This window comes from Streptomyces sp. NPDC087859 (assembly GCF_044742595.1).
Taxonomy (GTDB): domain Bacteria; phylum Actinomycetota; class Actinomycetes; order Streptomycetales; family Streptomycetaceae; genus Streptomyces; species Streptomyces canus_F.
This window is the reverse complement of sequence record NZ_JBIUUU010000032.1, coordinates 1-97832: the sequence shown is the minus strand read 5'-3', so window position 1 is coordinate 97832 and position 97832 is coordinate 1. Positions and strand designations below refer to the sequence as shown.

Below are 97832 nucleotides of genomic sequence, written 5' to 3'. Positions count from 1 at the left end.
TTGATGCGCATGCCCTCCAGCATGCCGACCGCCTCACCACCGGACCATAGGGGGAGCCCTACGCTTTGTGTATCACTCACGCAAAGAGAACCCCGCCTGTAGGGGAACCCACACACCCACTCGACGAGAAACATGGGGTTCGCTCCATCGAAGGACGCGGTGGAGCCGAGAAACATATGAGATGGCCTCCCCCGGATACGCCGCGGTCCGTCGGGGACACATGGGGCCGCGGCAGGTGTCACCGGGCGCCTCTGTGAGGGCTGGCGCCCGGTGACACCGCTTCTCCACGCCCGCGCGGGGCCGGGACCTCTGGGAGCTGTGACATGCCGCGTGTGCCGAGAATTCCCTGGACCTGGACGGTGCTCGGCTGCGTCTGCGTATGGCTGGCCGTGGTCTGCGGCTGTCTGCTGACCCAGCACCGCCTCGCCGCCCCCGGGGCACCCGACGCCGACGCGTTGCGTGCCGACGCGGCGAGGGCCGTCCGCGTGCAGGACCCCGCCTCTTTCCAGCGGCTGTTCACGCCCGGCACGGTCGGCTCCGACTATGCGCGCCGTTACTTCACCGACCTTTTCGCCGTCCCGGCCACCGGTCTCGGTCTGGATTTGGAGCGGCAGGCCGACCAACGGTTCCTTGTGCTGCGTGGCCACGAGGCAGGCGGTGGGGCGCTCTGCGACGCCTGGCCGGTCCAGAACTCCGCCGGACGCAGCGTCCTCAGCGCCGTACCGCTGACCTCCGACCCGTGCGACCGCGGCTCCGCGACCACGGGATGAGGAGCGCCGTACCTCCGTATCGCCGTACCGCGGAACACGTGATGTCCGAGGTACGGCGATCCCGCGTCCGGGGTCAGGAACCGGGTGTGCGGGGTGTGCCGGTGCCTTCGGCGGGGGCGGTTGGCTGTGCGGAGGTGCGGGCGGCCGCCGCCTGGACCAGGCCGCTCGAGGCGCGCAGCGGGACTTCCTTGATGAAGAGGGTGACCAGGAACGCGATCAGGGCGACCGGGGCGACGTACATGAAGATGTCGCCGATGGCATGCCCGTAGGCGCTCTCCAGCCAGGTGCGGACCGGGGTGGGGAGCAGGGCCAGGTCGGGCAGTTGGCCGCTGCCGGAGGTCTTCGCCGCGGTCGCCTGATCCTGCGGTGCGAGCCGGGTGATGGTCTCGCGCGCGTAGTGGCCGATCCGGGTGGTGAGGACCGAGCCGAGCACCGAGACGCCGACCGCGCCACCGAGGGACCGGAAGAAGGTCACCGTGGAGGAGGCGGCGCCCAGGTCGCTCGGGGACACCTGGTTCTGCGTGCACAGCACCAGGTTCTGGAGGGTCATCCCGACGCCGAGGCCCATCAGCGCCATGCACAGCGCGATGAACAGGTACGGGGTGTCATGGCGGAGCATGCCCAGCAGCGCCAGGCCGGCCGTCAGCAGCACACCGCCCGTCAGCAGCCAGCCCTTCCACTTCCCGGTGCGGGTGATGACCCGGCCGGAGACGGTGGAGGCGATGAACAGGCCCGTGATGAACGGGATCGTCATGAGGCCGGACCTGGTCGGGGATTCGCCGCGGGCCAGCTGGAAGTACTGGCTGAAGAAGACGGTGCCCGCGAACAGGGCGACGCCGGTGAACATCGAGGCGATGGAGGCAAGGGTGATGGTGCGGTTGCGGAACAGCCGCAGCGGGATGATCGGTTCACTGGCCCGCGTCTCGACAAACAGGAAGACCAGCGCCAGCACGAGCGAGCCACCGACCAGCGTGTACGTCTGCCACGACAGCCAGGCGTACTTGTCGTCGGCGAAGGTGACCCAGATCAGCAGGGTGCAGACGGCCGCGGTGACGAAGAACGCGCCGGTCCAGTCGACCTTCACCTGGCGCTTGGTCACCGGGAGGTTGAGCGTCCGTTGCAGCACGACCAGGGCGACGAGCGCGAAGGGGATGCCGACGAACAGGCACCACCGCCAGCCGAGCCAGCTGGTGTCGGTGATGACACCGCCGAGGAGTGGGCCGCCGACGGTGGCGACGGCGAAGGTCGCACCGAGGTAGCCGGAATAGCGGCCCCGCTGTCGTGGGGCGATCATCGCCGCCAGGACGACCTGGGACAGCGCGGACAGACCGCCGCCGCCCAGACCTTGGATGACCCGTGCGGCGATCAGCGTGGCCGCGTTCGGCGCGAGACCGGCGACGAGCGACCCGACGCCGTACACGATCAGCGCCGACTGGACCAGGATCTTCTTGCTGAACTGGTCCGCGAGCTTGCCCCACAGGGGCGTGGAGGCGGTGACCGCCAGCAGAGAGGAGGTGACGACCCAGGTGTAGGCGCTCTGGCCGCCACCGAGGTCGCCGATGATTCTGGGCAGCGCGTTGGTGACGACGGTCGAGGACAGGATGGCGGCGAACAGGCCGAGCAGCAGCCCCGACAGCGCCCGCATGATCTGCGGGTGGGTCATCGGTACGGCGTCGTCCGCCACCTGTGCCGGGTCGGCGGGGGCGCCGGTCCTGGGGGTGGTTGTCATGGGGTATCTCGTCCTTATGAAGTGACTGCGGGGGCAGGGGCGGGGGCGTCGTCGAAGCTCGCCCGGAGCCGGGACAGCAGCGACGTCAGCCGGTTGATGTCCTCCTCGCTCCAGTCGCTCAGCCGCAGGGCGAGCAACTCGGCGGTGCGGTCGGAGAGTTCGGTGAGACGGCTACGGCCCTCGGGGGTCAGGCGCAGGATGCGTGAGCGCCGTTCGGCGGGGTCGGGGCTGCGGTCGATCCAGCCCCGTTCGGCCAGGTGTGTCACCTGGCGGCTGGTGACCGACATGTCGACGGCGAGCAGTTCCGCGAGTGTGCCGATGCGCAGGTCGCCGTGGCGGTCCAGCAGCGCCAGCACCATGGCGGTCACGCTGGAGCAGCCGCCCGGCAGGCTCCGGTCCAGTTGTCGTCGTACGGCACCGACGGCGCTCAGCCGGCGCGTCAGCTCCTCGTACTGGGCTCTGTCGGCCACATGTCTCTCCTATTTCATTGCTTGAGGCAACCATGACCTGATGGGTTCGCCTCGGCAGATCTCTCAGGCGGGTGGGCTCAGCGCAGGATGCGGCGGGCGACGTTCGTGTTCACCAGGTCGAGCAGTTCCTCGCCGCGGCCGGAGAGGACGGTGCGGATCGCGTAGAGGGTGAAGCCCTTGGCCTGCTCCACCGAGACCGCGGGCGGCACGGACAGCTCCTGTCGCGCTGTCATCACCTCGACCAGCGCCGGGCCCTCGTGGGCGAAGGCACTCTTCAGCGCGTCCTCCAGGTCGCCGGGCCGCTCGACCCTGCGGGCCCACAGCCCGATCGCGGCGGCGACCTCGGCGAGCTGAGGATTGTCCAGCTCGGTCGCGTAGTTGACGATGCCGGCGGCCTTCATCTCCAACTCGACGAAATTGAGCGAGCCGTTGTTGAAGACGACGATCTTGGCGGGCAGCCGGTTCTGCCTCAGGGTGAACAGCTCGCCGAGGAGCATGGTGAGTCCGCCGTCGCCGGACAGCGAGACCACCTGGCGGCCCGGGTACGCCGCCTGTGCGCCGACGGCGTGGGGCAGGGCGCAGGCCATCGTGCCGTGGTTGAACGAACCCAGCAGCCGCCGACGCCCGTTGAAGGTCAGATAGCGGGCCGCCCACACCACCGGGGAGCCGACGTCGACGGTGAAGACGGCGTCCTCGGCGGCGAGCCGGTCCAGGGTGCGGGCCACGAACTGCGGATGGATGGGGGTGCGTTCGCGGTCGTTGACGGCGAGCGCGTCGAGTGACTCGCGGGTGCGGGCGTAGTGGGCGCGGGCGTGGTCGAGATGGTCGACGGCGCGCTTGTCCGTCTTGGCGGACAGCAGCGGCAGCAGCGCGGGCAGGGTGTCGCGGACGCTGCCGACCAGGGGCAGGTCGACATGGGTGCGGCGGCCGATCTGCTCGCCGCGCAGGTCGAGCTGGATCACCTTCGCGCCCTGCGGATAGAACTGCCGGTAGGGGAAGTCGGTGCCCAGCATCAGCAGGGTGTCGGCCTCCTCGATCGCCTTGTAGCCGGAGGCGAAGCCGAGCAGTCCGGTCATGCCGACGTCGTACGGGTTGTCGTACTCCACGAACTCCTTGCCGCGCAGCGCGTGCACGACGGGGGCCTTGAGGGTCTCGGCGAGCCGGACCAGGTCGTCGTGGGCACCGGCCGCGCCCGCGCCCGCGAGGATCGTGACCCGCTGGGCGGCGTTCAGCAGGCGGGCGGCCTGGGCGAGTGCCTCGTCGTCCGGGCGCACGACGGTCCGGGCCGGGCGTACGACGGTGGGGGCGAGGGTCCGGCCGGTCTTGGCAAGGAAGATCTCGCCGGGGACGACCACGACCGCCACTCCCCTGCGTTCCACGGCCGCCCGCATCGCCGTCTCCAGGATGCGCGGGCCGTGTTCCGCGCTGGTGACGACCTCGGCGTAGACGCTGCACTCGGCGAACAGCTCCTGCGGGCGGGTCTCCTGGAAGTAGCCGGAGCCGATCTCGCTGCCGGGGATCTGGGCCGCGATGGCCAGGACCGGGACGCGGCTGCGCTGGGCGTCGTAGAGGCCGTTGATCAGGTGCAGGTTGCCCGGGCCGCAGCTGCCGACGCACACGTTGAGCTCGCCGGTCAGCCCGGACTCGGCCGCCGCCGCGAGGGCCGCGCTCTCCTCGTGCCGCACATGCACCCAGTCGACGGCGTCGTCCCGGCGTATCGCGTCCGTCAGCCCGTTGAGGGAGTCACCGGGCAGACCGTAGAGACGGTGGACCCCGGAGGCCTTGAGCGAGGCGATGACGTGGTCGGCGAAGGTGACCATGCGGGTTGCCTTTCGTCAGGTGTGAGCGCGTACCTGATCAGTGTTCGGGAACATGCATTGCACACACATCCGTCGAATGACTGCGTGGGTGGTGGGGGGACGGCGGGGCCGCTGGGTCGGACGACTGCCGGATATGCCGGGTTCATGAGCGGGAGTGAGTCGCGCGCTCCGCCCGGACGCGGGGAAGCCCGCACCCCCTTCTTTCCGGACAGGGCCGGGGGTGCGGGCTTTTTGAGGCTTCCGACTTGGCTACGAGCCTGGCTACAGCCCGAGGTCGAGGGCCAGACACGAGAAGGTGCGATACGCGGCCGTCTCGCCGGGCGAGGTGTTCGCCCCGCCGTTCGGCTGGGGCTGCACCGCTTCCGTCATGTTCTCGTACCGGATGCGCTCGGGCAGCTTGCCGAAGCGAGCGCGCCGGGCCGCCGCGGCGGTGTCCATCGTGGCTTCCTGGCTCATGGGAGCCTCCACTTCGTCGTTCGTGAAAGGACCCCGTCAGCCGGGGCCACTACCAGCTTGCGCCTTCGATTCGTCACCTGTCAAGGTGGTGACGCGATGCCGGATGGGCGCGCTATCGCAGTTCCGGGCGCGGAACACGGGTGAGCAGGGGCGTGCGGGGCGACGCGGGCCTTGCCGCGGGCCGGCGGGGCGGGTGACGCCGAGGCTGTCCGGGTCGCCGCCGGGCGGGGGCGCGGCACGTCCGGTATCGCGGTGAGAGGGCGGCCGCGAATCCGACGCGGGGAACCGACGTGCCCGGCCGGTCAGTTGCCGTGCGTCGGCCGGTCGAGCCACTCCCCGAGCAGGGCTCGCTCGCCGGGGGTGAGGGCTGCGGTGGCGTCCCCCCTCCAGAGCCCGATCACGGAGATCGGCGAATGTGCCGTACACCTGCGGATGCGGCGTCTCGGCGCCACCTCCGCCTCCGCGGGCCACCGGGTGTGCTCGGCGGACGGAAAGCCGGCCTCTGCGCACGACAGCCGTACGGGTGGCGCGCCTCGCCGGGCGGCGTCGCCGGGCCGACTGACCGCGACACGGTTCCTTCAGCCTCTCCATGGTCACCATATATGGGTCTTTTCGTCTTGTATGGGTCATGCCGACCGGCAGTCAAACGACTGATCCACGGCAGGACAGCGGCTTCGACAATGGGGACGCTGGCGACAATCCGGAAAGGAACCGCACACCCATGACAGTCATCAACAGCCCACTGCCGGACAAGGAACGAGAGATCGTGGGCACCGCCCTCCAGGCGACCCTGGTGGACCTGCTCGACCTCTCCCTGGTGGCCAAGCAGGCGCACTGGAACCTGTACGGTCCGCGTTTCCGCTCCATCCATTTGCAGCTCGACGAGGTGGTCACCACCGCCCGCGAGTACGCCGACACGGTGGCCGAACGCGCCGCCGCGCTCGGGATCAGCCCGGACGGACGGGCCGGCACCATCGCCGCCACCAGCGGGCTGCCCGAGTACGCGCCGGGCTGGACCAAGGACGTCGACGCGGTGGAGGCGCTGGTCAAGGCGTTCTCCGCGGTGATCGGCCGGGTGCGGGAGCGCATCGAGACGACCGGTCCGGCCGACGCGGTGACCGAGGATCTACTGATCGGCCTGACCGCGGACCTGGAGAAGCAGAGCTGGATGTTCCAGGCCGAGAACCGCAGCTGATGACGTCGGGGGCGTGAAACCGGCGGGGACGGTTCCGTACGACGGGCCCATCCCCGCCACATGTGTGTCACGCCCGTCGACGTGCCCGCAGCGCAGCCGCCTTGACGCGGTTGCCGCAGGTCCGCATCGCACACCACTCGCGTCGGCGCCCCCGGGAGCGGTCGAGGTAGACATGGGTGCAGTCGGGGCGCCCGCACTCGCGCAGCAGCGCCGCGTCGCCCCCGGCGAGGATCTCGACGGCCTGGCGGGCGAGGTCGGTGAGGGCCTGGGCGGCTCCCCCGGAACGACTGGCGCCCGCGACGCCCAGACGCGTCACCACCGGCACCCCGGCTGCCTGCCGGTTCACCGTGATCACCGCCGTGACGGGCAGGGCGCGGCCGGTGAGTCCGGCCCTGACCAGGGCGTAGATCGCCTCCCGCAGTTCCAGCGCCGCGCGCAGGTCGGCCCGGTCGGAGCCGGGGTGGCGGTCGAGCAGCCCGGCTTGGACGAACCAGGAGTCGAGCAGCGCGGGGGAGCCGAGCCGCTCGACGGGAACCGGCGTCCGCCGCTCATGGAGGGTACCCACGAAGTCGAGTGCGGGTACTCCGCACGGAAACACATGTCTCACGTGACCTCCTGGGGCAGGGCCTGACCACCTTTCAAGAGTAACCACCTTGACAGGTGACGGCAGCCCTTGGGAAGCTCTCGTCACCAGCCAGAACGGTTACTTCTCGGTGAGGACACTTCCCATGACAGTCGTACGCTTCCACCTCGTCTCCCGGCTCGGCCCGAAGGACGTGCTCCAGGTGCTCACCGACTTCAGCCCCGCACGGGCCGAGGCCTGGCCCACGATCGACGCCGCACACTTCGAGGTCCACGACCTCGGCGACACCTGGGCCGAGGTCACCGAGGGAACCTCCGCGGCCTGGGAGCGGGCCCGCTACGAGTGGGAGCCGGCCGGTGACACGGTCACCATCACCACGCTCGACTCCAAGCTCTTCGGCCCGGGCGGGGGTTGGGTCTTCCGGATGACCCCGGAGGGCGAAGGCACCCGGGTCGACGTCGAACTGACCCGGCAGCCCGCGACGTTGAAGGGCAAGATGCTCGCCGCCCTGCTCCCCCTCGCCGCCCCCGGGTCGCTGCGCAAGTCCTTCGCCGGCCCTCTGCAGGCCACGTGACGACAGCCGTCGCTCACTTGTCCAGGTTGCTGGTGAAGAAGTCGGCGAGCTTGTCGACGGCCGGGTCGATGTACTCGCGCTTGTCGTAGAGGTCGACGTGACTGGCGCCGGGGATGCGGTGGAGCTCCTTGGGGCCGGTGGCGGCCTGGTGGGCCTCGATCGCCATCCAGGCGGTCACCGCGCGCTCGCCGATGATCTGAAGGATCGGCCGGGGACCGATGAGGGGAACCGAGCGGAAGACGTCGCTGGAGGCCATCTTGTCGACGCTGTCCCAGGTGAGGAACTTCGCGGAGCGCTCGTGGTAGCCGCGGGCGCCGCAGTAGTACTCCCAGCCCTCGATGCCGTGCTCGCCCCCCAAGGCGCCTGCCTCCTCGGCCGTGTCGGGGAACATCGTCAGCACGCCGGCGTCCTCGCCGCGGGCGGCGCGGGTGCGGGCCTGGGCGGCAGCGTCCAGGAGGGCCTGGAAGACGGCCGGGTCCTGGGAGCCGTCGGCACCGAAGCGGAACTGGCGGGCCGGTTCGGCGGTGCTCACCGTCGCCACGGCCTTGACGCGGTGGTCGCCGCCCGTGGCGGCCAGCGAGTAGCCGCCGGAGGCACAGATGCCGAGCAGGCCCACGCGGTCGGCGTCGACCTCCTCGCGGGTGGTCAGATAGGACACGGCGGCCTTGAAGTCCTCGATGCGCTGGGCGGGGTCCTCCAGCCCGCGCGGCAGCCCGCCGGACTCGCCCTGGTAGGCGGCGTCGAAGGCGAGGGTGACGAATCCGCGCTCGGCCATCAGCTGTGCGTAGGTGCCGGACGTCTGCTCCTTCACGCCGGTGCCGGGGTGGCCGACGACCAGCGCCGGACGGGGACCGACGGCCGGAACGTCGGGGGTGTAGAGGTGTGCGGCGATCTCGATGCCGGCGCTGTCGAAGCTGACGCGGGTCCTGGCCATGGCGAACACTCCTGGATTTCGTGACGGACTAGGTCGGAAGCGCCCGGTCTCCGCCGGGCACACATCCACCATCCGTCGTCCGTCCCGTTCGCGGGAGAGGCAGGTTTCTGCCTGGGAAGGAACCTGCCCCCTCACACCTATGCCGCGCCTGCGGTGGCCGCAGCACACTGGAGAACATGAAACCGACACCCGACTCCCACCTCGGTGCCTTCCTGCGGGCCCGCCGGGCGCAGCTCGACCCGCGGGAGTGCGGTCTGCCCCCGACGGACTCCGCCCGCAGGGTCACGGGGCTGCGGCGCGAGGAGGTCGCCGCCCTCGCCGCGATCAGCGTGGACTACTACACCCGCCTCGAACAGGGCCGCGTCCGCGCTTCCGCCTCCGTGCTCAGCACCCTGGCCCGCGCCCTGCGCCTCGACGAGGACCAGCAGCGCTACCTCTACGAACTCGCCGGACGCGCCGACAAGCGGCCACGCCGCCGCCGGGCACCCCAGCGTCTGCGCCCCGCCATGCGGCGCCTGCTGGACCAGCTCACCCACACTCCCGCCCTCGTCCTCGGTAAACGCCTCGACATCCTGGCCTGGAACCAGGCCGCCGCGGCCCTCTACACCGACTTCGCCGCCCTCCCGGCCGACCAGCGCAACTATCTGCGGCTGCTCTTCACCGACCCGGCGATACGGGAGCTGCACCCGGACTGGGAGCACGACGCCCGCGACGCGGTGGCCGCCCTGCGTCTGGAGGCCGCGGCCGACACGGGCGACCCGGAACTGGCCCGCCTGGTCGGCGAACTGTCCGTCCGGGACGCCGACTTCCGCACCTGGTGGGCCGAACACCAGGTGAGCAGCGCCGCCTACGGCACCAAGCGGTACCGCCACCCTCTGGTGGGCGACCTCACGCTGGACTGCGACACCTGGGCCAGCCCCGACGGCTCCGGACAGCGCCTGATGGTCCTGACCGCCGAGACCGGCAGCCGATCCCACGACGCGCTGCGCATCCTCGCCTCCTGGACCGCGGAGGCCACCGACACCGAGGCGGTGAACCGATGACCGCCTGGACACCCGAGGACCGATCCCTGTTCTCCGAGACCTACTCCCTAGTGCTGACCGCGGGCGACTCCGAGCGCACCGGCGTGGAGGTCGGCATGGTCGTCGTCGACGGCGAACTGTATGTCCGCGCCTACCGCGGCGTCCGCTCCCGTTGGTACCGGGCCGCGCGCGAACACGGCCGCGGAACAGTCAGGGTGGGCGCCGTGAGCCGCGAGGTCCTGCTCACGGCCGGAGACGTCGAACCACCCGCCGGACTCGACGCCGCCTTCCGCACCAAGTACGGCGCGGTCGCCGACGCCCTCGTCGCGAACCCGCAGGCCCGGGCTGCGACCGTCCGCATCGACCCGGCACGCCCCGGCCTCCGGGACGGCCGCTGAGCTCCGGCCCGCCGACCGCACGAGACCGCCCGATTTCCGATGTCGGCTACGACTGTGCCGGCGCCGGTCTCGTCCGACCGGCGCCCACCGTCCCGCCCCCGCTCAGAGGACGCGGCCGAACAGGGCCAGCAGCTCCGTCCAGTGCCGTTCGGCCGCCGCCGGGTCGTAGGCGGCCGTGTCGGACTGGGTGTAGCCGTGATGCGCGCCCGCGTAGACCTCGCAGCGGTGCCGGACACCCGCGTCGGCGAAGGCCTTCTCCAGTCGGCGCACCTGTTCCTCGGGCATCGAGGGGTCCTCGTCGGCGTGCGCGAAGTACAGCTCGGCGGTGATGCGGTCGGCGAGCAGGTGAGGGCTGTCCGGCGCCTCACTGGCCAGGTCGCCGCCGTGGAATCCGGCCGCCACGGCGACCCGGTCCGGGTGAGTGCCGGCCGTGTACAGCGCGAGCCTGGCTCCCATGCAGTATCCGGTGATGCCCACGGGCCCGTCCGTGACCAGCGGCGAGTTCGCGCACCACGCCAGATAAGCCCCGGCGTCACGCTCCGTCAGCTCGGGGGTGAGCGCCTGCATCAGCGGCACGACCTTCCCCACGATGTCCGGCCGGGCCTCCATGTCGATGAACTCGGGGAGCTCGACGACCGGGGTACGTCCGTGCCGGTAGAAGACGTTCGGAACGACAACCGTGTAGCCGGCGGCCGCCAGCCGGTCGGCCATGCCCTTCAGATGCGGACGCACCCCGAAGGCGTCCTGGTACATGAGCACGCCCGGGTGGGCCTGCCCGTCGTCCGGGTGCGCCACATAGGCGTCGGCGATGCCGTCAGCGGTGACGATGTCCACGAGGGTGCCGGTCACGGAGTCCATAGGGGTGAGCCTCTCTGAGCGGGGAGCGGAAGACGAAGTGTGCAAACATGCGGGGCCGCCGCACGGCCCGTCACTCACACGTCGCTAACACCTCGCCGCAGTACCCGATTCCCGATAGCGGAGACAATTTGGACACGTGTGCATTCCGCGTAGACTCTTGCGCGTCATCACACATGTGCATGCTGCGGCCTGGATCCGGTCCATCACATGTGACCGTCGTCCCAGTGGGAGCAATACGGTGACCGAACACGACCCCGACACCGCGTCGTCCCCGACGGTCTCGCGGGCCGGCGACCGAGTCCACCTCGTCCACACCGGCGACCAGCCACCGCGGTGGCTCACCGAGCTGGCCGGGCGGCTCTCCCCCGCCCGCCCGGGCGAGGCCGTCGTGGTGGTCGGGGCGCCCTTGCACGAGGACGACGCCGAGGCGTTGAGCGCGTGGTTGACGCCGAGCCTGGACTCGATCCGGGACGCGCAGGTGCGGCTGCTGACGCTGGTGATGTCCGCGGGCGCCCACGGAGCGGGCGGGCGGCCGTCGGCGGCCAGGACGATCTGCGAACGCTGGGGGCTGGACGTCCTGGCGACGGCCGGAACCGCACTGGTCACAGCGGACGGGGCGCTGTTCTCCCCCGACCTTCCGGGCGCCTCCGGTGGCTGGTGGCACTTCTCCCCCGGCACGGACGCCCGGCGGGTGAGCAGTCATCTGCCGGTCCCGGAGTGGGAGACGGCCGTGCGGCGGGTGGGCCGGCAGACGATCGCCGGTCATGTGGTCGAGCCCGTCCCGGCCGGGCTCGCCGTCCGGCCCGCGGGCCCGGCGCCTGTCACGGCCCACACCCGGCCGCACGCCATCCCCCCGGAGCGCGACCGGCCGCAGCTGATTCTGGCCTCCCCCCAGGTCCCCGCCGCAGCCCTCGCCGTGGTGATGGCCGCCCTGCCCGAACCGGTGTGCGCGGACCTGCGGCTGCTGTCGCTCGACGGACAGCCGCTGACCCGGCTCGGGGAGGAGCTGGCGGACCTGTTGGACCGTGACGTCCAGGTGGCCGTGGGCGCCCCGGTCGGCACCGACGGGGACGCGCCGACGGGGGCCTCGGCGGGTGACGCCACGGTGGAGCTGAGCATGGTCGACGCCGGCGGCCGGCCGGTGTGGCGTCCCTTCGCCCGCACCATGGTCTGCTCACCCGCGACCGCCGGGAGGGTACGGTCCCCGCGCGTGACGGAGTCGCGGCTGCCGGCTGCCCTCTCGGGTGAGGACTGCGAGGTGGTGGTGACCCCGGCCGGCCTGTGGCTCGGCCCGCGCGGCGCCGAGCCGCCCCTTCTCGCCATGGTCCGTCTCCCCGCCCCGGAGTCCGTCGCGGTCGACCTCGGACTGCCGCACCGTCCGCTCGCCGACTGCCTGTGGGACGGTCTGGAGACCCTGCTGGGACAGCTGGAGACGGACGTGCTGGAACGTGTCGTGGTCCACGCCTACGGCGACCTCGATGCGCGGGAACGGGAGCGGTTGGCCGAGTTCTCCGCCCGGCACCGGTTCTCCATGGCGTCCTAGGCCGTCACGGACTCCGCCCGCCGAAGCGGGTGTTCATGCTTCGGCGGGCGGAGCGGGTCCAGGTGTCAGGCCGTGCGCCACTTCTGGTTCGCGGTGCCGGCGCAGGTCCACAGTTGCAGGGCCGTTCCGGCCGCGGTGCCCTTGTCCTTGGCGTCCACGCACAGATCCGGATTGACGTTGAGGACCAGGTCGTAGGAGCCCTTGAGCAGGAGCCTCTGGTTCGCGGCGCGTGCGGAGGAGCAGTTCGCCAGCCGCACCAGGGTGCCGTTGCCCGGGTTGGAGACGTCCAGGCACATCGTGCCGGCGAAGTCGCGGACGGTGCCGTCGGAGGGGAACGTCCAGCCCTGCGACGGGTCCTTGCTGTTGCAGTCGGCGAGCACCGTCTGAGTACCGGCCGCCCGTGCACCGCCCTGGGTGGCCAGGCAGCGGCTGGCGGCGAAGTTGAACAGGAACTTGCCGGTGAACCCGCTGGACGTGGAGGTGGCCTTCGGCGGCTTCGGCGTCGACTGGGTACCCGAACCCGTCGTACCGCTGCCGGTGCCGCCGCCATGAGCCGCGCCGCCGCCACCGCCGCTCCCGCTGACGGTGCCCGGTACGACGGGCGCCGCGGGCAGGACCGAACCGGCCTCCTGAGCCGACGAGCCGTCCCCCTTGGCAGCGGAGTGGTGGCCCTTGGGTTTGCCGGACGGCCGCTGGGAGGGGTGTGCGGAGCTCGCGGCGGAGGGGTGCGTCGCCACACCGGACGCCTCGTCGGTGGCCTTGACCGTGGCCGCGGCCTGCCTGGTGTCGTCGCCACCGAGCCGGGCGATCCCGGCGGCCACGCCGGTGCCCAGGACCGCCAGGCCGGTCACCCCGGCCAGTGCGATCGCCACCCGGCGGCCGGGCTTGAGGAGCCGGGCGCCGGAGAAGTAGTGGCGGCGGGCGAAGTCGGCCGCGAAGGACCGGCCGCCGGACGCCGCTCCGGCGGAGAGGCGGACCAGTGGTATCTCTTCCGCGGACCGGGTCTCGGCGGCGGGCGGTGTCGGTGCCGTACCGCTGCCACCGGCCGGTGGCAGCGGCTCCTCGGACGGGGAGGGTGTCGTCATGGGGCTCTCTCCGAATACAGCGGTCGTGGGGCGGACAGGGTCAGGGCCACTCGGGCAGGTCCTGCGGTCGCAGGGTGATCAGGTCGGTCTCGTCGGGAGCCGCCATCTCCGCCACCCGGTACGCCTGGCGCTCGGTCATGGCCTGGAAGGTCTGCCGGGCGGTACGGCCGTTGCCGAACCGCTCGCCACGGGGTGTCGCCTCGAAGTACGCGCCGAGCGCCTCGTGGGCGGGCTCCGTCAGCCGGTATTGGTGCCGCTCGGCATGGTGTTCGACGATGCTCACCAGCTCAGGGGTGTCGTAGTCCTCAAAGAGCAGGGTGCGGCTGAAGCGGGAGGCCAGGCCGGGGTTGGAGTCGATGAAGTGCTCCATCTCGTCGGGGTAGCCGGCGACGATGACCACCACCGAGTCGCGATGGTCCTCCATCAGCTTCACCAGCGTGGCGATGGCCTCGTGGCCGAAGTCGTTGGAGCCGGCGGCCGGGGTCAGCGAGTACGCCTCGTCGATGAACAGCACACCGCCCATCGCCTCCTCGAACACCCGCTGGGTCTTCGGGCCGGTGTGGCCGACGTACTCGCCGACCAGCGCGGACCGGTCGGCCTCGACGAGGTGCCCGCGGTCCAGCAGGCCGACCGCGGCGAGGATGCGGCCGTAGAGCCGGGCGACGGTCGTCTTGCCGGTGCCGGGGTTGCCGGCGAAGACCAGGTGCCGGCTGAGCGGGGGTGCCGCGAGTCCCGCCTCCTCGCGGCGCCTGACCATCCGCATGAGTTTCACCAGCGACGACACGTCGTTCTTGACTCGCTCCAGGCCGACGAGCACGTCCAGTTCGGCGAGCAGGTCCTCAAGGCTCTCCTCGGGGACCGTCTCCTCGCCGTCGGCAGACGCGGCGGCACCGTCGGCGGAGCCGCCCGCCGTGCTCCGCGTTCCCGCCGCCGAGGTGGCCGGGACGCCCGCGGGGAGTCCCGCGGCGGTGCCGGGGGCGGGCCACACCGCGTTCTTGACGTCCCGTGAGACACAGCCGTCCACGTCGGGGCGGGCGCCCTCGTCGACGCTGAGGTCCTCCTCGCAGTCCGTCACCAGCAGGTGGCGCAGCACGGGGTGCGCGTCGCCGCCGACGTGGACGGCCGGGTAGGCGGTGGCCGACAGCACGCAGTCCTCGTAGCGGCCCTTTCCGCCCTCGTCGACGAACAGGCCGTTCTTGCCGGTGTCCTTCACGGTCGTGCGCAGCACCGTCGGATCGCCGTCGCGGGCCACTACGAGCCCGGAGCCCGCGGTGCCGGAGACCGCGCAGTCGCGCAGCACCGGCGACGCCTTCTCGGCGACGACGATCCCGGCGGTGCCCGCGCCGCTGACCCGGCAGTCGGTGAACTCCGGGGCGCCGTCGGGGCCGCAGGTGAGTCCGGCGCGTTCGACGTCGACGATCCGGGCGTCCTTGATCCGGACCTCGCCCTGGGACTGGGCGGTGACGCCGTTGCGGCTGCGGCGTACCGTCACGCCGTCGACGGTGGCCGCCGCGTACCCGTCCAGGTGCAGGCCGGACAGGCCGCAGCCGGTGAGCCGGCAGTCCTCCGCCGTCAGCCGGCCGCGCTCGGTGACGCCTATGCCGTGCTCCGGGGTGTCCTCCACCCGCAGCGCGGCGAGTTCGGCGGTGGCCTCGCCCGCGACGTGGACGGCGCTGTAGGAGGTGTCGCGCACGGCGCCGCCGGTGACCCGCACTTCGGCCCGCTCGCCAACGAGGATGCCGTTGCCCTCCGCGCCCCGCACGGTGGTGTCGGCGACGAGCGCCCGGGCCGAGCCGCGCACCACTACCGCGGAGGCGCCGGAGTCGTTGATCCGGCAGTCGACCAGCTCCAGGCGGGCGTTGCCGTCGGCGGAGACACCGGCCGCCGCGCTGTCGCGGACGGAGCACGTCGACACCAGGACGTCCCCGGAGCCGGCGGCGAGGATTCCGGCGGCACCGGCACCGGTCACCTCACCTCCGGTGATGCGCACCCCGCCGCTCTCGTCGTCCTCGGTACGGGGTGCGGAGCCCAGCACGCGGACGGCCTCGGCCGCGGCGTCCTTGAGCCGGCACTCGTCCAGCACGACAGCCGCCCGCTCCTCGACGAGCAGGCCGTTGCGGCCCGGCTTGTCGACGGCGCAGCGCCGCAGCACGGCCGTGGCCTCGCCGCGGACCCGGACTCCGGAGCCGCCGACCGCGCGCACCGTCGAGTCCGTCAGGTGCGCGGTGGCGGCACCGGAGACGACGACACCGGTGCCCTCGATGCCGGTGACGAGGGTGTCGGTCAGCCACAGCGCGCCGGTGGTGTCGGCGTGGACACCGGCCAGGGCGGCTTCCCGGATCACGCTGCGGGTGATCCGCAGGGAGGCCGCGCGCACGGCCTCGACCCGGCCGCCGGCTATGTCGCAGTCCCGCAGTTCGGCGGTGCCCGCCGTCACCAGCACCAGCGGCCGGGACGGGTCCGCGCCCAGCACGGTGAGGCCGTGCAGCGTCGCGGAGGCGGACAGTTCCAGCGCCGGCAGTCCCGGCTCGACCGGCGTCAGCCGTACCGTGCCGGGGCCCTCCTCGGCGACCAGCGTCACCGCCCGGTCGACCAGCAGGCGTTCGGCGTACTCGCCCGGGGCGATCCGGATCTCGTCCTCGCTGTCCGCCGCCCGCACCGCGTCGGCGAGGGTGCGGAACGCGCCCCGGCGCGCGTTCGGCCGTACGTGATGGATGGCGGGGCTCACCGTCCGGTTCCCTCCGTGGGTGCGGGGTGGCCGGGCTCGACGAACCCGGGGTTGGTCACGTAGGGGCCGACCGCGCGGCCCGCGTCCAGCCGCTGAGCGCCGCGGATGTGGCGGCCGTCCACCCCGCCCGGGTAGAGCACCTCGGCGCGCTCGGGGTGCGCAGCGGCCAGGTCGAGCGTCGCGTCGACGTCGACTCCGCCGGGCGCGGCGATGTCGTACCGCCAGCCGTAGCGGCCCAGCAGTTCGGCCGCGTCCCCGGCGGCGGTGGCCTGCTCCCGCAGCCAGCCGATCTTCCGGGTGGCGGTGAGCCAGGCGCTGTCCGGGGCCCCGCCGTCGCCGACGTGGGCCGCGACGTGGACCAGGTGGCCGCCCGGCGGGCGCAGTCCGTCGGCGAAGACGGCGGCCGGGTGCTCCGCCCCCGCGCCCGCGAACACGTACAGCTCCTCGTCGTCCGCGCGCCAGTGCAGGCCGGCGCTCCAGGGCGCGGCCGCGAGCGCCGGTACGAGGGGTCCGGGCGCCTGGGTTGCGAAGCGCGCGGGTGTCGTGGCGGCGCCGGGTGCCGCCGACGTCGGCAGCCTCAGGGGCGTGACGGCCACCGGCCCGCTCTGTCCGGGCAGCTGCCAGTGCCAGGCGCCGACACCTCCGTCAGCGGCCGGCGGCACGAAGACACCGCGCAGTCCGAGCGCGGCGTTCTCGATCGCGTACGCGGACGTGTGCGGTGTGTCGCCGTTGTGGCCCCACATCGTCCAGCGTCCGGTGTGCACCAGGGCGTCCGGGTACCGCTGCCGGACGGCCTCGAACGCCTCGGTCAGGTCCGTGTGTGCCGTTCCGGCCGTCTCAGGTGCCCTGACCGGCACGGACTCCTCCTCGACAGTGACATGTGTTCCGGTGGCGACCTTACCTCGGGCAGGTGTCGGTGTCCCGACCAAGGTGTGCGCTGTGAACACGTAGTCCGGCGCGATGGCACCGGTGTGTGCTGACACAAGTGTGCCATCCCGGGTGGGTTTCTCCGGCGTGAGGACGGTCGGCCGGGCCGCGCCGGGTTCGATTGTCTCGACGCTGAAGCCGTGCCCCGCCTCCTGCGCCTCGGCGAAATCGTGCTGCATGGCGGACTGTGGGCGGACGTCGCCCTCGGCCACGGCCACTCGTACGGTGGGGCCGTCCGGGAACGGTGGCAGGAGAGCGCGGCCGCCTTCCTCGGTCAGGAGCAGCCCTCCGTTCACTCTCCGGACGAGGCCCTTGCCCTCCAGGTCCTTGGAGACCTTGTCGTAGGCGCGCTTGCTGAGGCCGAAGGTCCTGCCCGCCTCGGTCGGTGTGTTGAGATCGCCGTGCTCGACGAGGCCCCGGGCCACCGACACCAGATCGGGGGTGGTCCTGTCCGCGAAGAGCGGGGACAGGACCGTGTGCAGACGAGTGCCCTCGGCGTCGGGGAGCGGGGCCCCAGTGCTCTGTACGGCGGGGGCCTTGGATTTGGATGCCTTGGGTCCGGCGGTCTTGGGACCGGCCCCTCCCTTGGCACTCGCCCCCTTCGCCCCGGAGGACTTCGCGGCGGATGCGTGGTCCGTGCCCTGCCAGTTCGTGAGTTGCGCCTCGATGTGCCGGACGAGCGCCGTCCGCTCTTTCAGCAACTTCGTCGCCAGGTCCCGCCGTTCGCCTGTCGAGCCTTCCTGGAACGCCTTCGTCAGGTCGACCGACTGCTGGGCGTGCGCCTTCGCCTCCTTGAGGTGGTCCTTGGCCTTGCCGTCATGGCCGGTCGCCTTGCTGTTGTCGGCCTGGCGCAACGCGTCGGACGCCATGTCGTGCTGCTTGCCCGCGGCGCGGGCGACGGGGTCGATCGTGCCGTCGGGGAGATAGCGCCCGTCACCGTGCTCGTTGACGACGCGCAGGGGCTGCGGCATCCCGTGGGCGGCCATGGCGTTCATCGGCGTGATGGGCAGACCCGAGCCGAACTTGGCCTCGGGCCGGAACAGCTGGGAGACGACCTTGCCCAGCCCGTCCGTGTCGAATCCGAGGACATGGGCGGGGAAGGCGCCCCCAATACTGTCCACTTCTCTGATGACCGACAGCGCGAGCGCCTCGACCACGTGCTGCCCGTGGAAGACCTCCTGCTCGAAGGTGACGGTCCGGGACGCGCCGCCGTTCTGCGGATAGGTGTGGGTCCACTGGGCCCGCTTGCCGATGCCGGTGAAGCCCTCGTCGTACTGGCCGGTCCTGAACACCTTCGCACCGGGTGCCTGGGTCGGCGCCATCTTCTCGTTCAGGGACAGTTCCCGCATCGTCTGCCGGTCCAGCGGGTGCAGCTGGTCGTGGAGCGACACCCAGCCGCCGTGCTCTTCGAGCACCTTCGCGTCGAAGACCAGAGTGGTCGGTCCGTAGCGGCTGGCCATGGCCCCGTCCCCTACCTCCATGCGGAAGAAGACGAAGTCGTCGTTGCCGAGATTGGTGGTGTTGTTCGCCGAGCTCTTGCCGGAGGCGAGGTGTTGGACGTTCCGGCGGGCCAGGTCGCCTTGTGACGACATCACACCGCTGTTGGCGATGGCGTGGTAGGCCGGGGTGGCGTGCTTGATCCGGTACGGCAGATCCAGCAGACGCTGCTTCAGGGCGCGGAAGGCCTCCTGCCGCTCGGGCGGCATCCTCTCGACGAGGGTGTCGAACTCCTGGCGAAGGTTCTCGATGTTCTTCTGCGACAGCTTCCGGACGAACGCCTCCTGCTGTGCGATCCCCTCGCGCAGGCTCTTCAGCTCGGGCCGGGAGAGCTCGTGGGTGGGCGGCGTCTGCCGGGACGTCAGCTTGTCGATGTCCCCGAAGACGGCCTCCCACCGGCCTTCGCTGCCGGGCAGCACCGCCTGCCACTGCGTCCCGGTCGGGACGTCGGCGTACGCCTTGCCGGCGCGGAAGTCCCGGAGCCAGCGCGTGGCCCCGTTGCGCAGACCCTCGGCCGCCTTGTGGGTGTCGAAGGGTTCCATGAGCCGTACAGCCGTGTCGGGACCGGCCTTGCCGAGGGCGTCGTCCGCGAGGTCGACGAGGTGACCGGCCGCGAGGGCCAGGGGCCCGTGCGTGTTGCGCAGGGCGTAGACGCCCCCGTGCGGAGCGGCGTCCGTGATGAAGCCGTCGAGCATGGCGTGGAGTCGGCCGACGGACGCACGCAACTGGTTCGCATGGGCCTGGACGTCGGCCGGCGTCGCCTTGCTGCCGCCCGCCAGTTCCCCTTCCAGCTTCGCGGCCTGCACACGTATGTGCTTCGCCTGGTCCTCGACGTCCTTGCCGGTCCACAGGACCTGATCCGGGCGGGCGTCGGGACCGTCGAGTGCGTGCCGCGCGCTGATGTCGAGTGCGCGGGCGTGTTGCTGCAAACGCGCGGCGTGCTCGACGTCGGCGACACCGGCGAACGTGTCGACGAGACGGCTCAGTTCCTGCTGGGAGTGTGCGCCCGCGCGGACGACGTCGTCCACCGCGCCGTCCAGGGCGCGCCAGGCCTGCGCCACTTTCGCGTCGGCCGCGTCGAGCTCGGCCTTCTTCGCGTCGAACTTGGCCTGCTGCGTCTGGTAGTTCTTCTCCTCCGACTCGGCTTCCTTCTGTGCCTTCTGGTACTGCCTGGTCTGCTGTTTGGTCGGCTCGGAGAGCTGGTCGTACTCGGACTTAAGGGCCTCGAACTTCTCCCTGGCGGCCTGCGATTTGGCCAGTGCGCCGTCCCGGGCGACGGTGGCGTCCTCCAGCCGCACCTTCGCCGACGGCACCTGGCCGGTCACCTTGATGTGCTCGGCCAGCAGGTTGTCCAGGGCGTGCGGCTCGCCCGCGCGGTGCGGGGCCGGCTGATGTCCACCGGCGACCGCGCGCGGACGCTCCTTGACACTCCGGGTGTACAGGGCGGACAGGTCCCGGTCGATACGGCCGGGATCGAGACCCAGTCGCGCCAGGTCCTGCTTCGCCGAGTCGAGATGGGCGTTCGCAGCGACCTTGTCCTGCTGGATCTTCACCTCGTGCGCGCTCGGCCCGCTCGACCCGCCGGCATGGGGCTGATCGCTTCGCGCCTGCCCTGCGAGCCGGCTCACCTCGTAACGAGCCTGTGTGAGCTTCCCCCAGGCCGCCACCCGCTCGTCGTACAGCGGATGCCGAGGCCCACCGAACAACGCGTCGACGCGTTGGGCGTCCGCGTTCCACAGGCGGGCGACATCACCTGCCGTCAGCCGTTCGACCGACGACAACCCGACACCGCGAACGGCATGCGCCAAGGCGTCCAGCTCGAAGCCGACCTGGATCTTCAGCAGTTCCACCCCGGGTATCCGCTGTGGATCGGGCTCACCGGCGAGGTACCGCTGGGCCTTCGCGTCGAGTTCCCGCAGCACGTTCACGCGCCCCGCGACGTCCGGCTCCGGCACCGCCTGGTACTCGTGCAACAGCTCGTCCAGGACTCGGATCTCCGACCAGGACCGGACGCCGGTCAGCGTGGACGTCTGCTGCTTGAAGACGGCGGGGTCCAGCATGTCGGGCTGCCGTCCACCCATCCCCACGGCCGGTCGCTCGACCCGCCCGGGCCCGGCGTCCGGCCCGGCGGTCTCGGTCCCGCTCCGGGACCCATCTGACGCGGCGTGACCGCCGGGCGTGGCCTGCACGTCGGGCTGGGTGGGGCCGCCAGGCGCGGCCCGTACGTCGGGCGCGGCCTGGGTGTCAGGCAAAGTGCGGGCGGGGGGCACCTCGTGGGCCTCGGCCGCCACAGCCCGCTCCGGCACCTGCCCTTCGGAGACGTCGGCCTTCGCCACGACGGACTCGGAGCCCTTGACGCCAGGCGTCTGGGACGGCGTGGCCTCGGCTGCCGCCGCCTTCGGCTCCGCGCCCGCCGTCCCGGTGGCCTTCGGCTCCGCGCCCGCCGTCCCAGCAGCCTTCGGCTCCGCCACCACCGTCCCGGTGGTCTTCGGCTCGGGCAGTTGGACGTCGGCGATCGGGCGGCTCTCGCCCGTCCCCGGCGCCGCCTTCACCCGCACGTCAGGCGCCGGCACCCGCGCGTCACCGGGCACCGCCGCCCCGGCCTTCGCGGCGGGTGCCTTGGGTTTGCCGGAGGTCTTCGGGACCGAGACCTTCGCGTCGGAGACCTGGGACGGCCTGGGAGCCTTCGCGGCACCGTCCTTCGGGGCCTTCGGCGCGCCCTCCTTGGGGCCCGCGCCCTTCGGCTTGGGCGCGTCCCCCGTGCCGGACCTGTCACCGTGGAGTCTCTTGACCTCCGCCTTCCAGTCGCTCTGGAGGTGCTCGATCTTCCCGAGGAGCGATTCCCGCTTCTCGAGGAGGCGTTCGATCAGTTCCTGGCGTTCCGGGTTCTCGAGCTTCCACCCCTGGGTCAGCTCGATGGACTTCTCGATGGAAGCCTTCGCTTCCTTCAAATGGGCGTCGATCTTCACGGTGTTGTTCTCCTGCACACCGTGCTCGGCCGACCGGAACGCGTCCTCCGCGGTGTCGGCGTGCTTTCCGGACCACCGCCCGATCGGATCCATCGTGCCGTCGGAGAAGTACCGGCCGTCGCCGTCCGGATCGTGCACATGCAGGGGTTCCGGGCCGACACCCAGAAGGCTCCGCTCACCCTGCGCGAGCCCGTCCACGGCTTTCGGCGTGATCGGAAGACCCGATCCGAACTTCGCCTCCGGACGGAACAGCTTCGACACCAGACGCCCGAGATCGTCCGCCGACATCTTCAGCGCGAGTTCCGTGTAGTCGGTACCCATGAGAATGACCTCGCGCACCACCGACAGCGCGAGCGCGTCGGTCACGTGCTCGCCGTGGAACACCTCTTCCTCAAAGGTGACCGTCCGCGTCAGATCGCCGTTCTGCGGATACTTGTACGTCCATTGCGCGTGCTCGCCGATCTTCTCGAAACCCGAGTCGTACTGCGCGCTGCGGAACACCTTGGACGTCGAGGCGTCCCCCGGCGCCGCGCCCTTCTGCTTCACTTCCAGCTTCTGCATCGCCGGACGGTCCAACGGGTGCAACTGGTCGTGCAGGGAGACCCAACCCCTGTGCTCCTTCAAGACCTTCGCGTCGAAGACCAGAGTGGTCGGGCCGTAGCGGGTCGCCATCGGCGCATCGCCGACGTCCATCCGGAAGAACACGAAGTCGTCGTTGCCGAGACTCGACGTGTTCTTCACCGAACTCTTCCCGGACGCCAGGAATTTGACGTCCCGGCGGGCCAGGTCACCTTGGGAGGACATCAGACCGCTGTTCGCGATCGCGTGATACGCGGGCGTCGCGTGCTTGATCCGGTAGTCCAGGCCCTTCAGATTCGCCAGCAGCCCGCGCAGGTCCTGTTCCCGGCCGGGGTGCTGCTTCATCAGCCCCTCGACCTCGGACTCCAGTTTCGTCAGGTTCCTCTCCGAGAGATCCCGGACGAACTTCTGCTGCTGTTCGGGGGTCAGCTTGTCCAGGCTGCCGTACAGCTTCCGCCAGTCCTCGTCCCGCCCCGGCAGCACGGTCTTCCACTGCGTCCCCGTGGGGACGTCCCCGTAGGCCTTGTCCGAGCGGAACTTCCGCACCGCCTGCCCCAGTTCGTGGAAGCCGGCCAGGGCCTTCTCCGTACTGAAGACACCGTCGACTCGCACCATGTCGCCCGGTACGGCGTTCTCGAGCGCGTCTTCCACACGTTGCGCGAGCTTGCCCGCCGTGAACGACAGCGGTCCGTGCTCCGCGCGCAGTCCGTAGACACCGCCCACCGAAGCGGCGTCCTTGATGAACGCCTTCTCCAGCATCGCCCCGAGGCTGTCCGCGGACTGCCGCAGGCCCAGCGCGGCGTCCTTGAGCTCCGCCGACACCTTCACCTCGACGAAGTCCATGGGGCTGGACTTCGGTACCGGCCCGAGCAGCTTCTCCAGGTCCTTGGCCTGCGCCAGCACCTGCCCGGCGTGCTGCTTCACCTGCTGGCCCGTCACCGCGATCTGGTCCCAGCGGACCGGGCCGCCCGTGCCCGAGTCGGCCCGCGTCAGACGGGTGAGCTCCTCCGCGTGCGTCCGCAACACACCGGCCAGGCCCAGATGTCCCTCAGCGGCGAACTTCTCGACATACCGCTGCACATCCCGCTGGGTGAGGTCACGGGCTGCCACATGGAGATCCGCGCCGGCGGCCAGATCGTCCTCGGCCTTCTTCAACGCGTCCTGGGCCTTCTTCAGCTCGGTCAGGGCGGTGTCGAGACCCGGCTTGACCTTGTCCACGTCGGCCTGGGCCTTGTCGAGGTCCTTCTTCGCCTTCTGGAGCGCACGCTCGTTGGTGCCCGGAGGCAGTTGGTCGAACTTCTCCTGCTGCTGCTTGAGCTTGACGGTCTTCGCGTCGTAGGAGCTCTGTGCCTGGGCCGCCGCCGACTCGGCTTTCGGCATGCCCTTCACGGCCGCCTGATGTTCCGTCATCAGGTCTTCCAACTTGGGCGACTTGCCCGCCGCGTGCGACGCCGCCGTTCCCTGCACACCGGCGCCGTCCAGCCGCGGACGGTCCTTCAGGCTCTGGCTGTGCAGGTCCCACAGCCGCCGGTCCATGTGTGCACTGTCGACGCCCAGTTCGTCCAGCTGGCGGCCCAGGTCGTCGAGGTTCGCCTGCGCCGCGGACAGCTCCTGCCGGAGCTTCAGCTCGTGCGCGCTCGGCCCGCTCGATCCCCCGGCGTGCGGCTGGTCCCCCCGCACCTGCCTCTGGAGCCGACCGACGTCGTAGCGCGCTTGGGTGAACTCCCGCCACAGCTGCCGGCGATCGCCGCTCAGCGGATCGTGCGGGCCGCCGAACAACGCGTCGACGCGCTCCCCGTCCAGCCCCCAGAACCGTTCGATCTCACGGGGCGAGAACGGCAGGGACGTGCCGAGCGGGGCGGGAGCGGCGCCATTCTTCGTGCCGAATCCCGTACCGTCCTCGGCGGCCTTGCCGGCCGCCCCGGCCCCGTCGCCGGACGGCGCGCCGGCCATCCGGCTCGGGCGCGGCCCGGGGATGCCCAGCGCGTCGAGGTGGCCCTCGATCGTCTCGACGTCCATGCCGAGCCGGACCATCGTGCCCTCGGCGATGTCGACGGCGCCTTCGGCGTGCTGGAGGTCGAGTTTGGCGGCGGCCTGGTCGATGGTCTCGGAGGGCTGCCCGATCCTGCCGCCCGTCTCGTCGAGCCGGCGCTTGGCGTCGGCGACGGCGGCGCTCGCCACCTCGTACTCGTTCCAGGCGATCAGCCGCTCCTGGCCGGTCTTGCCCATGGCGCCGCCGGTCACCGCCTCGAACTTGCTCAGCGGCGCGGGCCTGCCACCGCCCGTGTGCGGGCCCGGCTTCGGCACGGGGCTGGGGGTCGGGCGCAGCGCGATGTGCTCGCCGACCACGACCGCGCCCGAACCGTCGTCCAGCGCGCGCCCGGCACCGGTCAGGTCTGCGCCGGGTCCGGTCTTGGGGTGGCTCGCGGCGGCCGCGCCCGCGGTGTCGCCGGTGCCCTCCCGCTGACCGAGGAGGTCCAGGTCCGCACGGGCCGACACCCCGAGCTGGTCGCCCTGCGCGGTGACCGAGAGGGACACGGGTTCCTCGGCAGGCTTCTCCGCGGCGCCCGCGCCCTTGCCGCCGGACAGACCGTCGAGGTCCCGTACGCCCGTCGTGACGTCCCCGGCGGACCTCCCGGCCGTACCACCGCCCTTGACGGCCCCCGTCGACGGGCCGCCCACCGAACCGGCCCTGACGTCGACGCCGACGCCGACCGGGGACGCTCCGACGGAACCCGCCTTGCCCTCGGCACCGGACGACGTGACAGCCCCGCCCGCCTTGACCTCCACGCCGTGCGACGACAGGGCGGCACCCGCCTGGACATCGACCGCCGGCGCCTTGACGTCCGTCGACAGTGGTGTGCTCCCGAGCGCGCCCGCCTTCGGATCCACCGTCGCCGCCGACGTGTTCAGCGACCCCGCCTTCACATCGGACGTGACCGCGGCCGTCGGCGCCGCGCCCGCCTTGGCGTCCGTCGTCACATGGCCGGTCGTCACGTCCGTCACGTGGCCGGTCGTCACGGTGGGAGGCGCGGTCTGGAAACCGGGGGCGGCTCCGTGGGCCGCCATGATGTCGGCGGTGCCGATCGCCTGGTGGACCTCGGGGGCGACGACGACCTGCTTGCCCTCGCCGTTGGTGACGGCCGTGCCGCGGTAGTCGACGTGCAGTGTGGTCGGCGTACCGCTCTGGGCGCCGACCTGCATGCTGATGCCGTCGTGCGTCATCCGGATGCCGGAGATGTCGCCGTCCACGATGCTGCGCAGCTCCGGCATGCCGAGCGCGTGGAAGTCCTCGACGTGTCCGGTGGCGACGCGGACCGAGGACATGGCGTCGCCGAACGACGCGTGCAGACCGGTGCCGGAGGGCGTCAGGTCGCCCCGGAGGGCGTGCAGGCCGGTGGAACCGAGGTCGGAGAGCTGGTGTGCGCCGGCGAGGCCGGTGCCGCCCAGGTTCGTGGGCAGTGGTTCCAGCAGTCCGGCGGTGGTGCGCTGGAAGCCGGTGGCGTGGTCGAAGGCGGTCAGATGGTCGGTGGAGTGCAGGCCGCCGGTGTTCGCCATGAGGTTGCCGACGGAGTTGGAGTGGCCCGCCCCGTCGAGGGAGTGCAGGGAGGTGAGGCCGGAGTTGATCCCGCCGATGTCGGTGCCGAGGCTGATGCCGTGCAGACCGCCGAACTGCGCGTCGATGCCGGTGTTGAGGCCGTGCAGTCCGCCGGGGGTGAAGCCCGACGGGGTGCCGTGGCCGAAGCCGTCGAAGGAGACTCCGGTCGGCAGTCCGGTGAGTCCGCCGTGTCCGCCGGTGAGGGCGCCGATGTGCAGGCCGCCGCCGAGGGCCGTCTGCGGCAGGTGTGCGGTGGGGGTCAGCAGCCGGGTACCGAAGCCCATCTTGAAGGCGCCCTTGAAGCCGACGGCGAGTTCGAAGAAGTCCACCGGCAGCACGGCGCCGAGCACGAGACGTCCGCCGAAGCTGATGGGGTAGACGGCCACCTTCCCGAGCGTGGTGTTGATACCGGCGGTGGCGACATGGAAGTCGGTGCGGAAGGTGTTGGCGAGCAGCTTCAGACCGGAGACGGTGACCTTGGCGCCCTTCACCGCCAGGTCGGCCAGTCCGTTCAGGCCGCGCAGGACGAGCCCCGGCAGTGCCGTCACCCCGCTGTAGATGCCCTTGAAGGTGATGCCGGCGGTGAAGAGGTGGGTCAGGCCGCCACCGATGTCGGTCAGGCCCGCGGAGAGCGACTTGGGCAGGTTCTTCAGCGCGTTGAACAGCCCCTTGGCCAGCGCGCCGACGTTGAGGCCCTTGGTGGAGGGGAAGAGGATGCCGACGAAGGCGAGCACGACGTCCAGGGCGCTCGCCTTGCCCTGGGCGAAGTCGACGAGCGAACTGATGAACATGACCATGCCGAGGCCGAAGGCGAGCAGCCCGATCCAGCCGCCGAAGATGGCACCCACGATGGCCAGGATGATCTCCAGGATGCCCAGGCTCTTCAGGAACAGGTGCCAGGCGTCGATCGGCTGCCGGATCTCGTGCTCGGCGTCCCGCATCCGCTGCTCGAACGCCTTGACCGCGCTGCGGTACTCGTCCTGCGCGGTGTGCGCCTGGGCCTTGTGGGCGGTCAGCTGAGGGTCGTCCTTGGACAGCCCCTGCGCCCCCGACAGGGCCTGGTCGGCCTTGAACTGGGCGTCCACGAGCGCGTTCCGATAGGCCATGGCAGCGTCGGCCGCGAGGGAGAAGGACTTGCCGATGGCGTCGATGAACTGCTTGAGGTGTCCGTCGATCTTCTCGCGCACCGCCCCGGCGGTCTTGCCGATGAAACCGTCGCCCGACTGGTCGAGTATGCGGTTCAGGCCGCTGGTGATCTCCTCACCCAGGTGCTCGGTGTCCCGCAGACCTTGGTACAGGGACGACAGGGTGTCCGGATCTCCAGGTGTGGGGTCGCCGTGCATACCCAGCGCACTCCAGTCCTGCGGCCGACCCATGTGTACCCTCCGTACCGTCGAACACCCCCTTGGCGCATTGTGCGTCGGGGTGGTTGGTTCACATGTATCTCTTCATCGTAGTGTGAGTGGTATCGCGTCCACGCCAGGGCCCGACACATGCGGGCAACACACGTATCGCCCGTCGGTGGTGCGTGGGTCAGGTGAGCGGAGGGAGAGAACATGCCGAATTTCGACGTGGTGTTCGACTACGAGTTGCTGAACACACTGGCCAAGGACACCGACCGGCTTCACGACCAGCTCGAAGACCCCCGGCTGCTGGGCAGCGGCTTCTACGACGGCGCCGGCCTCGGTGGTGGGTTCAAGGCCGTCAACCATTTCTTCTTCCAATGGGCCGGTCCTTTCGAGAACGCCAAGGACCTCCTGAAATCCCTCGGCGAGACCTACCGGTTCGTGGCCCAGCGCATGTTCGAGCAGGACGCGGGATTCGCCGCCAGTGCCAACACCCAGGCCCAGAACTGGATGCACAGCGCATGGAAGATGAAGAAGGACTCCTACGACGCCTGGAAGTGGCTGACCGAGAACTCCATCACCGTCCACGCCTGGGACGACAAGGGGCACGAGTACCTCAAGGAACAGAAGCTCGCCGACCCCAACGCCCCGGACGCGCCCCCGCCGCCGGGCTATGAGCCGACCCTCTACGACTACACACATGACGACGGCGACGGCACCAACAACGTGCACAACTCGTCGCAGGTGACCTACGACTCCGAAGGCAAGGTGACGTCGACCGACAGCACGATCGACGACGGCGACGGCGGTCTGAAGTACCACGAGCACACCGACTACGGGGACAACCACAGCTACACGACGACGATCACCCACACCGACGGCTCGAAGACGGTCATCGAGGTGCACGGCAACTCCGACGGCACCGGCACCAGGGACGTCACCAACACCGACAAGGACGGCAAGACCACCGACACGTCGAGCTGGAACGGCTCCGGCCTCGGCTCCGACGACCCGAAGTGGACCAACAACGACCCGGACGCCACCGACACCGACGGTGACGGCAAGGACGACAAGAGCGACGGCGGCACGAAGAACTCGAACACCGGCGTCGGCAGCACCTACTGACCCACCCGCGGACACCCTCGAAGGAATCCCCATGCCCAGCAACAACGTGCAGTTGCAGTACGGCCAGATCGACACCGTCGCCACGCAGTTGCAGAACGCCGTGACGAACATCAACCCGCAGCTGCTGAGCCTGAAGAGCGCGGTGGACAACCTGCTCAACGACGGTCTGTTCCTTCAGCAGACCAGCCCGGCGATGCAGCACGCCTACGCGCAGTTCACCGACCAGCTGACCCAGATCGTCACCAAGATCGAGGACTTCGCCAAGCAGTTCACGTCGATCAAGACGCAGATCGACGACATGGACCGCACGATGGCCGCCCAGATCAGGGGCAACAGCTGACCGTCCGGACACGAGGAGGGGCGCCGCACACCGCGGCGCCCCTCTTTCCGTGCACGTGTCCTCAACGGGCGTCGGCGGCCTCGGTCTCCGGCACCAGGACGGTCACCAGGTACCCCGCCTCGTCGACGGTGAAGGCCCGCCCGGGGACCCGGTTGACGCGGATCACGTTGTGCGGCAGCCGCAGGCCCAGGACGTCGCCCTCGCCGATGGTCTGCGGGGACAGCAGCAGGCCCTTGCGGGAGCGCCGTACCTGGCCGAGCCAGCTGCTGAGCGGCGACACCAGCGCCTCGGCGGGACCGGCGACGGCCAGGCCGACGGACCGGTCGCGGCCGGAGGAGGCGATGTCCCGCAGCATGGCGTCCAGCGGTGACATGCCTAGCAGGTCGGCGTCGTCGACCATGACGACGGCTGTGTTGCCGACCGTCTCCAGCGCCGCCCGGAGTTCCTCCTCGGCCGGGGCGGGCGAGGACAGCACGACCGCCTTCGGATGGCCCTCGAGCCCACGCAGCGGCGACTCCCGGGGGGTGAGGGCCACCACGCCGGTCCCGGCGCGCAGCAGGGACGCGGCCAGCGACAGGAGTGCGGTGCTGCGCCCTGATCCGGGCGGCCCGACGATCGTGTACGTCGACGCGACACCGGCGAAGTCGACCCACACGGGGGCCACGTCGTCGCCGCCGAGTCCGAGCATCGCGGTCAGCGGGCCGCGCGGGGCCGTGCCGATCCGCTCGTAGGCCTCCTTGAAGCCGATCGTCATGGGCAGGGTCTCCACCCGGAAGGGCCGCGCCGTCGCCGGGACGCCCAGGTCCCGGGCGGCGGCCTCGGTGCCGATCTTCTGGAGCGCCTCGGCCTGTTCCTGGCCGCTGGGACCGCCCGGCAGCACGGCGACCTGGAGTTCGCCGCCGGTGTCGGTGCGGAAGCCGCGTCCGGCCGGGATCACGGAGGGGATCTGGTCGCGTGGGATGCCGCACAGGGTGTAGTCGCCGATGTCGTTCATCCGCAGCAGCAGCTTGTTGTCGTTGAGCGCCGCGATCCGCCCGGCCATCAAGGCGCGTTCGGAGGTGGCGACGACGTGCACGCCGGCCGCCGCGCCCTCGCGCAGCAGCATGCCGACCTGGCTGACCATGCGGCCTTCCTCGATCTCGCCGATCAGCGCGCTCAGGGTGTCCCAGCCGTCGATGAACAGCATCAGGTGCGCCGGGCGCCGGTTCGGGGGCAGCGCCGCGCGCAGCTCGCTGATGTGACCGGCCGAGTGGGCGGTCATCAGCTCCTGGCGGCGCACCAGTTCGGCGGTGAGCCGGTTCAGCAGCCGCCCCAGGCGCTCCAGGTCGGCCCGCGGCACCACGGCCCCGGTGTGCGGCAGCGCGGACAGCGCCGACAGTGCGCCGCCGGCCGCGTCGATCGCGTAGAGGTGCAGATCGGCGCAGGAGTTGGCGCGGGCCAGCGCGCTGGCCATGGTGCGCAGCGTCTGGGAGCGGCCGGAGCGCGGCATGCCCAGGACGAACAGATGGGAGAAGGTGTTCAGGTCGAGGAACACCGGTGGCTGCGCCTGGAGTTGCGGCAGGTCCTCGCGGGCCCAGGCGACCGGGACCAGTCGTCCGTCGCCGGTGAGGGCGGCCGGTTCCGGCAGGTCGGACAGGGTCAGGGTGTCGGCCAGCGGGGGCAGCCAGGGGCTGGGCTGCGGCTCGTGGCCGGACCGTTCGGCCGCCTCCACGAGGGCGTCGACCAGCGCCATCAGGTCGGTGGGCCCTTCCTCGTCGTCGAGGAGGGCGAACTCGTCCTCGATCTCCTGCGGTGCCTCCACCGGGCGGCCGAGGCCCTGCCAGGACAGCGGGGTCATCCACACCCCGGTGTCGTCGTCGGGGAGTTGGTCCTGCTGCTCGACAGGCTCGCCGATCTCCTCGCCGCCGCTGTGCGGGCGCGCGGAGCCCACGTAGGCCGTCTGGAAGCTCATCGCCGAGCGGTGCCCGGTGCGTACCAGGGCGCGGCCTGGGGTGGCCGGGGAGATGCTCGCCGCGTCCGGCACGTCCAGTACGTCGCTGCTCTCGGTGGCGTCGGTGACGCGCAGCGAGATCCGCAGGTTGGTGTTGGCGCGGATGTCGCTGGTGACGACGCCGGCGGGCCGCTGGGTGGCCAGCACCATGTGCAGGCCGAGCGAACGGCCGCGCTGGGCGATGCCGACGAGCCCGGGGATGAAGTCGGGGATTTCTCGGGCGAGGGTGGCGAACTCGTCGATGACCAGCAGCAGGCGCGGCATCGGCGGCAGGTTCGGGTCACGGCGGCGCAGGACCCGGTACTCGGGGTGGTCCTTCGCGCCGGCCGCGGCGAGCATGTGTTCGCGCCGGACCAGCTCGGCCGTCAGCGAAGCGAGCGCGCGCTGCACGAGGTGGCTGTCGAGGTCGGTGACCATGCCCAGGGTGTGCGGCAGTCGTACACAGTCCTTGAAGGCGCTGCCGCCCTTGTAGTCGACCAGCACGAAGGTCAGTTCGTCGGGTCGGTTGACCGCGGCCAGTGAAGCGACCAGGGTCTGCAGCAGCTCGGACTTCCCGGAGCCGGTGGTGCCCGCGATGAGCGCGTGGGGGCCGTCCTTGACCAGGTCGAAGGCGACCGGCCGGTCGAAGCCCTGCCCGACGAGCGCGGACGTGGAGGCCGGGCGGCGCTCCCAGCGCTGAAGCACCTCCTCAGGCGTGGGCGGTTCCAGGTCCAGCAGGTCGAGCAGCGCGACACTGTCGGGCAGCCCGCCACCCGCGTCCGGGGTGACGTCGTGCACCGGGGCGATACCGCGGGCCAGGCGTTCGGCCCACTCGGCGGTGACGTAGTCCGGGCGAATGCCGGTGACGTCGGGAAGCCCGGTGCGGCGCAGTGTGAGGGTGTCCCTGGCGATGGACACCACCGCGCTGGCCTCCTCGGGCAGCATCCGTTCCTCGCGGTCCAGGCACAGCAGGTGGATGCCGCGCAGTGGGCCCTCCTTGAGGACCTGGACCATGCCGGGGACGTCACGCAATTCACGTGCCCCGTCGAGGACGACCAGGACGTCGGGTTCGCTGAGCAGGGCGCCGCGCAGGGTGGCCTGCTGCGCCTGGTTGCGGTTGCGGATGACGTTGATCAGCTCGGTGACGCGGTTGGCGACGGTCTCGGGATCGTTGCCGAGGAGGATGACGGGGGCGTTGTCCTGCGTGGCGGACAGTCCGGAGCGGGCGTGTGGCAGCCAGCGGGCCCACTGCCATGCGTCGGCGGCCTTGCTGTCGGTGAGCACGCAGATCTTCAGATCGCGCGGGCTGTGCAGGACGGCCGCCTGCGCCACCGCCCAGCGGGCCAGCGCCTGGGCGGGCTGCTCGGGCCCGGCGACACCGACGACCTGGCTGCCCGCGAGGTCCACCCCGATCGGCATGTCGGGGATCTGCCAGTGGGCGGTGCGGTGGTTGTCCTCGCGGGAGCCGTCGTCGATCTGCAGCAGCGACTGTTGCTGGGTGGTGCCGATCCGCAGCACGAGGTTGTCGGGGTCGGAGGGCCGCCGCTCCCACAGCCGGGCACCGGGTCCTACGGCCATCAGCCCGACGACCGCCGGATCCGGGGCGGAGGCGACGCGTACCCGCCGCTCGTGCTCCACCTTGGCCCGTACGTCCGCCTCCAGCGAGGCGCGGCGCAGCCGGTAGTTGGCGACGCCTTCCAGGTATTCCTTGCGTCCGCCGCGTCGGCCGCTGATCCAGTTGCCGACGGCCAGGACCGGGCTGAGCACCATGAACATCAGGTAGAGGAAGGAGTGGAAGAAGTAGACCATGGCGACGCCCATGAACATCGGGGCGATGATCAGCAGGAAGGACAGGGGGCGGCGCTTGGGAGGCTCGGGCGGGCCGGGCAGCCGGAAGGTCTCCGGCTGCAACGGGGGCAGCAGGCGCGGCGGCCGGTTGAAGTCGAGGCTGGCCTTCGGGGAGGCCACCACGGCCGCGTCGGCCAGGGTGGGCCGGACCGCGCGCAACAGGTGCTCGCCGATGACGAGTTCGCCGTCCAGTTCCCAGGGCGTCCAGCCGCGGGGCAGCTCGTCGGGTTCCTGTTCCTCGGGTCCGGGGTCGGGTGGCAGTGCCACTACGTCCGCGCGCGGGCGCGGCGGCGGTGCCTCGGGCAGCGACAGCCGGACCTGCGCGTCGTCCTCGGGCAGCACGGCGAGGACCGTGCCGTCCGGACGTACCGTCAGCCGCAGCCCCTGGTCGGGCACTCCCCTGCCGGTCAGCGGCACGGAGCTGCCAGCCCGGGGTCCGATCAGGTGGGTGCCGATGGCGAGTTGGTGCACCTGCCCGGCCTCGGGGCCGCCGATCACCTGGATCTCGACCACCGGGCCGGAACCGGGCGCCTTGGGCGTGGGCATCTCCTCGCGGGCGGGGCCGTAGCCCGAGGGGGCGTCGGTGATCGGCCGGCCCAGGCCGAGGGTGCTGCCGTCTCGGATGCCGGAGGAGGCCAGGGCGAGGTCGGGGTCGAGCAACCGGTCGCCGAGGTAGAGCGGGATGTCCTGCTCGGCGGCGGAAGCGTCCGGCTCCTCCCCGGGGGCGGTGCCCCGGTGCGCGGCCACCAGCTGGGTGGCGAGCCTGCGGACGGGGGTGGCGGCGGCCGCGTTGACGAGTACGTCGCGTCGCTCCCGCCGCTGGCCGTCCACGGTGGTGACGAGGAACTTCACGACTCGTTCCGCCTTTCGGCTCGGGGGTTCTCGAAGAGGTCGGGGTCACCGGTTGCGGCCGCCGAGACCCCGTTGATGTCCGGCTCGGCGAACAGGTCCCGGATGGCGGGAGCCAGGGGTTCCGCGGCGACGGGGGCGGTGCGGGCGACGGAGGGGGTGGGAGGGGTCCCGACGGCCGGTGCCCGACCTGGCCGGGCACCGGATCCGACGGGATGCGGCACCGGAGGGTGTGGCTCCGTACCCACGGTCGGGAGCCGTGTACCGGCGGGGGGCCGGGGACCGTTCGGCCGCGGGGCTCCGCCCGTCGACGAGGCCGCACCGCGCGCCGGCCTCTCGGGGCGCGGTCGGCGCGTCCCGTTCCGGCGAGCGGCGCGGGCCACGGCCGGACCCAGCGGTGCGGCGTCGGTCGTGATGCCCAGGCCGGGTGTCTCGGTGTGTCCGCGGGAGTTGACCCGGATCTCCCAGCGATGGACGGGGGCCGGTCCGAGGATCACGGCACACAGTGATCCGGTAGCGACCAGCTCGGCCAGCTGTGCCGCCTGTTCGTCGTCCGGCGCCGCGCACACCACGACCACCGGCCGGGTGCGGTCGGCCGTCAGGTACACGAGGGAACGCAGCACCTCGTCCAGATGGGGGCCGTCGAAGCGGGGGTGCACTCCGCGCGCCACGATCACGTCGGCCGGGCCGCCCGGCAGGTCGAGGTAGGCCGCCACGGCCTGGACGAAGTCACGGACGGCCCGGCGGTCGCCGTAGGCATTCAGGATGCGGGGGCCGCGCAGGAGGTCGAGGAAGACCGCGCCGTCGTCGTCGCTCAGCCCGAGTGGCACGAGCACCCGGACGGTGCCGGACGCCGGCCCGTCGCCTCCGGTCTCCTCGCTCTCCTGCGCGCCCGGCAGTGGCAGGTTCTCGGTGTCGATCGCGGAGGCGTACCAGCGCAGGGGATCGTCGTCGGTCTCCCACGGGTGCTGGGGCGGCGGCACGTCTCGGCCTGCCACGGACACGGCGACCTCGCCGTCGCCGCGCCGGGTGGCGGGGCGGACCGCGGCGGCGAAGCCGAAGGCCTGCGGGGCGGTGGGGAGGACGGCGGCGTCGACCCCGTCGAGTGCGTGCCGGGCGACGCTCACGGGTCCGTCGGACGACAGCAGCCGGGTGAGCCGTCTGACGGCGGCGCGGAAGCGCAGGAACTCGCGTACCGGCTCGGAGAACGCCTGGCGGGTCAGCCGGACCTGACGGGACAACCGGCGCCAGGCCCGTCGCCGGCCGCCCTGTCTGCGCACCAGCCGGCGGACCAGCAGCCACACCAACAACAGGAGTTCGGCGAGCGCGAGGATCAGGGCGCTGGCGCCCGAGTCCCAGGAAAGGGCGAGTGTCTTGTCGGCTTGCGCCACCGTTGTCCAGGCTTCCATCGGACCCGCCTGATGGATGTGCACGAGAACCCCTAGATATGTCGCCGACCAGAGAACGACCGGATGTCCCAAGGGCTGTGACACATACACCAGGTGTGTGTTCTCATCCCGGCCGTATGGCCGGCCCGGCCGCACAGGTGTGACCGCGGCCGTATCCCGCCGCTGTCACTGCCGAGTCTAAGCGGAAACATGTCCCCTGCACGCGCGGACCCGTCCGGGCAGCTCACGTGTGACACCGGCACACCTTTGTGCCCTTGCCGACACGCGCCCGGACGGGTCACGGCGCAGTCCGGCGGGCCGCTGTGGCGGCCCGCCGGTGCGACGGCTCAGCCGTCGATGTGTACGAGCGTTCCCGTACCGTCGGGGTACTCCACGTAAGCGGTGGCAGGCACCCCGGTGTCCACGCCGGACCAGGTGGCGGTCACGTCGAAGGGCACGCCCGGCTTCGTCACCGGACGGGTGGGCGACACGCTGAACGTGCCGTTGCCCGGTGTGTTCGCGCCCACCACGTTCGCCTGAAAGTCGAACTTGATGTCGGGCGAGAACGCTGCGCCCAGGGACCAGCCCGAGATGACGGTGGTCAGGTACTTGCCGGGTTTCAGGTCGCTCATCGCGACGCGTGCCTGATGGGTGGGATCGCTGAGCACGCCGCCCGGTCCCGCGGTGCCGTCGGGCAGCATGGGAGCGATCCAGAGGTACACCTGGGCCGCGGGGTCCTCGGTCGTCGCGTAGAACGCGCCGGCCTTGCTTCCCTCGGGCACGGTGAAGGCGAACTCCTGGTAGCCGCCGGTCTCCTGGTGCAGTTCACCGCTCACCGGGGCGCCGGTGACCGGGCCGTAGGCGGTGAGGGTGAGCTTCTCGGTGCCCGGGGTCACGGAGTAGGAGACACTTCCCGCGCTGCCGCTGCCCGAGACCTGCTCGGGTGCCAGCAGCCCTTGCGGTGTCACCACGATGGGGCTGCGCACGACCACGCGACCGCTGCCGGTCCAGGTGAGGGAGCCCGTGACGGCCACGCCCGACGGCGCGGTGCTCCGCGTCAGTTTGATGCTCACCTTCGTGCTCTGCCCGGCGCGGGTGAAGTGCAGGGTGGAGGGCTGCACCTTGGCCTCGAAGCCGGGCAGCTTCACCGACGCCCGGTACGTGCCGGGCGCGGCCGCGGTCAGCGTGCGGGTGAGGGTGCGCGAACCGAGCAGCTGGTCCACGGAGAGGGACGGGTAGTTCAGATCACTCGGCGCCACCGGCGCGACGCCGGTCCCGGTGTCGATGCCCAGGCCCTCCTCGTAGGCGAGCCAGTCGCGGTTCGAGGAGTCGTACACCAGTCCGGGGTTGAACATCGCGGCCGGATCGACCTCACCGGAGCCCTGCGCGTACACGTCGGTGTTGGTGCCGCCCGAGGCGAGCTTGGTGTCCACGGCCGTCGTCATCAGGGCGGACTTGACCGCCATCGGCGACCACTTGGGGTGCACGCCGAAGTAGAGGGCCGCCAGGCCTGCGACCTGCGGTGCGGCCATCGACGTACCCGACATGAAGTCGAAGTCGTGGCCCTGGTTGCCGGGCGGGGCGACGGCGGCGAGGACGGCTACGCCCGGTGCGGCCAGGTCCGGCTTGATCAGGGCGCCCTTGTTCTCGTCCGAGGGTCCCCGGGAGGAGAAGGGGGCGATCTGCGGGTACGGCGTCCCGGTGGAGCCGCCCGGCTTCAGTGAGACGGTGGCGCCGGCGGTCGCCGCGTAGGCGCGGACCGTCGCGGCGGCGGGCGTGTTCAGATGCACGGTGGGGACGACGTGGATGTCTCCGTCGGTGTCCAGGTCGCTGGTGTTGACCAGGACCATGCCGACGCCGCCGGCGCGTGCCACCTCGGCGGACTTGCTCACCCGGGTATTGACCCCCCGGTCGCACACCACGACCGTCCCGGCCGTCTTGTCCGGATCGAGGGTGTCCTGCTGGCACAGTGCCGCCGCGCTCTGCGCCGCCGAGGCCAGTCGCACGTCGGTGGACAACACCAGGGGCTTCGGGCCGAGTTCGGCGTCCACGGTGACGCTGGCCCCGACGAAGGTCCGGCCGTCGCCGAGCTGAACGGTTGCCTCGGGGGTCGCCATGGTGCTGGCCGCGACGGTCGTGACCCAGGGGGCCGTGTTGTCGATCCACGCCGGGGAGGGACCGTTGTTGCCCGCGGACGCGGACACGAACACCCCGGCCTGCGCCGCCGCCCGGAACGCCTGCTGGATGGGTGAGTCCAGCGTGCTCTCCACGACCTGTCCCGCGGAGTAGTTGATGACGTCGACGCCGTCCGCCACCGCTTGGTCGATCGCTGCGACGATGTCGGAGTCGGCTCCGCCCCGGTCCTTCCAGAGGGCCTTGTACACGGCGACCGCGGCACCCGGCGCCACTCCGGAGATCTTGCCGAAGTCCTTGCCCGCGACGGTGACCTGCACGTCCGCGTCGCCCGCCGCGGTGGAGGCGGTGTGGGTGCCGTGCCCCTCGCGGTCGCGCGGCGATATGTAGTCGTCCCGCTGGTCCGGCGGGACCGCTGCGAGATAGGCGTCGCCGAAGTACCGCGCGCTGATGAGTTTGGAGTTGCAGGCCGCGGCGGTGAACTCCTCGCCGCTCTGGCAGGTGCCCGTGAAGGTGCCGCCGTCGGCCTTCTTCATCTTGATGGTGTCGCCCGACCGGTAGGGCCGGTAGGGGTCCTTGGGGGTGGGCCGCGTGCTGCTGAGGGCGGGCGCGGCGAACGACTTGCTCTCCGGCCAGACGCCGGTGTCGATGACGCCGACCACCACGCCCTTGCCGGACTTCGCGGTGCCGCCGAGGGCCGACCACACTCCGTCCGGACCGGACAGCCCCATGAGGTCCGTGGACCGCGCGTCGTCGGTGGGCTTGTTCCAGGCGTCCGCCCGCACCTGGAGAACGCCCGGCTGCCCGCTGAGCCGCGCCGCCTGCACGGCCGTCAGATTCGCGGTGAACCCGTTGGTCACCACTGAGTAGTGCCGGCGGATCTTGGCGCCGACAGAGGCAGCGACCTTGTTCTGCCGCCCCTGGAGGTAGTCCCGGTAGCGGTGTGCCTCGACGCTGGACGTGTCGAGCCTGCCCCCCGAGGCCGGCGCGGTGGCGGTCAGACCGTCCACGCCGCCCTTGTAGAGAGCGACGGGCGCGTCGGCGAGAGTGACGATGTAGCGCCCGGACTTGAGATCCCCGGTCATGGGGACGGGGACGGGGGTCCGTCCCTCTCCGGCGGCCTGGGCCAAAGAGGCGGGACAGAGCGCGGTCAGGGAGACGGCGAGTACCGCCGCGCTCCACGGCAGAGTCTTTCTTCGGAGCGTTGAAGTCACACGGTTCTCCAGGGAGAGGGTCCGAGCCGGAGGACACCTCCGGCACGTTCGGGGGCGCAGCGCATGCGGAGCGAGGGGAACGCAGTGGCCGGATGACCAACACGGCGGACACATGTCCGGCGGGGAAAGTGAACGTTGTACCGCTGATAGGTGTCCAGATACTCTGTTGGCGAGTTTGGACGGATGGCCAACCGCGCCAAGGTTGGGACCTACCTATCCGACGGAGGTACACATACGTGCTTGCCGCTCTGGGCATAGCGGAGTCCGACGAACGGGTGTACCGCTGCTTCCTGGACCGCGGCCAGGCGGCCCCCTCGGATGTCGCGAACTGCCTCGGGTTGTCGGAGGCCGACGTCCTGCGATCGGCCTTCCGGCTGCGCGAACTCGGGCTCCTGCACGGCGCGGCCGGTGCCTCCTTCCAGGCGACGAACCCGGAGGGCGTTCTGCTGCCGTTGCTGGCGAGACGGAAGTTCGAGGTGGAGTCGGCGCTGGCGTCGGCGCGCACCGAGATCGACCGGATCGCCGAGCGCTACCGGGCGGGCCGGCTGCGTTCCGACCCGCACAGCCTCATCGAGGTTCTGTCGGACCGTGAGCTCATCCGGGACCGGGTCGCCCAGCTGAGCAACTCCGCGACGAGCCACATGTGGGCGCTGGACCGGCCGCCCTACATCGGCAGGCCCGACGGTGATCTCCACAGCAACGAGGAGGAGTTCGCCATCACGGCCGCCTGGTTGCGCCGAGGCATCGACGTACGCTCGATCTACTGCCCCCAGTCGATGGAGCGCCCCGGCCGGTTCGCCACGGTGCGTCGGCTGGCCGAACTGGGCGAGCAGTCCAGGATGCTTCCGCATCTGCCCTTCAAACTGCACATCATCGACAGGCAGGTCGCGCTGGTCCCGCTGTCCGGGCCGGTCTACGACGACCTCGTCGTCATCCATCCGTCCGGCATGCTCGACGCCCTGATGGAGCTGTACGAGGCCTACTGGGCGCGCGCCGAGCCCATCACCGGCCCGGCCCTCACCGGCGACGACGGCCTGGGCGCGGACGACATCCTCATCCTCGGGATGCTCAAGGTCGGGCTCAAGGACCAGGCCATCGGACGCCAACTGGGGTGCAGCACCCGGACAGCGACCCGCCGCGTGGCCGCCGTCCTGTCCAAGCTGGGGGCCGACACCCGTTTCCAGGCGGGGGTCAAGGCCGCCGGTCTCGGCCTGGTCTGAGCGACCCAGCGCCTGCCGCGCGGGCGGCCCCGGATGCGGCCGGCCCGGCGGGGGTCCGGGACGGCCGCTGCGCCCTTCACACCTCAGCTGTGCGAAGGGCGCCCACTGGGAACAACGCAGCTGGGGCGCGGAAGGTTCACACCTGTTCGCCTGGCACACCGTTCCCGTGGCGTACACATATGCTCCTCGTCGGCATGTCACGATCGCACACACCGAGGACGCGACTGGCATGAATGACTTCCATCCCGGCCGCAGACGCCTGTTGAAGATGTCCGGCCTGAGCGCCACCGCGAGCACGGCGGCCAAGTCTGGCGGCGGGCGCCATCGACCTGATCGAGCAGCCGGACCTTTTGGACGCGATGAAGCAGGAGTTCAGGGACCGTACCGAGGGCCTCGATTGGGCCTCGATGATCCCTGACGGGCAGCAGCCTCCGCTGTACAAGCCGCCCGCCGGGTCCTGAAGGCGACCGGGCAGTCCTGGCCGCCGAAGGGTGTGACCTGGCCCGTGGCGCCGATCGCGTTCACCGAACAGCTGGGCGGCACCGGCCCGGCCCTCGCCCCGGTGACCTGACGACGTATCACCCCGCTCGCCCCTCCGCCCGTGGTCGTCGCACCCCGCGACCGCGGGCGGAGGTCTGTTGACTTACGTCACCGTGTCCGCGGTCCGCGAGACACCTCCCGGCGTGCTTCCGTCCGAGGCCGGCGCCCGCACCGTCAACTGACCGATGTGCCGCCCCGGCGCCCGGAGAAGAGTGGTGAACACACACTTCGACCGAAGAAAGGGGAACTCCTGTCATGCACCGTGATCAGTCACCCCTGAGGGCGCGTTCGGCGCCCGAGCTCGTGCCCTCGCTGCACCTCCCCCTCGACCAGATGCTCGACGAGTTCACCCGACAACCGATCACCGCGAAGTTCCGGTTCGACCCCGACATGCCCGCGGTGATCACGGTGGAGTTCGTGGCGGAGCGAGGCCCGGGGCTGGTCTGGCGCATCGGCCGTGAACTGCTGCACCGAGGCCTGACGGCGATGAGCGGCTGCGGCGACGTCCGGATGTGGCCGATGGCGCCCGGGGAGCGGCCCTCGTCCTGGCTGCTGCTCGAATCGCAGGAGGTGGAGGCCCTGTTCGAGGTGCCCATCCCGCCGTTGGCACGGTGGCTCGAGGAGACGTACCGGATCACCTCGGCCGACGCGGAGATGGCCGCTCTGGACTGGGACGGGTTCCTCATGGATCTGCTCGACGGCCCGGAGGCGGTCTCCGACTGAGCGTGTCCGGGACCACGTGGGAGTGACTTGCCCATCATTTCGTCACCTGTCAGAGTGGTGACGCACAGGATTTCCGTCCCGAAGACACCCCTGTGCCGCAAGCCGCACGTGTGCGGCGACGAGGAGGACCGAAGTGAGGACCAGCAACCCTTTCCTGTCCCGCTGGGGCGGCGGCCGTGACACCGGTCGGGCAGCCGCTCGCGCGGACCGGCCGGTGGGCGCCGCCGTCGGCGGCCGCCCGGCGAACAACCCCGACTACCTGACCAACCCCTACGCCCGGACCGACCGGACCGACCGGGCCGACCGGGCCGGCTCGACCGCGGTGACCATGGACGACATCGTCGTCCGCACCGCCACGACGCTCGGCACCGTGGTCCTGACAGCCGTGCTGGCCTGGCTCCTGCTCCCGGTCGACGAGGCGAACCTCGGCCGCTCCTACGGCCTCGCGACGGGCGCCGCCCTCGTCGCCTTCGTCCTGGCGATGATCCAGTCCTTCAGGCGCACCGCGTCCCCGGCCCTGATCCTGGGATACGCGGCCTTCGAGGGCGTCTTCCTCGGCGTGCTCTCCAGCACGATCTCGACGTACCTCGCGCCGGGCGTGGTCGTCCAGGCGGTGCTCGGCACCTTCGCGGTGTCCGCGGGTGTGCTCATCGCGTACCGGATGCGCTGGATACGTGTGACCCAGCGGTTCGCCGGCTTCGTCGGTGCCGCCGCGACCGGCTTCGTCCTGCTGCTGGTCGCCGACCTGCTCTTCTCCGCCTTCGGCGCGGGTGACGGCCTCGGCTTCCACAGCGGCGGCCTCGGCATCGTCTTCGGTCTCGTCGGCGTCGTGCTCGGCGCGGCCTTCCTGGCCCTGGACTTCAAGCAGGTCGAGGACGCCGTCGCCTACGGCGCCCCGCGCGAGGAGGCATGGCTGGCCGCCTTCGGTCTCACCACCACCCTGGTGTGGATCTACCTGGAGGTCCTGCGGGTGCTGTCGCTCTTCAACAGCAACAACTGATCACCCCGCCACCGACCGACGTTTGAGGGGCATGCGCACCGCGCATGCCCCTCGGGTGCGCCCGCGGCCTGAACCCGCAAGGGAGCACGCTCGTTGTCATGAAGACCGCCCGACCGCCACCACGGGGAGCCGCACCATGAGCCCGCACGAACAGTGCCCGTACCAGGACGGCCGGGTGGTCATCGACGCCGCCTTCAAGGCGGACGCCCCCGCGCGGTACGCCCGCCTCCGCGAACTCGGCCCCCTCCACCCCGCCCGGTTCCACCTCGGCCTCGAAGGCTGGGTGGTCGTCGGCTACGACCTGGCCCGCGAGGCGCTCACCCACCCCGCCCTGCTCAAGGACGCCACCCCCGCCGCCGAGGCTCTGGCCGCCGCCGGTTACGTCCTGCACCGGCCCTCCGTCGGGCTCGGCGCGCAGATGATGGAGGCCGACCCGCCTGAGCACACCCGGCTGCGGCGGCTGGCCTCGGCCGCCTTCACCCCACGCCGTACGGCCGAATTGGCGCCACGCATCGAGCAGATCGCCCACGACCTGATCGACGTACTGCCCCCGGCGGGCGAGACGGACCTCGTAGAGGCGTTCAACGCCCCGCTGCCCGCCACGGTCATCGCCGAACTCCTCGGCATCCCCGAGAAGCACCACCTGGACTTCCGCCGCTGGTCGGCCCAGGCGCTGCGGGTCGCCTCCCCCGAACACCGCGCGGCGCTCAGCGGCCTGCACGCTCTGCTGGCCGGCCTCCTGGCGGACAAGCGCCGCAGTCCCGGGGACGACCTGCTGTCCGCCCTGGTCGCCGTGCGCGACGAAGAGGACGGCCGGCTCTCCGAGGAGGAACTCGTGGGCACGGCACTGATGTTGGTCGTGGCGGGCCACGAGAGCACCGTGAACCTGCTGGGCAACGCCGTGCTGGGCCTGCTCCAACACCCCGACCAGCTAAGGCTGTTGCGTGAGCGGCCCGAGCTGATGCCCGGCGCGGTGGAGGAGTTCCTGCGCTACGACACCTCCGTCGAGCGCTCTACCAGCCGCTACGCGGCCGAGGACATCGAGCTGGGTGGGGTGCCCGTCCCGCGGGGCAGCATGGTCGTCGTCGCCCTCGGCGCGGCCGGACGCGACGCCCCGCAGGCCGACGACGCCGACCCCGCCGTACTCGACGTGACCCGCCCCGGCGCCCGGCACCTGGCCTTCGGACACGGCATCCACCACTGCCTGGGTGCCCCGCTGGCCCGCCTGGAGGCGACCATCGCCCTGCGGGTCCTGCTCGCCCGGGTCCCGGAGCTCGAACTCGTCGTACCGGCCACCTCGTTGGAGTGGATCGGCTCCGGCATCGTCCGCGGGGTGCTGTCCCTCCCCGTCCGCTACCGGACCACCGGGCGGGCCGGCGCCGCCTAAGGGCGCAGCGCCCGGAGCGTCAGTTCGCCGTACCGGCGCCACAGCGCGGGCTCCCGCTCGGCGATCCTGATCAGCTGGACCACCGTGCCGCAGAGCATCACCCGCAGATCGAGCCGGGTGGCGTCGGCGCGGATCCCGCCGGCGGCCTTGGCCGACTCCATCAGGTCCGACAGCGTGGCGAGCAGCCCGGAGGTGCCGCTGAATCCCTCGTCCGCGAGCGCTTCCGACAGCAGCCGGTCGTGGGCGAGGCCCTCGAAGAGCCGGAGCACGTAGTCGTCGAAGCCCTGGACCCGCCGCTGATCTCGTTCGCGCCCGCGCGCACGTCCCGCACCTGGCCGCTCATCCGCGCCTCGGCCGCCGCCTTCTGCGTCAACGTGCTGGCCGAGGGACAGGAACACCTCGGTTCCGTCTTCGCCCGGTCGGGCGGCGACAAGTTCGAGGACGTCCGGTGGTCCCCGGGCCCCGGCGGCGCTCCGCTGCTGGCGGGTGCCTGCGCCTGGATCTCCTGCGAGCTGGTCCAGGAGTACGACGGCGGCGACCACACCGTCGTCATCGGCCGGGTCACCGCCCTCGAGGCGGAGTCCTCCCGGGCACCCCTGATCTTCCATCGCGGGCGTTATCGCGCGCTGGCGTGACGGGGAAACACTTGTCGGCCCGCGCCCTGTAGGGCGCGGGCCGATGTGTGTTTCGGGGCGGGGTCAGACGGTCCGGGCGCGCAGCTGGCGGGACTTCCAGCCCAGCAGCAGAGCCTGGAGGATGAACCACACCCCGCCGCCCGTGGCGTACACGGACAGCACCTCGAGCGTGGGATGGTCGCCCGCGGCCTGGATGTTGTAGGTGATGCCGACGAGGAAGGACAGTCCGCCCGAGATCAGGGTCGGCCACTGCTTGCCCAGCTCGGGGCCGCGCCGCCGTACTCCGACGATCACCTGGGCGGCACCGGAGATGACGGCCCAGACGCCGAACACGTGGAACGCCGCCGACAGGCTGCCCGCGCCGGCGAGACAGAGCGCGATGGCCGCCAGCGTGCTGAGCGCCCCGTTGAACGCGGTGACCTGCCGCTCGGAACCGTCCGGGGTGGCGCGGTAGTCGATCAACGAGGACACCGCGTCGATCAGCGGGTAGACGACCAGCAGTGCGATGGCCCCCGCACCGAGGTCCTCGTGATCCCCTTGGACACCGGCGAACGCCAGGGCCCACACCACGGCGAGGACGCCGCGGATCAGGTACAGCTTCAGCAGGGAGGAGCGCTCCCCCGCGCCGGCGTGTCCGGTCGGGGTCGAGGCCACGGTCGAGGTGCTCATGTCGGTTCGGCCTTTCTCAGGTCAGGGAGGGGTCGCCGACCCGGTCAGTGCCGGGAGGGAAGGACGCAGCGGAAGCTGGAGGCGAGGGAGGTGTCGCCGTGGCCCGTGTAGCGGGAGACCTTCGGGTAGGCGCACAGGTCACGGGAGACGCTCTGGCCGTCGGTGTTGATCAAAGTGGCGGGCAGCGTCCTGGGCGCCTTACCGTGCTCGACCCACGAGGTCAGCGCGGCGAGGCCGTCGGTGGAGCCGTCCTGACCGTTGAGACCGCAGTGGGCGGTGTTCGGCGCGAGGAAGACACGGTAGAAGTCGTCGACCCGCTGGGTGCCGCCCATCTCACGCTCCACCTGCTTGCGGTAGTGGAGCGTGCCCTCGGCGGGGATGTACTGGTCGGCCAGGCCCTGCCAGGTCAGCAGCTTGCCGCCGGAGCGACGGAAGTCCGACAGGTCCGGGTCGTCGGTGCCGATGACCTTGTCGTACTCGGCCTGGGACTGCTTGAACAGCTCGGTGAACTGGCTGTAGGTGATCGTGGAGAGGTCGAGCGAGGGGTTCTTGGCGACCCAGAGCTTGACCCAGGCGGCGGGCACCGGGAAGGCGTCGGCACCGGCCAGCGCGCTGATGTCGGCCTCGATCGGGACGCCGTACCAGAGCTTCTTGCCGGACGCCGTGCGCGGGCCGTCCCAGATCTTCTGCACCACGGCCGCGTCGGCCGCCGTGATGGTGAGCTCCTTGCCGTCGCACACGACCTTGGTGCCGATCAGCCGGCGCGGGTCGAAGTCGCAGCGGGACGGGTCGTTGACCAGGCCGTCCTTGGCGCCGTCGAGGGTGTCGCAGGCCTTGACGGCGGCGTCGGTGAAGGCCTTGAACTCACAGCCCGTGGGGTGGGTCTTCTCGTTGTTCATGACGACCTGCGGCCACAGCGTGGCCACCTCGAACTCGTCCCAGTTGATGGCGGGCGCGTTGGCGAGGATGCCGTCGTAGTCGTCGGGGTAGCGCTGGGCCTCCATGTAGCCCTGGCGTCCGCCGGTGGAGCAGCCGATGAAGTAGGAGTACGCGGGCCGCTTGCCGTAAACCCCGTCGACGACCTGCTTGCCGACGACCGAGGCCTCGTGCTGGGAGCGGGAGGCGAAGTTCTTCAGCAGCGCGGTGTTGACCTGGCCCGCGCTGTTCAGTGCCCAGCTGGTGTCGAGGGCGTCGCCGACGCCGGCGTCGGTGGTGACGGCGGCGTATCCGGTCTTGACCGCGTTGGCCATGCCGACGTTGTTGTCACCGGCCAGGTAGGCGGAGCCGCCGAGGCCCTGGAAGCGGCCGTTCCAGCCGCTGACGGGCAGCCAGGTCCGCACCTTGGCGTGGTCGTCGGCACCCGGGTGGGTGAGCGTGACCGTGACCTCGCAGAAGGCCGGTACGCCGGTGACGGTGCCCTGAAGGATTCCGGTGCCGTTGACGGTGCCGCCGGCCTGCTGGACGGCCGTCACGGACTCGACCTTGGTGCCGGCCGGGGCCTTCACGGCGGGCGCCGTGCAGGCGGTCGCGGTGGCTGTGACCGCGTCCTGGGTGTCCGCGGAGGCGGTCGGCAGGTATACCGCCGCGGCCAGCGGCACGCCGGCCGCGAGAACCGTGAGAAGTCGTCTCATGCTTGTCCGTCCAAAAAGAGGTGTGCGGAAAGGTGTGCAGAGGCAGATGCCGAAGGAGATGTGCGGCAGCAGATGTGCGTGCGAATCACAGACATGTGTGCACGGCTCACTCTGGCGATACCCGGCCGTCCGGTCCACAGTCAGTTGACTGCCCGGGTGTCGGCTCCCCGACCGGGGCGTGTGAAGAAGGTGTTAGGTCATGTGACGGTCGGCCGGCTCGTCGCGCTTGCCCTCCTCGCCGAGCCACCGGGCGTGGTACCGGTCCGCCCACGACCGGCTGACATATCCGGTGCGCATCCCCAGCCGCGCCTCGGGGTCCTCGAGGGCCCTGCGCATGTGTCCGATCAGGACGATGGCGATCGCCCAGGCCAGGATGTCGTGGATGAAGATCGCGCTGGTGCGGGAGATGAAGGGCAGCAGGCCCATGAACCACATCAGCAGGCCGGTGAACATCATCACCAGCACCGCTCCGGCGATCCAGCCCGCGTAGAGCTTCTGGCCCGCGTTGAACTTGCCGGCCGGACGCGCCTCGGGTGACTTCCGGCGCCTGCGCACGGCGCGCAGCCACTGGCGGTCGTACACCGCGAAGCGGTTGAGGCGGCGCAGGTCGGCGCGGAAGGCGGGCGAGAGGAGCCCCAGCAGGGTGGGCAGCGGCAGGGAGATGCCGGACCATTCGTGGACCGTGATCATCAGGTGCCGCTGTCCGACCAGCAGGGCCAGCGGTCCGAAGTAGAGGCAGGCGGCGGAGACCAGGCACAGCAGCATCAGGTAGCCGGTGGCCCGGTGGACCATGCGCTCGGCGGTGCTGAAGCGGCGTACCCGGCCGTCGTGTTCAGGCGGCGTGCCGGTCGGCGCCGTCGAGCCAGCCGTCGACCGCATAACCGCGCTCCTCCCAGTAGCCGGGGATCACCTTGTCGGTGACCGAGATGCCGGACAGCCACTTGGCCGATTTGTAGAAGTACATGGGCGCCACGTAGAGGCGGACCGGGCCGCCGTGGGCGTGGGAGATGGGCTTGTCCTGCAACTTCAGGGCCACCAGGACGTCCGAGCGGCGGGCCTGTTCCAGCGTGAGGCTCTCGGAGTAGGCGCCGTCGAAGCAGGTGAACCGGATCGCGGCACCCCGCGAACGCACTCCGGCGTCGTCGAGGATGTCCGCCAGCTTCACCCCTTCCCAGGGTGTGCCGTCCACCCGCCAGCCGTCGGTGCACACGGCGTCGCCCACCACCCGGGTCTGCGGCATCGCGCGCAGCTGGTCGAGCGTGTAGGTCTTCGGCTTGTCGACGAGACCGCCGATCGTCAGCGCGTAGTTCGTCTCGTCCTTGTGCGGCACCGAACCGACGACGCTGTAGTACCGGAAGCCGCCGGGGTTGGGCAGCAGGCCAGTCAGTCCCGTGGCGTCGAACTCGGACGCCTTGGCGAGGAATCCCTCCCAGCCGCTTTGGAGGTAGGGCGCGGCGGCGAGCCCGGCCGCGCCCGCGCCGAGCATGCCCAGCATCGCCCGTCGGCCGACGGGGGCTCCCCCGGTCCTCGGCTTCGGCTTTTCTGCCATGGTGTGTGCTCCTTCGGACACGTGTGAGCTCTGCCGACGTCCCGCATCGACCTCGTCACCGGTTTAACTGGTGACGATGCTGGCATGTGGGATCGGAGCTGTCAACCACAAACATGTGAACGGGCGGCTGCTACGCTGAAGGGGACATCGACGTGTACCGAGGAGTCACAGCCGTGGTGGGTGACGACGACATCTCCGGGTGATACCCGGCTCTGACGGCCACCGGCCGGCGCTCAGGAGCGCTGCCGAGGTGGTCCGTCTCGTCGTACCCCTTTCACCACGTCTGCCCAGGGCAGAGCTCTCTTCTCCGCCCGCACATCGCTCGAGGTCATTCCATGTCCGACGCCGCCATCGTCTGCTCCAGCCTCTCCTTCGCCTGGCCCGACGACACCCCGGTCTTCCAGGACCTGTCCTTCACCGTGACCCCCGGCCGCACCGGCCTGGTCGCCCCCAACGGCTCCGGCAAGTCCACCCTGCTCAAGCTCGTCGCCGGTGAACTCAAGCCCGTCACCGGATCGGTGTCCGTCAGCGGCACCCTCGGCTACCTGCCGCAGAGCCTGCCCTTCACCGGCAACCTCACCGTCGCCGAGGTGCTCGGCGTCGCCGCCGTCATCCGAGCCCTGGACGCCGTGGAGTCCGGCGATGTCGCCGAGGAGCACTTCGCCACCATCGGCGACGACTGGGACATCGAGGAACGCACTCGCGCCCAGCTCGACCGCCTCGGCCTCGTCGACCTCACCCTGGACCGCAGCCTGAGCACCCTCAGCGGCGGCCAGGTCGTCTCCCTCGGCCTCGCCGCCCAGCTCCTCAGGCGCCCCGACGTCCTGCTGCTCGACGAGCCGACCAACAACCTCGACGTCGAAGCCCGACACAAGCTCTACGACGTGCTGTCGGACTTCAACGGCACCCTCCTCCTGGTCAGCCACGACCGTGCGCTCCTGGACCGCATGGAACGCATCGCCGAGCTCGGCAGCGACGAACTGCGCCTGTACGGCGGCAACTTCACCGAGTACGAGGAGGCCGTGCGCGCCGAGCAGGAGGTCGCCGAGAAGAACGTCCGCAACGCCGAACAGGAACTCAAGCGCGAGAAGCGCGAGATGCAGCAGGCCCGCGAACGCGCCGAGCGCCGCATGAGCAACGCCTCCAAGAACCTCAAGAACGCGGGCCTGCCCAAGATCTTCGCGGGGAACATGAAGCGCGGCGCCCAGGAGGCCGCGGGCAAGTCCGGCACCATGCACGCCTCCCGGGTCAACGAGGCCAAGGCCCGCCTCGACGAGGCCGGCCGGGCCCTGCGCGACGAGCAGCGCCTCACCCTGGAGCTGCCCGACACCCAGGTGCCCGCCGGCCGCAACCTCTTCCTCGGCGAGGGCATGCAGGTCAGCCTCGGGGACCGTGAGGTGTTCGCCCCAGGAGGCGTCGACCTCACCGTCCGCGGCCCCGAGCGCATCGCGCTGACCGGCCCCAACGGCGCCGGCAAGACCACCCTCATGCGCCTGATCACCGGCGAATTCACCCCGGACAGCGGGGAGATCAAGCGCAACGACGGCCGCATCGCGTACCTCTCCCAGCGCCTGGACCTGCTCGACCTCGACCGCACGGTCGCGGAGAACTTCGCCGCGTTCGCCCCCGAGCGCCCCGAGGCCGAGCGCATGAACCTCCTCGCCCGCTTCCTCTTCCGCGGCGCCCGCGCCCACCTCCCGGTCGGCGTTCTTTCGGGCGGAGAGCGCCTGCGCGCCACGCTCGCCTGCGTCCTGTGCGCCGAACCGGCCCCGCACCTGCTGCTGCTCGACGAACCGACCAACAACCTCGACCTGGTCAGCGCCGGTCAGCTGGAGAGCGCGCTCAACTCCTACCAGGGCGCCTTCATGGTGGTCAGCCACGACGAACGGTTCCTCGCCGAGATCGGTGTGAACCGCTGGCTGCGGCTGGCCGACGGCACACTCAAGGAGACCGGGGCGCCCGAGGTGTGAGCAGCTGACGTGTGACATGGCCCGCGTCCGAGGCGTCGTACGCCCGGCGGGCCGCCCACCGCTCACCCTTGGGGGACCCCTGTGTCCGCACTGATCGCCCACGACCTCGTCCGCACCCTTGGCGACCGCCGCGTCCTCGACGGCATCTCCCTGACCGCCTCCCCCGGCCACCGCCTCGGCCTGATCGGGGAGAACGGCGTCGGCAAGTCCACCCTCCTGCGCATCCTCGCGGGCGTCGACGAACCCGACGCGGGCAGCGTCACCCGCCCCTCCGACCTCGGCTTCCTCCACCAGGAGATGCCGTACGACGCCCACGCCACCATCGCAGCGGTGCTGGACGAGGCGCTGCGCGAGGCCCGCGAGGACCTCGCCGAACTGGACCGCCTCGGCGAGCAGCTCGCCCGCACACCGGAGGACCAGGACCTCCTGGACGCCTACGGCAAGCGCCTGGAGCAGGCCCAGGACCGGGAATCCTGGGATGCCGACCGCCGCGCCGCCCTGGTCCTGGACGGCCTGGGCCTCGGCGCGTTCGGACACGACCGCACCCTCGGCTCGCTCTCCGGCGGCCAGCGCGGCCGTCTCGCCCTGGCCGCCCTCCTCGTCCGCCGCCCGTCCGCACTGCTCCTCGACGAGCCGACCAACCACCTCGACGACGGCGCCGCCGCCTTCCTGGAGGAACAGGTCCGCGGCCTGCCCGGCACGGTCGTCGTCGCCAGCCACGACCGGGCGTTCCTCGACGCCGTGTGCACTGACCTGATCGACCTCGACCCGGCGGTCGACGGCCCCGTCCGCTACGGCGGCAACTACAGCGCATACCTCCGCGAGAAGCGCGCCGAGCGCGAGCGCTGGGAACGTCGGTACGCGCAGGAGCAGGAGGAACTGGAGGCGCTGCGGGAGTCAGCGGGCGTCACCGCGCACCGGGTCGCACCGGACCGGGGCCGTAACGACAACGAGAAGATGGGCTACGGCCACCGGGCGGGCCGGGTGCAGAGCCAGATCTCCCGCCGGGTCCGCAACGCCACCCGGCGACTGGAGGAGCTGGAGCGCACCCGGGTCCCCGAGCCGCCGCGCCCGCTGCGGTTCGCGGCCGGGGAACTGGCCGCGCACAGCGAGGAGGACGCACGTCCCCTGGTCGCGCTGCATGACGTACGGGTGCCGGGCCGGCTCTCCCTGGACGGTCTGGAGGTGTCGACGAGCGACCGGCTGCTGGTCACGGGCGGCAACGGGGCGGGCAAGTCGACGCTGCTCGCCGTACTGGCCGGGCGGCTGCCGGCCGAGGGCGAGGTGAGTCGGCGGCGCAGGCTGACGGTGGGCCTGCTGACGCAGGACACGACCTTCGAACACGCCGACCGCACGGTCCGCGACACCTACGAGCGGGCGCTGGGCGCGCGGCGGGCGGAGAAGGTGCCGCTGGGATCGCTCGGCCTGCTGCACGACGCGGACCTGGGCAAGCCGGTCGGGCAGCTGTCGGTGGGGCAGCGCAGGCGGCTGGCCCTGGCCCTGCTGGTGGCCCGCCCGCCCCAGCTGCTCCTGCTCGACGAGCCCACCAACCACCTCTCCCCCACCCTGTGCGACGAGCTGGAGGCGGCGCTCGGCCCGGGCCCCGGTGCGATCGTCGTGGCCAGCCACGACCGCTGGCTGCGCAGGCGCTGGCAGGGGCGGGAACACCGGCTGAAACGGTAACGCTTCTTGCGTCCGACCGGAGTCACCTGTCAAGATGGTGATGTGAATCTTGACCATGTCTTCGTATGCGGGCACCCGGCGCTCGACTTCGCGGCCACGCTCCGGGCCCGGCGCTCGACCCGGTTCGAGATGTTCGTGACGCCGGAGCGGCTGAACGCCTGGTACCTGGAGTCCGGCCTGGTGGACACGATCACCCCGGGCCAGGAGGACGACGTCCGGGAGGCCACGGCCGTGCGCGAGGCCATCTACCGGCTGGTCACCGACCGCCGGCTCGGTGAGAAGTTCGACGCCCAGGCGCTTGAGGCGGTCAACGCCGCCGCGCGCAAGAACCCCGTGACACCCCAGCTCACCCCGGCCGGCCGGCACACCGAGGCGACGCCCGAGCAGGCGCTGGCGACGGTCGCGCGGCAGGCGGTGGAACTGCTCAGCGGCCCGGACGTGCCCCTGATCAAGGAGTGCGGCAACCCCGAATGCACGCGCGTCTACATCGACCGCTCGCGGGGCATGCGGCGCCAGTGGTGCGGCATGGAGTCCTGCGGCAACAAGATCAAGGCCGCCGCGTACCGCGCCCGCAAGAAGTCGGCGCCGGCCGGGGTCGGCCACTGACCTCCTCTCCCGCTTGCCGGCGCCGGCTCAGTCGGCCGCGAGATCCTTGAGGGTCCTGCGGAACCGGTGCATCAGCACGCCCCGCGCCCAGCGCACGGGCGGCGGGAAACCCGCGTACAACCGTTCCCGGCCGGGGACGGGCTCGGGGTGTTCCAGGAACCCGAAGGTCAGCTGCGGCTCACTGCGCAGCACCCCTTCGGCGGCCGCTGTGCCGAGCGAGCGCAGATCCTCTTCCCCTGCCTCGGCGAACAGCCCCTTGAGCAGCGGTTCCACGACGGTGAAGTGCTCGCGCAGTCCGTCCCCGACCCGGCGGGAGGCGAGCGTCCCCTCCCTCATCGCGTGCCCCCAGCCCACCGATCCGCCGACCCGGCGTTCCTCGGAGATGCGCTCGAGGACGCTCTCCAGCTCGTCGAGCCCCTCGGACAGCGCGTCGTCGTCCTCGTGCAGCAGGTCGAGGCTGCGCACCGATTCGGGGCAGCGTCCCCGCAGCAGCGGCCACACATGCTCGCCCTCGGTGTCGCGGTGCCGGCGTACGAAGGCGACGAGCCACCGTGCGGTGACCACCAGGGTCTGTGTGTCGACGGCGGCGCCGTCGGCCAGCCGGGTGAACGCCCAGGAGACCAGATCCGCGCCCCGAGTCATGACCGTATGAGCAGCGAGGAGCTCCTCGTACAGTGGCGCACCATCCCTGACCGGCAGCGGTGTGGCGGGCATGCAAGGACCTTTCTTCACCTAGTCGGCGCACCGGCGGCCCGAAGGGGGGACCACAGACCGCCGGTGCGGGGACGGGCTCTGACCACGCGGACGTGGCTGGACTCCGGATGTCCCGCCCCGACTCCCCCGTCCGCGTGTTCGACGACAGAGCCTCCATCTGGGTAACGCGGCGATGGTCATGAAAGGTTCACAACATGTGTGGCCGGTTTCACCCCAGCGGCACATCGCGGACGCATGGCCTCGCATGCTCACCTTCCCCCTTTCAAGTCACCACCTTGACCGGTGACGTCAAGGCCTATATCGTCATCGCCATCACCACCTAGAACGGTTACTTTCTCGCGAGACAGGTGAGTCACGTGACAGATCCACCCACCGGTCCCGACCGTCAGACTCGACGTCACACCCTCAGCCAAACACCTGCGCCCGCACATACGTGTCACGGAACGTGGCTACACTTCCCCGTCTTGGCCACCCGCCCCGCGCACGGAGCAGGCACGGGTCCCCCACCGACACGGTGACGCCGGGACCGGGTGGGTGACCAGCAGCATCACGGAGAAACAGCGAGGCCAGCCGCGACATGGACGCGACAGTGCGCTACTCAGTCCTCGGCACCGTGCGCGCGATGCGCGGGCACACCGAACTCGACCTGGGGCCCCCGAAACGACTGGCCCTGCTCGCCCTGCTGGTGCTCCGCGCCCCCGGGCCGCTCACACTGGGTGAGGCGGTCGACATCCTGTGGGACGAGGAACCACCGCCCAGCGCCGTCAACGTGGTGCACCGACACATCGGCGCCCTGCGCAGAACACTCGAACCCGCCCTGCGCAGTCGCAGCAACGCCGAACACCTCGTCCGCGCCGCCGACGGCTACCGGCTCCTGGTCGACACCACCAGCTCGGACCTGCTGCGCTTCCGCGACCTGCGCGCCCGAGCCCAACTCGCGCTCCGCGACGGCGATCCCGGCGCGGCCGCGCAGGACTTCGTCGACGCCCTGCGGGTGTGGCGCGGCCCCGTCGTCGCGGCGGGCACCACCGTGGCCCGGCACCCGGTCTTCACCTCCGTCGGGCACGAGTTCGTCGCCACGGTGAAGGAGGCCGCCGACGCCGTCCTGACCGCGGCACCCGCGCTGACCGACGACGTCCTGACCATGCTGCGCACCGCCCTGGACAACCACCCCTTCGACGAGGCCCTGCACGCCCGGGCGATCGCCGCCCTGGCCGCCACCGGCCGCCAGGCCGAAGCGCTACGGCAGTTCGAGACCATCCGCGGCGCACTCGCCGACGAACTGGGCGTCGAGCCCGGCCCCGAACTGCGCGCCGCCCAACAGCACTTGCTGCAACGCCGGGTCGCCCGCACACCGGACGCCCCGCCGCCCCCGACGTCCCCGCCCACGGCAACCGGCCGTCCCGCCCAACTGCCCGCGGACTGCACCTCCTTCGCCGGCCGCCGCCAGCCCTTGAGCCAGTGCCTGGAATTGCTCCCGATCGAGGGCGAGAGCAGCCCGCCCACCATGACCGCAGCCATCTGCGGCATGCCCGGCGTCGGCAAGACGACCCTGGCCGTGCACTGGGCCCACCTGGTCGCCGACCACTTCCCCGACGGGCAGATCCACGTCGACCTCCAGGCCCACCACGCCTCCCGCCCCCCGCTCGACCCAGCCGAGGCCATCAGCGCGGTGCTGCGCGCACTCGGCGTCGAACACGACCCCGCCCACGCGAGCGCCACCGACCTCACCGCCGTCTATCGCAGCGCCCTGAGCGGACGGCGGCTGCTGCTCGTCCTGGACGACGCGGAGAACTGCGAGCAGGTGCGCCCCCTGCTGCCCTCCACGCCGGGAAGCATCGCCGTCGTCACCGGCCGACGGCGGCTGGAAGGGCTGGCGGTGACGGACAACGCCCGGATCATCACGCTGGATCCCATGACCCGCGCGGAGGGCCTGGAGCTGCTCGACCGGCGCCTGGGCACCGACCGCATCCGGGCCGAGCACGCCGCCGCGGAGGAGATCGTGGAGCTGTGCGGCGGGCTGCCCCTCGCCCTGGCCGTCACCGCCGCCCGCGCCCTGGTACAGCCGCGCTTCCCGCTGGTCTCGCTCGCGGCCAGGTTGCAGGACACCGACGACTGCCTCGACATGCTGTCCTGCCGCGACGACCGCACCGACATCCGCACCTCCATCCACCGCACCTACGAAACGCTGAGCAGCGGTGCCGCACGGCTGTTCCGGCTGCTGAGCCTGCACCCCTCGCACGACATCGCGATGCCCGCCGCCACCAGCCTCGCCGGCACCGAACCGCGCAGGACCCGGCAGGACGTGGCGGAACTGATGGACCACCACCTGCTCGTCGAACTGACCGCGGGCCGCTACACCTGCCACGAACTGCTGCGCACCTACGCCCGAGAACTGAGCGCGGTCCTCGACTCCCCCACCGCCCGCTCCGAGGCCCTCGCCAGGATGTTCGAGCACTATCTCTACAGCGCCGACGCGGCCACGGCACACCTCGCGCCCCACCGCGGCACCATGCTCCTGCCACCCCCGCGCCCCGGCGTACGGCCCGAGCGGTTCACCGGACGCGCCGACGCCGCCGCGTGGATCGTCGCCGAGCAGTATCTGCTGCCGGAACTGGTCCGTTCCACTGAGAAGCGCCCCCAGGACGAAACCCTGCACCGCCGCCTGACCTCGGCCCTGGAGGTGTGCTTCCAGCCCCGTGGCTCCCGCTCCTAGGCGGCTTCCGGCCGCACGGCCCCCCGCAGCTTGCGCAGGGCGTTGTGGTGGCGGCTCTTGACCGTTCCGGCCGGGACCCCGAGGATGCCGGCCGTCTCCTGGATGCTGCGGTCGCACAAGTAGATGTGCACCAGCACCGCGCGGTGTTCGGCGGACAGTCGCTGCAACAGGGGCCTGGCGACCAGGGCGTCGTGTACCGCCTCGGTGCCGTCGATCCGTGACACGGGGTCGTTGTAAGTGACTCCGACGACTTCTCTGCGCGCGTGGGGCTTGCGCACCCAGTCGATGACGAGATGCCGGGTCACGGTGAAGAGCCAGCCACGGACCGACCCGTCCATGCCCAGCAGACGGTCGATGTTGCGCCAGGCCCGGATGATGGTCTCCTGGACGATGTCCTCGGCGAGTCCGCGGTCCCCGAGCATCTTCTCGGCGTACGAGACGAGGCTTTCCCGGTGTTCCCTCATGATGCTGCCGAGCAGGTCGGATCGGGACATAGCCGTGAGGGGCGTAGCCATAGTGTTCTGAACCATCCTGGTTCTCTGTGGTGCGGCGACCGGGGGCCGGATGTAACCCCCGCGTCCGCACTGTAGGCAGCGCCGGGTGCCAGAAAAATGCCGTGTTTGTGTCGTCCCGCTGCCGCGCCTGTGACCGGCAAACACGTATGACCCGGCCCCAACGCCTATACCCTGTCTCACCAGGGCATTTATCGTGCGGGTCGCTGATTCCCCGCCCTAACAGGTTCCCAACATTCACCCTCCATGAGTTCTATGTCACGTGCCGTCGAGTCGCCTTGCACCATCCCAAGGGTGTGCGGTCCTCGCCATCAAACATGTGTGGGCGGGTCAGATCGGCAGCACAGGCCGCCGCATCCTCGCCAGGTCAACCCTTCACGGCTGAAGATTTTTACGCTCGTCAAGGGCCTTGACACAGAAGTGTCCGCCGCAACAGCCTATGGCAACGTTGTCAGCTTCACACGGACCACCCCGTACCAGGCAACCACCCACGCCGCCTCTCACTCACACCTTGTGATTGGACGATTACACATGGCCGATCAGTCGCGCTCCTCGGGACACACCTCCCGGCGCACCGTCGTAGCCGCGGGCTCCACCCTGCTGGCAGGCTTCAGCCTCGGTACGGCGTTCGTGCCGACGGCCGGCGCCGCCCCCGTGACCGCGGACGCGATCGGCGCCGGTACCCCGTCCGCACCGGGTGAGATCGCCGCCTACCGCCCGGTCCGCGCCTCCTCGCAGGCCTACGCGCCCACTCCCGCCGGGTTCGTGGTGGACGCGCTGCCCGCACCGGGCGTGCGCGGCACCGGCTGGCGTGCCGAGGCGAGCGACCCGCAGTGGATCGAGGTCGACCTCCAGGCGGACTGTCGCGTCGACCGTGTCCGGCTGACCTTCGAAGCCGACGCGAGCGACCCGGTCTTCACACCTCCGACCAGCGGCAACCCACGCCAGGGCACCACCGGCAAGGAGATCCTCTCCAGCTACGCCCGCGAGTTCGTCGTGGAGAGCTCGCGCGACCGCGACTCCTGGAGCAGCGTCTACCGCACCACGGCCGGAACCGGCGGTGTGGTGGACATCCCGCTGCCGGTCCCCGTCACGGCCCGCTGGGTCCGGATGACGGCTCGCCGACGATCCAGCCCCAACCCCCTCGGCCTGAACGGCTTCGAGGTGTACGGCACCGCCCCCGGCCATCGCCCCGCGGCCACGGGCTGGACCGACTGGGGCACCCACCACGGGGTCGCGCCCCGACTCAAGGTCGCCGCCGACGGCACGGTGCCGCTGGAGTCGGGCTGGACGCTCACCCTGGACGACTGGGCGGACGGCGACGGCCCGGACCTGTCCCGCACCGGCGTCGACACCAGCCGCTGGCTGCCCGCGACCGTGCCCGGCACCGTCCTCGGCTCCCTCGTGGACCAGGGCAAGCTGCCCGACCCGGTCACGGGCCTGAACAACCTGCGCGTCCCCGAGGCCCTGTCCCGCCACTCCTGGTGGTACCGACGTGCCTTCACCCTGCCCCGCGGCCTGCGCACCGGCCAAGGGCGGCACATCTGGCTGGAGTTCGACGGCGTCAACCACAAGGCCGAGATCTGGCTCAACGGACACGGAGTGGGCGAGGTGACCTTCCCCTTCGCCCGCTCCGCCCACGACATCACCGAGCACCTCGCCAAGGAGAGCGACAACGCGCTCGCCGTACGCGTCTCGCCCATGCCGACGCCCGGCAGCCCGGGCGACAAGGGCCCGGCGGGCGAGGCCTGGGTGGACGCCGGGGCCAACACGATGAACCTCAACTCACCGACGTACCTGGCCTCTTCAGGCTGGGACTGGATGCCCGCCGTCCGCGACCGCGCGGCCGGCATCTGGAACCACGTGCGCCTGAGATCGACCGGTCACATCGTCATCGGCGACCCGCGCGTGGACACCGTGCTGCCCGCGCTGCCGGACCTGTCGGTCGCCGAGCTCACCCTGACCGTCCCGGTGCGCAACGCCGACTCCGCCGACCATCAGGCCACCGTCTCAGCCGAGTTCGGCGACGTCCGTGTCTCGCGCACGGTCACCGTCCAGGCGGGCGCTGACATCGATGTCAAATTCGCTCCCGACGCCTTCGCGGCCCTGCGCGTGCGCAGCCCCGAGCTGTGGTGGCCCAACGGCCTGGGCGAGCCCACCCTCCACGACCTCACCCTGACCGCCCGCACCGGCGGCGCCGAGAGCGACCGCCGCACCACCCGCTTCGGCATACGGCAGTTCGGCTACGAGTACGACACCCCGCTGAAGTTCACCCCGTCCTCCGACGCCTACACCCAGACCGTCCGCCTCGGCGCCCAGAAGGCCCGCCACATCCGCGTCCGCTGCCTCACCCGGGCCACCGACTGGGGCAGTTCGCTGTGGACCCTGTCGGCCTACGACAGCGCCCGCCCCGGCGTCGACCTCGCCCTGCACGCCCCGGCCGAGGCCTCCAGCACCGACGAGGACGGGCACGCGGCGGCCAACGTCACCGACGGCGACGCCCGCACCCGCTGGGCGTCCGACTTCGCCGACGACCAGTGGATACGCGTCGACCTCGGCTCGACACAGAGCTTCGACCGGGTGGACCTGGTGTGGGAGCGGGCCTACGCGCGCACCTTCGTCGTACAGGTCTCCGAGGACGGCGAGCGGTGGACCGACGCCGCGTCCGTCGACAACACGGCCGTCCCGCTGCCCTTCAACAGCGGCGACGCGAGCCTGCGGATCACGGACTTCGAGGCCCGTACGGCCCGTTACGTCCGCCTGTCCTGCGGCATCCGCAACACCAGCTGGGGCACCTCCCTGTGGTCCCTCGCCGTCATCGACAGCGCCGAACCGGGTACCGACCTCGCGCTGCGCCGGGAGGCCACCGCCTCCAGCGAGGAGGACGGCCACCCGGCCGCCCACGCCACCGACGGCGACCCCGGCACCCGCTGGTCCTCCGCCTACGAGGACCACCAGTGGCTCCAGGTCGACCTCGGCACCAGCCGGCGCTTCGACCGGATCGCGGTCGTCTGGGAGCAGGCGTACCCGAAGACGTACACCGTGCAGGTCTCCGACGACGGCGACACCTGGAGCGACGTCACCACCGTCTCCAACACCCCCGACCCGCTGAAGATCAGCGTGAACGGTGTCCGGGTCCTGGTGCGCGGCGGCAACTGGGGCTGGGACGAGCTGCTGCGCCGGATGCCCGCCGAGCGCATGGACACGGCGGTGCGCATGCACCGGGCCATGAACTTCACGATGATCCGCAACTGGGTCGGCAGCAGTAACCGCGAGGAGTTCTACGCCGCCTGCGACGCCCACGGCATCCTGGTGTGGAACGACTTCCCCAACGCCTGGAGCATGGACCCGCCGGACCACGAGGCCTTCGTGTCCGTGGCCCGCGACACCGTGCTGCGCTACCGCAGCCACCCGAGCATCGCGGTGTGGTGCGGCGCCAACGAGGGCAATCCGCCTGCCGCGATCGACGAGGGCATGCGCACGGCGGTCGAGAGCCAGGCGCCGGGGCTGCTCTACCAGAGCAACTCCGCCGGCGGTGTCGTCACCGGCGGCGGCCCGTACGGCTGGGTCGAGCCGGAGCGCTACTTCGACCCGTCGACGTACGGCAGCAAGGACTTCGGCTTCCACACCGAGATCGGCATGCCCGTCGTCTCCACCGCCGCCAGCACCCGCGCCATGGTCGGCGACGACGGACCCGAGTGGCCGATCGGCGGCGTCTGGTACCACCACGACTGGAGCGAGCGCGGCAACCAGGCTCCGCAGAACTACAAGGCGGCCATCGAGACCCGCCTGGGCACCGCCCGCGACCTGGACGACTTCACGCGCAAGGCGCAGTTCGTCAACTACGAGAGCTTCCGCGCCATGTTCGAGGCCTGGAACGCCCATCTGTGGGACGACGCCACCGGGTTGATGCTGTGGATGTCCCACCCGGCCTGGCACAGCACGGTCTGGCAGACCTACGACTACGACTTCGACGTCAACGGCTCCTACTTCGGCTGCCGCAGCGCCTGCGAACCCCTGCACGTCCAGGCCGACCCGGTGAAGTGGCAGGTCATCGCCGTCAACCACACCCGCGAGGCGCTGAAGGGCGCGACGGTCACGGCGCAGACGTACGACCTGTCCGGTCGCCGTATCGCCGACACCCGCCGGACGCGCGTGGACGTGGATCCGGCCGTCTCGGCGACCGCGTTCACCGCGGCTCCCACAGACGACTTGCCGGACCTGCACCTGCTGCGCCTGACCCTGGAGGACTCCGATGGCAGGCTCCTGTCCCGCAACACCTACTGGCGCTGCCGCACCCCCGAGGCGCTGCGCGCTCTGAACCAGGTCCAGCGGGCGAAGCTGACGGCCTCGCTCACCCGGGTGTCCCACGACGGCGACCGCAGGACGACGACGGCCACTGTCCGCAACCGCGGCTCCATGGTCGCCGCGATGGTCCGGCTCTCCCTGCTCGACGAGGGCGGGGACCGCGTCCTGCCGACCCTCTACGACGACAACTACCTGTGGCTGCTGCCCGGCGAGACCCGCACCGTGACGCTGTCCTGGCCCGCCTCCGCCCTGCCGTCGGGCCGGCCGAAGCTGCGGGTCGAGGGATACAACACGGCGCCGGTCACGGTGCGTGGCTGATCGAGAGGGGGCCCGCATACAGCTGCACACATGTCCGTTCAGGTGTGAACCAAATGTGAGACCCTCTCGTGTCCTTGGTGTGTCGGTGTCCGCACCGGGCGGAGGAGGACGATGGAGACACCACCGGTAAGACGCCTGGAGCAGGCCCTTGCCGACTTTGCCCAGCGGTACGCGGCGCTGACCAGAACAGGGGAGCAGCTGCGGGCACTGTCGGTCACGGCCTGCTCCCGGGACGACGTCGTACAGGTCACCGTGGGCGCGGACGGCTGCCCGGCGAGTATCCGGTTCGTCGACGAGCGGTTCCGGCAGATGCCCGCCGCCCAGCTCGGCGACAGCGTCATGGAGGCCCTGAGCACGGCACAGGCCGAGGTCGCGGCTCGTTTGACGGCTGCGACGGCCGGCGCCGGGCTGCCGGTCCGGGCGATTCGGGAGACGCCGAGACCACGGCCGCAGGGGCCGTTGTGGGGCCGCCGCTCCTTTTCGCCGCACGCTCCGCTGCCGCCGGATCTCCGGGCGGCCGTCCTGGCGCTGACGGACACGGTGCGCGACGCCGTCAGGTGTGTCTGAGGCCGGGCACGCACGCACCTCGGTCACCGCGCACCCCACGTCACGGATCAGCGGCCCTCGACTGCCGCCCGGCCACGAACGCACGAGCAGGTGGTCGATCACTCCCCGGGCGGAGGAACCCGGTCACGGACGGTTCAACCACATACTTACCGGGCAGTACGCTCGAGGGTGCACTCGTGCGAGTGACCCGTGGACACTCGAGAGAAACCGAAGAACAGCCACACTTCCTCTATGCACGGGCACATCAGCGCTTATCGTGTGAGCATGAACGGGCATGTCGGAGGAACCATCTGGCGTTGACACTTATCCACACGAGTCCCTCCGCGTGGGTACCATGCGCAACGTCATCCATATCGAGGGAGTGAACGGTTGTGGCCAGCCAATCAGCCGCCACGCTCCGATCGCGGTACGTAGCACAAGCCGCATCGGACTTGGAGGAGAACCGTCGGCGACAGCAGGAGCTGGCGGAGAGGATCTCCGTGTTGAAGCAGGAGGAGGCCCTCCTCGCGGACATCCTCAACCTCGCCGAGCGGTACGAGGGTTTCGCCGACGCGTCCCGACTGCCCGAGCAGTTGCAGGACGAGCCCGTCGTTGCGCAGGCGAAGAAGACGTCCACTGGGGCGGCCTCCCGACGCTCGGCGTCGACCAAGAGCGCTCCGACCGGCAAGACGGCGAAGGCCGGCGCGAAGGGGAAGTCGCGTCAGCCTCTGCTCGGGGAACTGCTGGCGGAACTGCTGGGCCAGTACGAGGAACCGCGCCTGGCGAAGGAACTGCGCGACGAACTCCTCAAGAAGCACCCGGACCGCAAACCCACCCCGCAGGTAGTGCGGAACACCCTTGAGTCCTTGGTCGCCAAGGGCCGTATCCGGCGCCACAAGCAGCAGCGTTCCGTCATGTACACCCTTGTCACGCCGGATGCGTAGCGTCGGATCAGTCTGAAGGCCCACTTGGTCCCGTTGTCCCGCGAGCGATGATCCTGGCCCGGCGGCTACCCCCGCCGTGCCCGACACACCGCCTCGCGGGACATCAGGAGATACGTGTGTGTCTCGGCGGGGTCAAGCCGCGGAGCGGCCGCCGCCTACCAACCGCGCCACACATTGTCGAAGGCGGCCGTCTCGACGTCCCGGCGCAGTCGTACGGCTTCCAGCTCCATGACCGCGTCACCGACGGCTGCCAGCACGGTGGTGACGGCGTCGTCGAGGGAGCTGTCGTCGGTACCGGACGGCTCCGCGCCGCCTGGGCCTTCGACGATTCCCGTGCCCCCGACTCCCAAGGCCGCCAGCAGGCCCGCGAGTACGGGCTCGCCGGATGCCTTGCGCTCCTCCGCCTCACGGCGTTCCCGCGTGTCGGCCGGCACGGTTCGCCCGGGCAGCAGCCGGAACCCGTGGCCGTGCGGAGGGACGACGAGTCCGGCCCGCTCCAGGGCGTCGGCGTAGGCCGGCACGAGGTCGTCGGCGCGGCGCCACAGCCACTCGTGGATCGTCTCGTACGGCTCATGCCGGACGACGGTGGCGTCCGCCTGGTCCAGCAGCGGGTCGTCGGACACCAGCCGCAGGCCGGACACCGCCCGAGGACCAGGCACCATGCGGTCGCCGTCCAGGGTCAGTGCCCCGCTGCGCAGCAGGTCGACCGCTTCGGCTCCCGCGAGCGCGAGCGACAGGTCGCCCTGGCCCGCGATGTCGCCGGCCGGCAGGGCGAGGGCGACGAGTAGCAGGTCGCGTGCGGTGGTCATGAGTCCCTCCGGGTCTCCAGCAGGCGCAGCCACACCTCGCTGATGGTGGGGAATGCGGGTACGGCGTGCCAGAGGCGTTCGACCGGCACTTCCGCGGTGATGGCGACGGTCGCCGAGTACAGCAGTTCGTCCACGCCCGGTCCGACGAAGGTGGCGCCGACGACGACCTCGCGGTCCCGGTCGACGAGGATGCGGGCCCTGCCCCGGTAGTCCGGGCGGTACTGGATGGCGCCCGCGAGGTGGCCGATCTCGTAGTCGACGACCTCGACGTCTCGGCCGAGGCGCTCGGCCTCTTGCTTGGTCAGGCCGACGCTCGCGACCGGGGGATCGGTGACGACGACTCCGGGGACGGCCTCGACGTCGGCCGTGCTGCTGTGCGGCGCCCAGCGGGCCGTGTCCAGCCGCTCGCCCCGTGCCCGGGCGGCGATCACCGAACCGGCGACGCGGGCCTGGTACTTGCCCTGGTGGGTGAACAGGGCCCGCCGGTTGACGTCACCGACGGCGTACAGCCACTCCCCCGGCACCGCGGTGACGGTCAGGGTGTCGTCGACGGTGAGCCAGTCTCCCGGCTCCAGCCCGACGGTGTCGAGCCCGATGTCCTCCGAGCGCGGGGCGCGCCCGGTGGCGAAGAGGATCTCGGCGGCGGTGAGTTCGGTGCCGTCCGACAGCCAGACCCGGACCTCGCCTCCGTCCTCGCCGTCCGCCCTCTTGGCCTCGACGACGGAGACGCCGAACCGTACGTCCGCTCCGGCCTCCCGCAGCCGCTCGGTGACCAGCTCCCCCGCGAAGGGCTCCATGCGGGGCAGCAGTCCGTCCTCGCGGGCCAGCAGGGTCACCTGGCTGCCCAGGGCCTGCCAGGCGGTGGCCATCTCGACGCCCACCACACCGGCGCCGACGACGACCAGCCGGCCGGGCGGCTGCTGGGCGGTGGTGGCCTCCCGGCTCGTCCAGGGGCGCAGTTCCCCGATGCCGGGCAGCGGTGGCAGGGCCGCGCGGCTGCCGGTGCACAGGGCGACCGCGTGCCGCGCCCGCAGCCGTACGGTGTCGCCGTCGGGGGTCGCCACCGACACCTCGCGCTCGCCGGTCAGCCGGCCGTGTCCGCGGACGAGGTCGATGCCGACGGACCTGATCCACTCGACCTGGCCGTCGTCTTTCCAGTGCGCCGACATGCGGTCGCGGTGGGCCAGGACGGCCGCAACGTCCAGCGGCCCTTTGACGGCGGGGTCGAGGCCCGGCATGTGCGCGGCGTCGGCCCGGAACAGGGCGGGCCGCAGCAGCGCCTTGCTGGGTTCGCAGGCCCAGTACGAGCACTCGCCGCCGGCCAGTTCGCTCTCCACGATGACGGTGCTCAGACCGGCGGCGGTGGTCCGGTCCGCGACGTTCTCACCGACCGGACCGGCGCCGATCACTATGACGTCGTACGTGCGGGTGTTCTCGGTCGGCATGTGTCCTCCGGTGGCGGTGTGCCGGGCGGATGGGTGGGGGCGGGTTCTTCCGGGGCGCGGGGCGGGTCTTTCAGCGGCCGGGGGCGCGCTCGGTGACCTCCTGGAGGAACCATTCGTTGCCGTCCAGGTCCTTGAAGGCGGCGAACGTGCCGTAGCTGGCCCGCTCCGGGTGCGGGCCCAGGACGCGGTGGGTGTCACCGGCGTGGTGGAAGGCGCCGGTCTCGTCGCGGAAGGGTCCGTGGACCTCCACGCCGTACGAGGCCAGCTCCTCCTGGGCCTTGAGGATGTCGGTGACGGTCAGCTGGAGGCCGTGGAGCGTGCCCGGCTCCTGGCGGGTGAGCCCCTCGCCGAAGATGATCGAGCACTCGGAGCCCGGCGGGGTGACCTGGACGATCCGGTAGCCGTCGTTGATCGGGAAGTCGGCGTCGAGACGCCAGCCGAGCCGCTCGACGTAGAAGCCCTTGGCCCGGTCCACGTCGGAGACGGGCAGGATGACGACTTCGAGCTTCATGTCCATGGCTGTGATCTCGCTTTCGATGGTGTGGTGCCCTGCGCCGACGGGCGCCCTGCGCTCAGTGTCGGCCGGGGGCGACATGTGTCGCCTCAGTCAAGTGACGGTGCGTCTCGGGACGCGTTGGCCGATTCGCTACGGAAGCCACCGCACCGGACGGATGGCCGGTGCGGGGGTGGCTGTCCTCCCCTGGGTCGGGTCGTCCGTCAGAGGAAACTCGCTGGCCCAGGGCCGTACCCCGCCAGCACCGCGCTCTCCGCCCAGCTCCATATCTGCGGGTCCGTCGGCCAGTCCTGGTCCCCCGGGGAGGCCGAGCGACCTCGAGGCGTCGGCTCAGCGGTGGCACGCTCACCGGAAACACGTTCATCGGAGGCGTGGCGGGTATCTGCACGACGTTTCTCGGCGGCCCGTACACGTATGTGCGTCAGGGAGACCATGTCGGGCTCTCAGACGGCGGCGCCGGCGTTGATGGTGACCGGAATGTTGCCGCGCAGGGCCTTGGAGTACGGGCAGATCTGGTGCGCGGCGTTCGCGAGCTCCTGGGCGGTGGCGTCGTCGACGCCGCCGAGCACGGGGGTGAGGACGGCGGAGAGGGAGAACTCGCCGTCGTCGCCGTGGGTGAGTGTGATGTCGGCGGTGATGCTCGTGCTGGTGAGCCGGATCTTGCGGCCGGTGGCGGCGCGGCGCAGGGCGCCGAGGAAGCAGGCGGCCCAGCCGGCGGCCAGCAGCTGCTCGGGGTTGGTCGCCGTACCGGCGCCGCCGAGCTCCTTGGGAAGGGCGAGGCTCGTCTCCAGCAGGCCGTCGGAGGAGCGGACGTGACCGCCGTTGCGGCCCTCTCCGTCGACGTTGACGACGGCGGTGTAGCTGACTGCCATGACTGTGCTCCGCATCTGGGTCGAAAGGTCCTTGTACGCCTCTGACCAGGACACCTTTCGTGTCACCGGTTTGAGCGGTGACGCAATCATGGCAGTCGCCGTCGTCACCCGTCAAGGTGGTGACTATCGGCTTTGCCGGTTCATGTGCCGGCTGTCGCCCTTGTGACATGTCCCAGGTGTGCCACCGGCATCGAGTGACACCCGCCGCACGGCCGACGGATTCTGTCGCGCAGATGAACGGCACTCAGCGCGCCGGGAGAGGCACCGAACCGATGAGACACATCCGCTTGTTGGCAACGTTCACAGCCGGCGTCGCCCTGGCTACCGCGGCGGTCACCCCGACCTTCGCCGCCCCGACGAAACCGCCACGCACCGAGGGCGTGCCCAAGGCCGCTTCCGATACGGCGACGGTCCGCCTGATCACCGGCGACAGGGTGAGCGTGGCCAAGGGCCCGGACGGCCGGCAGACGGCGTCGGTACGCCCCGGCCCCGGGCGCGACGGCATCGTCTTCCACACCTTCGAACAGGACGGACGCCTGACCGTCCTCCCCTCCGACGCCTCCCCCCTGGTGGCCGGGGGCCGCCTGGACCGGACCCTGTTCGACGTCACCGCCCTCCTCGCCCAGGGCTACGACGACGCCCACACCGACACCCTGCCGCTGATCATCGGCACCACCGGCCCAACAGCCGCCCATACCGCGGACAAGCTCACCGCGCTCGCCGAACAGGACTCCCCCGCAAGGGAGTTGCCGAGCATCCACGCCCGTTCCCTGCACGTCGCGCAGGACGACCTGACCCGCTTCTGGAATCAACTGACCCCCGACAGCACGGCAGCCAAGGCCGCTGCGGTCCCCCGCGTCTGGCTCGACGGCCGGGTGAACGCCGCACTGGACCGCAGCACCGCCCAGATCGGCGCCCCGACCGTCTGGCAGACGGGCGCTCACGGCGAGGGCGTCAAGGTCGCGATCCTCGACACCGGCGTCGACCGGACCCACCCCGACCTGGCCGGACGCGTCACCGAGACGGCGAACTTCTCCAGCAGCCCGACCACCGACGACCCCTTCGGCCACGGCACCCACGTCGCCTCCATCGTCGGCGGCAGCGGCGCGGCCTCCGACGGCACCCGCAAGGGCGTGGCCCCCGGCGCGGAGCTCCTGGTGGGCAAGGTGCTCGGCGACGACGGCAGCGGCTCGCAGTCCCAGATCATCGCCGGCATGGAATGGGCCGTCGCGCAGGGCGCCAAGGTCGTCAACATGAGCCTGGGTTCGCAGGCTCCGAGCGACGGCACCGACGCGATGAGCCAGGCCGTCGACGAGCTCTCCCGCACCAGTTCCGCACTCTTCGTGGTCGCCGCGGGCAACAGCGGCGCGGACGGCACGTCGACCGTCGGCTCACCCGGTGCGGCCGACGCCGCGCTGACGGTGGGAGCCGTCGACCGCGACGACAAGCTGGCCCCCTTCTCCAGCCGCGGCCCGCGCACCGGCGACGGCGCGGTCAAGCCGGACGTCACCGCACCCGGCGTCGGCATCGTCGCGGCCCGCGCCACCGGCACCACCGAGGGCGATGTCGTCGACCAGTACTACGTGGGCTACTCCGGCACCTCCATGGCCACCCCCCATGTCGCCGGCGCCGCCGCCCTGGTGGCCCAGCGTCACCCCGACTGGACCGGGCCCCAGCTCAAGGACGCCCTGGTCAGCACCGCCCGTATCATCACCGGTCAGCAGGTCACGGAACAGGGCGGCGGCCGCGTCGACGCCGCCGCGGCGGCCCTCGGGACCCTCACGGCGACCGCCACCCTCACCCCCGGCCCCTTCCAACTCAGCGACCCGGCACGCGCGTTGGACCTGACGTACACCAACACCTCCGACCAGGCCGTCACCCTCGACCTGGCCCCCCGTCTCACCGACTCCGCAGGCCGCCCCGCCCCGGCGACGGCCGTCCGCCTCGCGGGCTCCGTCCGCGTCCCCGCCCACGCGATCGCCACCGTCCCCCTCACCGTGGACCCCGCCAAGGCCGGCCAGGGCACCTACTACGGCCACGTCACCGGCACCCCGACCGGCACCGCCACCCCGGCGGTCCACACCACCCTGAGCCTGATCGTGCACGGCCCCACACACCGGCTGACGGTGCGCACGTACGACGAACATGGCGACCGTGTCCCCGCACAGCCGCTCATCTGGGGCCCGGCCGGCTTCGTGACCTACACCGACCCCGACCACGGCGTCGCCGAGGTCGAGGAAGGCACCTACCAGGTCAGCAACACCTTCCTCGGCACCGCCGAGGACGGCCAGGAACTGCGCGAGGTCGTCCTGCCCGAGGTGAAGGTCACCAAAGACACCACCGTCACCGTGGACGCCCGCGCCACGGTCCCCGTCCAGATCCGCACCCCGCACCCCGCCGAACAGCGCGGCATCCTCAGCTACCAGACCTACCGCGAACTCGACGGCCACTCCCTGCTCCAGGGCACCATGTTCTTCGACATCGCCAAGCGCCTCTACGTCAGCCCCACCCCCCAAGTCCGCGCCGGCACCTTCGAGTTCGCCTCCCGCTGGCAACTCGTCGCCCCGCTCCTCGAGGCACGGGCCACGGGACTGCCGGGCCCGCTCAACGCGTACTACATGCCGGACTCCCGCCTCTTCTCCGACCACGGCACCACCCTGCGGGCCGTCGCTGCGGGCGACGCCGCGGCCCCCGTACTCAGTGGCGTCCGCGGCCGGCTAGCGCTCCTCACCGACGAACAGGGCACCGGCACCGACACTGCCCTCGAGCGGCTCGCTTCGGCGGGTGCCAAGGGCGTCCTCCTGATCCACTTCGACGACAACCCCTGGACCCGCTGGAGCCCGAACGGCGACCGTTCCCCTCTGCCGGTCGTCCGCATCGGCGCCACCGCCGGAGCCGACATCCTCAAGCGCCTCCCCCGCCACACCACCGAGGTCACCTTCCACGGCACGGCACACAGCCCCTACCTCTACGACGTGATGCAGGTGTCGAAGGGGCAGATCCCCCGACAGGTCGTCCACACCGTCTCCGCCCGCAACAGCGCCGTGGTGCGCACCACGTACGCCGACAACGGCGGCACCGGCTGGGCCTCCGAGCAGCGCTTCGCCCGCCGCCCCTACCAGCAGACGGCCTGGCTCCAGTACAGCCGCTACGCCCCCACCGGCTTCACCCGCACCGAGTACGTCAGCGCCGGTGACACGGTCTGGCAGCACCTGGTCCACCACACCACGACCTACGACCCCGACGTACCGCTCGCTCTCGGCCTGCGCGACACCCCTCGCACCTACAAGGCGGGCGCCCGGTCGACGGAGACCTGGCAGGGCGCCGTCGTCCGCCCGTCCATCCCCGCGAACACGGCAGACCCGACCGTACGACAGGGCGACGTACTGCGCCTGCGCATACCGGAGTTCACCGACTCCCAGGCCGGTCACTGGTCCCGTGCCCTGGCCGACGGCGGCGGCATCGGCACCAGCCGCACCCAGGCAGCCGGCGACACGGTGACCGCGGCCCTGTACCGCGACGGCACCAGACTCACCGACCTCGACTCGGCATGGACCGACGTCGAGATGCCCACCGGCACCGCCGACTACCGCCTGGAGCTGAACACTTCACGCACCTCCCCCGACTGGGACCACGCCACCGCGACCAAGACGATCTGGGCGTTCCGCTCCGGCTCCACCGAACAGCCCACCCCCCTGCCCCTCCTCCAACTCGACTACGCCGTACCGGTCGGCGCCCACAACACCGTCCCCCGGGCCGGTTCCTATGACGTCGACGTCACCGTCCGCGCCCAGAAGGGCGCTCCCGCCCCGCGCGCTCCCAAGGTGTGGGTGGAGGTCTCCTATGACGACGGCCGCACCTGGCAGGCGACGAAGGTCCGCGACCACGGCCACGACACCTTCCGGGCCACACTGAACCACCGGCACGGCTCCGGCTTCGTGACCCTGCGTGTCACGGCCCGCGACGCCGCGGGCAACTCCGTCAGCCAGACGGTCCACCGCGCCTGGTCTGAAAGCCGCTGACCAGCAGAGTCCCAGGGGCGAGAGGTCGTACGGACCTCTCGCCCCCTGCCGTTTCGTGGCCCTGGAGTACAGTCCTCGGAAATCCTCGGATCGTTTACTCCACAACGAACGAGAAGGGCCTGGGGGATGTTGGAAGCCGCGGGAGTCTCACCCGAACAGGAGACCGTCTACCGCCTTCTGGTGACCTCGGGCGGAGCGACTGCAGAAGACATCTCCCGGCGCATAGGTGTGAGTGAACCCGAGAGCACACGTGTGCTTGATTCCCTGGTCCGCCAGGGACTGGCAAGCCCTACTGACGGCACACCCAGGATGTTCCGCCCGGTCCCCCCGGACGTGGCCCTTCTCCCCCGTATCAAACACACCGCCGACGCCCTGGACACGGCACGCGCGGAGGCGGACCGGCTGCTGGAGACGTACCGCGAGACCGCCCGCCGCCATGACGCCGGGCAGCTGCTGGAGGTCATCACCGGGGCGGAGGCCCTGCGCCAGCGCCTGAAACAGATCCAGGTCAACGCCCGTGAGGAGATGCTCTGGTTCTGCCGCGCCCAGTACGTGGCCATGCCCTCGGGCAGCAACGCGGAGGAGTTCGAGGCCCTCGCCCGGGGCGTCCGCTACCGGGTGCTGTACGAGAAGGCCTTCTTCGACGACGAGGGGGCCGTCGACAATGTCGTCGCGGGTGTGCGGGCCGGTGAGATGGCCCGCTCAGTCCCTTGGCTACCACTCCGCCTGGCCATCGCCGACCGTTCCGTCGGCATCTTCCCCCTGGTGCCGGGTGGCCCTCAGGGCAGCCCCGGGCAGCCGACCACGGCACTGGTCAGGGACAGCAGTCTCCTCGACGCCCTGGTCGCGCTGTTCGAGAGCTACTGGGAGAACGCCGTCCCCCTGCACCTCTCGGAGTCGGGCGACGCCCTGGCCACGGACGATGCCACCCCCCACCCCGACCTCTCCCCCGCCGACGGCAAGCTGCTGTCCCTGCTGGTCGCGGGAGTCGCCGACAAGGCGATCGCCTCCCAGTTGGGCCTCAGCCGAAGAACCGTTCAGCGCCGCATCCAGAGCATGATGGAACGAGCCGGCGCCGGAACCCGTATGCAGCTGGCCTGGCAGGCAGCACGCCGCGGCTGGCTGTAGAACGCCTTCCACTCCCTGCGGGCAACTCAGCTTCCTACCCGACAAGCCAGGTACGGCGCCGTCTGGTCCTCGCGCGTCAGCCGAATCCGATCGGGTCATGCCACCACGGCCGCCGGCCAGACACACTCGAATACCCTTCGAAGCTCGCCACCCGGGCCCGGCCTGGGCGTCAGATGGGGCTCTGTCGAGGCGAAAAACGCAGGACCGAAACGGAGGCCTCGTCGGGAGAATCGTTTTGAGCGAAGAATCGAACTGTTCGAACTGGGCCCCGAATGACCGCATTTACCCCATTTGCGCGCGAGACGGCGTGATTGCTAGAACGGCCCTCCCTCGCGCTCCCGACTGGGGCGTCGGGGCCCGGGGGCTATTACGCCGTAATAGTGAAGGCACCTGTGGCCGGCACGAGAGAGTTCTCGTGCCGGCCACAGGCGTGCTGAAACGGAAGCCAGCTCAGGTTGGGGATCCAACCCGCTGGCTCTGATGCTCTTTGAGGATGTCCAGCATCTTGTCGAACTCGGTGTCGCTCATCTTCTGGATGAGGTGCATGGCGATGAACGCGCCGTCGTCATAGGGAAGTCGGCGCGCAGACCCCAACTCGGCCTTGGCAGGGTCCGTTTCACTGGAGAGGCTCTCAGCGGGGCGAGGGTCGGGCACCGTCTCCGCCTGCTCGGGAGACGCCTCCTGCGCCGGAAGGTCAACCGCCTCCGCTGCTACCGGCGTTGCCCTGGCGGGAGCAGGGCGAGGCGGGTCAACGGCCTTGTCCGACTGGCGGTTGGGGCCGTCCTCGGCAACCTCCCGACTTTCAACTGCCTGAGACGGCACAGAAGCAGCAGCCTCGGGAGCGGCTTCCTCGGTTGGCTCGACGACCGGAGGAACCGAAGGCACTACGGGCACCTGCGGCGACCGACGCTCCGCATCCTTGCGGGCGCGTTCGGCCTTGAGCTCCTGGAGGACGACTTCCTGCCGATCGTGCGATTCCTTGGCGACGGACCGCAGGAGTTCGACTGGCTCCTCCCCCACCACGGCTTGGAGTTCCGGGCTCAGGTTGAGCAGCGCCAGCCGCTGAGAGACCCACCCCTGGGACTTGTGCAGCCGCTTGGCCAGCTTCACCTGCGAACTGTGAATGGCGAGCAGACGCTGTAGAGCCCGTGCCTCATCCAGCGGGTCGAGGTCATTGCGATGGATGTTGGCGACGAGCGCGGACTCCAAAATGGCATCGCCGTCGTCACCCTGCTCGTCATCGACCATGACGTTGAGGTGCGTGAGGCCTGCCTCGCGAGCGGCGGCCAGGCGGCTGCTGCCGTCCACAACCACATGGGTGGTGTCGGCTTCGAGGTCGCTGGCGCGGGCCGGGTTGGCCTTGATGTAGGCATCACGGTTCATGACCGTGATGGCCTGCTTCTGCCCATGCTCCTTGAGGCTGCTGGTGAGTTCGCTGAGATCACCGAGCGTGGTCCGAGGGTTCTCGGGGTTGGGACTGATCCGATTCACCGGCAGCCGAGACGGCGGAGACACCCCTTCCGTCGGCACCCCGGTCGCTGCCCCGATGGCGGCTCGGCGCGCACTCACGGGCCTGGCCGCTCCCCCGAAACGGCCGGAGCCCAACTGGTCGGCCTTGCTCATGAGATCTCCCGGGCCAGTGCACGCATGGCCACGGCCTGCTGCGAGGCGGGCGCATAGCTCAGGAGAGGCTGCTTCATACGGACGGCTTCCTTCTGTTCCTTGAGGTCGTTGATGAGGCCGACGACTCGCGGATCCTTTATGTCGATCCATCCCTGGAGCGACGAGGTGGCGATGTAGCCACGTCGACCGTCGTACAGGTTGACGACGATGCCCAAGTAGTCGATGTCGAGGGCGAGGTCGTTGCGGAGATCCTCTATCTGGTTGGTGAGCAGGTCGTAGGCGTCGGCGGAACTGTCCTCGGCCTGGACGACGATGAGGGCTCCGGACTGGCCTGGTCCTTCACCGTCGCGTCGGCGTCCGTAGTAGGCGGCCGCGTCCATGCTGAGGCCGAGGCTGGGCGGACAGTCGACGATGATGACGTCGTAATCGGCTTCGAGCGTCACAAGGGCCCGCTCCAGAGCTGCCTCGCGAGCACGGACCGCGGAGAGACGGACGTCGAGCAGAAAGGCGTCGTGGCAAGCGGGCAGGAGATGGAGACGTCCGCCGAAGTGGTCCTCGTCGACGGAGACGATCAGGTCCCTCAGCTCACCCTTGGGGTCGCCGGCCATGTGGTTGGTGAGGCTGTCACCGTTCATCGCCAGGGGGGCCGCGCCCAGTTGGTTGGTGAGGTGGCACTGGGGATCGAAGTCCACCAGGAGGACGCGGAGTCCGGCTCCAGGAAGCTTTTCGATGTCGAGCGGGTCGGTGTCGGTGACGCTCGCTTCGCCCTCGGACTCCCCTGCCCGCAAGGCGGACGCCAGCGCCTTGGCAACGCGCACGGGGAAAAGCCGGTTGGGGTCCTCCGCCAGGGCCTCCCCCACTCCCGCGGTGATGGCGGTCTTGCCTACGCCGCCCTTCTGGTTGCAGACGACGATGCGACGGGTGATGTCCGGACGCTGCACATTGGGCGCGGGGTTCGTGTCGAGCCAGAGCTGAACGGACTGGGCGAGCCCTTGAATCAGGGAGACCCGACGGTCCTCGGCAATGCTCCGGAACTCCTCCCACTGACCCGGCGGCAGGAAGGTGGAGAAGGACTCGGCTCCAGCGGTGTCGACGGAGGCCGTTGCTGAGGCAAGGTCACACCAGGCGGCGATGCCCTGCTCGACAGCGGTCTGGATCTCGATACCGAGCTGGGCGGTTCTGACCTTGAGGTTCTGCCGGAGCCATCCCGGCAGCTTGGAGACGACCTTGGCTCGGTCGCTTGAGGTGGCTGGCATACTCATGACGCTACCTTACTAACGTCGTAGATCATCCGCCGCACCGACACGTTAGTTATTACGACTTGGTGGTCCTGGGTTGCCCCCGCACCCCTATTACGGCGTAATAGCTCGCCCGGGTTTACGGGCCGCGCCGAGCCTCACCCACACTCCTCGCCCCACGCCTCCCCCACAACCCCTGAAGCACCTGGACCTCGCGCCACCGACCCTGATCCGGACCTGTTGGGTGCTCAGACCTATTACGGCGTAATAGGTCTGAGCTCTGAAGCAACACTCCCCCTCACCCTCGACCCTTGTCTCCACACCCGGCTGCTCTCCACCTCGCCTCGACCTATTACGGCGTAATAGCTCAAGCGATGTCCGAGGCGCCGACGTCCTCGCTCTCCGTCCGACCCTGCTGGAGCTCCAGAGCAGCATCCAGGGCGAGTCGAGCATCCTCGTCGAGCGCGACAGAGCGAGCCGTGGTCATCTCCAACTTGGTCAGGGCTCGCAGAGCGGCCTCGAGATATCGCTTCAGACTGACCATCTGTAGCGGGGTCTGACAGTGCGGCAGCACCGCCTCGATCTCCTCCAGCCAGTAGTCGGCGTCCTCATCCCGCACCAACGCCTCGCGGTGTTCCAGCAGTCGAGTGGCCACCGGCACCAAAAGCTCATGCCGTCGTTGCGCTGCCTCCTGAGCCCGGCGCTCGGCGGCCTGCTCCCAGGCGAGCCGACGTTCTGCTTCAAGAACTGCCTCGGGAGTCCGACGCACATGACGGCCTTGGCTGCCCGGCCCGGGAGTCTCGTCCCTCAACTCGACAGCCTTCAGTCGCTGCGCCTTGTTGTAGGCAGCATTCGCCGCACCTACGGCCAGGGCAGGCGCCAGCTCGATCCACTGGGCCCCTGCACTCCTTGCATCATCCACGGCACGCGCCTGATGCACCTCGGTCTGCTCGCGCAGGTACTCCCACAACTGCACCCGCTTCACCGCGGCCGCGCGCTGCACCTCTGCTGGCTGCCTCCGCAGTGCCTGGGCATGCTTCTCGGCGTAGAGCAACGCCCCGAACAACTCCTCATCCGCAGGCATCCGCTCTACGTCCGGGTCTTCCGCATCCTCGTGCATCTGCCGCAGCTCACCGACCACGGCGGAGGCATCAAGTGACCCGATCCGCATCGGCACCCTGAGCAGCGGCTTCGTGGGACGGACCGAACTCCGCGTGCGCTTCGTCATGCCGACATCCTGCCCCCACAGACCCCGATTCACAGAATGTGAATCAACCTCAGCCAGGGGAGTCCGAGGGGCTGACCTATTACGCCGTAATAGCCCCGGGGCCAGAGGCAGCCGGGAACGTCCCCTTCCCGCTCCGCGACTTCGCCACCGACTTGGAGAGGCACGTCGGCTTCGACCCCGCACCCCGACAAGCAGAGGTCGACTCCCAGAACCCTCCAAGCGGAGATCCGCTATTACGCCGTAATAGCTTCGCCCCATCAGCAAGAGAAGCGCTGCCGTCCTATGGGGCTCAGTGGAACGGGGGACCACGGTCAGGCTCATCGCTCTCATGGTCGCCAAGGCTGACGGCAACCAAGCTGGCTGGCTACCGGGATCCAAGACGCGCTGGTGTGGATGCCCCTATGTGTTTGGTCAAGGTCCAAGGCCAGTAGGTTCGTGCGGCCGAGGACAGGCTGAGCCGTAGGGGTATGCATGAGCGATAACCAGGTCACGATCAAGCTCACGAGTGATGAGGCCCTGGTGCTGTCGCACTGGCTGGAGAAGCTCCAGATGACGGACCTCAGCCGCGTGATCGACGATCCGGCGGTCTGGGCACCGATCCATCGGATCGCCGGAACGCTGGACAAGGCACTTCCTGCGCTGTTCGCGCCCGACTATGAACAGCGGCTTGAGGCCGCCCGGCAGCGGCTTCGGCCGGAGGACTGACTGAGAGGTCTGGACTCCTCACTTGGCCGCAGCCGGTTGGGGCTCGTAGAAGGTTCCGTCGCGGAGCATCGCGAAGAGGACGTCAGCCCAGCGTCTACCGAGGCAGAGCAGGACCTGGGTGGGGGCTTACCCTGGGCGATCTTCCTCTCCTCGAGGGGGTTCGCCTCGGATCGAGGAGCCCGAGGTCCGGGGCGCCGGGGCGAGTCCCGCGGATGCGGCAATGTGGCCGGTGGTCGGGAAGGTGCTGCCGCCGCCGACCTCGATCAGGATGCGGGCTCCAGTCCTGACGCCGATCCCCGGCATCGACGTCAGGACCTTCGAAAGAGGCTGGGCCTCCAGGAGTTTCTCGATCCGCCCGTCCAGCAGCTGGCGTTGGTCAAGGACGGCGGTCAGCGATCCGGCCAGGCTCGGGACGATCAGCGCGGCCACCTCGGTCCCCGGAACGGTCACGGTCTGCTCGTCCAACGCGTCGAAGATCTCCTCGTATCTGTGCCGGGGGGAAACGAACCGTTCCAGCAGCGGGGCGGGGGGCACCCCGATCCGGCGCCGAGACGACCGCGCTGGGCAACTGACCGACGGAGTCACGAACCCTGCGCGGCTGCGCCACTCGGCAGGTCACCACCAAACCCGCCGACCTGGAGGCGTACGGCCATCGTCTCCTGGGGCAGGGGGGAGTGCTGGAGGCGGATCTACAGCAAGACGACTTCGCCCGCCTGGCCGCAGCCGCCGGCATGCATCACCTCGGCAAGTTCGGTAGTGGGCCTATCCGTTACTGGGGACGCGTGCACTGCTGGACTGCGCGGATCACGCTCACCGTCGCCGCCTGCGGGAGCGGTGCCAGAGGCAGGGCCACAGCTCCATCGACAGAGACGGTGCCTGATCCTCGTTCAGCTGAGCACCTCTCCAGTGGAAAGCAGCGAGGCTATTACGCCGTAATAGCCCTACGGGCAGGGGAGTGGTGAACTACCACTTACGCATGCTGTAACGGCCATGGATGTCGCGCAGGCCTTCCTCCCCGACCCCGCTGTCCGGAACTCCTACGACCCGACACGGGCGCCATCGACTACCTCGAACTCGTCCCGCCCCACGCATGGACAGGGACCGTGGGGGAGTGAGTCAGCCTGCGCTGTCCAAGAAGCTGTCCACCCTCCCCACCTGGACAACGGAAGCAGGGGCCCACCAGGTTCACCTCTCCACCCAGCCGACGCTTGAGAGGGGCTGAGCAGGGTCCAACCGGGACTGACAGGGACTCGGCCCCTTTCGGTCCCTGGGCTTCCGTCCCTGGTGTTTGTGCAGGTCAGAGAGTTTTTGACCCTCTCGGCAGGGACTGTAGGGACTCAACTCCGCAATTATGACGTAGACAAGAGATGTATTCGTACGCGCGCGCCTATACGAACCCATATATCAACTACAGCTCATAATGGCGAGGTTCAGTCCCTACAGTCCCTTCCCAAGGTGAGGAAAACCCTCTGACCTGCGGTGATGCCCAGGGTCTGTTCAGTCCCTCGGCGGATTTACAGACCCTGCCTTTCGGTCCCTGGACCCTTTCCGTCCCTCGCCGGTCCCCAAGCAGCCGCAGGACGCGACACGCCTCCTGCTCGTCGGTCCCTTCAGCCCCTAGGGTGGGAAGGGACCGAAGCCGAAGGGACCCAAGGGACCCACGAACCTGATAGAAACGGCACGCGGGTTGGGACAGCCAACTCTTTTCGAAGGTGGGCCTTAGACTCTCTTCGCATCAGAGTCCCTTCGGTCCCTGTCGACGTATCCGCCCGACAGGTGTGTGTGAAGGATCGGGCAAACAGAAGTGACGAGGACGATTCCTGTGCCGCGCGAAGGTGAGAACCGACAGAGTGCAGTCGGCGCCGCGCCTGGGTCCCCGCGAATGGTCGCGCGCTGGTGTGCCGAGCAGGGGTGGCCCGTGCACCCGCTGTCCCCAGGCAGGAAGACCCCGGTCAGGAACTGTTCTCCCTGCTCGGCGAGCAGGCACGAGCCGGCCTCGTGCCCCTGCCTGCCCGCCGGACGTCCGTGCCACGGCTTCCACGCGGCCACCACCGATCCGGCTCTGCTGGAGCGGTGGTGGGAAGAAACCCCCGCCGCCGGCGTGGGTGTCGCCTGTGGCCCGGCCGCACTCGTGGTCATCGACATCGACGCCCACCAGGTGTCTGTCGCCGACCGGGCGCACTTGCTGCCAGGTATCACCATCCCTGAGCAGGTCGAACTCGACGGTCTGGCCTCCGGCTTCGACACCTTGGCCCTGCTGGCGGCCTATCGCGGGCAGACCGATCCCGCGCAGGACGAGGAGACTTTGCGGGTACGCACGCCTTCTGGGGGACTCCACGTCTGGTACCGGAATCCCGACACATCCATCCGTTACCGATGTTCAACCGGTTCCGGTCGGAACACGGCCTTTGCCTGGCAGGTCGATGTACGTGCCGAGGGCGGCTACATCGTGGCACCGGGCACACGTACGCCTCAGGGTGTCTACCGCGCGGAAGGGACCGTACGACGGCCGGCCCTGCTGCCGGAGTGGCTGCGCGAGGAGCTCCGGCGCACGGGACATGTCATCGAGGACCGGCCGCGTGTCGAGGCGACCGGTCGTGGTCCGATGAACATTCCGGCGGCTCGTGGGGGCCGCCGTCCGGGCGCCGCCCATCAGGTCATCGACCCGCTGATCGCCGTGGTCGCGGAGTGTGCCGCCGCCCCGCAGGGGACCGGGTTCACGGAGAAACTCAACAGGGCCGCGTACACCGCCGGCGGTCTGGTCGGAGCGGGGCACCTCGAGCACGCCGTAATCAGGGACCGACTCGTCCGTGTCGCTCACTACGCCCGCCCTTGGCAGCAGTCCCGGAATGAAAAGATCGTTGACGACGCCCTTGCCGTAGGGTCCGTCCGCCCTCTTCACCTCAAAGGACGTCCATGAGCAGCAGTGCCGATGGCTCGCCGCGTTTTGATCCGCAGGCCGCCGCTCAGCAGATGCTCGACCTCCAGTCGGCGGACCTGGTCGCCGGCTCCGCCCGGCTGCCTGCTCAGGGCTTCACCGGAGCCTCCCTGGCTGTTCCCGAGGCCCAGTCGGCCGCTCCGGCGGGCCTGGCTGTTCCGAGGGCCCAGGCGCCTGTGGGCGCCGCTGCCTCTGCCGCGTTGCCTCCCTCCTTGTCCGACCGGGGCAACGCCCGGCTCTTCGTGCAGCTGCACCGTGATCAGTTCCGGCATGTGGAGGGCTTGGGCTGGTTCGCGTGGGACGGTTACCGGTGGAAGCGCGGGGGAGGGGAGAAGGCCGCGCTGTGGGCCGCGGGTGAGATGGCCGAGGACATGGCGCTCACCGACCCGCGCGGGATCTTCAGTGACCGTGAACTCGCCCACCACAAGCGGCGCACGCTGTCCACCACCGGGCTGAAGGCGCTCCTGACGCAGGCCAAGGCGTCCCCGGACATCTCGGTGGACCCCGACACCCTCGACGGCGATCCGTATGCCCTGTGCACGCCCGTGGGAGTGGTGGACCTCCACAACGGGAATCTGCGCAAGCCCGACCCCACCCGTGACTTCCACTCCCGCGCCACCAGCGTCGCCCCGCAGGACATGGAGACCCCGCGCTGGCACCGCTTCCTCGCCGACACCTTCGGGGACGACGACGAGGGCCGGGAGATGATCGACTTCCTGCACCTGCTGCTCGGATACTCCATCACGGGCGATGTCGGCGCCCAGGTGCTGCCGTTCCTGCACGGTGAGGGCAAGAACGGCAAGTCCGTCCTGCTCGACATCATGATCCAGATCCTCGGCGACTACGCGGACGCGGCGCCCCCGGGGTTCCTGATGGACCGGGGCGCCTTCTCGGAGCACTCCACCGAGTTGACCGAACTGCACGGCCGTCGCCTGGTGGTGTGCAGCGAGCTGAAGCCCAACGACAAGTTCGACGAGGCCCGGGTCCGGCTGCTGACGGGCGGCGACAAGATCAAAGCCCGCCGGATGCGGCAGGACTACTTCTCGTTCACGCCCACCCACCACCTGTGGCTGCTGGGCAACCATCGCCCGGAGGTCTCCACCGGCGGCTTCGCGTTCTGGCGGCGCATCCGGCTGCTGCCCTTCACCCGGACCGTCCCGGCGCACCGCCGGATCGACAACCTCGCCTTCGAGCTCGTACGGGACGAGGGGCCGGGGATTCTGCACTGGCTGATCCAGGGCGCCCAGCGGTATCTGCGGACCAGGGACCCGCTGGAGGGCCCCGACCGGGTGCGTATCGCCACCACGGCGTACGCCACCACCGAGGACCACATCGGCCGCTTTCTCACCGAATGCTGCACCCGCGACGGGGAACCGGGGAAGGACCTGCGGGTGGAACAGGGTCTGCTCTACGCGGAGTACAGCTCCTGGTGCAACGCGGGTGAGGGAATCCGGCCCGCGACTCCCAGGACGTTCGCCAACCGCGTCCGCCAGGAGGTGGGCGTCACCTCGCCGACCGACATGATCAAGTCGAATGGCCGGAAGTACTACCCGGGCATCGGACTGCTGGAGCACTCATGACGGCTGGGGCAGGGCAGCTGTCTCGACCAGGTGCCCTACAACGGTCTCGCTGTGCGCTCTACGATGGTGGCCAGGCCCCGCACGCGGTGGCCCCCACACAGCGGCCCGCCACGTGGCGGCGAGCGGGCCGGAGCGATACGGACAGATGCCCGGACATGCCCCCATGGCCGGGGAGCATGCCGACGAAGGAGGGGCTACAGCCATGAGTTCGCTGTTGACCGAGAGCGACCTCATCCACGAGGCCGAGGTGGTGTGGCTGGAGAACCTCGAACGGCTCGACTACGTCCGTCAGGCCCTGGACAAGACCAGGCGGCGCAACACCAAGCCGCCGTACGCGCGCGACGGCCGCATGGTGGGCTACGCGCTGCTGGACGAGGACGCCTCACCGGATCCCGACAGCGGTCTGTACAAGCGCCGGGTGTTCTTCCTGCTGCCGCACGACCGGGACAGCCTTCCCGACGGCCTCTACCGCGAGGGCGCTCCGGGCGAAGCCGTCGACCCGCGCACGATCGAACCGAGGAAGCCGGGAGCCAAGACGCCCCGCTCCCAGTCCGGCTCGGTGGCCGTGGCGTCCGCGCCCTGACCCTTTTCGGATCGGGCTCCGGGACTTCTCCACGTCACAGGCCGCTGAGGCGTGCCGACAGTCCTCCACTACTACGACGGACTCCAGCTTGCCGAAGGTTCACGTGCGTCGCCCCCCGCCCAGGCCGACGCACGTGACCTGTCTTCCGCCTTACGCCCTGGTCCGCAGGACGAAGGCACGGACCGCTTCCGCGAACACTTCGGGCTCCTCGACGTGCCCCATGTGCCCGCTGTTCTCCAGCACCAGCAGCTGCGAGTCAGGGATCAGCTCGTCCAGTTCGAACCCCCAGCGGGGGCCGCAGATCACGTCATGACGGCCCACGATCACCAGCGCCGCCGGCTCCAGCCCTTTCAGGGCGGCGCGGTCGTCGATGACCTCGGGGACGAGGTCCTCGTCCAGGCCGGAGATGTAGGTGGCCCGGACCGCGTCACGGAAGGGTGCCAGCCGCTCCTCGTTGGCCCAGTAGTCGGCGAAGTACGAGGGCAGCACGCCCCGCGCGACCGCCAGGGTCTGCTCATCGCTGGAGATGGTGGACATGGCCCCGAACGCCGCCAGGACGTCGGGCAGCCCGGGGTGGTCCGCGTGCCGGGCGACGAACGCCTCCACCATGCGGCCCGCCTCCGCGCCGTGCTCGGGACCGGTGACAGGGGCGCCTTCGTACAGCACGACGCCTGCCACCTGCTCAGGGCGGTGCAGGGCGTGATAGGCGGCCACGAAGGCGCCGTGGGAATGCCCCAGCAGGTGCACTTTGGATACACCGAGGCGGTTGATCAGCACCTGGAGGAAGCGGCTGTAGCGCTCGCGGGTGTAACCGTGCGGGTGCGAGGGGAGTCGGCTGTCCTCGGAGGTGCCCACGGGTTCGACGTAGACCATGGTCAGTTGCTCTTCGAGGGCGGGCATGCGCAGGTACTCGTAGAAGATGCCGGGCCCGCCGGAGTGCGCCACACACACCGGGCCGCGGCCGTGGACGTGATAGCGCTGGACGATTCCGCCGGTTTGGTAGGAGTGGGTGCCGGGGGAGAGCGGGTCGGTGTGGGTGGTGGATGTACTCATCGGGGTCTCCGTAGCTCCGCAGGGGGCGATGACACCGACAAGACGCTCTGGAATGCGAGAAGTTCTATCGCCGTGTTGTGATGCGGGTCACGGACTCTTCTGGCTCAGGCCGCGGCAGGCGCGGGCGCCGGCTCCGGGCGGGCCGCGTGGTACAGCGAGACCCGGTCGAAGCGGCCGCCGTCGAGCGACATGATCCAGGCGACCCCGGGCGGGCAGTGGTCCGGGTCGTCGGGTGGGCTGACCAGCTCCATCTCCCAGACGACCAGCGACCGTCCGGCCACCACATGCAGGGGGCGCTGGCGTACCCCTGCCGAGAGGTCTCCGTCCATGCCCGCCAGCAACAGGTCGGTGCCGCCGAGCCGTTGGCCTCCGGCCAGCAGTGAGACCTCGGGGGAGTAGCGGTCTTTGACCACCTTGCCGAACTCACCGCGTTCGGCGGCCGCGAGCGTCTCGCGCGCCTCCTGCCAACTGGCTTGGGTTCGACGGGACATGTCGTCGTGGGCCGAGGCCGCGGTGGCGGTGAGGGCCTGGGCGAGGGCGCCGCGCGCCTGGTTCAGCCGGCTGCGCACCGTGCTCACCGGAACCGCGCAGGCCTCGGCGATCTGCTGGTAGGAGGTGACTGCGGTGGAGAAGTACCGCAGGACCAGGGGAAGTCGCAGCGTCGGCGTCAGCGCCTCGACGGCTTCCCAGACCCAGTCCCGCAGCGCATGGGACTGCAGGACCTGTTCGGGCGTGCCTCCGGAGGCGGGGAGGGGGACCGTTTCCATGGGTTCGACCCGCTGGGCGTTCCGCAGCAGCGTGCGGCAGCAGTTGCGGACGACCATCCGCAGCCAGGGCCCCACGGCTTCCGGGTCGCGGATGTCCACGATTCGGCGCAGTGCCACCAGCGCCGCCTCCTGCATGACGTCGTCCACGTCCGGGCCCGGCCCCAGCAGGCTGAGTGCCACCGCCCGCATGCCGGGCCGGTGCCGCTCCAGCAGCAGGGCCAGCGCCGACACGTCGCCCGACTGCGCCGCCCGGGTCAGAGCCGCGTCCTGCGCCGGACCGGCGTCGCCGAGTATCCCGCTCATACCTTGTCCTCCCGGCCGCGACACGTGTCTTCGACCTTAACCGCTGCGCGGGGGACAGAGCTCAGTACCGGATCTGACCGACACGTGTGTGGGCTGGAGCGGTCGCCTTCATGTCGGGGAAGAGCATGAGGACGACCGCCCCGTCCTGCGCCCTGGACCAGCCAAAGAACGTCCCCGGCGCAGGAGTCTTCTCTGGGGCAACGAGGTTGAGGGCCCGGGAGGTTCACAGCAGGTGGGGACAAGCGGACTGCCCGGCTGGTTCGCACCCTTTTGCCCCTTACGGCCTCGCGGACCGGAGCACTGGATGACGAACGACCCGACGACGACACCTGGTTCAGCACCTTTCGCGCAAGCGCTCCCGGACACCGCGAACTTCCGCAATCCGCGCTGCCACCGGTCGACGGACGTGCCGAGCACACTCGACTACGACCGCCTGACCGCTGGCACCGGGGCAACCGCCCTGACCGCCGTGTCATGGCCCGAGCCGCGGACGCGTCCGGGGCGGTGCCGAGGAACGCGCGACGCAGCGTCGCAGGCTCGGGACAGCGGCGCTGAACACGATCAGTCGCAGTGAGCCTGCGGCTTCTGGAGCAGATCAGCCGTCGCGGCGTCCCAGTCGATCTCGCTGAGCTCGTCGCCGGCGGGCACCAGCTCGTACGTGTGCGCCAGCCACTCAGCCAACGGCAGCGAAGGCAGTTCGAACAGGGCTGCCATGTCCTGGGAGACCAGTTGCAGCCGCGCGGTGGCCCGCCCGGCGGACTGCGACGGCCAGATCTGGACGGAGCCGAGACCGCTCACCGAGTGGAGCCCCTGCTGGAGGAGGTCACGGCCGATCCGCCACAGGACACACGGGCCGTCGTGGATGGCCAGCTCCATGGACACGATCCAGGGAGTATCCGGGTCGAACCGGAATTCGGCCCGTACGGCCTGCCGGGTGGCGAGGTCCAACACCCGCTCGATGTCCAGCGACAGCTCATGGCGACCGTCCGCTGTGGTCCGGCGGACCTGTCGATCTGATGGGTTGCCGCTCATGACGAGTGATCCCTCTCTGTGGCGGAAGCTGGCCTCACCCACTCTCGCGGCCGCGCGAGCGGCGTACATAAGTAACATGACCGGCGGACTTCACGGACTTCGGCGGCGAACGCCGTATCGCGCGCCCCTCCGGCGCTTTTCCAGACGGACCGGTGTCCGCTTCATGTCGGTCTGGTCGGGGCTTGCCCGACCCGCCCGGCGCTCGTCGACAACCAGTCCAGCGAGCCCGCCCCGGTCTGTGGGGCCCCGGCGGGTACTGCGGGCCGCGAACATTAAGTCATTCGACTGTCGCCCCCTGACCTGCGCCTGAACGATGCTGAAACAGTCGCCCGTGTGCCGGTGCCGGGTGATCGTCTGGCTCGGAGGAAGCAGCCGTGAACCGTACCCCCGTGGTCTTCATCCATGGCGCGTGGCTGCACGCGCTCTCCTGGGAGTCATGGGCGGAGCGTTTCGCAAGCCGGGGCTATGCCTCCTTCACGCCGGGCTGGCCGGGGGAGCCGCTCACGGTGGCCGAGACGCGGAAGTCCGCCGAGCGGCTCGCCGACGTCGGCCTGGATCTGCTGACCGACCACTACGCGAAAATCGTAGGCTCGTTCGATATCGCGCCGGTGATCATCGGGCACTCGATCGGTGGCCTGATCGCCCAGCACCTCATCGGCGCCAACATCGGCGGGGCCGCGGTGGCGATCGCGCCCGTACCGGTCAACGCCATCGCGCCGCCCACCCCGCCGTCCGGACTGTGGCTGCCCGGTCAGGCCGACGGCGGCGACCCCTCGGTGTACGGCTCTTCGGTGTCCCTGACCCCGGAGCAGTTCCACCGCTTCTTCGCGAACAGGGTCAGTGCACGGGAGTCGGCCCGCCTCTTCGAGCGCTATGGGGTGCCGACGCCCCGACGGCTGCTCACCGACCTCGGGTACGTGGACTCGGCGCGCAGCCCACGTGCCGTGGCGGACGTCGACAACGCGGACCGCGGCCCGCTGCTGCTGATCTCGGGGCAGGAGGACCTGCTGGTGCCCGACGCCGCCACGCGCGCGGCCTACAAGCAGTACGGAGACTCCCGGGCCGTGACCGAACTCAAGCAGTTCGCGGACCGGGCGCACTCGCTGGTCATCGACAACGGATGGAGTTTCGTCGCGGACTACGTGCTCGGCTGGCTTGACGAACACGGCCTGCGGGCCCGCTTATAGGCGCCCGGCCGGGCGCCCGTACAGGGACCCACTCACACGTTCTGGTTGTCGGGAATCTTGCCCAGCGCGTCGCGCAGGGCCGCGCGGGAGGTGATGCCGAGCTTGGGGAAGACCCGGTACAGGTGTGAACTGACCGTCCGCGGGGACAGGTGCATGCGCTCGCCGATCTCCTTGTTCGTCAGACCGCTCGCGGCGAGGTTGGCGATACGGCGTTCCTGCCAGGTGAGCTCGGCGAGCGGGGTGGTCGCGCGGGTGGCGAGGCCCGAGACGCGCAGTTCGGCTTGGGCCCGTTCGGCCCAGGTGGCCGCACCGAGGCGTTGGAAGGTCTGGGCGGCGAGGGTGAGGGAGTGCCGGGCGGCCTTGGGGCCGTGGGTGTGGCGTTGGCGGATGCCGTGAGCGAGGTGGATGCGCGCGAGTTCGTAGGGGAAGAGGTGAGCCTGGGGGTGGGTCTGGGCCCGGTGGTAGTAGTGGTCGGCCTGGGCGGGGTCGGGGGTGGTCATGGCCAGGGCGCCGTAGGTGGTCAGGGCCAGACGGGGGGAGATGTCGGGGAGTCCTGCGTGCTGGGCGGCTTGGGCATGTTGGTGGGCCTGCTGGGTGCGGCCGGTGTGGAGGGCCGCTTCGACGAGGTCGAGGAGGGTGCGGGGGGCTTGGTGGGCGTAGGGCTGGAAGGTGCCGGGGGCAGTGATGCCGATGGCGTGGAGGTAGGCGGCCTCGTAGTCGCCCTCGGCGAGGGCGGCGGTGGTGCCGATGGCGTCGGTGATCTGGGTGAGGAAGCCGACGCCGCGGGGGCGGGCCCAGGCGTCGACGGTGGCCTGGAGCTCGCGGGCGCGCTCCACCTGACCGCGCAGCGCCGCCAGCAGGCCCAGATAGGCGTGCGTGTGACGGACGAACAGCGCGTGCTTGTGCGTGGTCGTCAGCTCCAGGCACCGCTGCCCGGTCCGCTCGGCCTCGTCCCACTCGCCCACCGCGATCTGGTCCAGCATGATCAGATGCAGCATGGTCATGGCGTCGGCCATGGCGCCTGTCTCGATCTCACGGTCCACCGTGCGCTGCAGATAGGGCCGGTACTGGCTGAGCGCGTCCACGTGATAGGCGGCGACGCCCAGCCGTGTGACGTCCCAGGGCCGCAGCGTGTGCAGGTCGGAGAAGGCGCGCTCCACCCGTGCGTGCACCCCCGTGCCGCGCAGGACCACGTCACCCCACGCGTCCTGGTAGATGCGCGAGTGCGCGGGCACCGCGTCGCCCAGGCTGTCCAGCAGCTCGTGGACCCGCTGCCACCACGCCTCGTCACTGCCGTACTGGCTGATGGCCAGCAGCAGATCGATCAGCCGCGTGAGCACCTCGTCCGACGGGGCCTCGCGGTCGCGCATGCTCTCGATCGCGGCGAAGACCTGGTGCTGGGAGGACCGGATGTCGCCGTCCTCGAAGAAGGCGACATAACCCGACGCGACCACCGAGTCCGGGGAGCCGTCGGTGTCCGCGCCGGCGCCCTCGCGGACCAGTTGCCGTGCCTGGTCCAGGCGGCCCGAGTGTCCGGCGACGTAGGCGGCACTGCCCAGCCTGCGGGACCGTTCCGCGCGGCTCTCGCTCAGCTCGGCGGCACGGGTCAGCCAGGCCACGGCGGTGACCGAGCCGCCCCGCCGGGTCGCGGACTCGGCGGCCGCTTCCAGGGCGGCCGCGACCTCCTCGTCCGGGTCGATGGTCGAGGCCGCCAGGTGGGTGGCCCGCCGCTCGACGTCGTCCCGGTGCACGTCGGCGAGTACGGCGTGCGCCGCGCGCCGCTCGTTCGGGGTCGCCGTCTGGACGACCGACGACCGCACCAGGGGGTGCCGGAAGACGAAGTCGCCGCTCAGCGGATCGACCTCCACCAGCCCGCAGTCCACGGCCTCGTCGGCGTCGGCCACGCGGTACCGCCCGCCCCGCGCCTGACCGGCCGCCGTCCCGGCCCCGACGCCGTCCAGGGCACCGCGCAGCAGCTCCGCGCGGACGCCGCCGCTCAGGGCCTTGATGCGGGCGCCGTACACCTGTTGCAGGCGTTGCGGCAGGGGGATGCCGGTGTACCCGAAGGACTCCTGGGGCGGGTGTTCCATCCGGTTGCCGCGCACATACGGAGGCAGCTCCAGCAGGGCCAGCGGGTTGCCCTGCGCCTCGTCCAGGACCAGTTGGCGGACGTGGTCGGCGAGATCGGGGTGGTGGATGTCCAGCATCTCCTCGGAGGCCTTCTGCGACAGCGTCGCCACCGTCAGCTCGGGCAGCGCGGCGGTGTCGAAGCCAGAGGGCACCCCGGCCCGCAGGACGACGACGAGCTTCACCGAGCTGCCGGTGAGGCGGCGTCCCACGAAACCGATGACCTCGGTGCTGGAGGCGTCCAGCCACTGGCCGTCGTCGAGCACCAGCAGCAGCGGATGCTGCGAAGCGGCCAGGGAGAGCAGGTCGAGGACGGCGATGCCGAGGGTCATGACCGACGGGGGAGTGCCCTCGCTCCGGCCGAAGACGACGTCGAAGACCTTGCGGTGGACCTCGTCCAGCCGGTCGATGGAGGACAACAGGGGATACAGGACCTGGTGCAGACCGGCGAAGGGCAGCTCCGACTCGGCCTCCACCCCGGCCGCCCGGATCACTCGGTGCTGCTCGGCCGCCGCGAGCTGCGAGACATGTCCCAGCAGCGCGCTCTTGCCCACACCCGAGTCCCCCCGCAGCACGAGCGCTCTGCCTCCGGGGGCTGCCACGAACGCGGACAGAACCTCCCGCTCGCTGTCCCGTCCGACCATTGTCCCGACCGCTGACTCCACCGTCCCCCACTCCCTTCCCGATGAACCGGTCCGGCCCGCACGCTGTCGCGTCCAGGCGTATGGATCACGCCAAAGCATTTGTGAGGGTACGTTGCTGACCCTCCCCGCCGTGGTGGCAGGTGTCTCCGCTGCGTTCGCCCGGACTCGAGGGAGGTGTGTGCCCGTACACCTCTTTCGGAGGGCTGCGCACGGGACAACGCGGCCGGTGGGCGGCCCGGCATTCCTCGGTGTGATCCGCGGCGGGGGTCCGCTGTACTCGTGATACGTCCGGTCGTCCGCCCGTCACACCTTCACGCAGAAGACTAGAGCGGACCGGGATGTCCGTCAGCCGGTATGGCCGAAATAGTTCCTGTTGTACGGCTGCCCCCATGCCCGGAGACGCTGTCTGTAGGGCTGGCCCCACGACCGGCGGCATCCATGCGGCCCGGCGCGCACGCCGACGGGGTGTGTACTTCCCCGGTCCGGTGAAGTACGGCGTACCCGTACGCGGCCGCCTTCGGCGCGACGCCTCAGACACATGTGGGTTAATCTCGCACGCATCCAGCGGTATATGTGTACGACCGCGAAGGCGGGCCCCGAGGGGTGCCACTGGGAGCGAGCTGACATGGACTGGGCCGACCAGGCGCTGTGCCGGACGCAGCCGGACCGGATGTTCGTCGAAGGCACCGCCCAGAACGCGGCCAAGACCCTGTGTCTGGACTGTCCGGTGCGGCTCGACTGCCTCGCCCACGCCCTCGACCACCGCGAGGAGTACGGCGTTTGGGGCGCGATGACCGAGCGGGAGCGGCGGGCGCTGCTGCGCCGGCGGCCGACCGTGACCTCGTGGGCGGAGATCTTTCGGACGGCTCACGCGGACACCTCGCTGATCAGCCATCCCCACGAGGAGACCGGCCCCTGGCTGCCCCTGCCCCTGCCCCTGCCGGTGCCCGTGACAGGCGTCGGCGAACGGACTTCTTCGTCATCGCGTCGAAAGCGCCGCCCGAGGCGAGCCGAACCGGCACCGTGATCCGCCTCGATGACCTGGGCGTTCCTCTGGACGGCGGTCACCGCTCCGGCCCTGGGAGCGGGGCGCCGCCGTATCACCGACGCACTGGCCGCCCCACATGCGGCTGGGGCGGCCAGTACCCTCCACGCCGACCGAGCAGCGGCTCGCCGCGCGCGTCCCGCGAGCCGGTCAAGCCGTCCACTATGTGGTCGCAGCGGCATACGACCACACGTTGACGACAGACTTGAGCGGCGCCTGCCACCCCCTGGTGAGCCCGATCGAAGCGGGTTCACCGGTACTTCAGCAGGCGCGCTACACGACGGAGCTTCTGCCGCCCGGCGACAGGACCTCCTTGAGGAAGGCTGACCACGGTGACGATCGCCGCATATCAGGGTGAATCCGGTTCCAACTCGGCGACCGCCGCACGCGCCCTCTTCCCCGACGCCCGCGAACTGCCCTGCACGGGATTCGAGCAGGCTCTGGACGCCGTGACGCTGGGCGACGCCGACGTCGCGGTGATCCCGGTGGACAACTCCGCGGCCGGACGCGTCGCCGACGTTCACCATCTGCTGCCCGAGTCGGGGCTGTTCATCGTCGCCGAGTACTTCCTCGCGATCCGCTTCGACCTGATGGCGGTGCCCGGCGCGACGCTGGAGCAGGTGGAGTGCGTACGCAGCCATGTGCACGCCCTGGGCCAGTGCCGCAAGGTGCTGCGGGAAGGCGGCTGGCGCACCCTGGTCAGCGACGACACCGCCGGAGCGGCGCGCGAGGTCGCCGAGCTCGGCGATCCGCGGCACGCCGCGCTCGCCCCGCCCGCGGCGGCCGGGCTCTACGGCCTGGAGGTGCTGCGCGCCGAGGTCGAGGACGACCCGGACAACACCACCCGCTTCGTCGTCCTGTCCCGGGACGCGGCCTTCGCCCCGCACACCGGGCAGCCGACGATGACCAGCCTGTTCTTCTGCGTCCGCAACATCCCCAGCGCCCTCTACAAGGCGCTCGGCGGGTTCGCCAGCAGCGGTGTGAACCTCACCAAGATCGAGAGCTACCAGATGGGCGCGGGCCTCAACCCCAGCCGCTTCTACGTCGAGATCGAGGGTCACCCCGACGACGAGCGCGTCGCCCTCGCCCTGCACGAACTGCGCTTCTTCTCCTCCGAGGTGCGCATCCTGGGCGTCTACACCGCGCACCCGCACCGCGCCGGGAGCTGAGAAGGGGACGGGTTCCCCGCCGCCGTCGCCATGGGCACCGGGGAACCTCTCATCAGCACGACGTAGCCGACCGCTCCGAAGGTTCACACCACACCCGCCGCATGTGTGTGTCCATCGACACCTGCCGAGATACATGCCCCGACGGAAACGGCCCGCGGCCACCTTCTAAAGTGTGAGTATGACCCAGCACCACAAGGGCCTCGTCCTCGACTTCGGTGGTGTGCTGACAACCCCTCTGCTGCCCGCCGCGCTCGCTTTCGAACGCCGCGAGGGACTCGCCGAGGGAACCCTGCTCACCGGCCTCTACCTGGACCCCGAGGGGATCCGGCGCACCGAGGAACTGGAGCGCGGCACACTCACGCAGAGCCGATGGAACGAGGCGGCCGCCGAACGCCTCGGCATTCCGCCGGACAACCTGATGGGCCGCATCTTCGCGGATCTGCGCCCCGAGCCAGCGATGATCGCCGCGGCCGCCGCCGCCCGCCGGGCGGGCATCAAGGTCGGCATCCTCTCCAACTCCGTGGGCCTGACCCCGTGGAACCTGTACGAGGGCTACGACGTGGAGACGCGGTACGACGCCCTGGTGCTGTCCGAGGTGCACGGCATGCGCAAGCCCGAACCGGGGATCTTCCGGCTCGTGTTGAAGGAACTCGGTCTGACGGCCGAGGAGTGCGTGTTCGTGGACGACACCGAGCAGCACCTGTCGCCGGCCGCCGAGCTGGGCTTCGCCACCGTCCACGCCGTGGATCCCGCGCAGACGGTGGCCGCCCTGGAAGCCCTGCTCGGCGTCCCGTTGACGGAACCGAGCACCCCGGACACGGCCCCGAACCGGGTCACGCCTTGAGGAGACACCTGTGAAGAGGAGACACCTGTGAAACTGGGTCTGGCCTTGCCGACCTTCGGTCCCGACTCTTGTCCGGAAGGCATCCTGCGGATCTGCCGCACCGCCGAGGACATGGGATACGACTCCCTGTGGACCGGCGACCGCGTTCTCGCCCCCCGTGTGCCGAGCGCGCCGTACCCGAGCTCCACCGGCGAGATGCCGCGCGCCTACGAGAACCACATGGACCCGTTGGTCGCCCTGACGTTCGCCGCGTCCCACACGACACGGGTCCACCTGGGCACGAGCACGCTGAACGGTCTGTGGCTGCCACCGCTCATGCTGGCCCGGTCGTTGACCACCCTCGACGTCCTCAGCAGGGGACGTCTGGTCGTCGGACTCGGCCTGGGCTGGATGCCCGACGAGTACACCGCGGTCTCCGTGCCCTGGAAGGGGCGCGGCGCGCGGCTCGACGAGACCCTGGACGTCCTGGCGGAGTACTGGGCCAGCGATGTCTTCGCGCACGAGGGGCCGCTGTTCACCATCCCGGAGACGGTGGTCGGCCTCAAGCCCAGCCAGCGGCCCGGGCCTCCCGTGCTGCTGGCCGCGTTCACCCCCAGTGGACTGCGGCGGGTGGGGCGGCGGTTGGACGGCTGGCTGCCCGTGGCGATGCCCCTGCCCCACCTGATGGGCATGTGGGACGTCATCCAGAAGGAAGCGGTGCGGGCCGAACGCGATCCGGCGACCCTGCGGATGGCGCTGCGCGTCAACCCCCAGCTGACGGACACGCGGACCGACCCGGACCGGATGCCGCAGGCGGGCACCCTCGGCCAGTACGTCGACTACGCGCGGGCCGCCGCGGAGGCGGGCGTGCACGAACTGTTCGTGGACTTCGGGCAGACACCGGCGACGCTCGCCGAACGCGTCGACCTGGCCGGCCGGTTCCTCGAAGGGGTCCGCCGGGGCTGATCCCATGCGGTCCGACGGTAAGCGGAATGTGTCGGTCGCTTTCTTGGTTTCTCGGAGCACTCACCCTTCGACTCCTCACCGCCTGGGCGCCGCGCCCTGGGGCGAGCTTTGTCGAACGCACTGATGGGAGAAGCCTTGAAGCGCTCCACCTCCAGGAACGAGTCGCCCCGCCTCCGCCGCGTCCATCTGCCCGGTACCGTGCCGTCGCCCGCCCCGGCCGCCCCGCGGCCGCTGGACGCCGAGAAGAAGCGGGAGACCACGGACACGGACACGGTCCGGCAGGTCGTGGAATGAGGTGAGCGACGGCGGACCGTCCCGGTGACACCGCCTTGCCGCTCACGCCGACGGCCCTCGAAGACACCTTGCTCCAGGTGTCTTCGAGGGCCGTCGGCGTGTCAAGCGGTCATGACGTGCCGAGCCCGTTCAGCAGGGTGTCGACGACCACGTCCGCGGCCTGCCCCGGGGTCAACTCGGGCAGCTGTCGGGACACCAGGTGCATCAGCTGCGGCAGCAGCACGCTCGCCCATCCGGCCGGCAGGTCGTCGCGCAACAGGCCCTCGTCGGTGGCGCGCCGCAGGAAGGCGTCGACCTCGTGGATGGAGGCGTCGCGGCGGGCGTGCACGTCGGCGTCGGCGAGCATGCGGGCGAGGTCGACGGGCCAGGTCCGGTTGACGACGATGATGTTCTCGACGTAGCGGTGCAGGGCGACGGCGACGGGCGCCTCGCGCAGGCGCGCGTCCTCGATGGCGTGCTCGATGGCCGTGAGGCGGGCTTCGTAGATGGCCGCGAGGAGGTCCTCGCGGGAGGCGAAGCGCCGGTAGACGGTACGCCGGTCGACACCCGCCTCGGCGGCGATGCTCGCGATGCTGGCGCCGGGGTCGGCGGCCAGCATGCGTGCCCCGGTGGTCAGGACGGCTTCCAGATTGCGTGCTGCGTCGGCTCTCACCGGCCCGAGTCTAGTACCGGAGTGTGATGCCTGAGACATCTAACGCCTCTCGGGAGTAGAACCCTGAGCATTAAGCGCTACAGTGAAGTGACAGATAATAGAACTTCCGTCATTCTGTTGTTCCACTTCTAGAGAGGTACCTTCCATGTCGAAGGCATCCGCGTCCTCATCACCCAAGGCAGGCGGGGTCGCCGCCGCGATGAGCGCGCTGGTCCTGGCCGTCCTGCTTGCCGCACTGGACCAGACGATCGTCTCCACCGCGCTGCCCCGCATAGCCGAGGACCTGAACGGGTTCGACGACATCGCGTGGGTCAGCGCCGCCTACCTGCTCGCCTCGACCGCGGTCACCCCGCTGTGGGGCAAGCTCGGCGACATGTTCGGCCGCAAGCGGCTGTACCTGACCTCGACCTCGATCTTCCTGATCGCCTCGGTGGCCTGTGGCCTCGCCCAGAACCTGCCCGAGCTGATCGGCGCCCGCGTCCTCCAGGGCATCGGAGGCGGCGGCATGATCGTGCTCACCTTCGCCCTCGTCGGCGACATCGTCGCCCCCAGCGAACGCGGCCGCTACCAGGGCATGTTCGGCTCGGTCTACGGCGTCGCCAGCATCGTCGGCCCCCTCCTGGGCGGCATCTTCACCGACCAGCTCTCCTGGCGGTGGGCCTTCCTGATCAACCTGCCCGTCGGCATCGTCGCCCTGACCATCGCCGCCCGCGCCCTGCCGGCCGCCACCCGAGGCGCGAAGGCCCGCATCGACTACCTCGGTGCCACCCTCCTGGCCGCCATCGCCACCGGCCTCGTCCTCGTCACCTCCTTCGGTGAGCGCTGGGGCTGGGGCTCACCGGCCATCGTCGGCCTGATCGCCGCCACCGTCGCACTCGCCGCCCTGCTGCTGCCCGTCGAGCGCCGCGCCGCCGCCCCGGTCCTGCCGCCGGCCATGCTCGGCTCGCGGACCGTGGTGTTCTCCTCACTGATCGGCTTCTTCGCCAACGCCGCGATGTTCTCCGTGCTGGTCTACCTGCCGACCTACCTCCAGATCGTGCACGGCGTCTCGGCCACCCTGTCCGGCATCTACATGCTGCCCCTGGTCGCCGGTCTGGTCATCAGCCAGTCCCTCGCCGGACGCTGGGCCGCACACGTCCACCTGCTGCGGAAGATCCTGCTGGCGGGCCTGATCGCCAACCTCGCCGGACTGCTCCTGCTCGGCACCATCGGGGCGGCCACCAACACCCTCGTGCTGAGCGTCTACTTCCTGATCACCGGTGTCGGCATCGGCATGGTCCCCATGGTCGTCCTGACCACCGTCCAGAACAGCGTGCCGGCCACCGATCTCGGCGCCGCCAGCGCCGTGGTCACCTTCGCCCGCTCCATCGGCGCAGCCTTCGGAGTCGCCGTCTTCGGCACCCTGCTCAACACCGGCTTCGCCGACCGCACCAACGCCCTGCCCACGGCGGGCGGGTTCGACGCCGCCCGCCCCGACACCATCGGCCGGCTGCCCGCCGCCCTGCGCGACACCGCCCTGGACGCCTTCGCCCACGCCACCGCCACCGGCTACCTCTGGATCGCCCCGACCCTCGCCATCGGCATCCTGCTCGCGCTCTTCCTCAAGCCGGCTCGCAAGAGCGGCGAGGCGAACCGCACCGTCCCCGACACCGAGGAACCCGACACCCAGGCCGCCGACACCGACGCCAAGGACACCGTCCCCGCCGCCTGACCCACCGCACGCACCGCCCTCGTCCGGCCGACACCCCCATGGGTGCCGGCCGGCGGCGTACTACGGGGCGCTCTCCGCGAGCCGCTTGAGCTGAGCCAGCCACAGGGAACTCAGACGCTGCGCCCAGGACGGGGACGACATCTGAAGCGACATGGCGGCCGCACCCCGGACCACGCTCTCGGCCACCACACAGGTGCCGAACTCGACCGCGATCAGCAGCCACGCCTGATACAGCTGCACACCGGCGCCGACACCCGACCAGCCGAGCCGGTACGGCGGCACACGCTCACCCACGAAGACCTCGAACCGGTGCCCGTGGAGCCACACCTCGAAGTTCCTGACGAACGGCCCGGCCCGCACCTCGGTGATGCCCGGCACCCACTCCGGCCATCGGGCCACATCCCCCAGCAACTCGAAGGCCCTGGCGGGCGGGGCGTTCACGACAGCCTGCGCCGCGCAGAAGCTCTGGGCCTGGTCGGGGGCGAACCCCGACGGCCAGTGGATGTCCGGGTGGCTGTCCGAGACGCCGGGCACCGGGTCCCCTCTCGTGGTGCGGGGTGGCTCCAGAAGCGGCCACCGGTCGAGGACGGACCGGAAGGACCCCCTCCACCCCCACTCTCCGCCGTGGGCCGGCACCCCGTATAGGTCAAATGACTTGGGGAGACCCAGCAGCCCAAGACACCCGGATCCGGTCCGTCACCCGCCGTCACCCGTCCCCGCGTCGAGCTCCGACAGCGCGTCCCGCAGCGCCGCCCGCGAGGTGATGCCCAGCTTGGGATAGATCTGGTACAGGTGTGTGCCGATGGTCCGATGGGACAGCATCAGCCGCTCGGCGATCTGCTTGTTGGTCAGCCCGGTCGCCGCGAGTCTGGCGATCTGCACCTCCTGCGCCGTCAGCGCCACCGGACCCGGCCGGACGTCGGCCGGCGCGGACTGGCCAGTGGCCCGCAGCTCCACCGCGGTACGCGCCACCCATGGCTTGGCACCCAGGCGCTGGAAGGCCTCCAGTGCCTGGACCAGCTGCTCCCGCGACAGCGCGGTGGCCCGCAGCCGCCGCAGCCGTTCGCCGTAGAAGAGACGCACCCGCGCCACGTCGAAGGGCCAGCGCTCCGGGTTGGGCAGGGCCAGCGCTCGGTCGAAGAGCGCCAGACCGGGCCGGCCGGGTGTGGTCAGCGCCTCGCAGGCCAGCACCAGCATCTCCAGCCGCGGCGACAACGCGGCCATCGACGATTCGCGCATCGCGACCGCATGCGCCGCGGCCTCCTTCTCCCGGCCGGTACGCAGGGCCGCCTCGACCAGGTCCATCGCGCCCCACATGGCGATATGGACGTACGGCGCCATGGTCCCGGGCGGGCTGAGCGTGCCGGCGTGCTGGTAGGCGGTCTCGAAGTCGCCGCTGCCGAGGGCCGCCAACGCCCGGGCGTGGCAGGCGAAGAACCGTGCGCCGTACGTTCCGCGCGGCATCGCCCACCGGACGATCTCCTCGGTCAGCGCGGCGCTGGTCTCCGCGTCGCCCTGCGCAGCGGCCACGGCCGCCTGAATGTACTGGAAGTACCACGCGAAGAACCGGTAGTCGTGGTTCTCACACAGTCTGAGACCTTCGGCGGCCAGCTCGGCGGCGTCCTCCCACCGGCCCAGATGGAAGTAGTCCAGGCCCAGATGCATCAGGGCCCCCAGGTGCCGCCGCACCGGCGCGGTTCCGGCGCGGCCCTGTTCCACCAGCTGTAGCGTGGCCCACCGGAAGTCGCCGAGCCGGTCGGCGAAGACCGAGGCGGTGCCGACGCGGATCACCCGGGTGGGGTCGTCGCCGACCGTGGCGATCAGCTCGGTCAGCCGGGGCAGCGCGGCCGCACCCGTGCGGGCCGGGTCGCCGAAGGTCTGGGTGATCACCCAGAGCAGTTCGGGGGGTGCGGGGGTGAGCCGGTTCATGAACGCGAGCATCGGCTCCCACAGCTTCGGGTCACCGCCGTACCAGCACAACAGCACCAGCAGGTGCAGCGCCTCGATGAGCCCCTCGTCGCCGGCGTCGTAGCCGTGGTCGGGCTCGGCCGTCTCGATCGCGCCGACCAGCAGCCGGTAGGCGGTGTCGATGTCGCCGTCCCGGTTGATCAGCAGGAAGGCGGACGCGGTGGCCGCGTGCAGCGACTGGTGTCCGGCGGGATGGACGAGCCGGGACTCGGCGAGCAGCCGTGTGGCGTCATCGAGTTCACCGCCGGCATCCACACCGACATAGGCCGCGACGGCGAGCCGACGGCTCTCGTCGGACGCGGCGGGACTGAGCCCCGCGGCCCGGGTCAGGGCGGCGACGGCGCCGAGCGCGTCCCCGCGGCGCAGCCGACGGCGCGCGGCCTCCTCAAGCAGGGCCGCGACCGTCTCGTCCGGGCCCGTCGCCGCCTCTCCCAGATGCCAGGCGCGGCGTTCCGGCTGGCCGCTGAGCACGTCCGCGAGTGTCTGATGGGCCTTTCTGCGGTCCGCGGCGCTCGCCAGCTCCACCACCGCGGAGCCGATCAGCGGATGGCGGAAGGACAGGCGGCGGTTGTCGGCGGAAACCGTCACCAGCCTGTTCCGCTCGGCCGGAGCGAGGTCGTCGACATCGGCCCGGCCGGCCGCGGCGGCCTCGATGGCGGGGAGGTCGCCGGTTCCGTCGAGGGCCGCGAGCAGCAGCAACTCGCGGCTGCGGGCGGGCAGTTCCGCCACCCGCGAGGCGAACAGGGCCTGCAACCGCTCACTCAGCGGTAGTACGGCCGGCACCGCCGCGAGCGTGGCGCGCTGTTCGGGGGAGAGCGCCGTCGGAAGCTCCACCAGCGCCAGCGGGTTGCCGCGCGCCTCGGCCGCGATCCGACGCCGTACGGCGGGGGAGACGTCGGGGTGCGCGAGGGCGAGGAGTTCGGTCGATGCGGCGTCGTCCAACGGCCGCAGCCGGTGCTCGGCCAGACCGCTGGACTCGAAGAAGCTGTCGGCGCCCTCACGGGAGGCGGCGAGGAAGCCGATCCGGCTGCCGATCAGCCGCCGGGCCACGAACCCGAGCACGGCGTTGGTCGCCCGGTCCAACCACGGCAGGTCGTCGATCACCAGCAGCAGCGGCGTACGGGCCGCGGTCAGCCGTAGCAGCAGCAACACCGCCGTGGAGGTCAGCAACCGGTCCGGCGCAGGCCCGCCCCCGATGCCGATCGCGACCCGCAGCGCGTCCCGGTGGACGGGATCGAGGACGTCGAGGTCGTCGAGGAGCGGGACGAGGAGCTGGTTGAGACCGGCATAGCTGATGTCCCCCTCGAACTGCACACCGGCCGCGCGCAGCACCCGGACGCCGTTGTGCAGGGCACCGGTGGCGACCGCGTCGAGCACCGCGGTCTTGCCCACCCCCGCCTCACCCGACAGCAGCAGGGCCGCGCCCTGGACCTCGGAGTTGCTGAAGAAGGACTGGATGAAGGCGAGGTCCTCGTCGCGTCCCACCAGCCGTGTCGAGGCCGGGCAGACGGTCGGGTCCAGGTCATTCATCGAGTTGCCTCCAGCGGCTGACATCTGGAGGCCCGGTGCTCTCCGCCGACCTGGCCGCGCTGCACCTGGCTCCGTGCGGTCATGCGATCACCGCAGTCTAAAGGGCGTCCGGATCATGCCCTCGTCGACCGGACCTGCGGGCACGGCGGGGGGCGCGGCTCGCCGGGGTTCTCTTTGCGTGAGTGATACACAAAGCGTAGGGCTCCCCCTATGGTCCGGTGGTGAGGCGGTCGGCATGCTGGAGGGCATGCGCATCAA

The 97832-nt window shown here is 70.7% G+C and carries 67 protein-coding genes and 1 pseudogene; 33 read left to right on the top strand and 35 right to left on the bottom strand.

Going from position 1 to position 97832, the window contains the following annotated elements; translation table 11 throughout:
- Positions 1-323 precede the first annotated feature (323 nt).
- Positions 324-770: a hypothetical protein gene (locus ACIOHP_RS47340; protein WP_401897684.1), complete on the top strand. Its 447-nt coding sequence runs from the start codon at positions 324-326 to the stop codon at positions 768-770.
- Positions 771-843: 73 nt separating this feature from the next.
- On the opposite strand, the gene ACIOHP_RS47335 is transcribed toward ACIOHP_RS47340, so the two are convergent.
- The 4 genes from ACIOHP_RS47335 to ACIOHP_RS47320 all read right to left on the bottom strand — a co-directional run bounded on the left by ACIOHP_RS47335 (position 844) and on the right by ACIOHP_RS47320 (position 5245).
- The gene (locus tag ACIOHP_RS47335) at positions 844-2433 is read right to left on the bottom strand and encodes an MDR family MFS transporter (RefSeq protein WP_401897689.1); all 1590 of its coding nucleotides are present in this window, start codon (positions 2431-2433) and stop codon (positions 844-846) included.
- Positions 2434-2513: 80 nt separating this feature from the next.
- On the bottom strand, positions 2514-2969 hold the full coding sequence (locus ACIOHP_RS47330) for a MarR family winged helix-turn-helix transcriptional regulator (protein WP_401897681.1): 456 nt from the start codon (positions 2967-2969) through the stop codon (positions 2514-2516).
- A 77-nt stretch (positions 2970-3046) separates the two neighbouring features.
- Positions 3047-4789, bottom strand: coding sequence for a ubiquinone-dependent pyruvate dehydrogenase (gene poxB / locus ACIOHP_RS47325; protein ID WP_401897680.1), 1743 nt, complete (start codon positions 4787-4789; stop codon positions 3047-3049).
- 261 nt (positions 4790-5050) lie between these two features.
- Positions 5051-5245, bottom strand: a complete 195-nt coding sequence (locus tag ACIOHP_RS47320; RefSeq protein WP_401897678.1) for a hypothetical protein — start codon at positions 5243-5245, stop codon at positions 5051-5053.
- 721 nt (positions 5246-5966) lie between these two features.
- On the opposite strand from ACIOHP_RS47320, the gene ACIOHP_RS47315 reads away from it, so the two are divergent.
- Positions 5967-6440 (top strand): Dps family protein, encoded by a 474-nt coding sequence (locus tag ACIOHP_RS47315; RefSeq protein ID WP_401897675.1) that lies wholly within the window; start codon positions 5967-5969, stop codon positions 6438-6440.
- Positions 6441-6507: 67 nt separating this feature from the next.
- Here the strand turns inward: ACIOHP_RS47315 and ACIOHP_RS47310 are convergent, their stop codons facing one another.
- Positions 6508-7047: a CGNR zinc finger domain-containing protein gene (locus ACIOHP_RS47310; protein ID WP_401897672.1), complete on the bottom strand. Its 540-nt coding sequence runs from the start codon at positions 7045-7047 to the stop codon at positions 6508-6510.
- 121 nt (positions 7048-7168) lie between these two features.
- Between ACIOHP_RS47310 and ACIOHP_RS47305 the strand changes: the two genes are divergently transcribed.
- On the top strand, positions 7169-7597 hold the full coding sequence (locus tag ACIOHP_RS47305) for a hypothetical protein (RefSeq protein ID WP_401897670.1): 429 nt from the start codon (positions 7169-7171) through the stop codon (positions 7595-7597).
- A gap of 13 nt (positions 7598-7610) precedes the next feature.
- Here the strand turns inward: ACIOHP_RS47305 and ACIOHP_RS47300 are convergent, their stop codons facing one another.
- The gene (locus tag ACIOHP_RS47300; protein WP_401897668.1) at positions 7611-8531 is read right to left on the bottom strand and encodes an alpha/beta hydrolase; all 921 of its coding nucleotides are present in this window, start codon (positions 8529-8531) and stop codon (positions 7611-7613) included.
- A 176-nt stretch (positions 8532-8707) separates the two neighbouring features.
- Between ACIOHP_RS47300 and ACIOHP_RS47295 the strand changes: the two genes are divergently transcribed.
- Together ACIOHP_RS47295 and ACIOHP_RS47290 are read left to right on the top strand one after the other, a co-directional pair.
- Positions 8708-9574 carry a helix-turn-helix domain-containing protein gene (locus ACIOHP_RS47295; protein ID WP_401897666.1) on the top strand — a complete coding sequence of 289 codons (867 nt, stop codon included), beginning with the start codon at positions 8708-8710 and terminating at the stop codon, positions 9572-9574.
- Positions 9571-9951 (top strand): DUF2255 family protein, encoded by a 381-nt coding sequence (locus ACIOHP_RS47290; protein ID WP_401897665.1) that lies wholly within the window; start codon positions 9571-9573, stop codon positions 9949-9951. Before ACIOHP_RS47295 ends, ACIOHP_RS47290 begins: the two co-directional genes overlap by 4 nt.
- Positions 9952-10053: 102 nt before the next feature.
- On the opposite strand, the gene ACIOHP_RS47285 is transcribed toward ACIOHP_RS47290, so the two are convergent.
- Positions 10054-10809 carry a dienelactone hydrolase family protein gene (locus ACIOHP_RS47285; RefSeq protein WP_401897663.1) on the bottom strand — a complete coding sequence of 252 codons (756 nt, stop codon included), beginning with the start codon at positions 10807-10809 and terminating at the stop codon, positions 10054-10056.
- Positions 10810-11047: 238 nt separating this feature from the next.
- Here ACIOHP_RS47285 and ACIOHP_RS47280 point away from each other — a divergent pair, with 238 nt between their 5' ends.
- Positions 11048-12352, top strand: coding sequence for a hypothetical protein (locus ACIOHP_RS47280; protein WP_401897661.1), 1305 nt, complete (start codon positions 11048-11050; stop codon positions 12350-12352).
- Between the two features lie 65 nt (positions 12353-12417).
- Here the strand turns inward: ACIOHP_RS47280 and ACIOHP_RS47275 are convergent, their stop codons facing one another.
- From ACIOHP_RS47275 to ACIOHP_RS47265, 3 genes are read right to left on the bottom strand one after another with little or no spacing between them, the layout of a single operon-like run.
- Positions 12418-13437, bottom strand: coding sequence for an RICIN domain-containing protein (locus ACIOHP_RS47275; RefSeq protein WP_401897658.1), 1020 nt, complete (start codon positions 13435-13437; stop codon positions 12418-12420).
- A gap of 40 nt (positions 13438-13477) precedes the next feature.
- Positions 13478-16165 (bottom strand): right-handed parallel beta-helix repeat-containing protein, encoded by a 2688-nt coding sequence (locus tag ACIOHP_RS47270; protein WP_401897656.1) that lies wholly within the window; start codon positions 16163-16165, stop codon positions 13478-13480.
- Positions 16162-27111: a hypothetical protein gene (locus ACIOHP_RS47265; RefSeq protein ID WP_401897655.1), complete on the bottom strand. Its 10950-nt coding sequence runs from the start codon at positions 27109-27111 to the stop codon at positions 16162-16164. The genes ACIOHP_RS47270 and ACIOHP_RS47265 overlap by 4 nt, the downstream gene beginning before the upstream one ends.
- 180 nt (positions 27112-27291) lie before the next feature.
- On the opposite strand from ACIOHP_RS47265, the gene ACIOHP_RS47260 reads away from it, so the two are divergent.
- A complete protein-coding gene (locus ACIOHP_RS47260; protein ID WP_401897653.1) occupies positions 27292-28206 on the top strand; it encodes a hypothetical protein in 915 nt (304 codons plus the stop codon).
- Positions 28207-28237: 31 nt separating this feature from the next.
- The gene (locus ACIOHP_RS47255) at positions 28238-28546 is read left to right on the top strand and encodes a hypothetical protein (protein ID WP_401897651.1); all 309 of its coding nucleotides are present in this window, start codon (positions 28238-28240) and stop codon (positions 28544-28546) included.
- A gap of 61 nt (positions 28547-28607) precedes the next feature.
- On the opposite strand, the gene ACIOHP_RS47250 is transcribed toward ACIOHP_RS47255, so the two are convergent.
- The 3 genes from ACIOHP_RS47250 to ACIOHP_RS47240 form a co-directional block, all read right to left on the bottom strand.
- Positions 28608-33215 (bottom strand): FtsK/SpoIIIE domain-containing protein, encoded by a 4608-nt coding sequence (locus tag ACIOHP_RS47250; protein WP_401897649.1) that lies wholly within the window; start codon positions 33213-33215, stop codon positions 28608-28610.
- On the bottom strand, positions 33212-34621 hold the full coding sequence (locus ACIOHP_RS47245; protein ID WP_401897647.1) for a hypothetical protein: 1410 nt from the start codon (positions 34619-34621) through the stop codon (positions 33212-33214). Before ACIOHP_RS47245 ends, ACIOHP_RS47250 begins: the two co-directional genes overlap by 4 nt.
- A 326-nt stretch (positions 34622-34947) precedes the next feature.
- Entirely contained in the window at positions 34948-37947 is a 3000-nt protein-coding gene (locus ACIOHP_RS47240) for a S8 family serine peptidase (RefSeq protein WP_401897645.1), read from the bottom strand.
- A gap of 236 nt (positions 37948-38183) precedes the next feature.
- Here ACIOHP_RS47240 and ACIOHP_RS47235 point away from each other — a divergent pair, with 236 nt between their 5' ends.
- The 4 genes from ACIOHP_RS47235 to ACIOHP_RS47220 all read left to right on the top strand — a co-directional run bounded on the left by ACIOHP_RS47235 (position 38184) and on the right by ACIOHP_RS47220 (position 42817).
- Positions 38184-39167: a transcriptional regulator gene (locus ACIOHP_RS47235; RefSeq protein WP_401897643.1), complete on the top strand. Its 984-nt coding sequence runs from the start codon at positions 38184-38186 to the stop codon at positions 39165-39167.
- Between the two features lie 795 nt (positions 39168-39962).
- Positions 39963-40430, top strand: a complete 468-nt coding sequence (locus tag ACIOHP_RS47230) for an SsgA family sporulation/cell division regulator (RefSeq protein ID WP_401897642.1) — start codon at positions 39963-39965, stop codon at positions 40428-40430.
- A 133-nt stretch (positions 40431-40563) separates the two neighbouring features.
- Positions 40564-41430, top strand: coding sequence for a Bax inhibitor-1/YccA family protein (locus tag ACIOHP_RS47225; protein WP_401897639.1), 867 nt, complete (start codon positions 40564-40566; stop codon positions 41428-41430).
- 136 nt (positions 41431-41566) lie between these two features.
- Complete coding sequence (locus ACIOHP_RS47220; RefSeq protein WP_401897637.1) at positions 41567-42817, top strand: cytochrome P450; 1251 nt, start codon at positions 41567-41569, stop codon at positions 42815-42817.
- Here the strand turns inward: ACIOHP_RS47220 and ACIOHP_RS47215 are convergent.
- Entirely contained in the window at positions 42814-43086 is a 273-nt protein-coding gene (locus ACIOHP_RS47215; protein ID WP_401897635.1) for a hypothetical protein, read from the bottom strand. The two genes, ACIOHP_RS47220 and ACIOHP_RS47215, sit on opposite strands and share 4 nt — an antisense overlap.
- Between ACIOHP_RS47215 and ACIOHP_RS47210 the strand changes: the two genes are divergently transcribed.
- A complete protein-coding gene (locus ACIOHP_RS47210) occupies positions 43057-43452 on the top strand; it encodes a flavin reductase family protein (RefSeq protein WP_401897632.1) in 396 nt (131 codons plus the stop codon). The genes ACIOHP_RS47215 and ACIOHP_RS47210 overlap by 30 nt on opposite strands.
- A gap of 63 nt (positions 43453-43515) precedes the next feature.
- Here the strand turns inward: ACIOHP_RS47210 and ACIOHP_RS47205 are convergent, their stop codons facing one another.
- From ACIOHP_RS47205 to ACIOHP_RS47190, 4 genes are all read right to left on the bottom strand, one after another.
- Positions 43516-44121, bottom strand: a complete 606-nt coding sequence (locus tag ACIOHP_RS47205; RefSeq protein WP_401897629.1) for a DUF308 domain-containing protein — start codon at positions 44119-44121, stop codon at positions 43516-43518.
- Positions 44122-44165: 44 nt separating this feature from the next.
- Entirely contained in the window at positions 44166-45752 is a 1587-nt protein-coding gene (locus ACIOHP_RS47200) for a tannase/feruloyl esterase family alpha/beta hydrolase (protein WP_401897627.1), read from the bottom strand.
- A gap of 192 nt (positions 45753-45944) precedes the next feature.
- A complete protein-coding gene (locus ACIOHP_RS47195) occupies positions 45945-46631 on the bottom strand; it encodes a cytochrome b/b6 domain-containing protein (protein WP_401897625.1) in 687 nt (228 codons plus the stop codon).
- Positions 46585-47301, bottom strand: coding sequence for a molybdopterin-dependent oxidoreductase (locus ACIOHP_RS47190; RefSeq protein WP_401897623.1), 717 nt, complete (start codon positions 47299-47301; stop codon positions 46585-46587). The genes ACIOHP_RS47195 and ACIOHP_RS47190 overlap by 47 nt, the downstream gene beginning before the upstream one ends.
- A gap of 335 nt (positions 47302-47636) precedes the next feature.
- Between ACIOHP_RS47190 and abc-f the strand changes: the two genes are divergently transcribed.
- From abc-f to ACIOHP_RS47175, 3 genes are all read left to right on the top strand, one after another.
- Positions 47637-49271: a ribosomal protection-like ABC-F family protein gene (abc-f, locus tag ACIOHP_RS47185; RefSeq protein ID WP_401897621.1), complete on the top strand. Its 1635-nt coding sequence runs from the start codon at positions 47637-47639 to the stop codon at positions 49269-49271.
- Between the two features lie 81 nt (positions 49272-49352).
- Positions 49353-50954, top strand: coding sequence for an ABC-F family ATP-binding cassette domain-containing protein (locus ACIOHP_RS47180; protein ID WP_401897618.1), 1602 nt, complete (start codon positions 49353-49355; stop codon positions 50952-50954).
- Between the two features lie 42 nt (positions 50955-50996).
- Positions 50997-51560 carry a CGNR zinc finger domain-containing protein gene (locus tag ACIOHP_RS47175; RefSeq protein WP_401897617.1) on the top strand — a complete coding sequence of 188 codons (564 nt, stop codon included), beginning with the start codon at positions 50997-50999 and terminating at the stop codon, positions 51558-51560.
- Between the two features lie 27 nt (positions 51561-51587).
- On the opposite strand, the gene ACIOHP_RS47170 is transcribed toward ACIOHP_RS47175, so the two are convergent.
- Positions 51588-52274, bottom strand: a complete 687-nt coding sequence (locus tag ACIOHP_RS47170; protein WP_401897615.1) for a hemerythrin domain-containing protein — start codon at positions 52272-52274, stop codon at positions 51588-51590.
- Between the two features lie 589 nt (positions 52275-52863).
- On the opposite strand from ACIOHP_RS47170, the gene ACIOHP_RS47165 reads away from it, so the two are divergent.
- A complete protein-coding gene (locus ACIOHP_RS47165) occupies positions 52864-54990 on the top strand; it encodes a BTAD domain-containing putative transcriptional regulator (protein WP_401897614.1) in 2127 nt (708 codons plus the stop codon).
- On the opposite strand, the gene ACIOHP_RS47160 is transcribed toward ACIOHP_RS47165, so the two are convergent.
- Entirely contained in the window at positions 54987-55484 is a 498-nt protein-coding gene (locus tag ACIOHP_RS47160) for a sigma-70 family RNA polymerase sigma factor (RefSeq protein WP_401897612.1), read from the bottom strand. The genes ACIOHP_RS47165 and ACIOHP_RS47160 overlap by 4 nt on opposite strands.
- A 549-nt stretch (positions 55485-56033) precedes the next feature.
- Here ACIOHP_RS47160 and ACIOHP_RS47155 point away from each other — a divergent pair.
- The 3 genes from ACIOHP_RS47155 to ACIOHP_RS47145 all read left to right on the top strand — a co-directional run bounded on the left by ACIOHP_RS47155 (position 56034) and on the right by ACIOHP_RS47145 (position 61618).
- Complete coding sequence (locus tag ACIOHP_RS47155; RefSeq protein ID WP_401897610.1) at positions 56034-60128, top strand: discoidin domain-containing protein; 4095 nt, start codon at positions 56034-56036, stop codon at positions 60126-60128.
- A 111-nt stretch (positions 60129-60239) separates the two neighbouring features.
- The gene (locus tag ACIOHP_RS47150; protein ID WP_401897608.1) at positions 60240-60695 is read left to right on the top strand and encodes a YbaB/EbfC family nucleoid-associated protein; all 456 of its coding nucleotides are present in this window, start codon (positions 60240-60242) and stop codon (positions 60693-60695) included.
- A 371-nt stretch (positions 60696-61066) separates the two neighbouring features.
- Complete coding sequence (locus ACIOHP_RS47145) at positions 61067-61618, top strand: hypothetical protein (RefSeq protein ID WP_401897607.1); 552 nt, start codon at positions 61067-61069, stop codon at positions 61616-61618.
- Between the two features lie 155 nt (positions 61619-61773).
- Here the strand turns inward: ACIOHP_RS47145 and ACIOHP_RS47140 are convergent, their stop codons facing one another.
- The 4 genes from ACIOHP_RS47140 to ACIOHP_RS47125 all read right to left on the bottom strand — a co-directional run bounded on the left by ACIOHP_RS47140 (position 61774) and on the right by ACIOHP_RS47125 (position 65258).
- Entirely contained in the window at positions 61774-62427 is a 654-nt protein-coding gene (locus ACIOHP_RS47140; protein ID WP_401897605.1) for a GPP34 family phosphoprotein, read from the bottom strand.
- Positions 62424-63872: a dihydrolipoyl dehydrogenase family protein gene (locus ACIOHP_RS47135; protein ID WP_401897603.1), complete on the bottom strand. Its 1449-nt coding sequence runs from the start codon at positions 63870-63872 to the stop codon at positions 62424-62426. Before ACIOHP_RS47135 ends, ACIOHP_RS47140 begins: the two co-directional genes overlap by 4 nt.
- Positions 63873-63942: 70 nt before the next feature.
- The gene (locus ACIOHP_RS47130) at positions 63943-64389 is read right to left on the bottom strand and encodes a VOC family protein (RefSeq protein WP_401897600.1); all 447 of its coding nucleotides are present in this window, start codon (positions 64387-64389) and stop codon (positions 63943-63945) included.
- 440 nt (positions 64390-64829) lie between these two features.
- Positions 64830-65258: an organic hydroperoxide resistance protein gene (locus tag ACIOHP_RS47125; RefSeq protein ID WP_401897598.1), complete on the bottom strand. Its 429-nt coding sequence runs from the start codon at positions 65256-65258 to the stop codon at positions 64830-64832.
- Positions 65259-65530: 272 nt separating this feature from the next.
- Here ACIOHP_RS47125 and ACIOHP_RS47120 point away from each other — a divergent pair, with 272 nt between their 5' ends.
- Positions 65531-69280: a S8 family peptidase gene (locus ACIOHP_RS47120; protein ID WP_401897597.1), complete on the top strand. Its 3750-nt coding sequence runs from the start codon at positions 65531-65533 to the stop codon at positions 69278-69280.
- 126 nt (positions 69281-69406) lie between these two features.
- Entirely contained in the window at positions 69407-70408 is a 1002-nt protein-coding gene (locus tag ACIOHP_RS47115) for a helix-turn-helix domain-containing protein (protein ID WP_401897595.1), read from the top strand.
- Between the two features lie 450 nt (positions 70409-70858).
- On the opposite strand, the gene ACIOHP_RS47110 is transcribed toward ACIOHP_RS47115, so the two are convergent.
- The 3 genes from ACIOHP_RS47110 to ACIOHP_RS47100 form a co-directional block, all read right to left on the bottom strand.
- Positions 70859-72031 carry a ParB/RepB/Spo0J family partition protein gene (locus ACIOHP_RS47110; protein ID WP_401897592.1) on the bottom strand — a complete coding sequence of 391 codons (1173 nt, stop codon included), beginning with the start codon at positions 72029-72031 and terminating at the stop codon, positions 70859-70861.
- A complete protein-coding gene (locus ACIOHP_RS47105) occupies positions 72028-73293 on the bottom strand; it encodes a ParA family protein (protein WP_401897590.1) in 1266 nt (421 codons plus the stop codon). Before ACIOHP_RS47105 ends, ACIOHP_RS47110 begins: the two co-directional genes overlap by 4 nt.
- 343 nt (positions 73294-73636) lie before the next feature.
- Entirely contained in the window at positions 73637-74497 is an 861-nt protein-coding gene (locus ACIOHP_RS47100) for a hypothetical protein (protein WP_401897588.1), read from the bottom strand.
- 471 nt (positions 74498-74968) lie between these two features.
- Between ACIOHP_RS47100 and ACIOHP_RS47095 the strand changes: the two genes are divergently transcribed.
- On the top strand, positions 74969-75202 hold the full coding sequence (locus ACIOHP_RS47095; protein ID WP_401897586.1) for a hypothetical protein: 234 nt from the start codon (positions 74969-74971) through the stop codon (positions 75200-75202).
- An 18-nt stretch (positions 75203-75220) separates the two neighbouring features.
- On the opposite strand, the pseudogene ACIOHP_RS47090 reads toward ACIOHP_RS47095, so the two are convergent.
- A pseudogene (locus ACIOHP_RS47090) lies at positions 75221-75733 on the bottom strand (transposase); the annotation flags it as partial.
- A 1351-nt stretch (positions 75734-77084) separates the two neighbouring features.
- Here ACIOHP_RS47090 and ACIOHP_RS47085 point away from each other — a divergent pair.
- The 3 genes from ACIOHP_RS47085 to ACIOHP_RS47075 all read left to right on the top strand — a co-directional run bounded on the left by ACIOHP_RS47085 (position 77085) and on the right by ACIOHP_RS47075 (position 80303).
- Positions 77085-78122, top strand: coding sequence for a bifunctional DNA primase/polymerase (locus tag ACIOHP_RS47085; RefSeq protein WP_401897585.1), 1038 nt, complete (start codon positions 77085-77087; stop codon positions 78120-78122).
- A complete protein-coding gene (locus ACIOHP_RS47080) occupies positions 78119-79720 on the top strand; it encodes a phage/plasmid primase, P4 family (RefSeq protein ID WP_401897583.1) in 1602 nt (533 codons plus the stop codon). The genes ACIOHP_RS47085 and ACIOHP_RS47080 overlap by 4 nt, the downstream gene beginning before the upstream one ends.
- A gap of 202 nt (positions 79721-79922) precedes the next feature.
- Complete coding sequence (locus ACIOHP_RS47075; RefSeq protein ID WP_401897580.1) at positions 79923-80303, top strand: DUF6009 family protein; 381 nt, start codon at positions 79923-79925, stop codon at positions 80301-80303.
- Between the two features lie 150 nt (positions 80304-80453).
- Here ACIOHP_RS47075 and ACIOHP_RS47070 read toward each other — a convergent pair whose 3' ends face one another.
- The 3 genes from ACIOHP_RS47070 to ACIOHP_RS47060 all read right to left on the bottom strand — a co-directional run bounded on the left by ACIOHP_RS47070 (position 80454) and on the right by ACIOHP_RS47060 (position 83458).
- Positions 80454-81356: an alpha/beta fold hydrolase gene (locus ACIOHP_RS47070; protein ID WP_401897578.1), complete on the bottom strand. Its 903-nt coding sequence runs from the start codon at positions 81354-81356 to the stop codon at positions 80454-80456.
- A gap of 104 nt (positions 81357-81460) precedes the next feature.
- Entirely contained in the window at positions 81461-82426 is a 966-nt protein-coding gene (locus ACIOHP_RS47065) for an RNA polymerase sigma factor (protein ID WP_401897576.1), read from the bottom strand.
- Between the two features lie 561 nt (positions 82427-82987).
- Complete coding sequence (locus tag ACIOHP_RS47060) at positions 82988-83458, bottom strand: SsgA family sporulation/cell division regulator (protein ID WP_401897575.1); 471 nt, start codon at positions 83456-83458, stop codon at positions 82988-82990.
- A gap of 374 nt (positions 83459-83832) precedes the next feature.
- Between ACIOHP_RS47060 and ACIOHP_RS47055 the strand changes: the two genes are divergently transcribed.
- Positions 83833-84645, top strand: a complete 813-nt coding sequence (locus tag ACIOHP_RS47055) for an alpha/beta hydrolase (protein ID WP_401897573.1) — start codon at positions 83833-83835, stop codon at positions 84643-84645.
- A gap of 32 nt (positions 84646-84677) precedes the next feature.
- Here the strand turns inward: ACIOHP_RS47055 and ACIOHP_RS47050 are convergent, their stop codons facing one another.
- Positions 84678-87416, bottom strand: a complete 2739-nt coding sequence (locus ACIOHP_RS47050) for an ATP-binding protein (RefSeq protein WP_401897688.1) — start codon at positions 87414-87416, stop codon at positions 84678-84680.
- Between the two features lie 625 nt (positions 87417-88041).
- On the opposite strand from ACIOHP_RS47050, the gene ACIOHP_RS47045 reads away from it, so the two are divergent.
- The 5 genes from ACIOHP_RS47045 (at position 88042) to ACIOHP_RS47025 (ending at position 91713) form a co-directional block, all read left to right on the top strand.
- Positions 88042-88443, top strand: a complete 402-nt coding sequence (locus ACIOHP_RS47045; RefSeq protein ID WP_401897571.1) for a WhiB family transcriptional regulator — start codon at positions 88042-88044, stop codon at positions 88441-88443.
- A gap of 350 nt (positions 88444-88793) precedes the next feature.
- Positions 88794-89630 (top strand): prephenate dehydratase, encoded by an 837-nt coding sequence (locus ACIOHP_RS47040; RefSeq protein WP_401897568.1) that lies wholly within the window; start codon positions 88794-88796, stop codon positions 89628-89630.
- Positions 89631-89808: 178 nt separating this feature from the next.
- Complete coding sequence (locus tag ACIOHP_RS47035; RefSeq protein WP_401897566.1) at positions 89809-90474, top strand: HAD family hydrolase; 666 nt, start codon at positions 89809-89811, stop codon at positions 90472-90474.
- A gap of 27 nt (positions 90475-90501) precedes the next feature.
- A complete protein-coding gene (locus ACIOHP_RS47030; RefSeq protein ID WP_401897565.1) occupies positions 90502-91419 on the top strand; it encodes a TIGR03619 family F420-dependent LLM class oxidoreductase in 918 nt (305 codons plus the stop codon).
- Between the two features lie 135 nt (positions 91420-91554).
- The gene (locus tag ACIOHP_RS47025; RefSeq protein ID WP_401897564.1) at positions 91555-91713 is read left to right on the top strand and encodes a hypothetical protein; all 159 of its coding nucleotides are present in this window, start codon (positions 91555-91557) and stop codon (positions 91711-91713) included.
- Positions 91714-91822: 109 nt separating this feature from the next.
- Here ACIOHP_RS47025 and ACIOHP_RS47020 read toward each other — a convergent pair whose 3' ends face one another.
- Positions 91823-92311, bottom strand: a complete 489-nt coding sequence (locus ACIOHP_RS47020) for a TetR/AcrR family transcriptional regulator (protein WP_401897685.1) — start codon at positions 92309-92311, stop codon at positions 91823-91825.
- A 199-nt stretch (positions 92312-92510) separates the two neighbouring features.
- On the opposite strand from ACIOHP_RS47020, the gene ACIOHP_RS47015 reads away from it, so the two are divergent.
- A complete protein-coding gene (locus ACIOHP_RS47015; RefSeq protein WP_401897563.1) occupies positions 92511-94076 on the top strand; it encodes an MDR family MFS transporter in 1566 nt (521 codons plus the stop codon).
- Positions 94077-94136: 60 nt separating this feature from the next.
- On the opposite strand, the gene ACIOHP_RS47010 is transcribed toward ACIOHP_RS47015, so the two are convergent.
- Together ACIOHP_RS47010 and ACIOHP_RS47005 are read right to left on the bottom strand one after the other, a co-directional pair.
- On the bottom strand, positions 94137-94610 hold the full coding sequence (locus tag ACIOHP_RS47010) for an SRPBCC family protein (RefSeq protein ID WP_401897560.1): 474 nt from the start codon (positions 94608-94610) through the stop codon (positions 94137-94139).
- Positions 94611-94772: 162 nt separating this feature from the next.
- The gene (locus tag ACIOHP_RS47005) at positions 94773-97574 is read right to left on the bottom strand and encodes an ATP-binding protein (RefSeq protein WP_401897558.1); all 2802 of its coding nucleotides are present in this window, start codon (positions 97572-97574) and stop codon (positions 94773-94775) included.
- Positions 97575-97832: the final 258 nt, after the last annotated feature.

What these genes read in the sequence shown, in the direction of transcription:
- ACIOHP_RS47340 (WP_401897684.1), top strand. Translation starts at nt 324, where the DNA reads ATGCCGCGTGTGCCGAGAATTCCCTGGACCTGGACGGTGCTCGGCTGC.
- ACIOHP_RS47335 (WP_401897689.1), bottom strand. Translation starts at nt 2,433, where the DNA reads ATGACCCACCCGCAGATCATGCGGGCGCTGTCGGGGCTGCTGCTCGGC.
- poxB (WP_401897680.1), bottom strand. Translation starts at nt 4,789, where the DNA reads ATGGTCACCTTCGCCGACCACGTCATCGCCTCGCTCAAGGCCTCCGGG.
- ACIOHP_RS47320 (WP_401897678.1), bottom strand. Translation starts at nt 5,245, where the DNA reads ATGAGCCAGGAAGCCACGATGGACACCGCCGCGGCGGCCCGGCGCGCT.
- ACIOHP_RS47315 (WP_401897675.1), top strand. Translation starts at nt 5,967, where the DNA reads ATGACAGTCATCAACAGCCCACTGCCGGACAAGGAACGAGAGATCGTG.
- ACIOHP_RS47305 (WP_401897670.1), top strand. Translation starts at nt 7,169, where the DNA reads ATGACAGTCGTACGCTTCCACCTCGTCTCCCGGCTCGGCCCGAAGGAC.
- ACIOHP_RS47300 (WP_401897668.1), bottom strand. Translation starts at nt 8,531, where the DNA reads ATGGCCAGGACCCGCGTCAGCTTCGACAGCGCCGGCATCGAGATCGCC.
- ACIOHP_RS47295 (WP_401897666.1), top strand. Translation starts at nt 8,708, where the DNA reads ATGAAACCGACACCCGACTCCCACCTCGGTGCCTTCCTGCGGGCCCGC.
- ACIOHP_RS47290 (WP_401897665.1), top strand. Translation starts at nt 9,571, where the DNA reads ATGACCGCCTGGACACCCGAGGACCGATCCCTGTTCTCCGAGACCTAC.
- ACIOHP_RS47285 (WP_401897663.1), bottom strand. Translation starts at nt 10,809, where the DNA reads ATGGACTCCGTGACCGGCACCCTCGTGGACATCGTCACCGCTGACGGC.
- ACIOHP_RS47275 (WP_401897658.1), bottom strand. Translation starts at nt 13,437, where the DNA reads ATGACGACACCCTCCCCGTCCGAGGAGCCGCTGCCACCGGCCGGTGGC.
- ACIOHP_RS47265 (WP_401897655.1), bottom strand. Translation starts at nt 27,111, where the DNA reads ATGGGTCGGCCGCAGGACTGGAGTGCGCTGGGTATGCACGGCGACCCC.
- ACIOHP_RS47260 (WP_401897653.1), top strand. Translation starts at nt 27,292, where the DNA reads ATGCCGAATTTCGACGTGGTGTTCGACTACGAGTTGCTGAACACACTG.
- ACIOHP_RS47255 (WP_401897651.1), top strand. Translation starts at nt 28,238, where the DNA reads ATGCCCAGCAACAACGTGCAGTTGCAGTACGGCCAGATCGACACCGTC.
- ACIOHP_RS47245 (WP_401897647.1), bottom strand. Translation starts at nt 34,621, where the DNA reads ATGGAAGCCTGGACAACGGTGGCGCAAGCCGACAAGACACTCGCCCTT.
- ACIOHP_RS47230 (WP_401897642.1), top strand. Translation starts at nt 39,963, where the DNA reads ATGCACCGTGATCAGTCACCCCTGAGGGCGCGTTCGGCGCCCGAGCTC.
- ACIOHP_RS47220 (WP_401897637.1), top strand. Translation starts at nt 41,567, where the DNA reads ATGAGCCCGCACGAACAGTGCCCGTACCAGGACGGCCGGGTGGTCATC.
- ACIOHP_RS47205 (WP_401897629.1), bottom strand. Translation starts at nt 44,121, where the DNA reads ATGAGCACCTCGACCGTGGCCTCGACCCCGACCGGACACGCCGGCGCG.
- ACIOHP_RS47200 (WP_401897627.1), bottom strand. Translation starts at nt 45,752, where the DNA reads ATGAGACGACTTCTCACGGTTCTCGCGGCCGGCGTGCCGCTGGCCGCG.
- ACIOHP_RS47195 (WP_401897625.1), bottom strand. Translation starts at nt 46,631, where the DNA reads ATGCGGTCGACGGCTGGCTCGACGGCGCCGACCGGCACGCCGCCTGAA.
- ACIOHP_RS47190 (WP_401897623.1), bottom strand. Translation starts at nt 47,301, where the DNA reads ATGGCAGAAAAGCCGAAGCCGAGGACCGGGGGAGCCCCCGTCGGCCGA.
- abc-f (WP_401897621.1), top strand. Translation starts at nt 47,637, where the DNA reads ATGTCCGACGCCGCCATCGTCTGCTCCAGCCTCTCCTTCGCCTGGCCC.
- ACIOHP_RS47170 (WP_401897615.1), bottom strand. Translation starts at nt 52,274, where the DNA reads ATGCCCGCCACACCGCTGCCGGTCAGGGATGGTGCGCCACTGTACGAG.
- ACIOHP_RS47160 (WP_401897612.1), bottom strand. Translation starts at nt 55,484, where the DNA reads ATGTCCCGATCCGACCTGCTCGGCAGCATCATGAGGGAACACCGGGAA.
- ACIOHP_RS47155 (WP_401897610.1), top strand. Translation starts at nt 56,034, where the DNA reads ATGGCCGATCAGTCGCGCTCCTCGGGACACACCTCCCGGCGCACCGTC.
- ACIOHP_RS47150 (WP_401897608.1), top strand. Translation starts at nt 60,240, where the DNA reads ATGGAGACACCACCGGTAAGACGCCTGGAGCAGGCCCTTGCCGACTTT.
- ACIOHP_RS47140 (WP_401897605.1), bottom strand. Translation starts at nt 62,427, where the DNA reads ATGACCACCGCACGCGACCTGCTACTCGTCGCCCTCGCCCTGCCGGCC.
- ACIOHP_RS47135 (WP_401897603.1), bottom strand. Translation starts at nt 63,872, where the DNA reads ATGCCGACCGAGAACACCCGCACGTACGACGTCATAGTGATCGGCGCC.
- ACIOHP_RS47130 (WP_401897600.1), bottom strand. Translation starts at nt 64,389, where the DNA reads ATGGACATGAAGCTCGAAGTCGTCATCCTGCCCGTCTCCGACGTGGAC.
- ACIOHP_RS47125 (WP_401897598.1), bottom strand. Translation starts at nt 65,258, where the DNA reads ATGGCAGTCAGCTACACCGCCGTCGTCAACGTCGACGGAGAGGGCCGC.
- ACIOHP_RS47120 (WP_401897597.1), top strand. Translation starts at nt 65,531, where the DNA reads ATGAGACACATCCGCTTGTTGGCAACGTTCACAGCCGGCGTCGCCCTG.
- ACIOHP_RS47115 (WP_401897595.1), top strand. Translation starts at nt 69,407, where the DNA reads ATGTTGGAAGCCGCGGGAGTCTCACCCGAACAGGAGACCGTCTACCGC.
- ACIOHP_RS47110 (WP_401897592.1), bottom strand. Translation starts at nt 72,031, where the DNA reads ATGAGCAAGGCCGACCAGTTGGGCTCCGGCCGTTTCGGGGGAGCGGCC.
- ACIOHP_RS47105 (WP_401897590.1), bottom strand. Translation starts at nt 73,293, where the DNA reads ATGAGTATGCCAGCCACCTCAAGCGACCGAGCCAAGGTCGTCTCCAAG.
- ACIOHP_RS47100 (WP_401897588.1), bottom strand. Translation starts at nt 74,497, where the DNA reads ATGACGAAGCGCACGCGGAGTTCGGTCCGTCCCACGAAGCCGCTGCTC.
- ACIOHP_RS47095 (WP_401897586.1), top strand. Translation starts at nt 74,969, where the DNA reads ATGAGCGATAACCAGGTCACGATCAAGCTCACGAGTGATGAGGCCCTG.
- ACIOHP_RS47085 (WP_401897585.1), top strand. Translation starts at nt 77,085, where the DNA reads ATGGTCGCGCGCTGGTGTGCCGAGCAGGGGTGGCCCGTGCACCCGCTG.
- ACIOHP_RS47080 (WP_401897583.1), top strand. Translation starts at nt 78,119, where the DNA reads ATGAGCAGCAGTGCCGATGGCTCGCCGCGTTTTGATCCGCAGGCCGCC.
- ACIOHP_RS47075 (WP_401897580.1), top strand. Translation starts at nt 79,923, where the DNA reads ATGAGTTCGCTGTTGACCGAGAGCGACCTCATCCACGAGGCCGAGGTG.
- ACIOHP_RS47070 (WP_401897578.1), bottom strand. Translation starts at nt 81,356, where the DNA reads ATGAGTACATCCACCACCCACACCGACCCGCTCTCCCCCGGCACCCAC.
- ACIOHP_RS47065 (WP_401897576.1), bottom strand. Translation starts at nt 82,426, where the DNA reads ATGAGCGGGATACTCGGCGACGCCGGTCCGGCGCAGGACGCGGCTCTG.
- ACIOHP_RS47060 (WP_401897575.1), bottom strand. Translation starts at nt 83,458, where the DNA reads ATGAGCGGCAACCCATCAGATCGACAGGTCCGCCGGACCACAGCGGAC.
- ACIOHP_RS47050 (WP_401897688.1), bottom strand. Translation starts at nt 87,416, where the DNA reads ATGGTCGGACGGGACAGCGAGCGGGAGGTTCTGTCCGCGTTCGTGGCA.
- ACIOHP_RS47045 (WP_401897571.1), top strand. Translation starts at nt 88,042, where the DNA reads ATGGACTGGGCCGACCAGGCGCTGTGCCGGACGCAGCCGGACCGGATG.
- ACIOHP_RS47035 (WP_401897566.1), top strand. Translation starts at nt 89,809, where the DNA reads ATGACCCAGCACCACAAGGGCCTCGTCCTCGACTTCGGTGGTGTGCTG.
- ACIOHP_RS47020 (WP_401897685.1), bottom strand. Translation starts at nt 92,311, where the DNA reads ATGCTGGCCGCCGACCCCGGCGCCAGCATCGCGAGCATCGCCGCCGAG.
- ACIOHP_RS47015 (WP_401897563.1), top strand. Translation starts at nt 92,511, where the DNA reads ATGTCGAAGGCATCCGCGTCCTCATCACCCAAGGCAGGCGGGGTCGCC.
- ACIOHP_RS47005 (WP_401897558.1), bottom strand. Translation starts at nt 97,574, where the DNA reads ATGAATGACCTGGACCCGACCGTCTGCCCGGCCTCGACACGGCTGGTG.